The sequence below is a fragment of the Variovorax sp. P2_H12 genome (assembly GCF_056403395.1).
Map to the genome: position 1 here is coordinate 1 of NZ_JBFUFO010000005.1, position 112,622 is coordinate 112,622.

At 68.1% G+C, this 112,622-nt stretch carries 105 protein-coding genes and 2 pseudogenes (1 of these 107 running past the window's edge); 60 read left to right on the plus strand and 47 right to left on the minus strand.

Annotation, left to right across the window (positions count from 1 at the left end; translation table 11 throughout):
* Positions 1-774 (minus strand): ferredoxin--NADP reductase, encoded by a 774-nt coding sequence (locus AC1DYK_RS04465; RefSeq protein ID WP_478165157.1) that lies wholly within the window; start codon positions 772-774, stop codon positions 1-3.
* A 208-nt stretch (positions 775-982) separates the two neighbouring features.
* Between AC1DYK_RS04465 and AC1DYK_RS04470 the strand changes: the two genes are divergently transcribed.
* Positions 983-2,305: a lytic murein transglycosylase gene (locus AC1DYK_RS04470; RefSeq protein ID WP_478165158.1), complete on the plus strand. Its 1,323-nt coding sequence runs from the start codon at positions 983-985 to the stop codon at positions 2,303-2,305.
* 16 nt (positions 2,306-2,321) lie between these two features.
* Here AC1DYK_RS04470 and AC1DYK_RS04475 read toward each other — a convergent pair whose 3' ends face one another.
* The 5 genes from AC1DYK_RS04475 to pdxR form a co-directional block, all read right to left on the minus strand.
* Entirely contained in the window at positions 2,322-3,473 is a 1,152-nt protein-coding gene (locus AC1DYK_RS04475) for a pyridoxal-phosphate-dependent aminotransferase family protein (protein ID WP_478165311.1), read from the minus strand.
* A 131-nt stretch (positions 3,474-3,604) separates the two neighbouring features.
* Positions 3,605-4,768 (minus strand): serine hydrolase domain-containing protein, encoded by a 1,164-nt coding sequence (locus tag AC1DYK_RS04480; RefSeq protein WP_478165159.1) that lies wholly within the window; start codon positions 4,766-4,768, stop codon positions 3,605-3,607.
* Positions 4,769-4,901: 133 nt separating this feature from the next.
* Entirely contained in the window at positions 4,902-5,846 is a 945-nt protein-coding gene (locus AC1DYK_RS04485; RefSeq protein WP_478165160.1) for an AraC-like ligand-binding domain-containing protein, read from the minus strand.
* Between the two features lie 23 nt (positions 5,847-5,869).
* A complete protein-coding gene (locus tag AC1DYK_RS04490) occupies positions 5,870-6,262 on the minus strand; it encodes a nuclear transport factor 2 family protein (RefSeq protein WP_478165161.1) in 393 nt (130 codons plus the stop codon).
* Between the two features lie 71 nt (positions 6,263-6,333).
* Positions 6,334-7,854 carry a MocR-like pyridoxine biosynthesis transcription factor PdxR gene (gene pdxR / locus AC1DYK_RS04495; protein ID WP_478165162.1) on the minus strand — a complete coding sequence of 507 codons (1,521 nt, stop codon included), beginning with the start codon at positions 7,852-7,854 and terminating at the stop codon, positions 6,334-6,336.
* A gap of 119 nt (positions 7,855-7,973) precedes the next feature.
* On the opposite strand from pdxR, the gene AC1DYK_RS04500 reads away from it, so the two are divergent.
* From AC1DYK_RS04500 to AC1DYK_RS04535, 8 genes are all read left to right on the plus strand, one after another.
* Positions 7,974-9,080, plus strand: a complete 1,107-nt coding sequence (locus AC1DYK_RS04500; protein ID WP_478165163.1) for a mandelate racemase/muconate lactonizing enzyme family protein — start codon at positions 7,974-7,976, stop codon at positions 9,078-9,080.
* A complete protein-coding gene (locus tag AC1DYK_RS04505; RefSeq protein ID WP_478165164.1) occupies positions 9,077-10,573 on the plus strand; it encodes an aldehyde dehydrogenase family protein in 1,497 nt (498 codons plus the stop codon). The genes AC1DYK_RS04500 and AC1DYK_RS04505 overlap by 4 nt, the downstream gene beginning before the upstream one ends.
* Positions 10,574-10,688: 115 nt before the next feature.
* A complete protein-coding gene (locus AC1DYK_RS04510; protein WP_478165165.1) occupies positions 10,689-11,756 on the plus strand; it encodes an ABC transporter substrate-binding protein in 1,068 nt (355 codons plus the stop codon).
* Positions 11,757-11,839: 83 nt separating this feature from the next.
* Positions 11,840-12,934 carry an ABC transporter ATP-binding protein gene (locus tag AC1DYK_RS04515; protein ID WP_478165166.1) on the plus strand — a complete coding sequence of 365 codons (1,095 nt, stop codon included), beginning with the start codon at positions 11,840-11,842 and terminating at the stop codon, positions 12,932-12,934.
* Complete coding sequence (locus tag AC1DYK_RS04520; protein ID WP_478165167.1) at positions 12,931-13,863, plus strand: ABC transporter permease; 933 nt, start codon at positions 12,931-12,933, stop codon at positions 13,861-13,863. Before AC1DYK_RS04515 ends, AC1DYK_RS04520 begins: the two co-directional genes overlap by 4 nt.
* A complete protein-coding gene (locus tag AC1DYK_RS04525; RefSeq protein ID WP_478165168.1) occupies positions 13,860-14,681 on the plus strand; it encodes an ABC transporter permease in 822 nt (273 codons plus the stop codon). Before AC1DYK_RS04520 ends, AC1DYK_RS04525 begins: the two co-directional genes overlap by 4 nt.
* Before the next feature lie 25 nt (positions 14,682-14,706).
* On the plus strand, positions 14,707-16,338 hold the full coding sequence (locus AC1DYK_RS04530; protein WP_478165169.1) for a GMC family oxidoreductase: 1,632 nt from the start codon (positions 14,707-14,709) through the stop codon (positions 16,336-16,338).
* Complete coding sequence (locus AC1DYK_RS04535) at positions 16,335-17,639, plus strand: NAD(P)/FAD-dependent oxidoreductase (protein ID WP_478165170.1); 1,305 nt, start codon at positions 16,335-16,337, stop codon at positions 17,637-17,639. The genes AC1DYK_RS04530 and AC1DYK_RS04535 overlap by 4 nt, the downstream gene beginning before the upstream one ends.
* Positions 17,640-17,641: 2 nt before the next feature.
* Here the strand turns inward: AC1DYK_RS04535 and AC1DYK_RS04540 are convergent, their stop codons facing one another.
* The gene (locus AC1DYK_RS04540; RefSeq protein ID WP_478165171.1) at positions 17,642-18,025 is read right to left on the minus strand and encodes a glutaredoxin domain-containing protein; all 384 of its coding nucleotides are present in this window, start codon (positions 18,023-18,025) and stop codon (positions 17,642-17,644) included.
* Positions 18,026-18,246: 221 nt separating this feature from the next.
* Complete coding sequence (locus AC1DYK_RS04545) at positions 18,247-18,585, minus strand: IS110 family transposase (protein ID WP_478165172.1); 339 nt, start codon at positions 18,583-18,585, stop codon at positions 18,247-18,249.
* A gap of 808 nt (positions 18,586-19,393) precedes the next feature.
* Between AC1DYK_RS04545 and AC1DYK_RS04550 the strand changes: the two genes are divergently transcribed.
* Positions 19,394-20,341, plus strand: a complete 948-nt coding sequence (locus tag AC1DYK_RS04550) for a helix-turn-helix domain-containing protein (protein WP_478165173.1) — start codon at positions 19,394-19,396, stop codon at positions 20,339-20,341.
* A gap of 10 nt (positions 20,342-20,351) precedes the next feature.
* Here the strand turns inward: AC1DYK_RS04550 and AC1DYK_RS04555 are convergent, their stop codons facing one another.
* Genes AC1DYK_RS04555 through AC1DYK_RS04580 form a run of 6 tightly spaced genes read right to left on the minus strand, consistent with a single transcriptional unit; the run spans position 20,352 to position 28,196 of the window.
* Positions 20,352-21,218: an alpha/beta fold hydrolase gene (locus tag AC1DYK_RS04555; protein ID WP_478165174.1), complete on the minus strand. Its 867-nt coding sequence runs from the start codon at positions 21,216-21,218 to the stop codon at positions 20,352-20,354.
* A gap of 19 nt (positions 21,219-21,237) precedes the next feature.
* A complete protein-coding gene (locus AC1DYK_RS04560; protein WP_478165175.1) occupies positions 21,238-22,959 on the minus strand; it encodes a thiamine pyrophosphate-binding protein in 1,722 nt (573 codons plus the stop codon).
* A gap of 46 nt (positions 22,960-23,005) precedes the next feature.
* Positions 23,006-24,454 (minus strand): aldehyde dehydrogenase family protein, encoded by a 1,449-nt coding sequence (locus tag AC1DYK_RS04565; protein WP_478165176.1) that lies wholly within the window; start codon positions 24,452-24,454, stop codon positions 23,006-23,008.
* 57 nt (positions 24,455-24,511) lie between these two features.
* Positions 24,512-25,525, minus strand: a complete 1,014-nt coding sequence (locus tag AC1DYK_RS04570) for an ABC transporter permease (RefSeq protein WP_478165177.1) — start codon at positions 25,523-25,525, stop codon at positions 24,512-24,514.
* A complete protein-coding gene (locus AC1DYK_RS04575) occupies positions 25,522-27,072 on the minus strand; it encodes a sugar ABC transporter ATP-binding protein (protein ID WP_478165178.1) in 1,551 nt (516 codons plus the stop codon). Before AC1DYK_RS04575 ends, AC1DYK_RS04570 begins: the two co-directional genes overlap by 4 nt.
* 5 nt (positions 27,073-27,077) lie before the next feature.
* Positions 27,078-28,196, minus strand: a complete 1,119-nt coding sequence (locus AC1DYK_RS04580) for a sugar ABC transporter substrate-binding protein (RefSeq protein ID WP_478165179.1) — start codon at positions 28,194-28,196, stop codon at positions 27,078-27,080.
* A 460-nt stretch (positions 28,197-28,656) separates the two neighbouring features.
* Between AC1DYK_RS04580 and AC1DYK_RS04585 the strand changes: the two genes are divergently transcribed.
* The 5 genes and pseudogenes from AC1DYK_RS04585 to AC1DYK_RS04605 form a co-directional block, all read left to right on the plus strand.
* On the plus strand, positions 28,657-29,118 hold the full coding sequence (locus tag AC1DYK_RS04585) for an H-NS family nucleoid-associated regulatory protein (protein ID WP_478165180.1): 462 nt from the start codon (positions 28,657-28,659) through the stop codon (positions 29,116-29,118).
* 223 nt (positions 29,119-29,341) lie between these two features.
* Positions 29,342-29,842 carry a hypothetical protein gene (locus AC1DYK_RS04590; protein WP_478165181.1) on the plus strand — a complete coding sequence of 167 codons (501 nt, stop codon included), beginning with the start codon at positions 29,342-29,344 and terminating at the stop codon, positions 29,840-29,842.
* A gap of 14 nt (positions 29,843-29,856) precedes the next feature.
* The gene (locus AC1DYK_RS04595) at positions 29,857-30,033 is read left to right on the plus strand and encodes a hypothetical protein (RefSeq protein ID WP_478165182.1); all 177 of its coding nucleotides are present in this window, start codon (positions 29,857-29,859) and stop codon (positions 30,031-30,033) included.
* A gap of 496 nt (positions 30,034-30,529) precedes the next feature.
* Positions 30,530-30,808 (plus strand): annotated as a pseudogene (locus tag AC1DYK_RS04600) (TrbC/VirB2 family protein); the annotation flags it as partial.
* Positions 30,809-30,830: 22 nt separating this feature from the next.
* Positions 30,831-31,231: pseudogene (locus AC1DYK_RS04605) on the plus strand (MgtC/SapB family protein); the annotation flags it as partial.
* A gap of 36 nt (positions 31,232-31,267) precedes the next feature.
* On the opposite strand, the gene folE reads toward AC1DYK_RS04605, so the two are convergent.
* The 6 genes from folE to AC1DYK_RS04635 all read right to left on the minus strand — a co-directional run bounded on the left by folE (position 31,268) and on the right by AC1DYK_RS04635 (position 36,013).
* Entirely contained in the window at positions 31,268-31,945 is a 678-nt protein-coding gene (gene folE, locus AC1DYK_RS04610) for a GTP cyclohydrolase I (RefSeq protein ID WP_478165183.1), read from the minus strand.
* Positions 31,946-32,020: 75 nt separating this feature from the next.
* On the minus strand, positions 32,021-33,289 hold the full coding sequence (locus AC1DYK_RS04615; RefSeq protein ID WP_478165184.1) for a c-type cytochrome: 1,269 nt from the start codon (positions 33,287-33,289) through the stop codon (positions 32,021-32,023).
* A gap of 14 nt (positions 33,290-33,303) precedes the next feature.
* The gene (locus tag AC1DYK_RS04620) at positions 33,304-33,690 is read right to left on the minus strand and encodes a c-type cytochrome (protein ID WP_478165312.1); all 387 of its coding nucleotides are present in this window, start codon (positions 33,688-33,690) and stop codon (positions 33,304-33,306) included.
* Positions 33,691-33,707: 17 nt separating this feature from the next.
* Entirely contained in the window at positions 33,708-34,277 is a 570-nt protein-coding gene (locus tag AC1DYK_RS04625) for a ferritin-like domain-containing protein (protein WP_478165185.1), read from the minus strand.
* Positions 34,278-34,297: 20 nt separating this feature from the next.
* Positions 34,298-35,011, minus strand: a complete 714-nt coding sequence (locus AC1DYK_RS04630) for an RNA polymerase sigma factor (RefSeq protein WP_478165186.1) — start codon at positions 35,009-35,011, stop codon at positions 34,298-34,300.
* Positions 35,012-35,113: 102 nt separating this feature from the next.
* Positions 35,114-36,013: a LysR family transcriptional regulator gene (locus AC1DYK_RS04635; RefSeq protein WP_478165187.1), complete on the minus strand. Its 900-nt coding sequence runs from the start codon at positions 36,011-36,013 to the stop codon at positions 35,114-35,116.
* Between the two features lie 165 nt (positions 36,014-36,178).
* Here AC1DYK_RS04635 and AC1DYK_RS04640 point away from each other — a divergent pair, with 165 nt between their 5' ends.
* The gene (locus AC1DYK_RS04640) at positions 36,179-36,769 is read left to right on the plus strand and encodes a DUF6306 domain-containing protein (protein WP_478165188.1); all 591 of its coding nucleotides are present in this window, start codon (positions 36,179-36,181) and stop codon (positions 36,767-36,769) included.
* Here AC1DYK_RS04640 and AC1DYK_RS04645 read toward each other — a convergent pair.
* A complete protein-coding gene (locus AC1DYK_RS04645) occupies positions 36,711-37,499 on the minus strand; it encodes an enoyl-CoA hydratase/isomerase family protein (RefSeq protein WP_478165189.1) in 789 nt (262 codons plus the stop codon). The genes AC1DYK_RS04640 and AC1DYK_RS04645 overlap by 59 nt on opposite strands.
* Positions 37,500-37,584: 85 nt before the next feature.
* Here AC1DYK_RS04645 and yccS point away from each other — a divergent pair, with 85 nt between their 5' ends.
* The 14 genes from yccS (at position 37,585) to AC1DYK_RS04715 (ending at position 53,233) form a co-directional block, all read left to right on the plus strand.
* On the plus strand, positions 37,585-39,831 hold the full coding sequence (yccS, locus tag AC1DYK_RS04650; RefSeq protein ID WP_478165190.1) for a YccS family putative transporter: 2,247 nt from the start codon (positions 37,585-37,587) through the stop codon (positions 39,829-39,831).
* A 240-nt stretch (positions 39,832-40,071) separates the two neighbouring features.
* Entirely contained in the window at positions 40,072-40,800 is a 729-nt protein-coding gene (locus AC1DYK_RS04655; protein ID WP_478165191.1) for a GntR family transcriptional regulator, read from the plus strand.
* Between the two features lie 33 nt (positions 40,801-40,833).
* Positions 40,834-42,546 carry a dihydroxy-acid dehydratase gene (gene ilvD / locus AC1DYK_RS04660; protein ID WP_478165192.1) on the plus strand — a complete coding sequence of 571 codons (1,713 nt, stop codon included), beginning with the start codon at positions 40,834-40,836 and terminating at the stop codon, positions 42,544-42,546.
* Positions 42,547-42,549: 3 nt separating this feature from the next.
* Positions 42,550-43,446, plus strand: coding sequence for an NAD(P)-dependent oxidoreductase (locus AC1DYK_RS04665; RefSeq protein ID WP_478165193.1), 897 nt, complete (start codon positions 42,550-42,552; stop codon positions 43,444-43,446).
* A 16-nt stretch (positions 43,447-43,462) separates the two neighbouring features.
* On the plus strand, positions 43,463-44,248 hold the full coding sequence (locus AC1DYK_RS04670; protein WP_478165194.1) for a hydroxypyruvate isomerase family protein: 786 nt from the start codon (positions 43,463-43,465) through the stop codon (positions 44,246-44,248).
* 83 nt (positions 44,249-44,331) lie between these two features.
* Complete coding sequence (locus tag AC1DYK_RS04675; protein ID WP_478165195.1) at positions 44,332-45,318, plus strand: tripartite tricarboxylate transporter substrate-binding protein; 987 nt, start codon at positions 44,332-44,334, stop codon at positions 45,316-45,318.
* 11 nt (positions 45,319-45,329) lie between these two features.
* On the plus strand, positions 45,330-45,665 hold the full coding sequence (locus AC1DYK_RS04680) for an NIPSNAP family protein (protein WP_478165196.1): 336 nt from the start codon (positions 45,330-45,332) through the stop codon (positions 45,663-45,665).
* Complete coding sequence (locus AC1DYK_RS04685; protein WP_478165197.1) at positions 45,662-46,612, plus strand: 2-hydroxyacid dehydrogenase; 951 nt, start codon at positions 45,662-45,664, stop codon at positions 46,610-46,612. The genes AC1DYK_RS04680 and AC1DYK_RS04685 overlap by 4 nt, the downstream gene beginning before the upstream one ends.
* Positions 46,613-46,711: 99 nt before the next feature.
* Positions 46,712-46,960, plus strand: coding sequence for a hypothetical protein (locus AC1DYK_RS04690; RefSeq protein ID WP_478165198.1), 249 nt, complete (start codon positions 46,712-46,714; stop codon positions 46,958-46,960).
* A gap of 120 nt (positions 46,961-47,080) precedes the next feature.
* Entirely contained in the window at positions 47,081-48,061 is a 981-nt protein-coding gene (locus AC1DYK_RS04695; RefSeq protein WP_478165199.1) for a quinone oxidoreductase family protein, read from the plus strand.
* 163 nt (positions 48,062-48,224) lie between these two features.
* The gene (locus AC1DYK_RS04700; protein ID WP_478165200.1) at positions 48,225-51,152 is read left to right on the plus strand and encodes a molybdopterin oxidoreductase family protein; all 2,928 of its coding nucleotides are present in this window, start codon (positions 48,225-48,227) and stop codon (positions 51,150-51,152) included.
* Positions 51,149-51,949, plus strand: a complete 801-nt coding sequence (locus AC1DYK_RS04705; RefSeq protein ID WP_478165201.1) for a 4Fe-4S dicluster domain-containing protein — start codon at positions 51,149-51,151, stop codon at positions 51,947-51,949. The genes AC1DYK_RS04700 and AC1DYK_RS04705 overlap by 4 nt, the downstream gene beginning before the upstream one ends.
* On the plus strand, positions 51,946-52,872 hold the full coding sequence (locus AC1DYK_RS04710; protein WP_478165202.1) for a dimethyl sulfoxide reductase anchor subunit family protein: 927 nt from the start codon (positions 51,946-51,948) through the stop codon (positions 52,870-52,872). The genes AC1DYK_RS04705 and AC1DYK_RS04710 overlap by 4 nt, the downstream gene beginning before the upstream one ends.
* A gap of 103 nt (positions 52,873-52,975) precedes the next feature.
* Complete coding sequence (locus AC1DYK_RS04715; RefSeq protein ID WP_478165203.1) at positions 52,976-53,233, plus strand: hypothetical protein; 258 nt, start codon at positions 52,976-52,978, stop codon at positions 53,231-53,233.
* A gap of 124 nt (positions 53,234-53,357) precedes the next feature.
* Here the strand turns inward: AC1DYK_RS04715 and AC1DYK_RS04720 are convergent, their stop codons facing one another.
* Positions 53,358-54,290, minus strand: coding sequence for a TerB family tellurite resistance protein (locus tag AC1DYK_RS04720; protein ID WP_478165313.1), 933 nt, complete (start codon positions 54,288-54,290; stop codon positions 53,358-53,360).
* Positions 54,291-54,292: 2 nt separating this feature from the next.
* Positions 54,293-54,988, minus strand: a complete 696-nt coding sequence (locus AC1DYK_RS04725) for a Bax inhibitor-1 family protein (protein WP_478165204.1) — start codon at positions 54,986-54,988, stop codon at positions 54,293-54,295.
* A 133-nt stretch (positions 54,989-55,121) separates the two neighbouring features.
* Here AC1DYK_RS04725 and nhaR point away from each other — a divergent pair, with 133 nt between their 5' ends.
* Positions 55,122-56,030, plus strand: coding sequence for a transcriptional activator NhaR (gene nhaR / locus AC1DYK_RS04730; protein ID WP_478085613.1), 909 nt, complete (start codon positions 55,122-55,124; stop codon positions 56,028-56,030).
* Between the two features lie 24 nt (positions 56,031-56,054).
* Positions 56,055-59,252 (plus strand): bifunctional cytochrome P450/NADPH--P450 reductase, encoded by a 3,198-nt coding sequence (locus AC1DYK_RS04735; RefSeq protein WP_478165205.1) that lies wholly within the window; start codon positions 56,055-56,057, stop codon positions 59,250-59,252.
* A 313-nt stretch (positions 59,253-59,565) separates the two neighbouring features.
* Here the strand turns inward: AC1DYK_RS04735 and AC1DYK_RS04740 are convergent, their stop codons facing one another.
* A complete protein-coding gene (locus AC1DYK_RS04740) occupies positions 59,566-59,847 on the minus strand; it encodes a hypothetical protein (protein ID WP_478085610.1) in 282 nt (93 codons plus the stop codon).
* Positions 59,848-60,002: 155 nt separating this feature from the next.
* Between AC1DYK_RS04740 and AC1DYK_RS04745 the strand changes: the two genes are divergently transcribed.
* Both AC1DYK_RS04745 and AC1DYK_RS04750 read left to right on the plus strand, forming a co-directional pair.
* The gene (locus tag AC1DYK_RS04745; protein WP_478165206.1) at positions 60,003-61,127 is read left to right on the plus strand and encodes a 3-deoxy-7-phosphoheptulonate synthase; all 1,125 of its coding nucleotides are present in this window, start codon (positions 60,003-60,005) and stop codon (positions 61,125-61,127) included.
* A 26-nt stretch (positions 61,128-61,153) separates the two neighbouring features.
* A complete protein-coding gene (locus tag AC1DYK_RS04750) occupies positions 61,154-61,768 on the plus strand; it encodes an ABC transporter ATP-binding protein (RefSeq protein WP_478165314.1) in 615 nt (204 codons plus the stop codon).
* On the opposite strand, the gene AC1DYK_RS04755 is transcribed toward AC1DYK_RS04750, so the two are convergent.
* A complete protein-coding gene (locus AC1DYK_RS04755) occupies positions 61,765-62,265 on the minus strand; it encodes an SET domain-containing protein (RefSeq protein ID WP_478165207.1) in 501 nt (166 codons plus the stop codon). The genes AC1DYK_RS04750 and AC1DYK_RS04755 overlap by 4 nt on opposite strands.
* 200 nt (positions 62,266-62,465) lie before the next feature.
* Here AC1DYK_RS04755 and AC1DYK_RS04760 point away from each other — a divergent pair, with 200 nt between their 5' ends.
* Both AC1DYK_RS04760 and AC1DYK_RS04765 read left to right on the plus strand, forming a co-directional pair.
* Entirely contained in the window at positions 62,466-62,966 is a 501-nt protein-coding gene (locus AC1DYK_RS04760) for an H-NS family nucleoid-associated regulatory protein (RefSeq protein ID WP_478165208.1), read from the plus strand.
* A 460-nt stretch (positions 62,967-63,426) separates the two neighbouring features.
* Positions 63,427-63,636 (plus strand): hypothetical protein, encoded by a 210-nt coding sequence (locus AC1DYK_RS04765; protein ID WP_478165209.1) that lies wholly within the window; start codon positions 63,427-63,429, stop codon positions 63,634-63,636.
* Between the two features lie 24 nt (positions 63,637-63,660).
* Here AC1DYK_RS04765 and AC1DYK_RS04770 read toward each other — a convergent pair whose 3' ends face one another.
* Positions 63,661-64,986 carry an NAD(P)/FAD-dependent oxidoreductase gene (locus AC1DYK_RS04770; protein ID WP_478165210.1) on the minus strand — a complete coding sequence of 442 codons (1,326 nt, stop codon included), beginning with the start codon at positions 64,984-64,986 and terminating at the stop codon, positions 63,661-63,663.
* A gap of 124 nt (positions 64,987-65,110) precedes the next feature.
* Here AC1DYK_RS04770 and AC1DYK_RS04775 point away from each other — a divergent pair, with 124 nt between their 5' ends.
* Positions 65,111-65,887: an META domain-containing protein gene (locus AC1DYK_RS04775; protein WP_478165211.1), complete on the plus strand. Its 777-nt coding sequence runs from the start codon at positions 65,111-65,113 to the stop codon at positions 65,885-65,887.
* A gap of 13 nt (positions 65,888-65,900) precedes the next feature.
* Here AC1DYK_RS04775 and AC1DYK_RS04780 read toward each other — a convergent pair whose 3' ends face one another.
* From AC1DYK_RS04780 to AC1DYK_RS04810, 7 genes are all read right to left on the minus strand, one after another.
* A complete protein-coding gene (locus tag AC1DYK_RS04780) occupies positions 65,901-66,137 on the minus strand; it encodes a hypothetical protein (protein WP_478165212.1) in 237 nt (78 codons plus the stop codon).
* Positions 66,138-66,149: 12 nt separating this feature from the next.
* Positions 66,150-66,533, minus strand: a complete 384-nt coding sequence (locus tag AC1DYK_RS04785; RefSeq protein ID WP_478165213.1) for a hypothetical protein — start codon at positions 66,531-66,533, stop codon at positions 66,150-66,152.
* Positions 66,534-66,639: 106 nt separating this feature from the next.
* Positions 66,640-68,064: a cytochrome P450 gene (locus AC1DYK_RS04790; RefSeq protein WP_478165214.1), complete on the minus strand. Its 1,425-nt coding sequence runs from the start codon at positions 68,062-68,064 to the stop codon at positions 66,640-66,642.
* A 2-nt stretch (positions 68,065-68,066) separates the two neighbouring features.
* Positions 68,067-69,875, minus strand: coding sequence for an FAD-binding oxidoreductase (locus tag AC1DYK_RS04795; RefSeq protein ID WP_478165215.1), 1,809 nt, complete (start codon positions 69,873-69,875; stop codon positions 68,067-68,069).
* Positions 69,876-70,016: 141 nt separating this feature from the next.
* Positions 70,017-70,670: an ATPase gene (locus AC1DYK_RS04800; RefSeq protein ID WP_478165216.1), complete on the minus strand. Its 654-nt coding sequence runs from the start codon at positions 70,668-70,670 to the stop codon at positions 70,017-70,019.
* Positions 70,670-71,017: a type II toxin-antitoxin system prevent-host-death family antitoxin gene (locus tag AC1DYK_RS04805; RefSeq protein ID WP_478165217.1), complete on the minus strand. Its 348-nt coding sequence runs from the start codon at positions 71,015-71,017 to the stop codon at positions 70,670-70,672. The genes AC1DYK_RS04800 and AC1DYK_RS04805 overlap by 1 nt, the downstream gene beginning before the upstream one ends.
* 93 nt (positions 71,018-71,110) lie before the next feature.
* Positions 71,111-74,161 (minus strand): PAS domain S-box protein, encoded by a 3,051-nt coding sequence (locus tag AC1DYK_RS04810; protein ID WP_478165218.1) that lies wholly within the window; start codon positions 74,159-74,161, stop codon positions 71,111-71,113.
* A 129-nt stretch (positions 74,162-74,290) separates the two neighbouring features.
* Between AC1DYK_RS04810 and AC1DYK_RS04815 the strand changes: the two genes are divergently transcribed.
* On the plus strand, positions 74,291-74,743 hold the full coding sequence (locus AC1DYK_RS04815) for a response regulator (protein ID WP_478165219.1): 453 nt from the start codon (positions 74,291-74,293) through the stop codon (positions 74,741-74,743).
* Here AC1DYK_RS04815 and AC1DYK_RS04820 read toward each other — a convergent pair.
* Positions 74,710-75,522: a Crp/Fnr family transcriptional regulator gene (locus AC1DYK_RS04820; protein WP_478165220.1), complete on the minus strand. Its 813-nt coding sequence runs from the start codon at positions 75,520-75,522 to the stop codon at positions 74,710-74,712. The genes AC1DYK_RS04815 and AC1DYK_RS04820 overlap by 34 nt on opposite strands.
* A 329-nt stretch (positions 75,523-75,851) precedes the next feature.
* On the opposite strand from AC1DYK_RS04820, the gene AC1DYK_RS04825 reads away from it, so the two are divergent.
* Genes AC1DYK_RS04825 through AC1DYK_RS04840 form a run of 4 tightly spaced genes read left to right on the plus strand, consistent with a single transcriptional unit; the run spans position 75,852 to position 80,833 of the window.
* Positions 75,852-76,538, plus strand: a complete 687-nt coding sequence (locus tag AC1DYK_RS04825) for a response regulator (RefSeq protein ID WP_478157662.1) — start codon at positions 75,852-75,854, stop codon at positions 76,536-76,538.
* 56 nt (positions 76,539-76,594) lie between these two features.
* Entirely contained in the window at positions 76,595-78,073 is a 1,479-nt protein-coding gene (locus AC1DYK_RS04830) for a DUF3300 domain-containing protein (protein WP_478165221.1), read from the plus strand.
* Between the two features lie 12 nt (positions 78,074-78,085).
* Complete coding sequence (locus AC1DYK_RS04835) at positions 78,086-79,021, plus strand: DUF2950 domain-containing protein (protein WP_478165222.1); 936 nt, start codon at positions 78,086-78,088, stop codon at positions 79,019-79,021.
* A gap of 45 nt (positions 79,022-79,066) precedes the next feature.
* The gene (locus tag AC1DYK_RS04840) at positions 79,067-80,833 is read left to right on the plus strand and encodes a SulP family inorganic anion transporter (RefSeq protein WP_478165223.1); all 1,767 of its coding nucleotides are present in this window, start codon (positions 79,067-79,069) and stop codon (positions 80,831-80,833) included.
* A gap of 31 nt (positions 80,834-80,864) precedes the next feature.
* On the opposite strand, the gene AC1DYK_RS04845 is transcribed toward AC1DYK_RS04840, so the two are convergent.
* The 13 genes from AC1DYK_RS04845 to AC1DYK_RS04905 form a co-directional block, all read right to left on the minus strand.
* Entirely contained in the window at positions 80,865-81,386 is a 522-nt protein-coding gene (locus tag AC1DYK_RS04845) for an N-acetyltransferase family protein (protein WP_478165224.1), read from the minus strand.
* 50 nt (positions 81,387-81,436) lie between these two features.
* Positions 81,437-82,327 carry a polyphosphate kinase 2 gene (gene ppk2 / locus AC1DYK_RS04850; protein ID WP_478165225.1) on the minus strand — a complete coding sequence of 297 codons (891 nt, stop codon included), beginning with the start codon at positions 82,325-82,327 and terminating at the stop codon, positions 81,437-81,439.
* Between the two features lie 59 nt (positions 82,328-82,386).
* Complete coding sequence (locus AC1DYK_RS04855) at positions 82,387-83,403, minus strand: hypothetical protein (RefSeq protein WP_478165226.1); 1,017 nt, start codon at positions 83,401-83,403, stop codon at positions 82,387-82,389.
* Between the two features lie 20 nt (positions 83,404-83,423).
* Positions 83,424-83,678, minus strand: coding sequence for an RNA-binding protein (locus AC1DYK_RS04860; protein WP_478165227.1), 255 nt, complete (start codon positions 83,676-83,678; stop codon positions 83,424-83,426).
* A gap of 31 nt (positions 83,679-83,709) precedes the next feature.
* On the minus strand, positions 83,710-84,492 hold the full coding sequence (gene fabI / locus AC1DYK_RS04865) for an enoyl-ACP reductase FabI (protein WP_478165228.1): 783 nt from the start codon (positions 84,490-84,492) through the stop codon (positions 83,710-83,712).
* Positions 84,482-85,681 (minus strand): acetate/propionate family kinase, encoded by a 1,200-nt coding sequence (locus AC1DYK_RS04870; RefSeq protein ID WP_478165229.1) that lies wholly within the window; start codon positions 85,679-85,681, stop codon positions 84,482-84,484. The genes fabI and AC1DYK_RS04870 overlap by 11 nt, the downstream gene beginning before the upstream one ends.
* Before the next feature lie 4 nt (positions 85,682-85,685).
* Entirely contained in the window at positions 85,686-86,624 is a 939-nt protein-coding gene (locus tag AC1DYK_RS04875) for a phosphate acetyltransferase (RefSeq protein ID WP_478165230.1), read from the minus strand.
* 124 nt (positions 86,625-86,748) lie between these two features.
* Entirely contained in the window at positions 86,749-87,441 is a 693-nt protein-coding gene (locus AC1DYK_RS04880; protein ID WP_478165231.1) for a lipid-binding SYLF domain-containing protein, read from the minus strand.
* Between the two features lie 141 nt (positions 87,442-87,582).
* Positions 87,583-87,810, minus strand: coding sequence for a YMGG-like glycine zipper-containing protein (locus AC1DYK_RS04885; RefSeq protein ID WP_478165232.1), 228 nt, complete (start codon positions 87,808-87,810; stop codon positions 87,583-87,585).
* A gap of 17 nt (positions 87,811-87,827) precedes the next feature.
* Complete coding sequence (locus tag AC1DYK_RS04890) at positions 87,828-88,205, minus strand: hypothetical protein (protein WP_478165233.1); 378 nt, start codon at positions 88,203-88,205, stop codon at positions 87,828-87,830.
* A 43-nt stretch (positions 88,206-88,248) separates the two neighbouring features.
* Entirely contained in the window at positions 88,249-89,673 is a 1,425-nt protein-coding gene (locus AC1DYK_RS04895) for a TolC family protein (RefSeq protein ID WP_478165234.1), read from the minus strand.
* Positions 89,673-90,893 (minus strand): HlyD family secretion protein, encoded by a 1,221-nt coding sequence (locus AC1DYK_RS04900; protein ID WP_478165235.1) that lies wholly within the window; start codon positions 90,891-90,893, stop codon positions 89,673-89,675. Before AC1DYK_RS04900 ends, AC1DYK_RS04895 begins: the two co-directional genes overlap by 1 nt.
* Complete coding sequence (locus AC1DYK_RS04905) at positions 90,893-91,489, minus strand: DUF3302 domain-containing protein (RefSeq protein WP_478165236.1); 597 nt, start codon at positions 91,487-91,489, stop codon at positions 90,893-90,895. Before AC1DYK_RS04905 ends, AC1DYK_RS04900 begins: the two co-directional genes overlap by 1 nt.
* Positions 91,490-91,690: 201 nt before the next feature.
* Between AC1DYK_RS04905 and AC1DYK_RS04910 the strand changes: the two genes are divergently transcribed.
* The 18 genes from AC1DYK_RS04910 to AC1DYK_RS04995 all read left to right on the plus strand — a co-directional run.
* Positions 91,691-93,061, plus strand: a complete 1,371-nt coding sequence (locus tag AC1DYK_RS04910; protein ID WP_478165237.1) for a DcaP family trimeric outer membrane transporter — start codon at positions 91,691-91,693, stop codon at positions 93,059-93,061.
* Between the two features lie 30 nt (positions 93,062-93,091).
* Positions 93,092-95,353, plus strand: a complete 2,262-nt coding sequence (locus AC1DYK_RS04915) for an Orn/Lys/Arg family decarboxylase (RefSeq protein WP_478165238.1) — start codon at positions 93,092-93,094, stop codon at positions 95,351-95,353.
* Positions 95,354-95,366: 13 nt separating this feature from the next.
* Positions 95,367-97,730 (plus strand): ornithine decarboxylase, encoded by a 2,364-nt coding sequence (speC, locus tag AC1DYK_RS04920; RefSeq protein ID WP_478165239.1) that lies wholly within the window; start codon positions 95,367-95,369, stop codon positions 97,728-97,730.
* Between the two features lie 32 nt (positions 97,731-97,762).
* Positions 97,763-99,094, plus strand: a complete 1,332-nt coding sequence (potE, locus tag AC1DYK_RS04925; RefSeq protein WP_478165240.1) for a putrescine-ornithine antiporter — start codon at positions 97,763-97,765, stop codon at positions 99,092-99,094.
* A 22-nt stretch (positions 99,095-99,116) separates the two neighbouring features.
* Entirely contained in the window at positions 99,117-100,058 is a 942-nt protein-coding gene (locus AC1DYK_RS04930; RefSeq protein WP_478165241.1) for an amino acid ABC transporter substrate-binding protein, read from the plus strand.
* A gap of 37 nt (positions 100,059-100,095) precedes the next feature.
* A complete protein-coding gene (arcA, locus tag AC1DYK_RS04935; protein WP_478165242.1) occupies positions 100,096-101,322 on the plus strand; it encodes an arginine deiminase in 1,227 nt (408 codons plus the stop codon).
* 25 nt (positions 101,323-101,347) lie between these two features.
* On the plus strand, positions 101,348-102,352 hold the full coding sequence (locus AC1DYK_RS04940; protein WP_478165243.1) for an ornithine carbamoyltransferase: 1,005 nt from the start codon (positions 101,348-101,350) through the stop codon (positions 102,350-102,352).
* Positions 102,352-103,290: a carbamate kinase gene (arcC, locus tag AC1DYK_RS04945; protein WP_478165315.1), complete on the plus strand. Its 939-nt coding sequence runs from the start codon at positions 102,352-102,354 to the stop codon at positions 103,288-103,290. Before AC1DYK_RS04940 ends, arcC begins: the two co-directional genes overlap by 1 nt.
* A 69-nt stretch (positions 103,291-103,359) precedes the next feature.
* The gene (locus tag AC1DYK_RS04950) at positions 103,360-104,121 is read left to right on the plus strand and encodes a bestrophin-like domain (protein WP_478165244.1); all 762 of its coding nucleotides are present in this window, start codon (positions 103,360-103,362) and stop codon (positions 104,119-104,121) included.
* A gap of 74 nt (positions 104,122-104,195) precedes the next feature.
* Positions 104,196-104,654: a universal stress protein gene (locus tag AC1DYK_RS04955; RefSeq protein WP_478165245.1), complete on the plus strand. Its 459-nt coding sequence runs from the start codon at positions 104,196-104,198 to the stop codon at positions 104,652-104,654.
* Positions 104,651-105,328 carry a hypothetical protein gene (locus AC1DYK_RS04960; RefSeq protein WP_478165246.1) on the plus strand — a complete coding sequence of 226 codons (678 nt, stop codon included), beginning with the start codon at positions 104,651-104,653 and terminating at the stop codon, positions 105,326-105,328. The genes AC1DYK_RS04955 and AC1DYK_RS04960 overlap by 4 nt, the downstream gene beginning before the upstream one ends.
* A gap of 108 nt (positions 105,329-105,436) precedes the next feature.
* A complete protein-coding gene (locus tag AC1DYK_RS04965; protein ID WP_478088062.1) occupies positions 105,437-106,213 on the plus strand; it encodes a PAS domain-containing transcriptional regulator in 777 nt (258 codons plus the stop codon).
* A 179-nt stretch (positions 106,214-106,392) separates the two neighbouring features.
* Positions 106,393-107,256 carry an FAD binding domain-containing protein gene (locus AC1DYK_RS04970; protein ID WP_478165247.1) on the plus strand — a complete coding sequence of 288 codons (864 nt, stop codon included), beginning with the start codon at positions 106,393-106,395 and terminating at the stop codon, positions 107,254-107,256.
* Between the two features lie 31 nt (positions 107,257-107,287).
* The gene (locus AC1DYK_RS04975; RefSeq protein ID WP_478165248.1) at positions 107,288-107,779 is read left to right on the plus strand and encodes a (2Fe-2S)-binding protein; all 492 of its coding nucleotides are present in this window, start codon (positions 107,288-107,290) and stop codon (positions 107,777-107,779) included.
* Between the two features lie 67 nt (positions 107,780-107,846).
* Complete coding sequence (locus AC1DYK_RS04980) at positions 107,847-110,261, plus strand: aerobic carbon-monoxide dehydrogenase large subunit (RefSeq protein WP_478165249.1); 2,415 nt, start codon at positions 107,847-107,849, stop codon at positions 110,259-110,261.
* 24 nt (positions 110,262-110,285) lie between these two features.
* Positions 110,286-110,888 carry an SRPBCC family protein gene (locus AC1DYK_RS04985; RefSeq protein ID WP_478165250.1) on the plus strand — a complete coding sequence of 201 codons (603 nt, stop codon included), beginning with the start codon at positions 110,286-110,288 and terminating at the stop codon, positions 110,886-110,888.
* A 7-nt stretch (positions 110,889-110,895) separates the two neighbouring features.
* On the plus strand, positions 110,896-111,813 hold the full coding sequence (locus AC1DYK_RS04990; protein WP_478088052.1) for an AAA family ATPase: 918 nt from the start codon (positions 110,896-110,898) through the stop codon (positions 111,811-111,813).
* A protein-coding gene (locus AC1DYK_RS04995) for a vWA domain-containing protein (RefSeq protein ID WP_478165251.1) crosses the window boundary here: on the plus strand, positions 111,810-112,622 show its 5' portion. Its footprint extends 354 nt past the window's final position; 813 of the gene's 1,167 nt are visible here — the first part of the coding sequence; it begins with the start codon at positions 111,810-111,812; the stop codon falls past the right edge of the window. The genes AC1DYK_RS04990 and AC1DYK_RS04995 overlap by 4 nt, the downstream gene beginning before the upstream one ends.

Genomic DNA, 112,622 nt, shown 5'->3' on the forward strand with positions numbered 1-112,622 from the left:
CTACTTCTCGGCGAAGGCGCGTTCGACCACGAAGTCGCCCGGCGTCGACGTGTTGCCTTCCTTGAAGCCGCGCGCCTCGAGGATGTGCTTGAGGTCGACCAGCAGGCCCGGGCTGCCGCACAGCATCACGCGGTCTTCGGCGGCATTGAGCGGCGGCAGGCCGAGGTCGTCGGTGAGCTTGTTGCTCTCGATCAGCTCGGTGATGCGGCCCATGTTGCGGAACTCCTCGCGCGTCACGGTCGGGTAGTAGAGCAACTGCTTCTCGATCAGYTCGCCAAGGATCTCGTGGCGGGGCAGGTGGTCGGTCACGAGATCGTGATAGGCCAGCTCGTCGATCTGGCGCACGCCGTGCACCAGGATGACCTGCTCGAACTTCTCGTAGGTGTCGGGGTCGCGGATGATGCTCATGAACGGCGCCAGGCCGGTGCCGGTGCCGAACAGGTAGAGCCGCTTGCCCGGCAGCGTGTAGTCGRTCAGCAGCGTGCCGGTCGGCTTGCGGCCGACGATGACGGTGTCGCCGACCTGGATGTGCTGCAGCTTCGAGGTCAGCGGACCTTCCTCGACCTTGATGCTCAGGAACTCCAGGTGTTCCTCGTAGTTCGGGCTCACGATGCTGTAGGCCCGCAGCAGGGGCTTGTCGTTGACCTTCAGGCCGATCATCGTGAAGTGGCCGTTCGAGAAGCGCAGGGCCGGATCGCGGGTGGTCGTGAAAGTGAACAGGCGGTCGGTCCAGTGGTGGACGCTCAGCACGCGTTCTTCGCTGAAAGCACTCATGGTTTCTTCTCCGTCGGTAGGGGCGGCGCCTCTCGCAGCGCGACTTTCATGTAGTGAATGCTACATCAAAGTGGAGTGAATGCTACACAAACTGTGCAATGACCGCAAGCTGCCCAGGGTCCGCGAGGACGCGCCATTTGCCAAGGTCTGCCACCGCCACGGAGATCGTCGCGCGCACCCGACCCGCCAGCAGGCGAAAATCCACGGAATGCACCGACACAGACTTCCGCAGATACCCATCCAGGCGCTTGGCGCTGCGGCCCTGGCAGCCGCCGTCCTGGCGGGCTGCGCCTCCTCCGCGCCATCGACGGCACCGGCGTCGGACCCGCCGCCCGCTCCGGCCGCAACCGCCCGGCCGGCGATGCCGCCCCCGACCCCGAAGCCCACGGGCGCGGACGATGCGACGCTCCAGCAGGGATTCGGACGCTGGGTCGCGGACTTTCGCGCCACCGCGCGCGAAGCGGGCATCAGCGAGGCGACGCTTCGCGCTGCGTTCGACGACGTGCACTACCTGCCGCGCGTTGTCGAACTGGATCGCGCCCAGCCCGAATTCACGCGCACGGCCTGGGACTACCTCGACAACACCGTGACGCCCCAGCGCGTCGCGCTGGGCCAGGACAAGCTGCTGCAGGTTCGCGGCGAAGCCGATGCGGCGGCCGCGCGCTACGCCGTGCCGCCCGGCATCGTGGTCGCCATCTGGGGCATGGAGAGCAACTACGGCAGCAACTATGGCAGCACCCCGACCGTCGATGCACTGGCGACCCTGGGCTTCGAGGGCCGCCGCGAGGAGTGGGCGCGCCGTGAATTGCTCGCGGCGTTGAAGATCCTCGACCGGGGCGACATCGACCGCGATCACATGATCGGCTCCTGGGCAGGTGCCATGGGCCAGACACAGTTCCTGCCGTCGAATTTCCTGGCCTACGCGGTGGATGCCGACGGGGACGGCCGGCGCGATATCTGGGGCAGCATGGCCGACGTCACGGCCTCGACGGCCAACTTTCTCTCGAAGTCGGGCTGGAAGGCGGGCCAGCCTTGGGGCGTGGAGGTGCAGTTGCCGACGGGCTTCGACCACGGCCGTGCTGACGCTGCCGTGCGCCAGTCCAGCGCGCAATGGGCCGCCGAGGGCTTGCGAAGCGCGGACGGCCGGCCGTTGCCGGACTTCGCGGATGGCTCGATCCTGCTGCCCGCGGGTGCGCGCGGCCCCGCCTTCCTGGTCGGACCCAATTTCCGCGCGATCCTGCGCTACAACAACTCGACCAGCTATGCGCTCGCGGTCGGTCTGCTTTCACAGCGGCTGACCGGCGGCCCCGGCGTGCAGGCGCCCTGGCCGCGCGATCTGGCGGCGCTTTCACGCACTGAGCTGCTGGAGCTTCAGACCGCCTTGAACCAGCGCGGCTTCGCCGCCGGCACGCCCGACGGCATGATGGGGCCGGCGACCCGCGACGGGATTCGCCGGTATCAGCGCAGTGTCGGCCTGCCCGCGGACGGCTACCCGAGCGCGGCCGTGCTGCAGCGCTTGCGTGAGCCTTAGGGCATGCGGGTTCCGGCTACAGCGCACCCGCCGGCCTGTCGCCGCGTTCCGAGAGTTTTCGCTCCAACGCAGCCATCCCGGCAGGGACATTGAGAGATGCGCCGTTGGCCTCCATGCTCAGCCCCAGCGCATGCAGGGTGCGAAAGAGATGGTGTTCCCTGCATTGCTCGCCCATCTGCCCGATGCGCAGAATGTTGAGTCCGAACGACCCTGAAATCTCCACCTTGTGCGTGCTCGACATGTGGCTCCGGACGCGGTCCGCCGCCACGGCGGAGGGCACGTTGATGCCCACCACCGAGTTCAGGCGCGAGGGTGCTTCGACCAGCAGCGTCAGGCCCATCGCTTCGATGCCGGACTGGAGCGCTTCGGAACAGACGCGATGGCGCCGGAAGCGGGCGGACAGGGTCTCTGCGCAGACCAGGCGGAGTGCCTCGTGCAGCGCGAGGATGCCCGACACCGGCGCGGTGTAGTGGTAGGAGCTCTGGTTCCAGAACTTGTCCGCCAGCTTCGCGTCCAGACACCAGTGCGGCAGGGTGTCCTGTCGCCGTTCGATCGCCTCCCAGGCGCTGTGGGAAAACGCAAGCAGCGAAACGCCCGGGATCGACGACAGGCCCTTCTGTCCCCCGGTGATGACGGCATCGATCTGCCAGTCGTCCATCTCGAGCGGCATGGTGCTCAGCGTGCACACGGCATCCACGATGACCAGGCACCCATGCGCCTTGGCGAGTCGTGCGATTTCCTGCAGTTCCCGGTTGAGGACCGTATTCGAAGTTTCGCCCTGGACAATGGTCAGCACGTCGTACTTGCCGGTGCGCAGGCGCGCTTCGACCTGAGCGGGCCGGGCGCTGGCGTTGTCCTCGACCGGGAGGACGTCGACATGGCCGCCCACCCGACGTGCCATCTCCGCCATGCGCTGGCTGAAAAAGCCGTTGGTGACGCTGAGGACGGTCGTGCCCGGCGCCACCAGATTGGTGATGGCCATTTCCATCGCGGCCGACCCGGGGCCCGCCACGCCCAGGACATGCGGCGAGGCGGTCTGAAACACATAGCGGCCCATGTTCTTCACCTGCTCGATGACCTTGCTCATGGTCTCTCCCAGGTGATTGATGACGATGGAGTTCGCATACGCGACGCGATGGGGAATCGGCACGGGGCCGGCGCCCATCATCAACAAGGGTTCGTCCGGCAGGATGCTTTCGAGAGGACTGATGTGCGGCGGAGGCAGATACGTCACGAGTTGGCTTGTGGAGGTTGGGGTGGAGTCGCATGCATTCCGGGCAGCGGAATGCGTCTGGCAGTCTACCCGGGGTGCCGGCGCGCGTGCCGGTAGGTCGCAAGTTCGAAGGCTTCGTACGCGGCCAGGAAGCGGGGCTCGCCAAACGGCAGTGACTGTGTCATCAGTACCGCCGCGATGTCACGCGCGGGATCGATCCAGTAGTGGGTGTTGAGCACACCGGCCCACCCCTGTGATCCCGGGCCGCGCATGCCGGGCGCGCCATCCTCGAAGCGCATGAACGCGATGCCGTGCGTCTTGCGCGTACCGGGCAGCAGGTCCACGTCGGCACTGATCGGCGGTGCCGCCGTCTTGAGCGGCGGCACCTGCAGCACGCCGATGTGATTGGACAGCATCGTTGCCACGCCGTTCTCGCTGAGGAGGCGACGGCCGTCGAGCACGCCGTGGTTGAGCACCATGCGCAGAAAGCGGAGGTAGTCGCCGGCCGTGGAGTACAGCGCATGGCCCATGCCGTACACCTCGGGGTTCGGCGGGGGCGAGATCGCAAAGTCGGCGAATCGGCCGTCCTCGCCGCGGATCTTGACACCGGCGAGCCGGTCGCCCATGGACCGGTCCGGCTCGAAGGCGGTATCGCGCATGCCCAGGGGTTCCAGGATCTCCTCACGACAGAACTGGTCGATGCGCCGGCCGTCGACGGCCTGCACGACGAGTCCGAGCCAGTCGATGCCGATGCCGTAGTCCCAGCGCTCGCCGGGCTCGAAGGTCAGCGGGTAGAACATCGCCGCCTGGGTGCCCGCCAGAATGCCGGGCGAGCCGGTGGCCTGCTGGTAGCGCGAAATGAGCGGATTCCAGAACTCGTAGCTGAGGCCGGAGGTGTGCGTCGCGAGCTGGCGCACCGTGGCGCGACGCGCCGGCTTGCGCAACACCGGGCCATCCGGGCCGATGGACTCCAGCAGCCGCATTTGGGCAAACTCGGGAAGCAACGATTCGACCTCGGCGTCGAGCGACAGCCGGCCGCGGTCCACGAGCAGCATCGCGGCCAGGCCACCGATCGCCTTGGTCATCGAGAAGATGCGAAACACGGTGTCTTCCCCGGCAGCGCGGCCCGGGTTGGCCTCGCCTGCGCTGCCGCTCCATACGGTGCCATCGCGGTTGCCGATCATGGCCACTGCGAAAGGCAGGTCTTCGCGCGCCACAGCGCTGAGGATCACGTCGTCGAGTTCGTTCATTCTGTCTCCGTGTCACGGCCCTCGATGCGGGGCCGATACGCGAGGAGTCTAGGAACGCGAACCGGTCGCAACGCGCCGTTGCGTGCCCGTGTTTGGGTCTGTTCGTGCCAGCCGCACAGGCGTCGCGCGGACCTCAGGGCCGCGCAGAAGCGCGGAAGTCGCGCGGGCCGACGTGGCGCAGGCGCCGGAACTGGCGCGCAAAGTGCGAGCCGTCGAGGAAGCCGCAGCGCCGCCCGATCTCGGCAATCGTCAGATGCCTGAATCTGCGGTCGACCATCAGCCTGGCGGCCTCGTCGATGCGCACCTGCATCAGCGTTCCGGCGAAGGTGTGCTTGCGCGCCGCGAAGGCACGGTGCAGGCTGCGCAGCGAAACCCCGCAGTCGAGCGCGATGTCCGATGCGACCAGCCCCGGCTCCGAAAGACGCGCGCGGATCGCGTCGACGCCGCGCTCGAAGGGACCGCGTTGCACCCTGGCATCGAGCCTCTCGCTGCCGCTGGCCAATGCGAGCAGCGCACCGAGCTGGTCCTCCACCAGTCGGTCGGGCAGCGGCAAGCGGGCCAGCGCACGGGGGACCAGGGCTTCCTTGGCGCCTCGCAAGGCGAGGCCCCAGCCGTCGGTGGCCTGGAGTGGCCTGCCGACGAGCCTGGCCGGGTCGGGAATCCAGCGTTCCAGCCAGCCGATCGGCATCTCCACGGACAGATCGTCCAGCCCCGCACCGAACCCGAATTCGTACGGGATGCGCGAATCGACAAGGACCGATTCGCCCGGCTGCACCAGGTGGTCGTGCCCGGCATGCCGGATGCGCCACGCGCCACGAGGCTGCGAGATGAGGTAGTAGGCGTTCTTGTCGCCCCGGGCGATCTCCACGGGATCGCGGCTCACGCGCTGAGGCGATCCTTGCACCTGGAACGGCACGATGCATGCCAGCGGGCACAGCTCGATGCGACCGAAGAATTCATGCGGCTCGGTCGGAACCAGATCCATCTCCACGACCGACTGGTGGACCGAGTCTCGCCAATAGCGCGCACGCTGGTCGGGCGCAACCTCTTCAGTGGATCTGAAGTGCAAGGCTCGCATGCATCCTCCTTCCAGGCGCAGGTTCACTGCTGGCTCGCCTGCAGCATCGCCGCCATCTTCTGATGGATCAGGTTGACCGCCTTCAGGGGTCGCAGCATCACCTTGAACTCGGTGATCCTGCCTTCGTCGTTCCACTTGATCATGTCGACCCCGTTGATGCCGATGCCGTCCAGCTCGAGCTCGAACTCGAGCACCGCGTCCCGCTCTCCCGTGAGCTCTCGAACGTAGCGGAACGAGGGGTTGAAGAAGACCTGAAATGCGGCGGCGAGGTACTTCTTCGTGATGGCTTTGCCGACTTGCGGCGTGTGGACCACCGGTGAATGGAAAGTCGCTTCGTCGGCAAGCAGCGCGTCGAGGCCTGGCGCGTTGCGTTCCCTGACGAGTTGATGCCAGGCGGCGATCGGGCTGGATGACATGATTGGTTTCCCCCAACAATGCGGATGAGGCCGCGACTCTGCCCCGGACCGGCCGGAAAGACAAGCGCCGCTCACGCGGGCTGGGCGGTCCGCGAGCGGCCTTTCCCCGACTTGGCTTCCAGCACCTCGCCCAGCACGCGGACGCCCGCATCGACGGCCGCCGCCGGCACGCTGCCGAAGCCCAGCACCAGGCCGTTGTCGCTGACCGGCGTGATCGCGAAGCGGCCGATGGGCGAGGTGCTGACCTGGCGCAGGTCGGCGTCGTGCGCCGCCGCGGTCTCCGACACGTGGGCCGGCAGTCGTGCGATGGTGTGCAGGCCGCCGTGCGTCGGCACGATGTCGAGCAAGCCGGCGAGGCGCCGCTGGCAGGCTTCGGCCAGGGCCTCGTAGCGTTCCAGGTACAGGTGCCGCATGCGGCGCAGATGGGCCGAGAAATGCCCCTCGTCGATGAACTCGGCCACCACCGCCTGGGTGTGCGACGGCACGCCCTGCAGGAAGTGGCTCATGATCGTGCGGAAGGTATCGACCAGGGCCGGCGGTGCCACCAGGTAACCCAGCCGCAGCGCCGGAAACAGCGATTTGCTGAAGGTGCCGACATAGATCACCAGACCGGTCGTGTCCACGCTCTTGAGCGTCGGCAGCGGCCGGCCGCCGAAGAAAAACTCGCCGTCGTAGTCGTCCTCGATGATCCAGGCGCCCGCCCGCTCGGCGGCATGCAGCAGCGCGAAGCGGCGCTCCAGGCTCATCACGCTGCCCAGCGGCTGCTGGTGCGAGGGCGTCACGAAGGCCAGCCGGAAGCTTGGCGCCAGGCGCAGGCCCTCTTCGACGCACAGGCCTTCGTCGTCGACCGGCACCGGGACCAGCTCGGCACCGGTGGCGATCAGGCTGTTGCGCGCGCCGATGGCGCCGGGGTTCTCGAACCAGATCTTGTCGCCCGGATTCAGCAGCGTCGAGCCGATCAGGTGAAACGCCTGCTGGGCGCCGCCGACGATGAACAGCTGCTCCGGGTCGCAGGTGATGCCGCGGTTGGCGCGCAGGTGCGAGGCGATGGCGCGCCGCAGTTGCGGCGAGCCGTTCGGGTCGCCATAGCCCATCAGTTCGTCGCGCCCGCCGCGCAGGTACTTGGCGGACAGGCGCGCCCACTGCGCGACCGGGAAGGCGTCGAAGGCCGGCAGCGCCGTGGTGAAGGCGCGTGCCACATGCGGCAGCCGCTGGCGAGTGCCGAAGCGCTGCACCGCCTGCGTCATCACCGTCGACAGCACCGGCGACGCTGCCCGGACGGCCGCGGCCTGCGATCTCGCGGGCATCGGGCGGCTCGCGCCCAGGGCGGCGCTGACGAAGGTGCCGGCACCGGTGCGCGACTCGACCAGTCCTTCGGCGGTGAGCCGGTCGAAGACCTCGATCACCGTCGTGCGCGACACCCCGAGGTCGCGCGCCAGGGTGCGGCTGGCCGGCAGGCGGTCGCCGGCCTGGAAACCGCCGGTCAGGATCATCTCGCGCAACGCCACGCAGACCCGGGTGCTCACCGGCTGATGGGACGAGGGGTCGATGCGCAAGGACAGCAGCAGCGATCCGCCGGCACGTTTGACCATCGCGTCTCCTGATTGTGGTTTTCAAAATGGTATCAGCCAAACATCAGAATGGACCTGTCTCCAAGGCCACTTCACGCGGACCATCTGGCCATTCCAGTCCCGGCACAGGCACCAGCTTCATGAAGATCCAGAAGATCGAGACCTTTTGCAACCTGCATGTCGGCTTCGTGCGCGTGACCGCGGAAGACGGCGCGCAGGGCTGGGGCCAGGTGTCGCCCTACAACGCCGACATCACCGCGCAGGTGCTGCACCGGCAGGTCGCGCCCTGGTCGCTGGGGCGGGGCGGGGAGGACCTGGATGCGCTGGTCGACCGCATCGCCGAGCGCGAACACAAGTTTCCCTGCGCCTACCTGTACCGCGCGATCGGCGGCCTCGACACGGCGCTGTGGGACCTGCGCGGCAAGCGCGAGGGCCGGAGCGTGTGCGAGCTGCTGGGCGGCACGCCCGGCCGGCTGCGCGCCTATGCCTCGTCGATGAAGCGCGACATCACGCCTGAGGACGAGGCCCGCCGCATGCTGCGGCTGCGCGACGCGCACGGATTCGACGCCTTCAAGTTCCGCGTCGGCGCCGAATGCGGGCACGACGTCGACGAATGGCCCGGCCGCACCGAGGCCATCGTGCCCACGATGCGCCGCGCGCTGGGCGACACGGCCGCGTTGCTGGTGGACGGCAACAGCGGCTTCTCGCCCGCGCGTGCGATCGAGGTCGGACGCCTGCTGGAAGACCAGGGCATCGAGCACTTCGAGGAGCCCTGTCCCTACTGGGAGCACGCGCAGACGCAGCAGGTGCGTGAGGCGCTGAAGCTCGACGTCACCGGCGGCGAACAGGACTGCTACCTGCCGATGTGGAAGCACATGATCGCCACGCACACGGTGGACATCGTCCAGCCCGACGTCTGCTACGTCGGCGGCCTCGCGCGGACCCTGCGCGTCGCTGCGATGGCGGCGCAGGCGGGCCTGCCGTGCACGCCGCACAGCGCCAACCTGTCGATGGTCACGGTGTTCACGATGCACCTGCTGCGGGCGATACCCAACGCCGGCAAGTACCTGGAGTATTCGATCGAGGGCCCGGACTACTACCCGTGGCAGGAGGGGCTGTTCGTGCACGCGCCGTACGAGGTGCGCGACGGGCACGTCACGGTCCCCGACGAACCCGGCTGGGGTGTGGAGATCGATCCCGAATGGCTGGCGCGGTCGCGCTACCAGGTGTCGGAGCGCGCCGCGTGAACGCCGGGCTCCAGGCGCTGGTGCGCGAGGCACAGGCCACCGGCTGCATCGCCGACCTGCCCGGTGAGCACTTCATCGACGGCCGCTTCGTCCCCGCGGCCCGCGGTGGGCGCATGGAGACCTTCGACCCGGGGACCGGCGAGGCCTTCGCCTCCTTCGCGGCCGGCGATGCCGACGATGTGGACGCCGCGGTGCGCGCCGCACAGGCGGCCCTGCGCGGGCCTTGGCGATCCATGACGCCGGCCGAGCGCGGCCGGCTGCTGTGGCGCATCGCCGGGCGCATCCGCGCCTCGGCCAACCGGCTGGCCGTGGCCGAGACCCTGGACTCCGGCAAGCGGCTGTCCGAGGCGCTGGGCGACGTGGCCGGCGCCGCCGCCACCTTCGAGTACTACGCGGGGGCCTGCGACAAGCACCAGGGCGACAGCATCCCGCTGGGCACCGACCATCTGGCTTTCACGCTCAACGAACCGGCCGGCGTGACGGCCCACATCATCCCGTGGAACTACCCGCTGTCGACGGCGGCGCGCGGCATTGCGCCGGCGCTGGCGGCCGGCTGCACGGTGGTGGCCAAGCCAGCCGAGCAGACGCCGCTGACCGCGCTGATGCTGGCCGAGCTGTGCGCGCTGGCCGGGCTGCCGGCGGGAGTCTGCAATGTGGTCACCGGCACCGGTGCGGCAGCCGGCGCGGCACTGGTCCGGCATCCGGGCGTGCAGCACATCAGCTTCACCGGCTCGGTCGCGACCGGCATCGACGTGATGCAGGCGGCGGCGCCGCACGTCACGCGGCTGGTGCTCGAACTGGGCGGCAAGTCGCCGGTCGTCGTGCTGGCCGATTGCGACATCGAGCAGGCGATCGAAGGCGTGCTGGGCGCGATCTACGAGAACGCGGGGCAGATCTGCTCGGCGGGCTCGCGCCTGGTGATCGCGCGCGAGATCCACGAGGCCTTCGTCGACCGGCTGCAGGCGCGCGCGCAGGCCATGCCGTTGGGGCACGGCCTGCGCGACTGCGGCATGGGGCCGGTGAGTTCGCTGGCGCACCGCGACAGGATCGCGGGCTACGTGAACCGGGCCCGCGAGCGCGGCGTCAGGGTGCGCACGGGCGGGCAGGCCTGCGCCGATCCGCAGACCGGACGCGGCTGGTTCTACCCGCCCACCATCCTCGACGACGTGCCCGCGCTGGACGAGGCGGTGCAGCACGAGATCTTCGGCCCGGTGCTGGCGGTGCAGGTGTTCGACGACCTGGCGCAGGCGGTGGCATTGGCCAACGGCACGGCCTACGGCCTGGTCGCCGGCGTCTACACGCGCAGTTTTGCGGCAGCGCACCAATTGGCACGCGACATCGATGCCGGGCAGATCTTCATCAACGAGTATTTCGCGGGGAGCATCGCGGTGCCGTTCGGCGGCAACAGGCGATCGGGCTTCGGCCGCGAAAAAGGCCTGGAAGCCTTGCGCAGCTACAGCCGGATCAAGTCCGTGGCGGCCAGGATTTCCTGAATGGAACTGGTATGGCGAAGTTTCGAGAATGGCACTGTCCGGCCGACCACCCGGTTTCTAGACTGCGCCACGATGGGGGAACACCGTGCAAGATCGACCGACAAGGAGTGAAGCAATGAAGAGCCCTTTGATTCGCAGGCGCCTGACGCTGGGAGCGCTGGCCGTGATGGGCGCGTTGCTGGCGCACCCGGCCGCCGCGCAGCAGCAACTGACCATCGTGTCCTTCGGCGGCGCCTTCCAGGAAGCGCAGATGAAGGCCAAGTGGGCGCCCGCTGCCAAGGCCCTGGGCATCACGCTCAAGGAAGAAACCTACACCGGCATCGCCGACCTGCGCCTGAAAGCCAAGGCCGGCGCCGTGACCTGGGACATCGTCGGCAGCGGCGCGGGCAGCGCCGCGCGCGCCGGTGCCGAAGGCCTGCTGGAGCCGATCGACTACAAGACAGTGGACGTCTCGACCTTCGGTCCCGGCCTGGCGTCGGAGTTCTGCGTCGGCGGCACGGTGTTCTCGAACGTGTTCGCGTTCAACACCAAGACCTATCCGGACGGCCGTCCGCAGCCGCAGACCTGGGCCGACTTCTGGGACGTGAAGAAATTCCCCGGCAAGCGCTCTTACCGCAACGCCGTGGCGGGCTCGCTCGAACCGGCGCTGATGGCCGACGGCGTGCCGCCCGAGAAGGTCTACGAAGTGCTGTCCGCCCCGGGCGGCATCGAGCGCGCCCTCAAGAAGATCAAGGAGCTCAAGCCCCACATCGCCGTCTGGTGGTCGTCGGGTGCGCAGCACGCGCAGCTGATGAAGGACGGCGAGGTCGACATGGTGACCGGCTGGAACGGCCGCTTCGACGGCGTCATCAAGGACGGCGGCAAGGTCAAGTACGGCTACAACCAGGCGATCCTGGATGTCGACTGCTATGCCGTGCCCAAGGGGGCGCCGAACCAGGCGCTGGCCATGAAGTTCCTAAACGAGATCGGCAAGCCGCAGTACCAGGCCGAGCTGGTGAAATTCATCAACTACGGGCCCACAAACAAGAAGGCCTTCGAAGGCAGCGCGATCGATCCGGTCGTGGCCAGGGGACTGCCTACTTATCCGGACAATGTTTCGAAGCAGATGCTGCTCGACGCCGGCTGGTACCTGAAGAACGAGGCCCGGGCGGCGCAGCTGTACCAGAACATGCTCACCGAATAGCGCTTGCGGCCTCGGCTCCGCGATACTCGACCAGGGGCCCGCCCGACGGGCGGAGACTTCTCTTCCAGAAAGCAGGTTGATGCATGGTGCGCAATTCGTCGCTGCCGATCTCGATGCGGCAGGTGACCAAGAAGTACGGCAATGTCTTCGCACTGGACCATGTCGACCTGGACATTCGCAGCGGCGAGTTCCTCACGCTGCTGGGGCCTTCCGGGTCGGGCAAGACCACCCTGCTGACCGTGCTGGCCGGCTTCACCCGGCCCGACCACGGGAGCCTGAAGTTCGGCGATGCCGAGATGATCACCACGCCCCCGCACAAGCGGGGTGTCGGCATGGTGTTCCAGAACTACGCGCTGTTCCCGCACATGAGCGTGGCCGAGAACGTGGCCTTTGCGCTGCGGCTGCGCGGTGTCGCGCGCAGCGAGAGCGCCGAGCGCGTGGAGAAGGCGCTCGACATGGTGCGCCTGGGCGGCTTCGGCGCCCGCGGCATCGACCAGTTGTCGGGCGGCCAGCGCCAGCGGGTGGCCCTGGCACGGGCCATGGTGTTCGAGCCGCGCATCATGCTCATGGACGAGCCGCTGTCGGCACTCGACAAGCAGCTGCGCGAGCACATGCAGATCGAGCTGCGGCAACTGCACGACAAGCTCGGCATGACCACCGTCTACGTGACCCACGACCAGCGCGAGGCGCTCACCATGTCGGACCGCATCGCGGTCGTGAATGGCGGCCGCATCGTGCAGCTCGACACGCCCCGTGCGATCTACGAGCGCCCGGCCCATCGCTTCGTGGCCGAGTTCATCGGTGAATCGACTTTCGTGCCGGTGACGGTGGTGCAGGGTCACGTGCGGCTGGCCGAGCGCACGCTGCGCGCCGCCGAGCATCCGGGCGTCGATGGCGCGCGGCTGCTGATGTTGCGGCCCGAGCGGCTGCGGCTGCTGGACGCGGGGCCGGTGCAGGCCCCCGACGGGCTCAATGTCTTCGACGGCCGGCTGGTCGCGCAGGTCTACCAGGGCGACAGCGCCCTGTTGCATGTGGCACTGGACGGCGGCACGATGGTCTGGCTGCGGCATGCCACGCACGGCACGGGCAAGGCCGCACCGGAGCCGGGCGCCGCGGTGCGGCTGGGCCTGAGTCCGCAGGACACCGTGCTGCTGCCGGCCGAAGGTTCGGCGGCATGACGGCGTTGACCGCGGCGCATGCCGGGCAGACCCACGCGCAGCCCATCGCGACGCCGAACGCGCAAGCGCTGCGCCGCGTCGCGCAATGGGAACGCCTCGGGCTGCTGGGGCTGGTGGCGCCGGCATTGCTGCTGATCGCCGTCACCATGCTGGCGCCGGTGGGCTGGCTGTTCTACCTGTCGCTGTTGTCGGACGACGGCCAGTGGAGCTTCGAGCACTACCAGCGGATGTGGGAGCAGCCCTCGTACTGGCGCACCTTCGCCACCACTTTCCAGGTCAGCCTGATGACCACCGGCCTGTGCATGCTGATCGGCTATCCGCTGGCCTACTGCCTGTCGGAGCTGCCGCGGCGCGCGGCCAACCTCTGCATGATCGCGGTGCTGCTGCCGCTGTGGACCTCGCTGCTGGTGCGCACCTATGCCTGGCTGGTGCTGCTGCAGCGCAAGGGCCTGGTCAATGGCTGGGGCATCGCGCTGGGCTGGTGGGACGAGCCGCTGGCGCTGGTGCACAACCTGACCGGCACGCTGATCGGCACCGTGCACGTGATGCTGCCGTTTCTCATTCTTCCGCTGTACTCGGGCATGCGCGCCATCGACCGCGACTACCTCAAGGCCGCGGCCAACCTGGGCGCCTCGCCGGCACGCAGCTTCTGGCTGGTGTTCCTGCCGCTGTCGCTGCCCGGGCTGACCAGCGGCGCCGTGATCGTCTTCATCCTGTGCCTGGGCTTCTACATCACGCCGGCCGTGCTCGGCGGGGGCAAGGTGATCATGGTGTCGAGCCGCATCGCCAACGACATCGAGGTGTTCTTCAACTGGGGCGCGGCCAGCGCGCTGGGCGTGGTGCTGCTGGTGCTCACGGTGGCGGTGATCCTGGCCGCGTCCAGGCTGATGGGCGCGCGCGGTTTGCTCGGCGGGCAGGAGGTGCGATGAGCGTGCCCGACTGGCTCAGGCATCCCGTCACGCAGACCCAGGTCACCCGCGGCCAGCGCCTGTGGCTCTACGCGCTGGCGGCGCTCGTGATGCTGTTCCTGGTGATTCCGACCCTGATCGTGATCCCGATGTCGTTCTCGGCTTCGCAGTACCTGGAGTTTCCGCCGCGCGAATGGTCCATCCGCTGGTACGCGAGCTACTTCGCCTCGTCGTCCTGGATGCAGGCGACCGCCACCTCGCTCAAGGCGGCCGCGCTGACCACGCTGGTGGCGACGCCGCTCGGCACGATGGCGGCCTATGGCCTGCACGCCTCGCGCTGGCGCTTCGCGGGGCCGATGACGATGCTGCTGCTGACGCCGATGGTCGTGCCGGTGATCCTGATCGGCATCGGCGTGTTCTACGCCTACGTGAAGCTCAAGATGGTCAACACCCTGCTGGGCCTGGCGCTCGCGCACAGCATGCTGGCGGTGCCGGTGGTGATGATGGTCGTCGCGTCGGCGCTGAAGTCCTTCGACCTGAACCAGGAACTGGTGGCGCGCAGCCTGGGCGCCTCGCGCGCCCGGGCCTTCTGGCTGGTGACCCTGCCGCAGATCCGCTTCAGCGTGGTGACCGCGGCCGTGCTGGCCTTCCTCACGTCGTTCGACGAGGTCATTGTGTCGCTGTTCGTCTCGGGCGGCGACCACTCGACCCTGACGCGCAACATGTTCAATGCGCTGCGCGACCAGGTCGACCCGACCATCGGCGCCATCTCCACGCTGATCATCGCCGTGACCTCGCTGCTGCTGGTGTTCACGCAGTTCGTGGGAAAGCGCGTTTGATGCGCACTGAAGGCGCCATCGCTTCGTGACGGAATTCGACTTCATCGTCATCGGCGCGGGCTCGGCGGGCTGCGTGCTGGCCAATCGCCTCACGGCCTCGGGGCGCCATACCGTGCTGCTGCTGGAGGCCGGCGGCAGCGACCGGCGCTTCTGGCTCAAGGTGCCGATCGGCTACGGCAGCTCGTTCTACAACCCCTCAGTCAACTGGATGTACGGCACCGCGCCCGATGCCGGCCTGGCCGGGCGCGAAGGCTACTGGCCGCGCGGCAAGGTGCTCGGGGGCTCCAGCAGCATCAATGCGATGGTGTTCGTGCGCGGCCAGCCGGCCGACTTCGACGAGTGGGCCGGCATGGGGAACGCCGGCTGGGGCTGGGACGACGTGCTGCCTTGGTTCAAGAAGCTCGAAGACAGCGACCATGGCCCCAGCGCCTGGCGAGGTGTCGGCGGGCCGCTGCATGTCAGCGACGTCACGCACGCGGTTCATCCGCTGTGCCAGGCCTATCTGCGCGCCGGCTCGGAGCTCGGCCTGGCGCTCAACGGCGACCTCAACGGCGCCAGCATCGAGGGCGTCGGCACCTACCAGATCACGACCCGCAACGGGCTGCGCGAATCGGCCAGCACGGCCTACCTGCATCCGGCGATGAAGCGCGCCGCGCTGACCGTGCGAACCGGTGCGCAGGCGACGCGCATCCTCTTCTCCGGCACGCAGGCCTGCGGCGTGCGCTACCTGATGGGCGGCCAGGCGCATGAGGTTCGTGCGCGGCGCGAGGTCATCCTCTCGGCGGGCGCGATCAACTCCCCGCAGCTGCTCCTGCTGTCGGGCATCGGCCCGGCCGCGCAACTGCAGGCGCACGGCCTGCCCGTCGTGGCCGACCGGCCCGCGGTAGGGCGGAACCTGCAGGACCACCTGTGCATCGACCATCTCTACCGCTCGCGCGTGCCGACCCTCAACACCGAGCTCGGGCCCTGGGGGGCCAAGCTCTGGGCGGGCCTGCGCTACCTGGCGGCCCGAAGCGGGCCGCTGGCGCTCAGCGTGAACCAGGGCGGGGGCTTCGTGCGCTCGCGCCCCGGGCTGGACCGGCCCAATCTGCAGCTCTATTTTTCTCCGTTGAGCTATCTGCGGGCCCGTGCCGGCAAGCGCGAGCTGATGCGCCCCGACCCCTATCCCGGCTTCCTGCTCGGTGCCCAGCCGTGCAAGCCGACCAGCCGGGGCCATCTGCGGCTGCAGGGGCCCGACCCGCTGGCGGCGCCCGTCATCACGCCCTGTTCGCTGGACACCGAGAGCGACCGCCGAGACATGCTCGAGGCGACCCTGTTCCTGCGCAGGCTGGCGGCCACGCCGGCCCTGAGCGCGGTGATCGAGAGCGAGCTGATGCCGGGAGGCCAGGTCCGCTCGCACGAGCAGATGATCGAAGACATCCGCCAGCGCGCTTCCACGGTCTTTCATCCGGTGGGCACCTGCCGCATGGGGCCCGATCCGCTGGATTCGGTCGTCGATCGCCACCTGCAGGTGCACGGCGTGCAGCGGCTGCGCGTGATCGATGCCTCCGCATTTCCGACGCTGCCCTCGGGCAACACCAATGCGCCGACCCTCATGCTGGCCGAGAAGGCCGCCGCCGGGGTGCTGGCCGATCACGAGGAACAGAGCCTTCGATGAACCACGCTGCCACCGATCTCCTGGCCGATTGCAAGCTGGCGCCCTATTGGTGGGACGACGTGCCGCGTCCGGCGATTGCCGAATCGGCGCTGCCCGGCACGGTGGACGTGGCGGTCGTCGGTGCCGGCTACACCGGCCTGCATGCGGCGTTGCAGACCGCGCGCGGCCAGCGTTCGACCCTGGTGCTCGACGCGGAGGAGGCCGGCTGGGGCTGCAGCACGCGCAACGGCGGCCAGGTGTCGACCAGCATCAAGCCCGGCTTCGACCTGCTGGCGCGCCGGCACGGCACGACGCGGGCCTTCGAGATCCTGAAAGAAGGGCAGCGCTCGCTGGCCTTCATCGGCGACTTCATCCGCCGCGAACAGATCGACTGCGACTTCGGCGCCGTCGGCCGCTTCCATGCGGCGCACAACGCCGCGCAGTACGAGGCCCTGGCCCGCAGGGTCGGCGAGCAGCCCTGGGGCCTGGAGGTCGACGCCCACATGGTGCCGCGGGCCGAACAACGCCGCGAGCTCGGCTCCGACGCGTACTGGGGCGGGGCGGTGTACACGCAGCATTGCTCGGTGCACCCCGCGCGCTATCACCAGGGCCTGCTGGAGCGCGCGCTGGCTGCCGGCGTGCAGGTGGCGCCGCGCACGCCGGTGGCGCGCATCGAAAGGCAGGGCGAGCGCTTTCTCGTGCATACCGCTCGCGGCGCCGTGCTGGCGCGCGACGTGGTGGTGGCCACCAATGGCTACACCGGCGCCGCCACGCCCTGGCTGCAGCGCCGCGTGATCCCCATCGGCAGCTACATGATCGCGACCGAGGAACTGCCGCCGGGCCTGATGGACCGCCTGATCCCGAAGAACCGGATCGTCAGCGACACGCGCAAGGTCGTCTACTACTACCGGGCCTCGCCGGACCGCAAGCGCATCCTGTTCGGCGGCCGCGTCTCGCACCAGGAAACCGACCCGCGCGCCAGCGCGCCCAGGCTGCACGCCGACATGGTGAAGGTGTTCCCCGAACTCGCGGGCACGCGCATCAGCCATTCGTGGTGCGGCTTCGTGGCCTACACCTTCGACGAGCTGATGCATGTCGGCAAGCACGAGGGCATGCACTACGCGATGGGCTATTGCGGCGCCGGCGTCGGCACCTCGAGCTATTTCGGCATGCGCGTGGGCCAGCAGGTGCTGGGCCTCGCCGAAGGGCGCACCGCGCTCGACGGCCTGGCCTTCCAGACCCGGCCGCTGTACCGCGGAAACCCCTGGTTTCTGGCGCCGTCGGTGCTCTACTACCGCTGGCGCGACCGCCGGCCCATCTGATATCAGCCGGCCGCGGCGCCGCGCCCGAGCAGGGTCGTCAGCTCGCCGCTGTCGACCAGTTTCTGCAGCTCGGTCGATCCGCCGATCAGCACACCCCTGACGAACACCATCGGGATGGTCGGCCAGCCGGTCCACATCTTGAGTGCGTTGCGCTCGCGCCATCGGCTCAGATAGCTGCCGTACTCGAGGTAGAAAAACGGTTGCTTCGCCTGCTCGAGGATCTTGCGCGCCTTCCTTGGAAACGGATTCATCGCCATGCCGACTACCACGATGTCGTTGGCCTCGATCGCCTCCATGACCTCGCGCACGATGGCCTGGCGGTTCTCGGCCAGCCGGGTGCGGATGGCGGGATGAATGTGGGCTTCGTCGAGGACGGGACGGGACATCGGTGACTTTCTCTGGGTTGCGAAGACGGGATCCGTTGCGGATCGCCTGGCCCTCGGGGGCGCGGCCGATTCTGCGCTACCCCATCCGCTGCCGATAATCTTGCGCCCGACCCCATGGCGACGGAATGCGTAATAAGCTCGCCGATCGAACGAACCTGATCTGGCGTCTTTCATGATTACTCAAGCGGAGCTCGTGCTCCTCAAACTGCGCGAATTGATCCTCAACGGCGAATTCCTGCCCGGCACTGCACGCTGTCACGCCCATCGGTCTTGACTCGATCGCCTGGGCGCCGCGGGATCTGCGATGGGGCAATGATCTCGCAGGTGTAGCCCTTGGCCTTCAGCGCACGCTGCAGTCCGAACCCTGTCGGTCCAGCCTCGTACACGATGTGCAATTGCTCCGCGGTACCGACCTTCGCCAACACCTTCAGCAGCTTGTTTACGTCATGCGTGACCTTGCCGATCAAGCGCCCGGGCGCTCGACCTGGCTCGGCCGCCGCCACGCTGATGCTGTCCTTGTGGACGTCCAAACCCACGTGAATCTTGCTACGCTCTTGCATGGCCGGTCTCCTTGTTGCTGACGACGCAAGTCACAGCATGTAGCTCTGCGTTGTTGGACGCAACCTACGATGTTGGAGACCGGCCGCCTGGCGGCGACCATCATGTCTAGATCTGCGCGCAGAACCCCGGTATTTGGGCCTCGTTCACTCACACCGAAAGCTAGGTGGCCAACACCATCTGATCGGCGCCAACGAACGGAAGCGCGATCGCCATCGGCGCAAAGCACGACGATGAAACCTTGGGCGTCGACGGCCTGTGGGCTCCCTGGAAGGACCGGCGACAGGGGAATGGCGCATCAGTTTCGCGTCCGAAACAGTTGAGCTAACACTCACCCGGCAGCCACTGGTCGTTGAGCTGCTTGGGCTGACCCTCACCCCAGAATCTCTCCATCGCTTGCATCCGGCTGGAGCGCTCCGTGGTGAGATAAAGGCCGGCCTTACACAAATTCGAAAAGGGGAAAACCCTAGATTGGGGAAAGATGCTTTACCACTAAATTAACCTCTACGCACGTTGGTCAATATGTCCGACGTGGCGTTGACCTACGGCTTTTTTGCACGTGAGCCGATTCGCGGCGCAGTACCGGGAGCAGTTCGGCGGTAGTCCATCCGAAACGTTGCGGCGCCTGCAATTGATGCCGTGGCGGTCACCACACCGCCGTCTTTGTTCGTGCGGGAGTGAATACCTGCAGGAAGCGATTAATCTCGCCTGCCGAAAGAGAACATTCGGCTGCTCGACCAATGCTTGGCGCAACCTGCTTGCCCGCACGTCATTCGCCGCCTGGGCAGCCTCGGGCGGGGAGGGGAAACCATGCTGACCATTCTTGACACAGAGACCTTCGATCCTGGTTTGCGCTTCGCCGTGTTCCAGCAGGCGGTGTGCCAGATCGCCTACCTTGGCGCATACCGCTCGGGCGACAAAGCGTTCAACGCCCGCATCCGGCGTAGCCAGGTGGGGTTCTGCGAGTTCTCCTTCGTCGACTTCGATGCAGTGACGATCGAACGCAGGTTGGGGGATATCGAGCGCGACCGCCAGAATGACTATCTTTTGGCACTGCACGTCGGCGGCAGTGTGCGCATGAGACACCTGGACCGCGCCATCCATCTCCACCAAGGTGACTTCGCGATCTTCGACAGCGCGCTGCCCTACCTGATCGAGGCCGACAGCCCCGCCCAGCGCATCGTTGCGCGCTTTCCGCGCAGCGAGTTCGCGCGCCGGGGCCTGGCCACAGAGGCAGTGTGCGGGCGTGTCTACAGTGGACAGCAGGGAACCAGCGGACTGGCGTCACGCCTTCTGCGGGTTCTGGCCGGAGAGCCCGCCGACCTGGTTTCGGAGGCCGGGCATTCGCTCACCACCACCTTGATCGACCTGATCGCGGAGGCCGAGAGCGAGGACGGTGCCGTTGGCCCGCTCAGTCTCTCGCGCGACCACATCCTGCGGCGAACCCGCACCATCGTGCTGACCCACCTGGCGGATCCGGAACTGTCCGTTGCGCGGGTTGCAGAACTCGCGGGCATTTCCGTGCGCTACCTCCACCAGGTCTTCGGTGCCACGGGGACGACACTGCACAAGTGGATGGAGGACGAACGCCTGCAACGGGCCGAGCGGGCCTTACGAAGCCGGCACCAGCGCCAGCGCACCATCCAGGAGATCGCGTTGGGCTGCGGCTTCAACGACCCGGGCCATTTCGGTCGCCGCTTCCTCAAGAAGTACGGCAAGACGCCGAGCCAACTGCGTGCAGGCAGCCAGGGGCATTGAGCCGTCCGGGTCAGCGCGCTGTCGCCGAGCCGCGTCCATCGGGCGCGCCGACGGTCGTGGGCGCATGCGCCGGGCTGTTGCGGACCAGGAAATCCAGCACGGCCCGCTCGAAGCCAGCCGGACTCTCGATGTTCAACAGGTGCCCGGCGTCGGGCAGCAAGGTCAGCTCTGCCTGCGGGATGAGGCCGGCGATCTCCCGCGACATGTCCAGCGGCGTGAGCGGGTCGCTCGCGCCGCAGACGATGTGAGTGGGCACGCGCACGTGGTCCAGGCGGCTGTCGGTGTCCTCGCGCACCAGAGCCTCGATGCTCTTGATGTAGCTGTCCTTGTGCAGGCGGGCCATGCTGTCCACCAGTTGCCGGAAGGCGGCCTCGGTGGCGCGGGGGCCGAGCAGCGAGCGCGCCACGGGCTCAGCGATGTCGGCCGGCTCCAGCCCGTTGAGCAACGGCTCCTTGCGCGAGCGGACGAACTCGGCCTTTGCCTCGTCGCTGAAGCTACCGAAGCCCCTGAAGGTCGCGCACAGGGTCAGCGTCAGCAGGCGGCCAGCATGCCGGCGCGCAAAGTCCAGCGCGATGCGACCGCCCATTGACAGCCCGACCACATGGGCGCGCTCGGCGCCGAAATGGTCGAGCACACGCGCCAGGTCGTCGGAGAAGTCGCTGAAGCGCAGCGCGCCATCGTAGTCGTCGCTGTCGCCGTAGCCCCGGGCATCCCACGCCGCGGCGAGGAAGCGCTGGCCGAAGATGGGCAGGTTCCCGCGCCAGTTGCACCGGTTGCCGCCGACGCCGTGCAGGAAGACGACGAGCTCGCCGCTCCCCATGTGGTCGAGGGCGATCCGCGGGGCTGGCCCGATCCGGACTGTCTCTATATAGGACATGACTGAAGTCCCCTGGTGGTCAAGCCTCGCGCTGTCGCGCGGGGTCTTCGTGCACCCAGCTGAACAGCTCGGCGTTGCCGAATGGCAGATACTTGAGGCCGCTGTCCTGGTCGACCCGCACCTGCACCAGCGCTGGCTTGCCGGAGGCCTGGGCGCGCTGGAGCGCGGGCGCCAGTTCCTCAATGCGTTCGACGTATTCGCCGTGGCCGCCGACGCCCTGGATGAGCTGGTCAAAGCGGGTGTAGGCGAACCGGGCTTCAGGCGTCTCGCCCATCTTGTGGTGCAGCGCCGCCAGTTCGGCGGCATAGGACTGGTCGTCGTTGACGATGACGATGACCTGCACATTGTGGCGCACCGCGGTCTCGAGCTCCATGAGGTGCGGGCCCAGTCCGCCATCGCCGGTCACTAGCACCACGGGGCGATCACCGACGGCCAGCTTGGCGCCGATGGCGTGCGGCAGGCCGGCGCCCATCAGGCCGAACGTCACGTTCCAGAGATAGTCGTTGCTGCGCTGCTCGAAGGCGTCGTTGACGTAGACGCCGGTGAGGCCGCATTCGGTGACGATGACCGCGTCGTCCGGTACGGCCTCGCGCGCCACCGCCATCAGCTCGTAAGGATGGATCGGATGCCTGCCGCGGGCCTCGTCGATGCGGCGTTGCCGCTCCTGCAGGAAAGCTGCACGCCACAGCGCGAGCTTGGGATGCGGTGGGCGTCCGCCGGTCGCGCGCAGCGCCGCCACCAGCTGCGGCAGCACGTCCGGCAGCTTGCCCAGCAACGCCAGGTCGACCGGCCGGTTCAAGCCGAAGGCCGCGGGGTCCTGGTGGATCAGGATCCACTTGCGGTCCGCGTCGCCCTTCGCCCAATGGCGCTGGCGGCCGTAGTTGACGTGTTCCGGAATGTCGGTGCCGATGGCGATCACAAGGTCGGACGCATCAATGACCTCGCGTATGGTGTCGCTGCTGAAGTTGATGAAGTGGTCGTCGGACTCGGCCACCGTACCGCGCGCCGTCATCGGGCTGGTGGCCGGGCAATTGACCAGGCGCGTGAGGGCATGCACTTCGGCGAAGGTTCGCGTGCTCTGGATTTCCTCGCCGGCCAGGATCAGGGGTGAGCGCGCCGACTTAATCAGACGCACTGCCTCCTGCAGCGCCGCATCGGCCGCCGGCTGGTGCTGCAGGCGGTAGCGTGCCGGCGACGCCAGCGGGCCGTATGTCCATTCCTGCTGATGGCCTTCGTAGTCGACTTCCAGGTACACCGGGCCGGGCCGGCCGTTGAGGGCTTCGCGAAAGGCGTGCTGCACCATCTCGTCGACCTGGCGCGGATGTAGGATCTTGCCGGACCATTTGCAGATGTCGCGAAACGCCGGCCACAGCGTGTCGCCATGCAGGAAGCGGCCGGTGCGCACACCGGTGGTCGACTCATGCTGACGCGAGGCGCCGACCAGCACCACCGGGATGTTCTCCGCGCGGCAGCTCACGGCACCGGGCAACATGTTGGCCGCGCCCGGGCCCTGTGCGCCCATTGCCACCTGCGGCTTGCCGGTGAGGCGGTAGTAGGCCGCTGCCATGAAGACGCCCGCCGACTCGTGACGCGCGCCCACCATGCGCAGCCCCTTGCGCAGGGCGTGCTGCTGGATGTCCATCAGCGAGAGTTCGCCGTGACTGAAGAGGATCTCAACCCCCTCCTGCAGGAAGTTCTGCACGATCCGCTCCCCGGCGGTCATTCTGGTCTTATCCGACATCGATGGTCTCCTGTGCTCACATTGGGAAATATCCGACCGGCACGCCTTAGCTGCGCCGGAATTGCTCGATCTGGGCATCCAGGAAGGCCTGCATGCCCGCTCCGTAAGGTGGCCGCTGCTGCTGAAGCGCGGCCTCAGGCTGCTTCTGGACGAAGACTGAGACGCCGTTGCTGAAGGTTCTAAAGCCCTCGAAACCGCGGTAGCGCCCCATACCGCTGGCTCCGGAGCCGCCGAAGGGAATGTGCTCGTAGAAGATCTGGCACAGGACGTCGTTGATCAGCAGGCCCCCGGTCTGGATAGACTGCGTGACGAGCGCCTGCTCGTCGGCGTCCTCTCCGAAGTAGTAGGCCGACAGCGGGTTGGGCCGGGCCTGGATGTAGGCGAGTGCTTCCTGCACTGAGCCGTAGGGCAGGATCGGCAGGATGGGGCCGAAGATTTCTTCCTGCAGCACGGCCATCTCTTCGGTCGCGCCCAGCACCACGGTCAGGGGCAGCTTCCGGCTGCCGGCGGCGTCGCTATCGGCGTGCGGCTGCGTCAGCAGAGTGGCGCCTTTCGCGCGGGCTTCGTCGAGCAGGCCTTGCAGGCGGCGCAGATGCGCCTCATTGATGATGGCAGTGTAGTCGTCGTTGCGGTGGATCGTCGGGTACAGCTTCGCTGCCTCGGCCAGGATTCGGTCTGCCAGCGCGCGCTCCTGCCCGGCCGGCGCAAGCACGTAGTCCGGCGTGACACAGACCTGGCCGCCGAAGGCCAGCTTGCCGTGCGCCAGGCGCGCCGCTGCTTCGTCGTGCCGCGCGCTGCGGCCATAGACCACGGGGCTCTTCCCGCCCAGTTCCAGCGTCACGGGAGTCAGGTTCTCGGCGGCAGCCCGCATCACGTGCCGGGCCACGGTGGAGGAGCCGGTGAACAGCAGATGGTCGAACGGCAGACGGGTGAAGGCGCTGGCGACGTCGGCCGCGCCTTCGACGATCACCACTTCCTCGGGCGCGAAGGTCTTGGCGATCATGCGCGCCACCAGCGCCGAGGTGGCCGGCGAGAACTCCGAGGGCTTGACCATCGCGCGGTTGCCCGCCGCAAGGATGCCGGCCAACGGCAAGATGGTCAGAAGCACTGGCCCGTTCCAAGGGACCACCACGCCCACCACGCCGACCGGACGGTAGTGCACCGCCGCCCGGGTGCCGGACTGGGCCACGTAGTCTGGCAGTTCCACCGGCTGCGGATCCAGCCAGCGCGGCAGGCTCTCCATGGTGTAGCGGATGGCCGAGACGCCGCCGACGATGTCGGCCGCGCGCGTCAGAGCGCGCGAGCGCCCCTGGAAGTCCTGCGACAGGGTACGCACGATCTCGTCCTCGTGGTCGAGCAGCATGCGCTCCAGGCGCCTGAGCCGGTCCAGCCGGGTGGGGAAGTCGGGAACGCCCTCGCGCAGGAAGCTGTCTTTCTGCGCCTGCAGAAGGCGCTGCAGGCGGGCAGCGTGGTCGATCGAGGCGGGGGTGGACATGGCAAGTACCTTTCGGAGAAGCAAGAAGAAGCGTGTGGCGACCCGGCGGACCGAGCATTAGCGGCGCCGCAGCCAGCGCCGCAGGCTCGCGCCGCCGGTTGCCGCGATAAGCACGATCCCGGCGAACAACTGCTGGGAATAGGCCGGCGCGCCGATAAGAAGCAACCCCAGGGTGCCGATGCCGATCGTGTAGACCCCGATGACGGTGCCCAGGATGTGAAAGCGCCGCCGGGCCAGCGTCACATAGCCCAGGAAGGCGGCGGCAAAGGCCGGCAGCAGCATCGAGGTGCCGAACAGCGGCGTCAACGAGCCCTGGCGTGCCGTGTAGACGAAGCCGGCGAAGCTGGCCAGCACGGCGCATCCGACGTAGGCCAGCAGCACCCGACGCTCGACCCGGATCCCGGCCATGCGGCTGGCCGCCCGGTTGCTGCCAATGGCGTACAGGTGGCGCCCTGTCGCCGTGTAGCGAAGGGCCAAGCCGAGCAGCACCGCGAGCGCCGCCATGTAGAACAGCGGTGCCTGCAGGCCGCCAACGCTCCAGGTGCCCCAAAAGAGGAAGGCATCGGTGAAGCCGGTGAAGATCACCGAGTTGCCCGTGACCCACAACGTCAGGCCGTCCAGCAGACTGGACAGGCCGATCGTCGCCACCAGGGCGGGGATCTCTAGTGCGGTGACCAGCCAGCCGTTGGCCAGACCGATGAGGACCGCGCTGGCGAGCACGGCCAGCAGAGCGGCCGGGACGGGCCAGCCCTGGCGCGTGATCAGAACGGTGGCCAGGGCGCCCGAGAAGGAGGCGCAGGCCCCGATGGACAGGTCGAACTCGCCAACGATCAGCACCAGCGTCAGGCCGCAGGCGAGCAGTGCCAGCAGCGCGCCGTCGTTGAGGATCGTGGCCAGGTTCTCCAGCGTCGGGAAGACATCGGGCATGGCCAGGGCGAAGCCCGCGACAAGTAGCCCCAGGAACACCACTGGCGCCAGGCCGCCCGGTCCCGCGTCTGCGCCCCGCGTCGGGGTGCTGGGTGTGGCCGCGGCTGGCTCGTGCAATATGGAAGCGGACTGGGCTTGCCTCATGGGGTCGTCTCCAAGGAACTGTGTTTGGAAGTAAGAAGGCGGTGCAGCATCGCGTCCTTGGAGATCCCAGTGCCGGCAAGCTCGCCGTGCAGCGCGCCGTCCCTGAGCAGCAGCACCCGGTGGCACAGTGCTTCGAGTTCCTCCAGTTCGGAAGACGCGACCAGGACCGCACGCCCCTGCGCCGCCATCTCGCGGATGGCGCCGTAGATTTGCGCCTTCGCGCCGATGTCTACGCCATGCGTTGGCTCGTCGAGCAGCAGCAGGCGCACGGGGCCGACCAGCCAGCGCGAAAACAGGACCTTCTGCTGGTTGCCGCCTGACAGCGCGGACATCGGGGCATGGATCGATGGCATGCGCACCGAAAAGTGCTGGATCGCCGCCCCGGCCTCGCGTTGCTCCGCACGCCGCCGCACGAAGCCGCCCGCGCGAAAGCGCGACAGCCACGGCAGCGTCACGTTCTGCCAGATCGGCAGCGCATCGACGTAGCCGTCGTGGTTGCGGTCTTCGGTTACCAGCGCTACGCCGGCGCGCAAGGCATCCGGCACCACGCGGATCGTCTGCTCCTCGCCATCGAGCCAGATCCGCCCGGTACGTCGAGGCAGGGCGCCGAACAGCAGCTTGAGAAGGCGCGAGCGGCCGGCGCCGCCGAGTCCGGCGATGCCGACGATCTCCCCTCGGGCAACGGTGAAGCTCAACGGACCCATCAGCCCGTCGCCCAAGTCCTGTACGTGCAGCCGCGGCGGACCAGTGTCCGGCGCCACTGCCGTGCTCCGCGCGAAGACCTGCTCCACTGTGCTGCCGACGATCTCCTCGACCAGGCTGGTCTCGTCGAACGCGGCCAGGGGCCGGGTGCAGATCCTGCGGCCGTTGCGCAGCACCGTCACGCGGTCGGCGATGCGGAAGACCTCTTCCAGCCGATGGCTGACGTAGATGATGCCGACGCCGCGACTGCGCAAGGTGCGGATGGTCTCCAGAAGAATGCGGACCTCGGGCTCGGACAGAGCGGCCGTGACCTCGTCCAGCACCAGCACCGCAGGACTGCGTTGCAGAGCCCGGGCGAGCGCCACCATCTGCCGCTGGTGGGCGCTGAGTACGGCCAGCGGGCGCCGCGGATCGACCTGCAGGCCCAGAGCGGCCAGGCCGGCGGCGCAGTCCCGATGGTGAGCTCTCCAATCGATGAGGCCGCAGCGCCGGTGGCCGAAGGGCAGGCCGAGGAGGAAGTTCTCGGTGATCGAGAGTTCGGGCGCGAAGGCAGGCCGCTGGTGGACAAAGCCGATGCCCGCCGCCGCTGCATCGCCGGGGTGCCTCAGGCGCAAGGCCTGTCCGGCGAGGCGCATCGCGCCCCGGTCCGGGGCATGGTCGCCCGCAAGAATGCGGATCAGCGTCGACTTGCCGGCGCCGTTCTCGCCCACCAGTGCATGGATCTCGCCTGGACGCAGATCGAAGTCCACGCCCTGCAGTGCCTGCGTGCTGCCGAATGACTTGGCGATCTGCTCCAGTTCCAGAACCGGCGCCAGGCTGGCGCGGGCAGGATCCGGCTTCGGCATGGCCGTCACTGGCCGGACTTCCAAAGCGCTTGGTACTTCGCCTTGAAGTCCAGGCCCGGGTCGTAGCGCTTGCCGGGCCTGGCGTTGGCCTCCTGCACCAGTTGCAGCGGGAAGTCTTGGTTAACGCCTACCTCGACCTTGTTGATCGCACGGTTGCATTCGTCGATGCCGGCCCATGCCACCCATTCGAGGCCCCAGTTGATCGTGGCCGCCTGCCCGCCGCCGGACGCGATGGCGCTGAGGGCCACCGGTTCGCCGTCGAAGCCGAGCGTGCGGATCTCCTCCCGGCCGCGCKGCCGCGCGGTCGCCAGGACGGGCACCAGGGCCTCGTCGTAGGGGCCGACAACCCATTGGAGGCTGCCCTTGGCGTGTTTGGTCAGCAGCGCCTGGGTCTTCGTGATCAGATCGGGGGCACCGGCACCGACGTTGAATTCGACCTCCTCGACCACCCGCGCCGTGTTGCCGCCGTGGGCGGCAAGGTAGTCCTTGACGCCCCGCACCCGCTCTGCCAACTGGGGGAAGGCTGGTGCATTGAACAGCACGACGTTGCCACCACCCTTGGCCACGATGAAGGCGCCCAGCAACTTGCCGGCGGCATTTTGGTCGATGCCGTAGCCCACGTCGCCGCCGAACTGCCGCGGATCGTCGGCAAAGCCGGTGACGAAGGCGATGCCCTTTTCCTTGCCGCGCTGGATCTGCGTTCGGATGTCGCGAGAGGGAGAACCAAGCGTCAGCACGCAGGCCACGTTGCGATTGATCGCGGCATCGACAGCCTTCTGGGTGACCGCCGGATCGCCGGTGGCCTCGACCGCCACCACCGACCACCCGATCGCCTTCGCCGCAGCCGTGGCGTCGGCCAGCAGCGTCTGGCAGACCGAGAGCATCAGGGGGCAGGGAACGACCGCGACCGTCGCGCCCTTGGCCGGAGCCGGCGAGCGCTCCGCGCCGCGCCAGCGGACCGCGCCGTCGCCGAGCGTGTCGCGTGACATGACGGAGGCCGAGGCCTGCCCGACGACACGCGATGCGAAGGCGCGCGGGGTCTCGGACTGCGCGAACGACAGCCCCGGAAGGGCCAAAGCCAGGGCAAGGGAAATTAGGCCCGAGGGGCGGGCAGGGCTGCGCATGATCTGTCTCCTAATGTTCGTTGTTCCGCAACAGAGCGGCTTCAGCGAAATGTTAGGGCGGACGGGGTTCAGGCAGCCCGTGGATCGTGCGCGATAGATCGGTTTTTTGTGCAACTCGGCGGAAGGCTACTAGGTCTCTCAGCGCTGCTGCAGGCGCGCCTCGTTGGCTTCCTGGATGTGGTGGAAGTTGCTCTCGAGCCACTGCCAGCGCGGCCACGTGGGCCGCGGCCTCGGCGCCGAGCGGCGTGAGGTCGTACTCGACCTCGAGCGGAAATGACCGGATAGGACGTGCGACGCATCAGCCTGCCGCCTTCTAGACGTTGCAGCGTATGGGCCAGCATCTTCTCGCTCACTCCCGCCCCACGCACCTTCAAGGCCAGCGTATCGCCGGCGACAACAACGGTACGCAGGAGGCATCCTCATGCTCGGGTTCATTTCAGCCATTCAACACAGGGCATCCATGACCAAGAGCTACAAGCAAATCCAGAAAGAAATCGACGTTCTTCAACGGCAAGCGGACAAGCTCCGCTCCGCAGAAATCGAAGGCGTCGTCTCGCGAATCAAAGTCGCTATCAACCACTACGGCCTCACAGCCCATCAGCTCTTCGGAGCAAAAGCGCTCTCGCCCAAGACTCGCTCGGCGGCAGGCATGGTGCCCAAGTACAGCGATGGAAATGGCAGGACTTGGAGCGGCAGGGGAGAACGACCGACCTGGCTACGTGATGCGATCGCATCAGGCAAGAACCTCGAGGATTTCGCGACCCAAGGCAATCCCTCTGGGAGGGCAGTGACTCCGAAGCGGAAGGCAAGGCATCAGTATCGCGACCGAAGCGGCAATACTTGGTCTGGGATGGGCCCCAAGCCCCGGTGGATTAAAACAGCACTTGAAGCAGGCATGAAGCTGGAAGAGCTACAAGCCTAGGACATGGCGAGCATGTACCGCGCTCGTGCGGACACATAGCAATCGCTCAACGGTGTTCAGATGCCGCTTACTGTATGGATCTCCATCACAGGAGGACGGCGATCCACCGTGCATCCTGCTCGCTGTAGTCGAAACGCACATAGCGCGTGAGCTCCATGGAAGAAACGGAGGCTCTCCTCAGGACGGGAGTGCATGTTCCACCAAGGTTTCGGGCAGACGGCGTGTGAAACCCATCGAGTGCCGCGTCATCCAAAGGTTCATCCGCGAGCAGGCGGAGCAGCCGCCAAAGCCGTTCCCTCAATGCTCCGAGGCAAACGGGCAAGCCGTGGCGCAGCGCGGCACAAACCCGTATGACGCGTGTCCTGAAGGCACGACCGCAGTGGCAGAGGGCGTGGAGGTCATGCAAGGGCTGCCTCCTCAAGCAGCCGGCCGGTATTCAAACTCTTTCGCTACTTTGGTGAATCCCGACAGCAGTGTCGTGCTCTTCACCGGCATCGGCGATGGCGAAGGAAAAACCAGCGCGTCCGGGAAGAAGGTTTGCGCCGGCAAGGCGCTCGGCTCCGTAAGCTTGGTCTACACGCAGGGCAGCGGAGACGCCTCGTCGATGACCACGAAGACAGTCCAGGTCTTCGACTCCATATCGACCATGGACCCGGTGAAGGGGAGCCCGATGTATGTCGATGTGTTCATCAATGGCAAGCAGTACCGCCGGGTGCGCTTCTGAGGTGGCCATATATGTTGCGTAGCTCGATCCTCGAAGCCGCCTTTGTCGCATTCGCGATCGTCATGGCATGCCTGCTCGCTGCCGGTTGTTCATCACGACCAGAGCTCAAGAGTCCCGATCCGCAGGCGACTGAAATGCCGATCAACACGCCGGAAGCAGCGGCCGAGCTGCAGCGCATTCACGGGCGATGAAGCTCGTTGAGTTCATTTCGGTGGCGAGCCTTGTATTGCTCGCAGGACGCACGCCGGCGGAGAGCCTGGAAGTCCCGGCTGCAGCGCGTACTCCTGCCGCAACGGCTGCGAAGGCCGAATCGCCCGCTCCGGCACAACCCACCCCCAAGGATCTGCAGACCGGCCAACTGCAGATCCTCAACCAGGAGCGCGCACAGAGCCTCGCCCTACTGGCATCCGAGATGGCGGCAGCGAACAGGGACAGCTCGGAAGAACGCGCCGACCGGATCAGACGGCTGCAAGAGGACATCAGCGGGCTGGATCGAGAGATCTCGAGGGCCTCGAAGGCACCTCCGCCATCGCTGAGAAACACAACACCACGCGCACAACCCGGGCGCACCGAACCTGAGGCGAGAGCCACAGCAATCGCGTCCCCCACGACGAGCGACCCAGTCGCCTTCGAACGGTGGGACGTCTTCAAAAACTTTGGCAAGCAAGGAGCAACGCCATGAAGAAAATGAACTTTCAGCAACTTCTCACTGGGCAGCGCGCAAAGATCGCGACCGCAATGGCGCTCGCGGCCGTGCATGGCGCGAGTCATGCAGCCAACCTTGGTGGCTTGGACACCGCGAAAAGCACAGCGGAAGACGTCAAGACCGGGATCTATGCCTTTGTCGGCGTCCTGGCCCTCCTCTACCTGCTCTATCTCGGCGTGATGGCGTTCGCCGAAAAGAAGAGCTGGAGTGACTTCGGCTTCGGCGTCGTGCACGTGGCACTCGTCGGCGCTACGACAGCGCTTGGCACCTGGGCTTGGTTGCTCGGCCGCCGTCGGCGCCTGCGCCGGCGCCGATCTGATCGGCGAAGCGCTCGTTGCTGCGCTGTTAGTCCTGGCCAGCAACACGCTGCTGCGTCCGGTGGTCAACCGCATCAACCGGCGCCCCGTCCATGAGGAGTTCAGCGAAGCGACCTATGTGGTCTACGCGACCTGTTCGCGCAGCGCGCAATCCGAGGCACGGGAAAAACTGGTCGACCTGTTGGAGGCGGCCAACTACCCTGTTCGAGACGTCGCCCAGCATGCATTCGGGCAGCACGACGCCGAAATCGAAGCCACCTTGTACGCCACCGCGGTCGAGCCCGAGGACTCGACAAGGTCGTCAGCGAACTCGAGGCCCAGCCCGGCATCCGGCAGGCATTCTGGAATGCCAGGTCGGAGGACTGACCGCGAAGTGATCCAGTAGGGCCCGTTCACACCATTTCAGGCGCCTTTGCGACTTCGAAGAGACAGGAATTCCCGTCGCAGCGCGGCATCCCGCAGGAAGGTGCCGCGCATCACGCTGTTGGTCATGGCCGCATCGTTGTCCTTCACGCCGCGCCAGCGCATGCAGAAATGATCGGACTCCATCACCAGGGCCAGGCCGTCGGGCTTCACCCGCTGCTCGAGTTCATCGGCCAGCATCATGATCGCCTCTTCCTGGATCTGCGGGCGGCCCATGATCCAGTCGCAGATGCGGGCGTACTCCGACAGGCCGATCAGGTTGGAATGCGCGTTGGGCAGGATGCCGATCCACAGCTTCCCCATGATCGGGCACAGGTGGTGCGAGCAGGCACTGCGTACCGTGAGCGGGCCGACGATCATCAGCTGGTTCAGGCGCGACGCGTTCGGAAACTCCGTGACCGCCGGCATCGGGACATAGCGCCCGCGAAAGACCTCGGTCATGAACATGCGCGCCACGCGCCCGGCCGTCTGGTTCGTGTTGTGGTCGCTCTCGGTGTCGATCACGAGGGCGTGCAGCACCTCCTGCATCCTGCTGCGCACCTCGGCCTCCAGCTCCGCGAGTTCCCCCGGCATGAGGAAGGCCGAGATATTGTCGTTCGCGTGGTAGCGGCAGTCGGCACCGATCAGACGGTAGCGGATGCGGTCGGACGCGCTCATGGGCGCGGGCGGTGCTTCGGACCTGAAGATCGGGTCCGAGGGTTCTGTCGTTCTCAGCATGGGGCAGGTCGTGCTTCACAGCGACTTCAGGTACTCGGCCAGATCCGCGATCTCCTGCGCGCTCAGGCCCAGTCCGCGCTTCGCGTTGTAGGTGCTCGCGACGTCCTTGAGCGTCGCGGCCGACCCGTTGTGGAAGTAGGGCGCGTGCTGCCAGGCGCCCTTGAGCGGCGTGGTTCGATACTGCTTGCTCGCGGAGCGCGCGGCATAGCTCGGAGACTCCGGCTCGGCCATCGAGTCGGCGGGTGGGTGCAGCGTCGCGTTGGCATCCGTGAACAGGGCCCCGCTGTGGCAGCTCACGCACTTGCCGGCCCCCGCGAAGACGATCCTGCCTCGTTCAGCCGCGGCGGCATCGAAGCTGCCCGCCGGCGCGGCGGGTGCCTTCAGCGACAGCTGGTAGGCCTGCAGGGCCGGCAGCTTGCTCGTGACCAGGTCCTCGGTGCCGTGGATGATGTTCAGATTCAGGCGAGGCTCCGAGACCGACCCCTGGCCGCCCATCTCCGCCACGGCCACATATCGGTTCCAGTACGCGGGCTCGCTGCCGTCGCCGGTGAAGGTCACGCTGTGAATGCCCTCCAGCCCGTACGCCGGCGGGATCACCACCGGGTTGCTGATGCCGTCGACGTTGTGGCGCGGGTCGAACTTGCCCTTGCCCCAGGAATTGAAGACCGCCTTCATCGCCGCGTCCACCGCCGGCGACAGCGCGATGATGGCGCCCGGGTTCAGGTCCCGGTTCGCCCAGCCGTCGAGCCGCTTGCCGATGCCCGGCGCGAAGGAGTTGTCGACGGTCGAATGGCACAGCGCACAGGTGATGCCGACCCGGGTCAGCGCGTCCTTGCCCTTGACGGTCTCGACCTTGCCCTTGAGGCCGACCACGGCATCGAGCTTGAGCAGGGCAATCGTCGTGTCCGGGCTCTTGAGGTCGATGCTGCCGTCCTTGATGCCTTGCACCACCGCTGCCGGCAGCGCTTCGGCGTCCACCTTGAGGCCCACCGACAGCGCGGTCACCGGATCGACCGCGGCGCTGATGACTTCATGCATCCTCAGCGTATCGGTCCACTGGGCCTCGTCGCCGAAGGTGTCGAAGCGAAAGATAGCCTTTCCCTTCGCGATCAGCGCCGTTTGCTCGGCCTGCTGGGCCGCGGCCACCGCGGCGAACTGCTGAGCGCCCGAGTCGTCGGAGCCGCCGCCGCATGCGCTGAGCGAAAGAGCCGCGCTGAAGAGACTCGTGACCAGGATGCCGTGCGAGTCGACCGGGAGCCGCGACCTCGATGTGTGCTCTTGCATGACGTTTCCTTTTCTCATCGTTTCGCCGCCGCCTGCCTGCCGCACTCGGCGCCTGCGTTGGCATGCTGGAGGTAGGCGATCAGGTCGGCGCGGTCCTTCGGGTCGGCGATGCCGTCGTAGGTCATCGTGCTGCCGGGCACCACGCTCAGGGGCTTGGTCAGGAAGCGGTCGAGCGTCTTGTCGTTCCAGGTGATCCCGGACGCCTTCATCGCGGGCGAGTACCCGTAGCCGGGCACGCTGCCCGCGAGCCGGCCGAAGAGCCCGCAGTGCCGCGGTCCGACGCGATCGACGGCCAGCGCGTGGCAGGCCTGGCATCGCGCATAGACCTGCTCGCCGCGCACGGCGTCGGGCGCGGCGAGCGCGGGTCCGACGGCACCGAGCGCCAGCGCGGCGGCCGCCATGAGCCGGTGCGCGGGGGTCACGACATGAAGGCCGACGGGACCGGCGCCTCGCCGAGCGCCTGGCGCAGCACCGCCCAGTGCATCGCTTCGTCGCCCAGGATGCTGGCGGCGGCCTTGGCCAGGTCGCGGTCGCCGAACAGCGGCACCGCGCCCAGGTACGCGCTCACGGCACCCTGTTCCAGCTTGGCCGCGAACCTGAGCACGTCGGCCTGGGACTTCAGCTGTTCGGACGGAAAGCCATAGGCCTGCTTGGCCGTCACCGGCTTGCCGCCCAGCTTCTCGATGGTCTTGGCAAGCATGCTCGCATGCTCCTTGTGATGGCCCTGGAAGGTCACGGCCAGGTCGAGCACCGGCTTTTCGAGCAGCTTGCTCTCGGCGCCGAGCTGGTAGGCGGCGATCGCTTCGAGCTCCGCGCCCAGCGCGGTGTTGAGAATCTGGGTGTCGGCGGCATTCGCGCCGCCGGCCTTGGCGGCCAGCGCATCCTTGCCGGCCAGCAGCGCGACGGCCGCAGCCGACAGCACCAGCCCGGATCGGCCCAGGAACAGGCGGCGTGCCGCCATCGGGGTTGGCATCAAAAAGAACGACATGGTGATCTCCTCGTGGGTTGTCAGTCGCGGGGAATTTCCCGCTGGGTTGCAAGCTTTGCCAGCACGCCGCCGACGATGCGGTCGCAGCGGTCGCCGGCAAACGAAAATGCGTCGCCGACGGCGAGGTCGACATCGCGCGACAGGCCCTCGCGCAGCAGGCTGCGTGCGCGAAAGAAGCGCGTCCGCACGGTGGCTTCGGGCAGTTCGAGAACGACCGAGACCTCCTCGACGCTCATCTCCTCCACGGCGCGCAGCATGAAGACGGTGCGGTAGAGATCCGGCAGGCGATCGATGCGGGTCTCGATCAGCCGGCGCATTTCCTCCCGCATGGCCAGCCGGTCGGGCTGCCGGTCGATGTCGTCCTCCATCCACGGCTCCTCGGTGGGTTCGTCGCCCGGCGCCGAGGCGTCGAGGGGAATCACCCGCGCGCTGCGTCGGCGCAGGCGCGTCAGTGCTTCATTGACCACGATGCGCACTAGCCAGGTGGAGAGTTTTGCATCGGCACGAAAGCCGGCGAGCGCACGCCAGGCCTTGAGGTACGCGTCCTGCAAGGCGTCTTCGGTGTCGGCGTCGTTGTTCAGCACGCTGCGCGCGGTGCGAAACAGGAGCTGGTTGTGGCGCCGCATGATGGCTTCGAAGGCGGCCGCGTCGCCCTGCGAGGCGCGCAGCGCGAGCTCTGCGTCGGTGGTGCCTTCGAGCGCCACGGTGCGTGAGGGATGGTGTGCGTTGTGCATGTGGGCCTTTCACCCGTTAGACGGGGCGACTGCGCGGCACGTTTCAACTTTCGACGCCGCGGATCTCGCGCGTGCGTCCCGATCAGGACGACAGATGCGAGCTCAGCGCTTCTTCGACGCTCGCTGCGGACGCTGCGATGCGGGCTTGCCTTGGGTGGCGCGCGGGCTTGCCACTTGCCTGAGGCCGGCCAGCGCCGGGTCCACGAGCTTGCGGTCGCAATCCGCCGCGTAGACCGCATACGCGGGATAGAGAAATTCCGGCATGTCGGGCACGCGGCGCAGGCGCCCCGACTCGAGATGGGCGCGGACGACGTCGAGCCGGAAATAGCCGGTGCCCCCGGCTGCCAGAAGGTACTCGCGTCCCAGCGGGCCGAGGCCGGCCTTCACCGCGGCATTGGAGAGTTCGGGAAAGGCCAGCCCGTGCTGCGCAGCGAACTCCGGGCCCCAGTCGACATACACGTAGTCCGAGGCGCGCGGCGCGCGTGCGCGCTTGGCGGTGGTGACCATCACGAGCTTCTCCTCGATCAGGAGTTCGACGCGCAGCCCGGGACGATGCTGGGGCGCATAGACGATCGCGAGGTCCAGCACGCCGTCGGCCGTCTTGTCGAGAAGCTGGCCCGGAAAGCCGACTTCGGTGCGGATCGCCAGATGCGGCTCGGCGGAGCGCATCCACAGCATCCACTGCAGCAACAGCGGATCCCAGAGGCTGAGCTCGCAGCCGATGCTGAGCGCGGCGCGCCGACCGGCGGGCACCGCCACCTGGTGGCGCGCGCGCTCCCAGACCTGCACGAGGCTGGTCGCATGCGGCAGGAACTGCTCGCCCGCGGGGGTCAGCGTGGCGCCGGACTTGTTGCGGACGAACAGGGCGCGGCCCAGCAACTCTTCCAGCGTCCGCACGCGTGCGCTGACCGAGGTCGGCGTGACATGCAACTGTTCCGCGGCGCGCAGGAAGCTGCGCGTCTGCACGATCTCGAGGAAGGTCTGGGCGAGCGTGAGATCCATCCGGCATCCTGGTTTGGATGAGAAATCATTGCAGTGAAACGGCTATAAAACTCATTTTACTTTGATGAAGCCCGGAGGGATCATGATGCCCATGGGCCCCGCGCGGACGGCGAGGCCGCTGCATCGAAGGGCGCCTTCCGCGCCCCAACCCGAAAGGAGCGCACCATGAAAGCCAGTGACGACATGACCACGCCGCCCGGAGCGTGGCACGAGAGGGTCGAAGTGTCGTCGCCGGTGTGCTATGCCGAAGAGCTGGATGCGGCCTGTGTTCCGCCCATCGGCCCCGAGGAACTGCTCGACTCGCTGAACGAGTTGCTCGAAGCGGAGCGCGCCGGTGCCCGCGTCGCGATGCAGTTCATCAAGGCGGGCGGCGATGGCGCGCTCGGGCAGCTCGGCGAGCAGATCCGACGCGACGAAGTCAAGTGGTGCGGCATGCTCCTCCGGGCGATCCAGTCGATCGACGGCGCACCGAGCACCCGCACCGGCGCTTTCTACGACAGGGCGATGGCGATCGACGACCTGGACAAGCGACTGGCGTTCCTGAATCGCGGCCAGGCCTGGGTCGTCGACAGGCTGACGGCGCTGCTGCCGCGCCTGCGCGAAGGCGCGCTGCGCGATCACCTCGCCGAGATGTGCACGCGGCATGCGGACAACATCGTGCAGGTGGGCGGCTTCCTGGACCGCCGCGCCCTGGAGGCTACCTTCCCCGGAACACCGGCTCGCGCCGGGCGGCCATCGCCGCCACGCCTTCCTTGAAGTCTTCGGTGCCGAACTGCCGGTTCTGCTCGACGCTTTCGTGAGCGACCGCCTGCCGGATCGCTTCGACGAGTCCGGCGCGCAATGTGTTCCGGGTCGAGACCACGGCCAGCGGCGACGAGGTCGCGATCTCGGCCGCGAGCTTCAGCGCCTCGGCGCGCACCTGGGCCTGTGCCACCAGCACGTCGGCGAGGCCGATGGCCAGTGCCTCTTCGCCGCCGATGCGCCGGCCGGTGTAGAACAGCAGCGCCGCCTTTTGGGTGCCGACCAGGCGGGGCAGGGTGGTCGACAGACCGAAGCCCGGATGAAAGCCGAGCCGGTTGAAGTTGGCCGAGAAGCGCGCTTCCGGGCAGGTGACGCGAAAGTCCGCGACCAGGGCCAGGCCGAGCCCACCACCGATGGCGGGACCATGCACCGCGGCCACCATCGGCTTGGTGCAGGCGAACATCCGCAGGGCTTCGTCGTAGATCGGGTTGACGGCCCGCGGGCTCTTGCGTCCGGCGCTGTCGTCGGCCTTCGCGAAGTCGGCGCCCGCGCAGAACGCGCTGCCTTCCGCGCACAGCACGATCGCGCGGCAGTTCGCATCGGCTTCCAGTGCTTCGAAGGCGTTGGCCAGGCCGGCGATCAGCGGCGCGTCGAAGAAGTTGTGCGGGGGGCGGCGGATCTCCACGATGGCGACGTGCTTGTCGAAGCGAACGTCGATGTCGGGGTTGCTGAGGTCGGTGGTCATGCGGTGGGACTCCGGGTTCGGGGTTCAGATTTTCGGGGGCGTGCGCTCCGAGTAGACCCCAGACCGCGCACCGGCAAGAGCGGGCATGGCACACATCGTGCACAACGATGGCATGCTGCCCCTCGTGATCGAGACTTTCCCCCGACAACTCGGTAGATGGGGCGCGGGCCAGGCCCAGGCGCTGCGGGTGCTGCTCACCCTGGGAAGCCTGATGACGGCGTGCGGCGCGAGTGGGCGGATGGAGGCCGTGACCCCGCTGTTCCTGGGTGCCATCGCCAGCGCACTGGCCGAGACCGACGACAGCTGGCGCGGGCGCTATCGGGCCCAGGTCGTCACGCTGGTCTGCTTCGCGGTGGCCGCCTTCGCCGTCGCGGCCATGATCGATCGCCCCTACCTCTTCATCACGAGCCTCGCGCTCGCCGCGTTCTGGCTCACCATGCTCGGGGCGGTCGAGGCGCGCTACAAGGCGATCGGCTACGCCACGCTGATCCTTGCGATGTACACCACCCTGGGCATCGACAACCAGCCGCTGGCGGATCCTGTCGAGCGCTACCGCGAGCTGTGGCTCCTGCTCGCGGGCGCCGCCTGGTACGGGGTGTTCTCGGTGGCCTGGTGCCTGGCCTTCCCGGCCCAGCCGGTGCAGGCGCGGCTGGCCAGGCTGTACGCGGTGCTCGGCGACTACGTGCGCTTCAAGGCCTCCCTGTTCGAGCCCTTGCGCGGCATCGACATCGAGCGCAAGAGGCTGTCGCTCTCGCAGCTCAATGCGGAGGTGGTGGTCGAGCTCAATGCCGCCAAGGAAAGCATCTTCCGGCGCATCGGCGCGCGCGCGCCCACGGGGCGCATCGCGCGCTATCGCGGGCTCTACCTGATCGCGCAGGATGTGCACGAGCGCGCGAGTTCGTCCCATGACGACTACAACGCGCTGGCGGACGCCTTCTTTCACAGCGACCTGCTCTACCGCTGCCAGCGCGTGCTGCACCTGCAAGGCGAGGCTTGCCGGCGACTCGCGCTGTCGATCGAGCGGCGCGAGCCTTTCGCCGCCGACACCGCGACGGTGCAGGCGCTGGCGGAATTGCGCAGCGCGATCGCGCACGAGCGCCAGCATGCGCACGAGCCCGGGCGACTGGCGCTGCTCGCCTCGGTCGAGGCGCTGGCGCGCAACCTGGAGCAGCTCGACGGGCAACTGGCCGGCGCCAGCGAGCCCACGGCGCGGGCCGGGCGTACGGACATGGGCCTGCTCGACCGCTCGCCCCACTCCTGGCGCGACGCGGCCGAGCGCATTCGACGCCAGCTCGCGCCGCGCTCGCCACTGTTTCGCCATGCGCTGCGGCTGGCGGTCGCGCTCGTGGCCGGCTATGGGGTCATGCGCCTGATCCACCCGGCGCAGGGCTACTGGATCCTGCTGACGACGCTGTTCGTCTGCCAGCAGACCTGGGGCGACACCATGTCGCGCATGGGCCAGCGCATGGCGGGTACGGCGCTCGGCGTGGTGATCGGCTGGGCGCTGCTGGAGCTGTTTCCCCAGCATCTGCTCCAGGCGCTGCTGGCGGTGGCGGCCGGTGTGCTCTTCTTCGCGACGCGCGCCACGCGCTACCTGCTGGCGACGGCCTGCATGACGGTGCTGGTGCTGATGTGCTTCAACCAGGTGGGCGACAGCGGCGTGCTGATCGTGCCGCGGCTGGTCGATACCGCCATCGGCAGCGCGATCGCGGGGCTCGCCATGGTGCTGGTGCTGCCCCATTGGCAGGCGCGGCGCTTCAACGAACTGGCGGCCGCGGCAATGCGCTACCAGGCCCTTTATCTGCGGGAGATCGCCGCCCAGTACCGCGCCGGCGCCCGCGACGACCTGCCTTATCGGCTGGCCAGGCGCAACGCCCACAACGCCGACGCCGCGCTGGCGGTCGCGGTGTCCGAGATGTTCCGCGAGCCGGCCGTCGTGCGGCCGCGCGCCGGCGTGGCGCTGCGCTTCCTGATTCAATCGCACACCCTGTTGAGCTATCTGTCGGCGCTCGGCGCGCACCGCGTGGCGTTGCAGAGTCCGGCGCATGCCGAGGCGTTGCGCGCCGCGGCCGACGTCGCGGGCGAGGCGGTGGATGCATTGGCGGCGAATATCGAGCAGGCGTCCGCGGCTGCCGTCGAGGCGATGGCGGCGACGCCCCTGGCCGATCCCCAGGCGCTGGCAGGCCTGTTCGGCTCGGACGACGAGACCGACCCTGCGGTGCAACTGCTTCGCACCGAACTCCGGCTGATCGGGCTGCAGATCGAGGCCCTGCGCGGCTACGCCGTCCGATGGCTGCGGCTGGAAGAGGCTGGCGCGGCGGAAGGCGGGTAGGGCGATCCGGCGAGAACGGCCCGCCGGCCGTTCGGTCGCATGCGTGCGTGGCTTGGCGATGGCATGCGTGAGACGGGTTTTGTTCCCCATACGGAACAAAATGCCCTGCTTTGGCGCTCGTTGGCTGTATTTTCCGCCCAGCTTCGGGCAAACACTCATAAGAAAGTCGTTCGATTGCCTTGATTCGCCTTGATGTTTGATCAAACATCAAACATCAAGATTGTTGAAGACCCAGTACCCATGAAGGATCCGACTCCGACCCCGTTCGACCCCCTCGCGGCCCTGGAACCGATCGTCCGCTCGTCGGTGAATGAGTCCGTCTATCAGGCCTTGCGCAACAAGCTGATGCATGGCGAGTACCGCGCCGGGCAGCTGCTGGGCATCCAGTACCTGGCCGATGCGCTGGGCACCAGCACGATGCCGGTGCGCGAGGCGCTGCGCCGGCTGGTGGCCCAGCAAGGGCTGGAGCCCATGCCCAACGGCACCACGCGCGTGCCCCTGATCACCAAGGCGCGGCTTGACGACATCCGCCGCTCGCGCATCCTCGTCGAGGGCACCATCACGGAGTGGGCCGCCGCGCGCCTGACGCCGGCCACGCTGGACACGCTGGCGCGCCTGGCCGAGGACATCACGCGCGCTCGCCGCAGCCGCGACGGCATCGCGACCAGCCTGGAGAAGAACCGCGTCTTCCACTTCACGATCTACCAGGCGGCCGAGTCGCCCGTGATGATGGCCGTGATCGAAAGCCTCTGGCTGCAGTCGGGCGCCTACCTGCGCGCGACGCGCGAGTTCCTGCACACCGACCAGGAGCCCGCCGACCAGCTGCACGAATCCACCATCGAGGCGATCCGGCAGGGCGACTACGCCCGGGCGCGCCAATGCATCGAACTCGACGTCTCGTGGATCTTCGACCGCCTGAGCCTCGAATCGCTCGGCATCGATCTTCCCGCCCAGCCGCAACCCGGCTGATCGATCTCTCACCCCACTGAACTCCCACGACCCATGTTGCACAAGCACCGATCGAAAATGGTTACCCAGGGCCCCAGCCGGGCCGCCCACCGCGCCTTCCTGCGCGCCACCGGCATGGGCGACGAGGACATGGACAAGTCGCTCGTCGGCATCGTCAGCACCGCGGGCGACAACACGCCGTGCTCCAAGTCGCTGGGCCCGCAGGCCGACAGCGCCCGCCTGGGCGTGGCCGAGGGCGGCGGCTTTCCGGTCTCCTTCTCCACCATCTCGGTGTCCGACGGCACCTCGATGAACCACGACGGCATGCGCATGAGCCTGCTGTCGCGCGAGCTGATCGCCGACAGCATCGAGGTGGCCGTGCGCGGCCATGCCTACGACGCGCTGGTCGGCTTCGCGGGCTGCGACAAGACCCTGCCCGGCACCATGATGGCGATGGTGCGCCTGAACGTGCCGTCGGTGTTCGTCTACGGCGGCTCGATGCTGCCGGGCCGCACGGCCGAAGGCGGCGAGAACACCGTGCTGACCGCCATCGAAGGGGTGGGGCGCTACCAGACCGGCGAGATCACGCGCGCGCAGCTCGACCAGGTCGAGCGCAGCTGCGCCATGACGGTCGGCGCCTGCCCGGGCCAGTTCACCGCCAACACCATGGGGATGGTGGGCGAGACGCTGGGCCTCTCCATGCTGGGCTCGGCCACCATGCCCGCGGTCTACAGCGAACGCTACGCGCTGGCGCGCCGGGCCGGACGGCGCGTCATGGAGATCCTGCGCAGCGGCGGCCCGCTGCCGCGCGACCTGGTGACCCGCAAGAGCATCGAGAACGCCTGTGCCGCGGTCGCCGCCACGGGCGGATCGACCAACGCCGCGCTGCACATCCCCGCGATCGCGCACGAGGCGGGCATCCGCTTCACGCTCGACGACGTGGCCGAGGTCTTCAATCGCACGCCCCTCATCGCCGACCTGCAGCCGGGCGGGCGCTATCTGGCGCGCGATCTCGACGTCATCGGCGGCGTGCCCGCCGTGCTGAATGCGCTGCTGCGCAGCGGCCACCTGCATGGCGACACGCTGACGCTCACCGGCCGCACGCTGGCCGAGGAACTGGCCGCCTTCCCGGGGGCCGACGGCAAGATCGTGCGCCACAGCGACGCCCCGCTGCACCCGACCGGCGGCCTGGTCGTGCTCAAGGGCAACCTCTGTCCCAACGGCGCGCTGCTCAAGATCGCCGGCCTCAAGTCGCTGAGCTTCGAAGGCCGGGCCCGGGTGTTCGAGAACGAAGAGGCCTGCATGCGGGTCGTGACCGAGCGCGCCTACCAGGAAGGCGACGTGCTGCTGATCCGCAACGAAGGGCCCAAGGGCGGGCCGGGCATGCGCGAGATGCTCAGTGTCACGGCCGCGATCTATGGCCAGGGCATGGGCGAGAAGGTCGCGCTGCTGACCGACGGCCGATTCTCCGGCGCGACGCGCGGGATGTGCATCGGCTACGTCAGCCCGGAAGCCGCCGCCGGCGGCCCGATCGCGCTGGTGCGCGAGGGCGACCGCATCCGCATCGACGCCACGGCCGGGACCATCGAGCTGGACGTCGACGCCCGGGAGCTGGCGGCGCGCCAGGCGGCCTGGAAGCCGCAGGCCTCCGAGCGCCTGGCCGGCGCGCTCGAAAAGTATGCGCGCCTGGTCGGGCCGACCCATGAAGGGGCGGTCACGCACGCGGGCCGGGTCATCTGGGCCTACGAAGAACCCGAGAAGGCCTGAGCGATGAAGATCGGTTTCTGTGGTCTGGGGCTCATGGGCGCCCCGATGGTTCGCAAGCTGCTGGCGGCAGGCCATGCCGTGAAGGTGTGGAACCGCTCGCCCCAGAAGATCGCGCCGCTGGCGGCCCTTGGCGCCGAGGCGGTCGCCACACCCGCGCGGGCCGCCAGCGACGTCGATGCCGTGCTGCTGTGCCTCTATGACGCCGAGGCGGTCGAGTCGGTGGTGTTCGGCGCCGAGGGCGTGGTCCACGCCGCCGGCCTGAAATGGCTCGCCGACCACTCGAGCATTCCGCCCGAGGCGACCCGCGGCTATGCCCGGCGCCTCGAAGCGGCCTGCGGCGCGGTCTGGATCGACGCCCCGGTGTCGGGCGGCATCGCGGGCGTGGAGGCCGGGACGCTGGCGATCATGGCCGGCGGCCCCGCGGACCGCGTGGCGCAGGCGGCACAGGCCATGCGCGCCTATGCCGGGCGCGTCACCCACATGGGCACCAGCGGTGCCGGGCAAGCCACCAAGCTGTGCAACCAGGCCATCGTGGCGACCACCGTGGTAGCGATCGCCGAGGCGATCGGCCTGGCGCAGCGCAACGGCATCGACGTCGGCAAGCTGGCCGAGGCCCTGGCGGGCGGCTGGGCCGACTCGAAGCCGCTGCAGGTCTTCGTGCCCCGCATGATCGAAGTCCAGAGCGAATCGATCGGCGCGCTCTCGACCATGCTGAAGGACGTCGACACCGTCGCCGCGCTGGCACAGAAGAGCGACGCGCCGATGCCGGTGACCAGCTCGGTGCAGCAGGTCCTGCGCGCGGCGTCGGCGCTGGGCCTCGGCGCGGCCGAGCTGTCGGCTGTCGTCAGCATCATGCTGCCCGAGCGCCGCGCGGCTTTCGCGCGGACCGTGGGCCAGTGACCGCGCCGGAGCCCCGATGCGACTGGCTGCCAACCTGAGCTGGCTCTACGGCCAGCTGCCCGAGCCCGAGCGTTTCGCCGCGGCGGCCCGGGACGGTTTCACGGCCGTGGAGATCCTGCTGCCCTACGAGCAGCCCGCCGAGTGGTACGGCCGCATGCTGCGCGAGCACGGCCTGCAGCTGGTGCTGTTCAACACGCCCATCGGGCCCGCGCCGGGCCATCGGGGGCTCGCCGCCGTCGCGGGCCGGCAGGCCGGCTTTCGGCACGGCTTCGCGCGCGCCCTGGAGGTGGCCGAGGCCACCGGGTGCAGCCATATCCACGTGATGGCCGGCAACACCCTCGGCCTGGACCCCCAGGCCTGCCGGCAGACGCTGCTGGAGAACCTCGCGCATGCGCTGCCGCAGGCCGAGCGGCAGGGACGGGTGCTGACACTCGAGGCGCTCAACCGCATCGACATGGCGGGGTACTTCTATCACCTGCCCAGCGAGGCGATCGACATCGTGCGGCATTTCGACTCGCCGCACCTGCGCCTGCAGTTCGACTTCTATCACTGCGCCCGGGAGGGGCTGGACCTGAGCGCGGCCGTGCGCGAAGCCGCACCCTGGATCGGCCACGTGCAGATCGCCGGCACGCCGGACCGGCACGAGCCGGACCTCGGGCAGAACGACCAGTCCGCCGCGCTCTCCCTGCTCGCCGCGCTGGGCTACGAGGGCTGGCTGGGTTGCGAATACCGGCCGCGTGGCGACCCCCTCGAAGGCCTGCGATGGTGCGCGCCGCTGCGCGCCGAAGGCGTCATCGCCTGAGGCGCACGGTGCCCACCGATCTCCTTGCGCATTCCGTTTCCGCTGTCTCCCCCTCTTCATCAACCCTACGAAAGCTTCGCCCCATGACGTTTCCTCGTGCCTTCAAGACACTCACCCGCCTGGCCGTGGCCTCGGCCCTCGCCGCCTCGGCCGCCTGTGCTTTCGCCGAAGATGCCGCGGTGAAGATCATGGTCGGGTCGGTGGCCGGCAGCGGCACGGACGTGATTGCGCGCCACCTGGCGCTCGGCCTGCAGCAGGAGCTGAAGCGCCCGTTCGTGGTCGACAACCGGTCGGGCGCGGGCGGCCAGATCGCGGCGCAGGCGCTCAAGGCCGCGCGGCCGGACGGGCTGACGCTGTTCCTCTCGAACAGCCACACGGTGTCGATGATCCCGCTGACCACGCTCAACCCGGGATTCGATGCCCTGAAGGACTTCGCGCCGGTGGGCCTGGTGGCGATCCATCCGGACGTCTTCGTCATCAACCCGTCGACCATCGGCCACAGCGACGCCGGGCTGCGCGAGTTCGCCAGCTGGGCCAAGGCCAACCCCGGCCGGGGCAACGTCGGCGTGCCGGCACCCGCGAGTGCGCCGGTGTTCGCCGTCGACATCGTCTCGCGCGTGCTGGGCTCCGACCTGAAGTCGGTGCCCTATCGCGGCGATGCCCCGATGCTCCAGGACCTGATCGCCGGCCAGATCCCCGCGGGCATCGGCTCGGTGGGCGCGATGCTGCCGCCCGCCAAGGCCGGCAAGACCCGCATCGTGGCGGTCAACGGGACCACGCGCCTGCCGGTCCTGCCGGATGTGCCCACCTACGCCGAACTGGGCATCCAGGGATACGAGGAAGTCATCTTCACTGGCCTGTTCGCGCCGGCCAACACGCCCGCCGCGTTGATGCAGTCGTACAGCACGGCGCTGGCCAAGCTGGTGCGCTCGCCGGAGTTCGTCGAGACGCTCGCCAACATGGGCGTCACGGCCACGTCGAGCACGCCGGCCCAGCTGGCGACGCGGGTCAAGGACACCAACAAGGCCTGGACCACGATGGTCAAGAACGCCGGCTTCCAGCCCCAGTGAGGACCGCAAGGATGATCGTGGATCTCAGAACCTACACCCTCGGGATCGGCGCCGTGCCGGCCTTCCTGAAGCGCTATGCCCGCGAAGGCCTGCCGGTGCAGAAGCGCCACCTGGGTGCACCGGTGGGCTACTACACGACGGAAGTCGGTGTCCTCAGCCAGGTCGTCCACCTGTGGCAGTACGAGAGCATGGCCGACCGCGAGCAGCGGCGCAGCGCCCTCGAAGCGGATCCGCAGTGGCTCGCCTACAAGGGCAGGAGCCTGGCCGACGGGCACGTGGTGCGGCAGGAGATCACGCTCCTGAAGAGCGTCGATCTGGCCGCCCTGGCAGCGGAGCCGGCGCGATGACCGGTGCGCTGCGGATCCTCCAGCTCGGACGGCTGCCGCCCGGCCTCGAAGCGCAACTGCAGCAGGGCCATGACGTGCACCCCCTGTGGCGCGAGGCCGCCCCTGGCGAATTCCTGGCCGCCCGCGGCGCCGAGTTCTCGGTGCTGGTGACCCATGCCACGGCCGGCGCCGATGCCGCATTGATGGACCGGCTGCCGCGCCTGCGGGCGATCTGCAGCCTGGGCGTCGGCACCGACGCGATCGACCTGGAGGCCGCCCGGGCCCGGGACGTGGTCGTCAGCAACACGCCCGAGGTGCTCAACGACTGCGTGGCCGACCTCGCCGTCGGCCTGCTGATCGATGTGGCGCGCGGCGTCTCGGCTGCGGACCGCCACGTGCGCCGCGGCGACTGGGTGGCCAAGGGGCCGCCCGCACTGGGCGCGCGCTTCAGCGGCAAGCGGCTCGGCTTCCTGGGCATGGGGCGCATCGGGCAGGCAGTCGCCCGCCGCTGCGCCGGCTTCGACATGGACATCCGCTACCACACGCCCGAAGCGCTGCCCGACGCGCCCTGGCGCCACGAGGCCTCGCTGGTCGCGCTCGCCACCTGGGCCGACTTCCTGGTGGTCGCCTGCTCCGGCGGCCCCGCCACCCATCACCTGGTCTCCGGCGAGGTGCTGCGGGCGCTGGGGCCGCGGTCCTTCCTGGTCAACATCGCCCGGGGTTCGGTGGTGGACGAGAAGGCGCTGGTCGAGGCCCTGGAATCCGGCCAGCTCGGCGGCGCGGCGCTGGACGTGTTCGAACTGGAGCCGCACGTGCCTTCCGCCCTGCTGGCGATGGACAACGTCGTCGTGCTGCCGCACATCGCCAGCGGTACGGTGGAAACCCGGCAGGCGATGGCAGACCTCGTGCTGCGCAATGTCCGCCGCTTCGTCGAATCGGGCCGGCTGGAGACCGAGGTCAGGGCCTGAGCGTGCCTTCGGCATGGCGAGCGGGCGGCATCCTGCGGGCCGGAGCAGGCGATTAGGGTTAACCCTTATAATCGAGTCCGACCCAGGAGAACCCTCGCCATGTCCATCACCCTCGCCAACGGTATTTCCATCGATGCACCCGGCTCCGCGCCCGCCTCGCATCCCCTGTCGCGCGCGCTGGCCTTCGGCCTCCGGCTGCTGACCGGCTGGAAGGCGGTGGCCCCCGAGGCCCCGCTGTCGCGCAAGGCCGAAGCCGACGCGCTTCGGGAATGGGCCTGGACCTTCGCGCGCACCGACCGCAGTTTCTCGGACGACCTGTTCGCGGCCGCCGACCGCCACGAGCGCTAGCAAGGCACGGCACCCGACGGGCGCCAGCGGGTCCGTGCATACTGCGCGCAGCCAGCGGCTTGCGCGCGACCTGATCGCGCAGGGCTGGCACTTTCGGCCACTCGACAGGAAGACCCGACCATGACCCAGGCGCGCGCGGTGCAGCTGCACGAATTCGGTGGTCCCGAAGTGATGCGGGTCGAATCCATCGACGTTCCCGCTCCCGGTCCCGGCGAGGTGCAACTGCGCCAGACCGCCATCGGCTTCAACTACATCGATATCTACCAGCGATCTGGCAAGTACCCGCTGCAGGCGCCGACCGGCCTCGGCCACGAGGCGGCCGGTGTCGTCGAGGCGCTGGGCGAGGGCGTGGCCGACCTGCGGCCCGGCGACCGCGTGGTCTACATGAACGCCGGCGCCGGCGCCTATGCGGAGCGCCGCAACGTGCCTACGGCCAAGCTGGTGAAGATCCCTCCCGGCATCTCCGACGAGGATGCGGCGGCGGTGTTCTTCAAGGCCATGACCGCACAGTACCTGGTCAAGCGGACGTACCTGGTGCAGCCCGGCGACGTCGTGCTGGTGCACGCAGCCGCAGGCGGCGTCGGCCAGATCCTCAGCGGCTGGGCCAGTGCGCTGGGCGCGACGGTCATCGGCACCGCGGGATCGGCCGCCAAGTGCGAGGTCGCGCGGGCCGCGGGCTGCGCCGCCGCGATCGATTACTCGCAACCCGACTGGGTCGCGCAGGTGATCGCGGCCACCGGCGGGCGCAAGGCGCGCGTGGTCTACGACTCGGTGGCCCGGCACACCTTCATGGGCTCGCTCGACTGCACCGCGCCCTTCGGGATGGTCGTGCTCTACGGCGCCGCCTCGGGTCCGGCACCGGCCATCGAGCCCGAGCTGCTCAACAAGAAGGGCTGCCTGTTCCTGACGCGGCCTTCGGTCTTTCCGCACAACGCCGACACGGCGACCTTCCGCGCCAACGCCGCCGACGTCTTCGATGCGATGGCCAGCGGCGCGGTGCGCGCGAGCATCGGGGCGCGCTTCGGGCTGGAGCAGGTGGCCGATGCGCACCGGCTGGCCGAGAACCGGGCCGGCACCGGCGCGATCGTGATGCTGCCCTGAGGCGGCGGGGCGCGTCCCGCCCCATTCGTTGATCTGTTTGCCAGATCACACTGATCGAAATTGTGCGGTTTTGCTTTTTAGCGCAACTGCCTACCATGGACGCGCGAGAAGAGCCGGCGCGAGCCCAGCGCCTGGTGTCACAACGCCAACGATGAGACCCGCCGTGTTCAAATTCCTATCCCGCGAGCCGCTTCACGATCCGCTGGCGTCGCCGACGCCGGTCGCAGAGACCGAAGTCAAGACCACCACCTGCTACATGTGCGCCTGCCGCTGCGGCATCCGCGTGCACCTGAGGGACGGCGAGGTGCGCTACATCGACGGCAATCCGGACCATCCGCTGAACCAGGGCGTGATCTGCGCCAAGGGTTCGTCGGGGATCATGAAGCAGGTCTCGCCGGCGCGGCTCACGCGTCCGCTGTTGCGCAAGGCCGGCAGTGAGCGCGGCGCCGGCGAGTTCGAGCCCATCAGCTGGGAGCGCGCGTTCGACATCCTCACCGAGCGGCTCTCGAGGATCCGTGCCACCGACCCGAAGAAGTTCGCGCTCTTCACCGGCCGCGACCAGATGCAGGCGCTCACCGGGCTGTTCGCACGCCAGTTCGGCACGCCCAACTATGCGGCGCATGGCGGCTTCTGCTCGGTCAACATGGCCGCCGGCATGATCTACACCATCGGCGGCAGCTTCTGGGAATTCGGCGGCCCCGACCTCGACCGGGCCAAGCTGTTCGTGATGATCGGCACCGCCGAAGACCACCACAGCAATCCGATGAAGGTCGCGCTGTCGAAGTTCAAGCGCAACGGCGGCCGCTTCATCTCGATCAACCCGGTGCGCACCGGCTATTCGGCCATTGCCGACGAGTGGATCCCGATCAAGCCGGGCACCGACGGCGCGCTCTTCATGGCGTTGCTGCACGAGCTGATCGCCGGCGACCTGATCGACCACGCCTTCCTTCGGCGATTCACCAACGCGCCGCAGTTGGTGGTGCTGGACGAGGGCGAGCGCGAAGGCCTGTTCGCCTTCGATCCGGAGCGCGGACCGCCGGGCGACGGCCGCCATCCGCACAACAAGCTGGTGTGGGATACGGCCGGCGGCTGCGTGCGGCCGGCCTATCCCGAAGGCATCGCCGACGGCTGCGAGCCGGCGCTCGAGGGCCGCTACACGCTGGCCGACGGCACCCGGGTGGCGCCCTCGTTCCAGTTGCTGCGCGAGCGCGTCGCGGACTGCACGCCCGAATGGGCGCAAGCCATCACCGGCATCCCTGCCGCGCGCATCCGCCTGCTCGCGCGCGAGATGGGCGAGACGGCGCTGAAGCAGGCCTTCGAACTGCCGATCCCGTGGACCGACGCCTGGGGCAAGAAGCATCCGACCACGCAGGGACGGCCGGTGGCTTTCCATGCGATGCGCGGGCTGGCGGCGCATTCCAATGGCTTCCAGACGGTGCGCGCGCTGGCGGTGCTGATGAGCGTGCTGGGCACCATCGACGCGCCCGGGGGCTTTCGCCACAAGGCGCCGTACCCGCGCCACATCGTGCCCAACTACCGGGCCTTCAACTCGCCCGAAATGATCCAGCCCAACACGCCGCTCAACGCGGCGCCGCTGGGCTTTCCGGCGAGCCCCGACGAGCTGGCCATCAACCCCGACGGCTCGCCGATCCGCATCGACCACGCCTTCTCGTGGGAGCATCCGCTGTCGGCCCACGGCTTGATGCACAACGTCATCACCAATGCGGTGAAGGGCGATCCGTACCGCATCGACACGCTGCTCATCTTCATGGCCAACATGGCGTGGAACTCGAGCATGAACACCATGGGCGTGCGCGAGATGCTCAACCGCAAGGACGAGCAGGGCGAGTACATGATCCCCTTCCTGGCGGTGTGCGATGCCTTCCAGAGCGAGACCGTGGCCTTCGCCGACCTCGTGCTGCCCGACACCACCTACCTCGAGCGCCACGACGTGATGGGCATGCTCGACCGGCCGATCTCCGAGTTCGACGGGCCGGTCGACTCGGTGCGGGTCCCGGTCGTGCCGCCGACCGGCGAGTGCAAGCCGTTCCAGGAGGTGCTGATCGAGCTGGCCTCGCGGCTCAAGTTTCCGGCCTTCACCACGCCCGAAGGCGGGCGCAAGTTCAGCGGCTATCCCGACTTCGTCGTCAACTTCCAGCCGGCGCCCGGGATCGGCTTCCTGATGGGATGGCGCGGCAAGGACGGCACCGAACACCTCAAGGGCGAGCCCAACCCGAAGCAGTGGGAGGCCTATGCGAAGAACAATTGCGTGTTCCGCTACCACATGCCGCAGACCATGCACTACATGCGCAACTGGAACCGGGAGTACCTGGACTTCGCCATGGACAAGGGCTGGCGGCAACGCAACGACCCGGTGCAGCTCGCCTTGTATTCCGACACGCTGCAGAGCTTCAGGCTGGCGGCCCAGGGCAAGACGAAGGGCCGCCGGCCGCCCGAGGAACTGCGCGAGCGCATCGACACCTACTTCGACCCGCTGCCGTTCTGGTATCCGCCGCTGGAAGACGGCGTGACCGATCGCGAGGCCTACCCGCTCAACGCGCTGACCCAGCGCCCGATGGCGATGTACCACTCGTGGGATTCGCAGAATGCGTGGCTCAGGCAGATCCACAGCCACAACTACCTGCACGTCAATCCGGCCACCGCGAAGGCGGCCGGCATCGAGGACGGCGGCTGGTGCTGGGTCGAAAGCCAGTGGGGCAAGGTGCGCTGCATGCTGCGCTACAGCGAGACGGTCGAGCCCGGCACCGTGTGGACCTGGAACGCGATCGGCAAGGCCGACGGCGCCTGGCAGCTGGCGCCCGGCGCGGACGAAGCGCGCAAGGGCTTCCTCCTCAATCACCTGATCACCGAGGAGCTGCCCTTTGCCAATTCGCATGGCGGCACCACCATCAGCAACTCCGACCCGATCACGGGCCAGGCCGGCTGGTACGACGTGCGCGTGCGCATACGGCCCGCGGATCCGGGGGACCCGATGGAGAGCTTCCCGCAGATGGCGAGCATGCCGTCCACGCCGGGCGTGGTGGGCAAGGCCGCGAGCGTGCTGACCTATTTCGCGGGGCGCCTGAAATGATCCAGTGGCTCAAGGACCTGATGAAGAGCGCCGCGCAGCCGATGGCGCTGGTGGAGGAGGGCGTTCGGCCCGTGTCGATCTCGCGCGGCGGCGAGGTGCGCGTGCGCGCCGACCAGGGCGAGACGCTGGCCAGGCAACTGGCGCTGGTGATCGACCTCAATGTGTGCGTCGGCTGTCACGCCTGCGTGACCTCCTGCAAGCAATGGAACACCTCCGGCAGCGCCGGCCCGCTGGCCGACGAGAAGCCCTACGGCGCCGATCCGACCGGCACCTTCTTCAACCGCGTCCAGACCTACGAGGCCGGCGCATACCCGGTCACCGAGACCATCCACTTCCCCAAGAGCTGCCTGCACTGCGAGGACCCGCCGTGCGTACCCGTGTGCCCGACGGGCGCCAGCTACAAGCGCAAGGAGGACGGCATCGTGCTGGTCGACTACGACAAGTGCATCGGCTGCAAGTACTGCGCCTGGGCCTGCCCCTACGGCGCGCGCGAACTCGACGAGGAGCGCCAGGTCATGACCAAGTGCACGCTGTGCGTCGACCGCATCTACGACGAGAAGCTGCCCAAGGAAGACCGCAAGCCCGCCTGCGTCAAGGCCTGCCCGACCGGCGCGCGCATCTTCGGCGACGTGAAGGATCCGAACTCCGAGGCCTCGATCGCGATCCGCGAGCGCGGCGGCTATTCGCTGATGCCCGAGTGGGAGACCCGGCCGGCCAATCAGTACCTGCCGCGGCGGGTGACCGAGGTCGCGGGCGGCGCGTCGAAGGTGCAGCCGACCCTCGGAGGACCGCTGTGAATCCGGCCTTCTCCGTCGTCATCTTCACCGTCGTCGCCGGTGCCGCGCAGGGCATGGTGGTCGCGCTGGCGCTGGCCCGCCTGGCGGGCCTGGCGCTCGCGCCCTCGTTCCTGTGCACGGCGCTGCTCGTGGCCGAGGCCCTGCTGCTGATCGGCCTCGGCGCCTCCTTTGCCCATCTGGGCCGGCCCGGGCGGGCGTGGCGCGCGGTCCTGATGTGGCGCACCTCCTGGCTCTCGCGCGAGGTGATCGTGCTTCCCGCCTTCATCGGCATCGTCGCGCTCTGGTGGCTGGCGCTGTACCGCGGCATCGACAACAGCATGCTGCTGCCCGCCGCGGCGATCGTCGCGGCGGCGCTGCTCTGGTATTGCACCGCGATGATCTACGCCTGCCTGCGCTTCATCGAGGAGTGGGCGCAGCCGCTGACCCTCGTGAACTTCGCGCTCACCGGCCTGTCGTCCGGCCTGGTGCTGACCTGCGCGCTCGCCGTGGTGGCGGGGCAGCCGCAACTGCTCCAGGCCTTCGGCCCGGCGGCCGCGGCCGTGACCGCCGTGGCCGGCGTCACGCGCTCGCTGGCGCTGCGCCGCAACGCCCTGCTGAAGCACAAGTCGACCCTGCAGTCCGCCACCGGCATCCGCGCGCCACAGCTGGCGCAGACGTCGATGGGCATGTCGGCCGGTTCCTTCAACACGCGGGAGTTCTTTCATCGCGCCGGACCGGCATCGATGAAGCACCTGAAGCGGGCGCTGATCGTGCTCGGCTTCGCCGTACCTGCGGCCTTGCTGCTGTGGGGCCTCGCGGCGGCGTCGGGCATGGCCTTCGTGCTGGCCTGGGCGGTGCAGCTTCCGGGGCTCGTCGCGGACCGGTGGATGTTCTTTGCGCAGGCCAGGCATCCGCAAAACCTCTACTACCAGGTCGTCTCATGAGTCCGTCACCAGCGCCGGCGCCGTCGCGCGGACGCTGCCGGGGAGGATGCGCAATAATCGACGCCATGCATCTCGCGAAAAGCGCATCCTGGCGCGACCTGCCATGAGTTCCAGCGTACCCACACCGAGTGAACTCGCCCCCATCGACGACGACGAACTCGTGCGCCTCGCCGTGAGTTGGCGCGCGCAGGCCTCGCGTGGCGACCGCGATGCCTTCGGCGTCGCCCACGCGCTCGAGGTCGAGTGCCGGCGTCGCCTGCGCACCAGCCAACTGCACCAGCTGCCGCCCGAACCGCCGCCGCCGGCGCGCCCCTGGTGGAAGTTCTGGGGCGACAAGGCCGTCCCGCTCTCCGTTCGCTGAGTCCGGCGCCGGGCCGCCCCAAGCCGGACTGCGCCCCCTCGGGGGGCAGTGACGACACGCAGTGCGGAACGTGGGGGCTCTGAGTCCGGCGCCGGGCCGCCCCMAGCCGGGGCGGCGGTCGCGCTCAGGCCCCGCGCACCATCGACAGCACCTGCCGGGCGTCCAGCGTCCGGGCCTTGTCCTGCATGGCCGGCAGGTAGCGTGTCTGCAGGCCTTGTGCCTCCTGCATCACGCCCGCGTAGGCGTCCTTTAGCATCTGCGTCGACAGCTTGCGCCCGCCCGCGTAGTAGCGCTTGGCGACATGGCCCAGCGCGTAGGTGGTGGCAAAGCTCATGCCGGAGCTCACGGCCTGCTTGCCGAGCCCGCCGAGCAGGCCGCCGCCGACCTTGCCCAGCAGGCCGCCGAGCAGCTTGCGGCCGGCCTGCTCCAGGTACTGGGAGGTCAGGCCGACGCCGACCGTGGCGATGAAGTCCTTCACGTGGCCGCTGTCCAGCTCGAAGCCGTAGGCCTTGCCGATGCGATAGACCAGCTTCATCTGCAGCGGAATGATCGCCATGGTCGAGAGCGTCTCGGGCAGCAGCTCGAGTGCGCCGTTCAGGATCGCGGCGTTGAGGATCGCCTGGTCGAGTTCGGCCTGGTCGGGCGCGGCGGCGGCCGCGGGTGCGCCCGCCGAAGCCAGCGGCACGGCCGCGATCGCCTGCGCCTGCGCGGTGAACTGGCTTGCCGCCGCCGCATCGAGCCCGAGCGAGGTGCGCAGGTCGGCGAGGAAGGCGCGCTCGGCCTCCGAGTGCGCGCCATCGGCGTCGCACACGCAGACCGCCATCTCGTAGGCCAGCTGCTTGGCGCCGCTGCTGCCGAGCTGCGCGCCGGCCTCGGCCATCGAGACGCGCTTCATCAGCACGTCCTGGTAGAGCGTGGGCAGATGCAGGCCGTCGCTTTGCGAGAGGCCTTCCGCGATGCGCTTGATCTCCTCGCGTTCGCGCTCGTGCTTTTCGCCGTCGACGAAGGCCGCCATCAGGCTCAGCGTGACGATGGCGCGGGATTCTTGTGGCGTGATGTTCATTCCTCGCGGCCTCCACCCAGGCCGAGCAGCATCAGCAGCGACTGGAACACGTTGTACAGGCTCAGGTAGACGCCGAGCGTGGCCGTGATGTAGTTGGTCTCGTGGCCGTCTTTCACGCGCTTCAGGTCGTGCAGGATGAAGGCCGAGAAGATGCCGATGGCCAGCACCGCGAGCGTGATCATCAGGGCGCCCGACTGGATGAAGAAGTTGGCGATGCCCGCGACCAGCAGCAGGATGGCGCCGATGAAGAGCCACTTGCCCATCGCCGACAGGTCGCGCTTGATGATCGACGACAGGCTGGCCATGCCGAGGAAGATCGCGCCGGTGCCCGCGAAAGCGGTCATCACGAGGCTGGCGCCGTTGTGCATGCCGAGCACCACGCCCAGCATGCGCGACAGCATCAGGCCCATGAAGAAGGTGAAGCCCAGCAGCACCGGCACGCCGGCGGCCGAGTTCTTGGTCTTCTCGATCGCGAACATGAAACCGAAGGCGCCGGCCAGGAAGACCATCATCGAGATGCCGGGCGACATCGCGCGCGCGAGACCGGTCGACAGGCCGAGCCAGGCGCCCAGCACCGTCGGCACCATCGAGAGGGCCAGAAGCCAGTAGGTGTTGCGCAGCACCTGGTTGCGTTCGGCAACGGCCGCAGAACCCGCATGCGGGGAGCCGTAGACCTGGATGTTCTCGTTCATGAATGTCCTTGTGGGTTGAGAAACCGCGCGTGTGCACGCGCATGGGGCCTCACTCTAGACGGCGATAGCCTTCGAGAAAAGTCGAATTTTTGACACCATTCATTCGAGTTTTACGTAGGATCGTGTGCTGAGAATGAACTTCAAGCACCTGCATTACTTCTGGGCCGCAGCCAAGGCCGGCGGCATCGTGCGCGCCAGCGAGCAGCTGCACATCACGCCGCAGACGCTGTCGGGCCAGATCAAGCTGCTCGAAGAAAGCCTGGGCTGCAGCCTGTTCCAGAAGCGCGGCCGCGGGCTCGAGCTGACGCCCGAGGGCCGCACCGCGTTGAGCTATGCCGACCAGATCTTCGCGCTCGGCTCCGAACTCGAGGCCGCGCTCGGCAGCCGCGGGGAGGGCGCCCGCGCGCTCGACTTCCGGGTCGGCATCGCCGACGCCGTGCCGAAGTCGATCGCCTACCGGCTGCTGGAACCGGCGCTCGGCATTCCGGAGCCGGTGCGGCTGATCTGCCACGAGGGCAATTTCCGCGACCTGCTCGGCCAGCTCTCGGTGCAGCGCATCGACCTCGTGATCGCCGACGAGCCGATGGGCCGCCAGATCGGCGTCAAGGCCTTCAACCACACGCTGGGCACCACCGCCATGAGCTTCTTCGCCACCGCGGCGCTGAAGCAGACGCTCCAGGGCGAGTTCCCGGCCTGCCTCGACCGTGCGCCGATGCTGATCCAGGGCGCGTCCTCGGCGGCGCGGCAGCGGCTCGACCTGTGGCTGGCGGAGCACCGGCTCAGGCCGCGGCCGATCGGCGAGTTCGACGATGCCGCGCTGCTGAAGGCCTTCGGCGGCGAGGGCCGCGGCGTCTTCATGACGCCCACGGTGCTCGAGGAGGAGACCTGCGCGCAGTACGGGGTCGAGGTGATCGGCCGCGCCGCCGAGCTGATCGAGGAGTTCTTCGCGATCTCGGTCGAGCGCCGCATCACCCATCCCTGCGTGGTCGCCATCACGAGGGCGGCGCGCGGGCGCTTCCATCGGGGCCGCAGCTCCGCATAATCGGCCGTCTCTCCAAGGACCCCCATGAACGCACATCCTGCCGACCGGCCCCGGGTTCCCCAGCCGCCGCTGAAGCCGATCGTCGGCAATCTCGGCGAGCTCGATTCGAAAGCGCCGATCCAGAGCATGATGCGGCTGGCCGGCATCTACGGGCCGATCTTCAAGCTCACGCTGCTGGGCCGCGACGTCTACGTCGTGAGTTCGCAGGCGCTGGTCAACGAGCTGTGCGACGAAACGCGTTTCGTCAAGCGCGTGCACGGCCCGCTGCAGGAGATCCGCGCCTTCGCCGGCGACGGCCTCTTCACCGCCTACAACAGCGAGCCCAACTGGGCCAAGGCGCACCGGCTCCTGATGCCGGCCTTCGGCCCGCTGGGCGTGCGCTCGATGTTCGACCGCATGGTCGACATCGCGCACCAGATGTTCGTCAAATGGGAGCGCTTCGGCCCGTCGGCGGTCATCGACGTGGCCGACAACATGACGCGGCTGACGCTCGACACCATCGCGCTGTGCGCCTTCGACTACCGCTTCAACAGCTTCTACCAGAACGAGATGCATCCCTTCGTCGCGGCGATGGTCGATGCGCTAGAGGAGGCCGGCCAGCGCGGCCGGCGGCCCGCGATGGTGTCCAGCCTGATGGTCGGCACCCGGCGCCGCTACGAGGCCGACCAGCAGATGCTGGCGCGCGTGGCCGAGCAGCTGATCGCCGAGCGCCGCAGCGACCCGCAGGGCGCGGGCAAGGACGACCTGCTCAACGTGATGCTCAACGGGGTCGACCCGGTGAGCGGCGAGAAGCTGTCGGACGAGAACATCCGCTTCCAGATGGTCACCTTCCTGATCGCCGGCCACGAGACCACCAGCGGCCTGCTGTCCTTCGCCTGCTACCTGCTGCTGAAGAACCCCGAGGCGATGCTGAAGGCGCGCGCCATCGTCGACGAGGTGCTCGGCGAGCAGATGCCGAGGGTCGAGCATCTCGCGCAGCTGCGCTACATCGAGCAGATCCTGATGGAGTCGCTGCGTCTGTGGCCGACCGCGCCGGCCTTCGGCGTCAAGCCGGTCGCCGACACGGTGCTGGCGGGCCGCTATCCGCTCACGACCCGGGACACCCTGCTGGTGCTGCAGCCGGCGCTGCATCGCGACCCGGCCGTGTGGGGCGAGGACGCCGAGGCCTTCCGCCCCGAGCGCTTCGAGCCCGACACGGCCGAGAAGCTGCCGCCCAACGCCTGGAAGCCCTTCGGCAACGGCGCCCGGGCCTGCATCGGCCGGCCGTTCGCGATGCAGGAGGCGCAGCTTGTGATCGCGATGCTGCTGCAGCGTTTCGACATCGTGATGGACGATCCGTCCTACCAGCTCGAGATCGCCGAGACGCTGACCATCAAGCCGCACGGCCTGAAGATCCGCGCCCGCAGCCGGGGGGGTGCCAATGGCTTCGCGCTGCGCAGCGCCATTGCGTCGGTGCCGCAGCGGCTGGTGAAGGAGCCGGTGGACGAGGTCGCGCTTGCGCCCGACGCACCGACGCTGCGGGTGCTGTACGGCAGCAACACCGGCTCCTGCGAGATGTTCGCCCGCCGCATTGCGGCCGAGGCGCCGCGGCAGGGTTACGCCGCCACGGTCGCCACGCTCGACGAGTACGCAGGGGCATTGAAGGCCGGCACGCCGGTGGTGGTGATCACGGCCTCCTACGAGGGCCAGGCGCCCGACAACGCGAAGAAGTTCCTGTCATGGCTGGAGGGCTGCGCGCAGGGCACGCTGGACGGCGTTCGCTTCGCGGTGCTGGGCTGCGGCAACCGGCAATGGGCGCGGACCTACCAGGCGGTGCCCAAGCGGGTCGACGCCGCGCTCGCCGCGGCCGGTGCCGTGCGCCTGCGGCCGCGCGGCGAGGCCGATGCCGGCGGCGATTTCTTCGGCGCTTTCGAGGAGTGGTCCGGCGCGCTGTGGGACGACCTGGGCGTGGCGCTCGGGCGCACGGTGGCCGACAAGCCGTCGGCGCCGAGCTTCGATGTGGAGGTCCTCAAGTCGGCCCGCGAGCGCGCGCTGGCACTCAACGAACTCGAACTCGGCACCGTGGTCGAGAACCGCGAGCTGGTGAACATGGGCGCCGCCGGTGCGCGCTCCAAGCGCCATCTGCAGATCGCGCTGCCGGCCGGCATGCGCTACCGCAGCGGCGACTACCTCGCGGTGCTGCCGCGCAATCCGGACGCCAGCGTGGCGCGCGCGCTGGCGCGCTTCGGCCTCGCCGGCGACACGCAGATCGTGATCCGTAAGCAGGCCGGCACCGCTTCCGCGCTGCCCGGCGACTACCCGATCGGCGCCGCCGAGGTGCTGGCGGGCTATGTCGAGCTGGCGCAGCCCGCGACCCGCGCCCAGGTCGGCCAGCTCGCCGAGGCGACGCCGTGCCCGCCCGAGCGCCAGGCGCTCGAACGCTTGGCCGGCGAGCAGGCTTATGCCGACGAAGTGCTGGCCAGGCGCGTCAGCGTGCTCGACCTGCTCGAGCGCACGCCGTCCTGCGGCATCGGACTGGCGGGCTTTCTCGGCATGCTGCCCACGCTCAGGGCGCGCCAGTACTCGATCTCCTCGTCACCGCTCGCCGATGAAGCCGAGGCCAGCCTGACCTTCGCGGTGGTCGATGCGCCCGCGTTGTCGGGGCAGGGCGAATTCCAGGGCGTGGCCTCGACCTACCTGGCGCGCCTGCAGGCCGGCGACCGGGTGTCGGTCGCGGTGCGGCCCTCTCAATCCGGCTTCCGTCCGCCGGCCGATCCGAAGACCCCGATCGTGATGGTGTGCGCCGGCACCGGCGTCGCGCCCTTTCGCGGTTTCCTGCAGGAGCGCGCCTGGCAGAAGGCGGCCGGCCGCGAGGTCGGCCCGGCGCTGCTCTTCTTCGGCATCGACGACCCGGAGGTCGACTACCTGTACCGCGAGGAGTTCGCGGCCTGGGAGGCGGCGGGCGTGGTCGAGCTGCGGGCTGCATTCTCGACCCGGCCCGAGGGCGATGTCATGTTCGTGCAACACCGCGTCTGGCAGGACCGGGCCGACATCGGCGCGTTCTTTCGCCAGGGCGCGCAGTTCTATGTCTGCGGCGACGGCAGGCACATGGCGCCGGCGGTGCGCGAGACCTTCATCCACATCTACCAGCGCGCGACCGGCAGCGACGATGCCGCGGCCGAGGCCTGGGTCGACCGCATGGAGCACGAGCACGGACGCTACGTGTCGGATGTGTTTGCTTGAGAGACGGCCTGGGCCGTGTCGCGCAATAGTGCAAATGCACTATTCGGGCGACCGGGCGGAGCCGCGAGACTGTGGCCCAGATTTCTCGGTCGACCCATGCTCACTCTCAGTCGGAAAGAAAAGATCCTTCGCAAAGCCGGCATCGCCGTGCCGCCGTTTCCGGCCCGCCGCCTGCCGCTGCAGGAGCGTCACTTGCACACGCGCGCCAGGGTGCCTCAGGAGGAGCGGGACGCCGACGCCGAGCAGCGCGCCGCGGTGCAGGCGTGGAGGCAGACGGTCAATGCGCTGCATGCCGCGCACGTGGAAGGTCGGTTCAGACCAGGGCGCCAGGGATCGTCATGATGTCCCAGGCGCCGCCGAAGCCGCTCGGCGTCGGGCGTTCGACCACGGGCTGGAAGCTGGCCAGCACCTGGCTGCCTGCCGCCTGCGCGGCCTGGTAGGAAGGCAGCGGGCCGCTGGCCGAATCGATCACCTGGCAGGGGCCCAGCCGCAGCCAGCCGCCGGGTCGGACGATCAGCCAGTAATAGTGGCCGGCGATGGGTTCTTCGATGACGAGGCTCAGGTCAGGCTTCATGTGCTGCGAGTTCAAACTCATGTGCTGAGCCGGCATTGAATCGAAGGCGCGCGGGTGCGCCAAGGAAATAGATCACGCCGGGGAGTCCTATTTGCCCCGATCCCGGCCGGACGGGGGCCCTCCGCCGTCCGGAGGACAATCGGGGACTTTCTCGCTCGAACCCTGAAGCCCCGAACATGCCCCCTCTCGACGACCCCTTCCACGATGCCGAGGTCGGCTCCCGCGACAGCACGCTCGATACCACCCGGATCGACGACGTGCGCATCGGCGCGGTCCGACCGCTCATGACCCCCGCGCTGCTGCAGGAGCGCGTGCCGGTGCGCGACAACACGCTGGCGCTGGTGGAAAGCAGCCGCGCCGCGATCGCCGACGTGCTGCACGGCCGCGACGACCGCCTGGTGGTGGTGGTCGGGCCCTGCTCGATCCACGACCACGACCAGGCGATCGAGTACGCGCAGCGCCTGAAGTCGGTCGCCGACCGGCTGCAGGACGACCTGCTGATCGTGATGCGCGCCTACTTCGAGAAGCCGCGCACCACCGTGGGCTGGAAGGGCTACATCAACGATCCGCACCTCGACGGCAGCTTCGCGATCAACGAAGGGCTGGAGCGCGCACGGCGCCTGCTGCTGGAGCTGACCACGCTGGGGCTGCCGACCGGCACCGAGTTCCTCGACCTGCTGAGCCCGCAGTTCATCGCCGACCTGATCGCCTGGGGCGCCATCGGCGCGCGCACCACCGAGAGCCAGAGCCACCGGCAGCTGGCCTCGGGCCTGAGCTGCCCGGTCGGCTTCAAGAACGGCACCGACGGCAGCGTCAAGGTCGCGGCCGACGCGATCCTCGCGGCCCGTGCGCCGCACGCCTTCATGGGCATGACCAAGATGGGCATGGCGGCGATCTTCGAGACCCGCGGCAACGACGACTGCCACGTCATCCTGCGCGGCGGCAAGGCGCCCAACTATTCGGCCGCGGACGTGGCGGCGAGCTGCGACGCGCTGGCCGCCAACGGCCTCAGGCCGCAGGTGATGATCGACGTCTCGCACGGCAACAGCAGCAAGCAGCACCAGCGCCAGATCGTGGTCGCGGCCGAGGTGGCGGCGCAGATCGCGGCCGGCGAAGCGCGCATCACCGGCGTGATGATCGAGAGCCACCTGGAGGAAGGGCGGCAGGACCTGTTGCCGGGGGTGGCGCTCAGGCACGGCGTCTCGATCACCGATGCCTGCATCGGTTTTTCGCAGACGGTGCCGGTGCTCGAGGGGCTGGCCTCCGCGGTCAAGGCGCGGCGGCGTCTGGCGACGGCGTGATGGGCGCGCGGGCTGCCTTGTCCCCGGTGCTCCAGGTCCGGAATCTGCGCTTCGCCTACCCGGGGCAGTCGCCGCTGGCCTCCGGCTGGACCGGTGCCATCGGCCCGGGCGTGACGCTGCTGCATGGCGACACGGGCAGCGGCAAGTCGACCCTGCTGCGCGTGATGGCCGGGGCTCTGGCCGCTGACGGCGAGTTGGCGCTGGCGGGTGCCCGCCTCGACGAAGACGCGCGGGCCTACGGGAGCGGCGTCTTCTTCGTCGATCCGGCCACCGACGCATTCGATCCGCTCACCGTGCGCGCCTGCACGGCCGCGCTGCGCCTCGGCGACGCGCGCTTCGACGATGCCGCGTGGCAGTCGCTGGCCGACGGCTTCGGGCTGGCGCCGCATCTGGAAAAGTCGATGTACATGCTGTCCACCGGGTCGAAGCGCAAGGTCTGGCTGGCCTGCGCGCTGGCTTCCGGACGGCCGCTGGTCCTGCTCGACGAACCGACCGGCGGACTCGACGCCGCGTCGATTCGCTGCCTCTGGCGCGCCCTGGCCGAGAAGGCGCGGGGCTCGCTGCAGGCCGTGGTGGTGGCCAGCGGCGAGCGCACCGAGATGCCCGGCCTGGCCGCGACCCTAGAGCTGCCGCTGCGCTAGCGCGCCAGAAGGGAGGGCTGCGGCTCGGTCCTCGGCTCGACATCCAGCAGCGTGCCGCGGCAGTTCGCTGCGCCGCAATGGCAGGGATAGTCGGACGGTGCCGAGCCGTCGTCGGCCGTGAGGCCGTAGTCGATGAAAAGCTCGTCGCCGGCCTCGACCGGCACCAGCGTCTGGAACCTGAGCTCCAGGCGGCCGGCGGCGTCGTACTCCTCGACCGCCTCGCAGTTCGGGTCGCAGGAATGGTTGAGGTGGCGGGTGGCGTTGCCGCCCTTGCCGGCGTCGATGATTTCCTCGTTGGAGAGCTTGAACAGATAGGTCAGCTGACCGTCCCATTTCCGGCCGGCGACCTGCTCGGCCGTGTAGCGGCGGCCTTCATAGAGGCCCAGCAGGGCGTGGGCGGGCAAGGGCCGGGTGGCGAACGCGCCCAGGCCGTGAACGCCGCTGGGCGACACCCGCAGGCAGGGGGTGGAGGAATCGGATCTTCTGGCGGCGGTCATGGCAGGGAGGAAACGGAATGCGGGGAGGCGAACGAGGCGCCCGGGGAGGTGGCCACACGCGGGCGCGCAGGCGGGCGGGCTCGCATCGTACATCGGCCGCGGAGGCCGCTCCTGGTGCCCATGCGGCGCATTGGCGATAGGAAAAAGACCCGGCACTCCGACTAAGCTATAGCCTTGTTTCAAACAACGCGGTGATTCCCATGACTTCGACATACGCCCAAATCCAGAAGAAGATCGCCCTGTTGCAGCGTCAGGCTGACTCGCTGCGCGAGAAAGAAGTCGCCGGTGTGATCGAGCGCATCAAGGTGGCGATTGCGCACTATGGCCTGACTGCACGGCACCTGGGCTTCAGCGCCGATACCGCGCGACCCGGCGCCGTATCGCGCGGGAAGGTGGCCGCCGCGGCGACGGCCAAGTACAGCGACGGTGCCGGCAACGGCTGGTCGGGCCGCGGACCTCGCCCGCGTTGGCTGCGCGAAGCGCTGGCGGCCGGAAAATCGCTCGACGACTTCAGGGTTGGCGCTGCGCCCCGGAAGGCGTCGCGACCCGCCAAGAATGCGGCTCGGCAGCAGCGGCGTCCGTCGAGCGTGCTGTACCGCGACGACGCGGGCCATTCGTGGACCGGTCGAGGTCCGCAGCCTCGTTGGCTCAAGGAAGCTCTGGCGCAAGGCAAGACCCTGAGCGATCTGACGGCCAGTTGACGGGCCCGCGCCGGCTTGCCGGCCGCGGTGGAGGCGAGGTCGGCCGATCAGGGCGTTGGCATTGAACGGTTCCGTGCATTTGTACGCAATTCGCGAGATACCGAAGGCTGTAGTCCATTCGGCCTCATTGCGACCCCTCGACAATCGCGCCAAGCCTCGCTCTCCACGCATGAAAGCATCTCTCTTCCTCGGAACGCTGAATCGAATTCGCAGTCGCCTTCGGCGCCTGGTCGGCGGGCCGAGGCGCCCGATGCCGCGTGCGGTGGCGTCCTTGCCGCCTCAGTCCATGGCGCCGTTGTCCCGGGTCGCGGCGCCGAGGCCGATCCCGAGCGCACCCCAGCCCTCGACGCCCGCCGCCGCGCCGATGCGGGCTGTGGCCGTGGAGGCGGTGCGACCCGAGCCCGCGGCGATCCAGGTGCCAGTCCAGGTCCCGGCCGCAACTCAACCCCCCGCGCGGACGATGCGTTCGCTCGAGGAGGTCCGGGCCGATCTGGCCCGGCTGCGCCAAAGCGCGAAGGAGCGCCATGCACGGGCCTTGGTGCCGGTCCGGCGCGACATCAGTTTCGAGCCGACCGATTTCATGGGCTTCGCCAAGCCGGCCGAAGCGCCCGAGGAGTCCTTCGAAGCGACGGCGTTCCTGGACTTCACCATCCTGAAGCCGCGCCCCTAGATCATCCGGCCGTGCGGCGCGCCTTCAATCGGCCTTCAGGATGGTCTCGCCCTTGAGCTGACCCCAGTCGCGGATGTTGTGGCGCCGCCGCTTCCAGCCGGCATAGGTGCGCCGCAGGTTCACGACCGAAATGAAGTAGTACAGCACCTTGAACATCCGGAGCGAGCGCCGGTACGCCGCTCCGTGGTGGATGTCGGCGGCCAGCAGCGACATCAGGCCCTGCTTGGCCTTGAAGAGATTGTTGGGGTGCATGAACATGTCGCGGATCGTCGGATTCGTGACCCGGTAGATGAACCATGAATAGTCTCGCGGGCCCACACGCATGCGCTTTTCCAATGCCTTGCGCGCGGCCGGCAACTCGGCCGGCCGGTCGAGGGCCGTCGCCACCAGGTCGGCGCCGTCGAAGGCGCTTTGCATCGCGAGGAACACGCCTGACGAGAACATCGGGTCGATGAAGGTGAAGGCGTCGCCGACCATCAGGTAGCGCTCGCCGGTGGCATGGGTGCTCGAATAGGAGAAATTGCCTGTCGCGTGCACCACGTCATCGATCAGCGTCGCGTCCTTCAGCCGGTCGTGCAGCTCGGGGCACAGCGCGATGGTGTCGCGGAAGTATTCCTTCAGCGGCTTGTCGCGCGCCTTCAGATAGTAGGCCCAGCACACCGCGCCGACGCTGGTGCTGCCGTCGGCCAGCGGAATGAACCAGAACCAGCCATGCTCGAACCAGCAGATGCTGATGTTTCCCTCGCGCCGGCCCTCGAGCCGCCGCGCATTGCGGAAGTGACCGAACAGCGCCGTGCTGTTGTGCTCCGGATTCCTTTTCCTGGACCCGAACTTGCTCGCCAGCAGCGTGTCGCGGCCACTGGCATCGACCACGAAGCGCACACGCCAGCGGCGAGCGCTGCCGTCGTCCAGCGCCGCGTGTACTGTCGCACCCGCGTCGTCGAAGTCCACCTGCCGTACCTTCGCCCCCTCGATGGTCAACGCGCCCTCGCGGGCGGCGTGGCGGAACAGCAGTTCGTCCAGTTCCGAGCGTCGAACCTGCCAGGCCGAATCCTTGGAGGGGTCCCAGCCTTCGGAAAAATCCACATAGCTGCGGTAGTCGAGGTCCGGCGGAACGAACTCGATGCCGAACTTGGGCATGCCGATCTTCTCGACCTGATCGAGCACCCCGAGCCTTCTGAACAGTTCGACGTTGCCCGGCAGCAGCGACTCGCCGATGTGGAAGCGCGGGTGATGCTCCTTCTCCAGCAGCACCACGCGCCGCCCTTCGCGCGCGAGCAGCGTGGCGATGGTCGAGCCGGCCGGTCCGCCGCCGATGACCAGGACATCGCATTCGTGGGCTGCTTCCATGGCGTCGATATTCCTTTTCCAGATTGACCCGAACGGGGCCCGCATTGTGCCTTCGGCAAGGCGCGGAGATCCCGGGGCGCGAATGACTAAGATGGCGGCCCCGAACTGTGAGAGGACATGTGGAATGAAGACCGGACCGATGCTGATGAGGCTGGCGGCAGGGGTTGTTGTCGCGGGTGCCGTGGGCGCCGCGGGTGCGGCCTCAGCGATCGAGGGGCCGACCTGGCGCCTCACCGACGTCCGGGGATTCGACGCCGCGGCACTCCCCGCCGGACCGCGATCGGTCACGGCGCGCTTCAAGGGGGGCCGGGTCGACGGCTTCTCGGGCTGCAACCGGTATTTCGGCTCCTACACCTTCAAGCAAGACCGGCTGGTCATCGGCCCGCTGGCTGGGTCCATGATGGCCTGCGATGAGGCGTCGATGGCGGTCGAGACGGCCGTGAAGCGGGCGCTGTCGGGCGCATTTCGTCCCGTGCTCGCCGAAGATCGTCTGAGCCTGCTGTCCGATGGCGGCGAGGCCGCGCTCGCCTTCAAGGCCGAGCCGGCGCCGGTGCTCGCCGGACTGCGGTCGAACATCACCGGCTTCAACAACGGGCGGCAGGCGGTCGTGAGTCCGCTGCTCGGCACCACGCTCTCGCTGTCGTTCGGCGACGGCATCGTGAAGGGCTTCGGCGGCTGCAATACGTTCCGCGCCAGCTACACCACCGACGGCGACCGCATCGCCGTGGGGCCGGTGGCCGCCACCCGCAGGGCCTGCCCCGCGGAGGGCGTGATGCAGCAGGAGAGGGAGTTCATCGCGGCCCTGAAGTCGACCACGAGCTGGGCCTTCAGCGGCGCTTTGCTCGACATGCACCGCGCCGACGGCGCGCGCACGCTGACCGGCAGCCGCGAGGTCGACTAGGTTCGTCGCCCGCTCACCATCCGAACTGCTGCTGTCTGCCGCCCCTGATGTTGCCGGCGACACCGCCAGCGATGCCGCCGATCGCCGCTCCCGTCCAGGCGTCGCCGCCGGATATCGCCGCGATGCCAGCCCCGCCCGCGGCACCCATGGCGGCGCCGCTCATCGTTCCCTGCTGCCGCGGGGTCATGTCCGTGCAGCTCGCCGTGAGCGTCATGGCCGCAACGATCAACACCCATTCCAGTCGTTTCATGTTCGATCTCCCTCACTTGTTCTTTTGCAGGCCGGGCAGGACCATCTCGAACCACAAGGTATCCAGCACCGGCCGCTTCAGCTTGGCCGGATTGGCCGCGTACCAGCGGTCGAGGCCTTCGCGAACGGAATCCAGTGTCTGGCCCTGCATACCCTTGGCCATGCGTGGCACGAAGTTCTGGGCGTCCGTCGGCGGGTTCTCCGCGAAGTAGGCGGTCTGGACCTGGACCAGGTTGGCGATGCCGATGAGGTACGCCTTCTTCACGGCCTCGTTCGAGGTGGTCCATTGCTCGCCCGTGACCAGCGGAAGCTCGGCGGCCCGGGCCGGGATCGCGGCCATCGCCAACGTCATGCACGCCGCGATCACGGCGGTGCGCATCTGCAGTTTCATTGTCATCGCCTTCTCCATCGATAAGTCGTTTGCATCGAGTCGCCGTGGATATTGAGCGTGGCTTGCGGCGTATGTCAAACACATCGAAGACGGGCCCGCGGGCGCGATGCGCTCAGACGCGCACGCGCAGCCGCATGCGAAGACCGATCGGGGTCATCGTGAAGGCGAGTTGCTCGCGCGCCGGCTCGCCGTCGGGCGTGTCGACGCCGGCGATGTCGAAGCGGTTCAGCAGCTGCGCCATCGCCATCTTCATTTCGAGCAGCGCGAGGTAGCGTCCCGGGCACATGCGCGGGCCGGCCCCGAAGGGCATCGAGGTGCGCTTCGCGCTGGCGGCCATGGCGCCGGCCGGGCCATCGGCCAGCCAGCGCTCGGGCTCGAAGGCCGCGGCGCGCGGCAGGTGGCTGTCGCTCACGCTGTCGCGGCGCATCAGGTTGATGAGCACCGTCCCGCTCGGCACCTGCACGTCGCCGACCTGTGTGTCGCGCTCGGCCTGCAGCGCGAGGATCGGCGCCACCGGCTTGAGCCGCATGGTCTCGTGCGCGCAGGCCTCGACGTAGTCCAGTTGCGCCAACTGCTCGAAAGTCGGCAGCGCCGAGTCGCCGACCACGCGGTGCACCTCGTCGGCCGCGCGCTGCAGGGCCGCCGGATGTCGCCACAGCAGGTCGATCATCCAGGCGATGGTGTTGGCGGTCGTGTCCTCGCCGGCCAGCAGCATCGTGAACACGTTGCCGGCCACCTGCAGGTCGGTGATGCCGCTGCCGGGCTGGTCGGCCGCCGCGAGCATCGCCTCGAGCAGGTTGCGCGGATGCGCGCGCAGTTCGGGGTCGGTGTCCAGGCGGCTGCGCGCTTGGGCGATGAACCGCGCCACCGCTTCGTTGACCGCCTGCACGCCGCGCTTCAGTTCGCGGTCGGCCTGAGTCGGCATCAGCCGCCAGGTCGGCAGCGGCGCCAGCATGCGCTTGACCAGGGCCGGGAAGATCTTGTCGAGATGCTGCTGGATCACGTCGCCATCGGACTCCAGCGTGTTGACCTCGGCGCCGAATGCGAGCCCGGCGATGGTGTCGACCGTGTAGCGCATCAGGTCGGCCTGGAGATCGATCGCGTCGCCGCGCCGCGTGGCGGCCAGCCAGCGGCGGCCGAGACGCTCGGCGACCGTCTGCAGCGATGGGAAATAGCTCCGGACATGGGCTGGGTCGAAGCTCGCCATGACCATGCGCCGCTGCCGCCGCCAGTCCTCGCCTTCGGCGCCGAAAAGGCCGGGCCTGAGGCCCATCTCGCGGGCCACGGCGGCGAGGCGGTTGGTGCGCTTGAAGCCTTCGGGCCGGTCGCGCAGGATGGCGGCCACGGCCGCGTGGTCGCCGACGATGAGCAGCCGGCGCCGACCCAGTTGCAGCTTGAAGAAGGGGCCGAATTCGCGGCACCACTGTTCCAGCTGCTGGTGCATGCGCGGCGCCTCGATCTGCAGCAGGTTGCCGATCAGCGGGGCGCCGCGCGGGCCCGGCAGGTCGTCGATGCGGCGCAAGGCGGTGGTTTCCATGCTCATGCGATCCGGGTGAAGCCGTCGCCGCTCCAGCGCTCGCTGCCGACGCCGTGGTGGACGAAGAACAGGCCCTCCGGATCGTAGCGTTCCTTGGCCGCGAGCAGCCGGGGATAGTTGGCGCCCCAGAAAGACTGCTGCCAGTCGGGCTCGAAGTAGTTGCTCTCCGACAGGTAGGAGCCCGGCCGCGGGATCAGCCGTCGCAGCTCGTACACCGCGCGTCCGATCGCGGTTGCCTGGCGCCGCGCCAGCCCGGCATCGGGCTCGTGCCCGGCAACCCCGGGAAAGGCCGGCGGGCCGTTGGCGCCGCAGATCACGAGCGCGAAGGCGTCCAGCACGGCCGGGTTCATCGCGGTGTCCCGGGCCGCGGCGATGGCCTCGGCAGGCGCACCGGCGAGCCCCTTGTTGACGTGCATCGACACGCCCCAGTGCCGGCTGGCGGCGAACAGCGCATCGACCAGGGCCTGGCGGCGGCCCGCTTGCAGCAGGGCCGCGGGCAGCCAGGCCGACTGGTAGCCGTGCAGCATCTGGCCGGCCTGGCCCTGGTCGCCGGGCCAGAACACGTTGCCTTCCGGCGCGCCGGGCCGGTCGTCGGTGCTGATGAAGCCGAGCACGCGCTTGACCAGGGTCGGCGCCCAGAAGTCGCGGGCCGAGGTGGACACGATCTTGAGCGGTGAGAACTCGATCTTGAACTCGTCGGGCGCCGCCTCGACCGCGTCCAGGAAAGGCGCCCAGACCTCCTGCGCCTGGCTTCGGCTGAGGCCCTGGAACACCATCGCGATGCGCAGCGTGTTGTCTGGCCGCAGGCGGATCTGTTCGCCCCAGTGCGGGTTGTGCAGGCTTCGCGCGTAGAAGTCGACGATCAGGCCGATCAGGCGGCGGAAGGCGGGCGCGGAGGACGCCTTGATCGCCATGTTGACCGCACCGAAGGATTCCGGCAGCGCATGCACCCGCAGCGTGAGGCGGGTGACCACGCCCAGGCTGCCTCCGCCGCCGCCCTTGAGGCCCCAGAACAGCTCCGGCTCGCTGCAGGCATTGGCGATCCGTACCTGGCCGTCGGCCGTCACCACCTCGGCCTCGAGCAGGCTGCCCGAGGCCAGCCCGAAGGCCTTGGAGAAGCTGCCGAAGCCGCCGCTCTGCACCAGCCCGGCGACGCCGACCGTCATGCATCCGCCCCCTTGCACGTAGCCTCCGCCCCGGGTGCTGACCGCGTCGTAGACGTGGGCCCAGACCGCCCCGGCGCCGACCGAGACCGCGCGCGTCGGCGCCATCCGCCCCGCACAGCCCCTGGCGACGAACGCATCGTGCAGCTTGATCTCGTTCATCCTGCGCGTCCAGACCAGCAGGGAATCGGGTGCATTGGAGGTGCCCTGGTAGCTGTGGCCGCCGCCCTTGACGACCAGGCGCAAGCGGTTCTCGCGCGCGAAGTCGACCGCGGCCGCCACGTCTCCGGTGCTGCGTGCCGACACCGCGTAGACGCTGGGGCTCGAGGTCCAGGCATCGACCCAGCCCAGGGTCTGGGTGAGGCCGATCTCGTCGCCGAGGAAGTAGGGGTTCCCGGCCGCCTTGAAGAACTGCGTGCAGGCGGGTCCGGCGGGTGCATCGAGGCAAGGCGAGAACGGCGAGGGCACCTTGACCAGCGCATCGCCGCCCAGCTGTTCGCCGAACTGCTTCCAGCGCGCCTCGGCGGGCCAGTCCGGATCCCCGGGGCGCACGCGGGAGCCCGCCGCGGGCCCCGCCGAGGCGCGCATCGGCGCAAGCATCCACAGCAGGTTGCGGCAGCCGATCGCAGCCGCGGAGGCCAGCTGCAAGAGACGTCTTCTATGCACAGGACCCTTTCGCCGGAGACTGCGTTCGAGGAGCCGGCTGCAGTATGCCGAACCCGCGCGGCGAAGTCTCCTTTTCGCGCTCGAGACGGCGCCGGCAGGCCGACCGCTGGGGGGACCTGCGCGTCAGGCCTGCTGTTCGATCGCGGCCTGCACGATCGGCCGCGCCCAATCGGGCGTGGCCTCCAGCGCCGCGGCATCGTCGGCTGCGGGGAAGACCAGCCGGCCGCCGATCATCTCGAGCAGCAGCACCGGGTCGGGAATCTCCTCGCCCGGCGCCGCCTCGGCGCTGTTGTCGAACACCTGCAGGCGCGCCAGCAGCGGCAACAGCCGGATCAGGTTCATGCGCGAGCTGATCCAGCGTTCGCGGACCTTGGCGACGGGAATGTCGTGGCCGCCGCTCGCCACCCGCGCATGGACCCGCCGCAGATGCATCTCGGCCGAGGCGAGGCCGCAGAAGATCATCACGACATCGTGGGTGCGCGAGGCCTTGGCGAGCAGTTCGGGAATGGTGCTGGCGCCCAGGGTGGTCTCGAAGGCGTGGTTGCGTCGCTGGGCAAGCGCGGCGGCGAGCTGGACGCGGCCGTATTCCCAGGCGCGGCCGTTGGCGTCCTCGACGTCAAGGCCGAGCTGCGCGACCAGTTCGCGCGCATAGCTGTCGGGGTTGTACCAGGCCAGGCCGTGCTCGGCGAGCAGGGCGCCGCCGACCGAGCTCTTGCCCGCGCCGTTGACGCCGGCCAGCACGAAGATGAAGGGCCGCGCAGCGCCAGCCGCGGCCATCAGAACGAAGCGCCGGCCTTCGGCCGCCGGGCCAGCTTGCCCCGGGCCTCGAACAGGGCGCCGACCCGCTGGGCGGCGTCAGGCTGCTGCAGCACGGCCAGGCGGCTGTCGAAGCGGCCGGCCAGTTCTTCCAGCACCGTCTGCTCGTGGGCGTTGAGGGTCCGCAGATCCTCGGTGAGCTGCTGGTAGGTGGCGGCGTCGAGCAATACCATCTCGACCGCGGCATGGTTCGTGATGGCCACGCTGCCGCTCTGGCGAACCTGGCGCACGACGTCGCCCCACTTGTTCTTCACCTGGGAGGCGTTCTGGCGCGGCAGGTCGTGGAGGGCGGGCAGGGCGGTGATCATGGCAAGCTCCGGCTGTGGAATTGCCATTATGGCAAGAATAGCCAGATTGTGCGCACAAACGGATCCCGACGCATGACGATCCCTGCGATCCGCTCATCCGACATGGCGGCTCTCTTCCATTCCAACGACCACGTGAACATGGCTCTCGCGGCTGACCAGGAAGTGCGCGACCAGCACGTCGCCGGTGCCCATCGGCGCTGCGTGCACCTGGAACCACCGGCGCTCGTCGGGCGAATGGCACGGGTACTCGCAGGTGAACACGTCGCGATCGCCGTGCATCACTTCGTCGAGCCCCTGCAGGATGTGCAACGCCGACTCGTCGGCGATGGCGCTGCGGCGACAAACCTCGAGGTAGTTCACGCCGGGGCCGATCGCACCGGCCCCGGGGTTGCCGTTGCGCTCGGCAAATTCGCTCCACGCCCGATTGACGAATCGAATCACCCCGCGCCGGTCGACGACCGCCACGATCCCCGCCAGCGCGTCGATCACGTCCTGCAGCGTCTTGTGGGTCGCGCGGCTCAAGAGCCTCGGCAGCGCGTGGGTGTCGTCAAGTCTTGCATGCCCCGGGTCTTCGTCCGACCGGTCGGACGATCGCATCGCATCGGAGTCGGGATTGAACGCGGCCGGCTCGCCGGCGAGCGGAATGAGGACCTCCAGCACGGCGCCGCTTCCGGGCGTGCTGCCGATGTGCATGCTGCCGCCCAGTGCGCGCACCCGCTCCTGGATGCCCAGGATCCCGAACGCTTCGGGCTTGCGCCTGTCGGCAGTGACGATGCCGCGGCCATCGTCACTGACACGAACCGATATCGACCCTGCCGGCGCCAAAGCGAGTTGGATGTGCACCTCGCTGGCCTGAGAATGCTTGGCGACATTGTTGAGCGCTTCCTGCACGATGCGGTACAGGCAGAGTGCAATCGCCGGCGTTTCCATCAATGCGTCGGACACAGGGTCCGGCGCGTCGATCGTGCAGGCGACGCCGGTCTGCTGGCCGAACTGGGCGACCAGCATTTCCAAGGCTGGCGTCAGGCCGAGGTCTTCCAGCATCGGCGGGCGCAGGTCGTTCACGATGCGGCGGGTCGACAGCACGGCCTTCTCGGCCAGGCAGTCAGCGTCGGCGACCAGCGGCAGCAGTTCCGGCACCTGGGCGCCGAAGCGCTCGCCGATGCCACGCAAATCCATGCGGATCGCCGCCAGCGTCTGCTGCAGGTCGTCATGCAATTCACGCGCAATCCGCTTGCGTTCTTCTTCCTGGACCCGGTCGCGCGATGCAATCAGCCGTTGCATCGCGATGTGGGAAGACTCCAGGTCTTCCTGCACCTCCTTGATCGCGCTGACGTCCCGGCTCGTGACCACGGCGCCAACGATCGCGCCTTCCTTCGAACAGATGGGTGCAAAGCTGTAGCTGCCTATCCACGTTTCGCCGGTGTCCTTGCGCCGCAGCCTGTACTCGACGTTGGTCGCCACCTCTCCGCGCAGCGCCCTGGGAACCGCCCATTGCTCAAGCGGCGCCGGATCGCCGTTGGGCATGCTCACTTCCATGATCTCCGGGTACTCCGCGAGCGTCCGCCGGCAGGCAGACTTGTCCGCAAATCGGTGAAACGAGGCGAAGGCGTCGTTGAACTCGACAAATCGGCCCTCGGTGTCGGAGATGAACACCGCGTCACTCATGCTCGAAAGCGCTGCCTGCAGCTTCGAGGCGCCGGCCCGCAGTTCCGCCTCGGCCTGTTTGCGTTCGGTGATGTCGCGCAGGATGACCGTGTACAACGGGTGGCCGGCGATGGACAGATGGGAGATCGCGCCCTCGATCGGGAACTCCACGCCGTCGGCGCGCAGGCCGACCAGCTCCCGCTGCCGCCCCATCCGGCGTTCGGTGATCGGGTTGGTGCCAAACGCCTGGACATATCGCCTGTGACCCTCCCGATACCGTTCAGGAACGAAGCGACCCAGTGGCGAGCCGATCATGCGGTCCTGCGGGCAACGGAACATCCTTGCCGCCGCGGGGTTGGCCTGCACGATGATCTGATCCTCGTTGGCCGTCACGATGGCATCGACCGCCGATTCGAAGATGCCACGCAGGCGCGCTTCGCTGATCGCTCGCGCGTCGAGCATCTGGTTGATCTGCCGCGCGACCGACCTGATCTCGGGCGGGCCGGTGACTTCGGCGCGGATCGCATCTCCGCTCGCCGCGATCTGCGCGGCCGTCGCCTCGAGACGCGCAATGGGATTGGCAATGGCCGCGCTCAGGCGCCACGCCAGGCCCAGCGCGAGCAGGCAAAGCCCCAGACCGACGGCGATGGTTCGCTGGAGGGCGGCGTTGTACTCCGAGAGCACATCGGCCTCCGGGAGGCTGGCGATCACGCGCCAGTCCACGCCGGGCAGCGTCAACAGCGCAAACAGCCGCGGAACGCCGTCTCGCCCGACCCCGGCGAAATGGCCTTCGCGCGCACTCCCCAGCGGATCTGCCTCGCCGTCCCTGGGGCGCGAGCCGATGAATTGCGCCGCGTCTTTCGAGCGAAGAAGAATGGCGCTGGTTCGATCCACGACCGTCACGAGCGCGTTCTTCGGGGTCGAGTCGAGCAACTCCTCGCTGAGCGTCAACAAATCCACGGTCATCACCAGCACGCCTGTCTGCGCTGACTTCTGATCGCGAATGGGATAGCTCAGCGTCGTGATCTTTCTCCCGGTGCGCTCGTCGACGAACAAGTTGCTTGCCGTGAACACGCCGGCCGGGAAGACGAAATCCGCCGACCCGGCTGATTCCGCAATCGGCGCCCGAGGGACCAGACTCTCTCCGTAGGTGCAAATGGTGGTCCCTCGTGCGTCCCGCACGGCGTATCCCAGGCTCGCGGGAACGAGCAGCAAGTATTCTGCAACGAGGGGGTCGCAGCGCTGCGGATCCATGGCCCTGACCAGAGGCCGCGCGGACAGCCGCTTGAGCATGGTCTCGAACTGATCGAGCACTTGTTGCAGGTCCGCCGCCGACCCGATGGCGAGGAGTCGGACCTTTTCATGCGCGATATCGCGTATCCGATGCGCTTCGACGGCAAGGACCGACGCCACGAGCGCTGCGAGCGCAAGCATGACCCCGCCCGTGAGCAGGACGATTCGGATGCGAAGCGACAGGTTCTCGAACCACGTAGCCATTGGCCCCCTTTGCCGATCGGTGGAGTTCGGCGAGGCATTGTCCTATTTCTGGAGGCGGGTGACAGCGGGTGCGGAACGCTCCAAAAAAACGGCCTTTTCGACCGAATCATTGAGCATGCGCATCTCGTGATGCTTCGATTCGATGCAGCATGGAACCACGTCAATGAGGCGGGGCGAGGTGAAATGGTGAAAGTGCTGTTGGTCGACGATTCGGTGGCAATTCAGCAGAGCTTCGGGGCGCTGCTGACGAATGCGCCGGAAGTCGAGATCGTCGGCTACGCGGAGGACACCGCCACGGCCGTGGCATCGATCGCTTCGAACCAGCCGGATCTCATTGTCCTGGACGTCAAGCTGCGCGGGCATGATCGAGGCATCGATGTGCTGCGTCATGTCAGGCAGCATTACCCCGGCATCAAGGTGGTCGTCTTTTCCCAGTTCAACTGGACGTCCATGCGCAAGAGCCATATGGACGCCGGCGCGCTCGCCTACTTTGACAAGGCGACCGAATTCCAGCAAGCCCGGGACTGTATCGCGGCGCTTTCGCAATCTCAGGCCGCGCAGGCCGCCAGTGCGAAGCCGTGAGATTTCGCCTTGCTGGGCGCGCGCGTGCCTTGTGCGAAACGCTGCAATGCAGCGAGGTCGAGGATCTCCACCCTGCGTTGATCTACCTCGACCAGGCGCAAGGCAGCCAATGCCGCGAACGAACGGCTGATGGTTTCGTGCGCGACGCCAAGATAGCTTCCGATGTCGCGGCGCGTCATCAGCAAGCGCAGGGATCTGGCGGATTGGCCGCAGGTCGACATGCGCTGCGACAGATGCATCAGGAATCGCGCCAGTCGAACTTCGGCCGCGACGGCAGCCATCATGTCGGCCAACTGCGTCAGATCGATCATCGCGCTGCTCACGGCACGCATCACGCCGCGATAGAACGCCGGCAGGCTTTGGGCCAGTGCATAGAAGTCGGGCAATGCGATGGCGTAGACGCTCGCATCTTCCAGCGCAACCGCGGCCATGAGGTGGCAATCCCCGGACAGGGCATCGCACCCCAGCAAGTCGCCGCGACGCGCGAATCCGAAGACCTGCTCGTAGCCATCTTCTGCGGTATGAAACGCCTTGAAGGTTCCTGCGCGGACGATGTAGATGGAAGGCGCCGGGCTGCCTTCGAAGAACAGCGATTCGCCGGCACGCAGACGGCGCACGGTGAGCGGGGTGTCCGGCGGTTGCTGGCCCTGGCCGACGGGGACGCCGAGAAGAGCGAGCATTTCATGCAGGACGGTCGGTTCGCATCGCTCGATGCCGGCAAGTGGCACGCGATGGGCAGTGAAAGAGGACTGCATATCAAGTACTGGAACGGTATTCATCGGAAGCCTCCAGGAGTGCGACGACGAACGGGTGTCAGGCGCCACGACGGAGCTTGCGCCTGGTTGTTGCTTTTTGAACGTAGGCTCGACGCCCGGAATCTGGGCGGAGTTATGGTCTTCTTTTTAGCTTTCTCCTACAAGGCATTCGGAATATTCCGAACCACGACCAGCCAGCCGCCTCTTGCTTGCTCCATCGCCTTCGTAGGGATCTACTGCTTGATATTCGTCGACAGAAAGGGGAGCATGAGCCAATATGCGGCCTCCGAACAGGACATGGTATGCATGAAAACGAGGGATTCGGGACTGCTGCGAAGGATCGGGAGGCGCCCATGGCAGCGCCGCCGCGGTCGGGCGCGCCCGCCATCCGCATGCTTCTGGTCGACGATCACACCATCGTCCGAGAGGGCCTGAAGCGCGTGCTCGATCCGCTGGGCAACGGTTGGGAACTCACCGAAGCAGTCACAGGCTTCCAGGCGCTTGAACTCCTGCGCGAGAGTGAATTTGACCTGGCGTTGGTCGACCTGTCGATGCCGGGCATGACCGGCCTGGAACTGGTCCGCCGCATCAAGGCCGACTTCGCGAGCGTGCGCATACTTGTACTCAGCATGCATGCAGAGGAGCAATACGCGTTACGGGCGTTCAAGGCAGGCGCCAATGGCTATGTCACCAAGGATGTCGCGGCGGCGGAACTGGTCACGGCGGTGCGCAGGGTGGCCGCGGGTGGCGCCTATATCACTGCGAGCCTGGCCGAGCAGGTGGTGCAGCAACTCAATGGGATGTCCGACGCCCCGCGACACGCGATGCTGTCCGACCGCGAGATCGAGGTGCTGCGACGCATCGCCGCCGGGCAGCGCCTCACCGAGATCGGCGAGGCGCTCCACCTGTCGGTGAAGACCGTCAGCACGTACAAGACGCGCATCCAGGAAAAACTCCAGGTTGCAAGCACGGCCGAATTGGTACGTTATGCGTTGGAAAACCATATCGACGATCCCGCGTGCCTTCAGGCGCACCACTAGCCGCTTGACAGGATCGGATTGCCATTGAACTTCAGCCCACAAGAAAAGGAGGCGACATGCGCGCTCTGAACGTCCGGCTCGCACGCCTCCTCGTGCTTGCCGTCTCCGCGTTTTCTCTGATGGTGGGTGCGCAGCCGGCGCAGACCTTTTCCAGGGAACAACTCGATCAGATGATGGCGCCCATTGCGCTGTACCCGGATTCGCTGCTCTCGCAGGTGCTGATGGCCTCGACCTATCCCGCCGATGTCGCCGATGCCGCCAGATGGTCGAAGGCGAATCCGGACCAGAAGGGGGACGCGGCGCTGAAGCTGGTGGCCAACCAGCCCTGGGATCCGAGCGTGCAGTCGCTGGTGGCCTTCCCGCAGGTGCTGCAGACGATGGGCGACAAGCCCGACTGGGTGCAGAACCTCGGCGACGCCTTCCTCGCCTCGTCCAAGGACGTGCTCGACTCGGCGCAGCGGCTGCGCAGCGCGGCGCAGAAGACGGGCAGCCTGAAGAGCTCCGAGCAGCAGAAGGTCATCGTCGAGCAGGAGCCGCAGACGCAGCAGACGGTCATCAAGATCGAGCCCGCGAATCCCGAGGTGGTGTACGTGCCGTCGTACAACCCTGCCGTGGTGTACGGCACCTGGCCCTATCCGGCGTATCCGCCGTACTACTATCCGCCGGCGCCCTATTACTACCCGGGCGCCGCGCTGGCGACCGGCATCGCCTTCGGTGTCGGGGTGGCTGCCACGGCCGCCCTCTGGGGCAACGCCAACTGGGGCGGCGGGAACGTCAACGTCAACGTCAACCGCTACAACAGCGTCAACGCCAACCGGCAGATCAACGCCAGCCAGACGAACTTCCAGCACAACGCGGCCAATCGGCGCGGCGTTCCGTACCGGGATTCGGCGAGCCAGCAGCAGTTCGGGAAGAACGTGGGCGGTGCCAACCAGCGCAACGATTACCGTGGACGCGACTCGGCGCAGGCCGGCACCCGCGATGCGCAGCGCCAGCAGGCGCAGTCGCAGTTGCAGCAGCGCGGCATGGATCCGGGACAGGGCCGCGACCAGCTTCGCAACGATCCGGCGACACGGGATCGCGCGCAGGCCGCGGCCGGGCAAGGCGGCGCCGGTCGCGATCGCGGCGGGCAGGGCCCGGGGGGTGCAGGCGGCGCTGGACCGGGCGACCGTGGCGGTGCGGGCGGAGGCGGATTGGGATCCGGAGGCGACCGGGGCGGCCCTGGTGGACCTGGCGGCGCCGGCGGCGCGGGCTCGGGCGGCCGAGGCGGCGGCGACAACGCGCTGAGAGGCGCCGGAGACACCGGCAACCAGGCGCGCCAGCAAGCGAGTCGCGGCGATGCCAGCCGCCAATCCATGTCCCAAAACCGTGGCGGAGCCGGCGGCGGCGGGTCGCACGCGGGAGCGGGAGCCGGAGGTGCGCGCCCCAGTGCGGGCGGCGGTGGTGCTCGCTCCAGTGGTGGTGGTGGCGGCGGCGCCCGGATGGGCGGCGGAGGCGGTGGGCGGGGCGGCGGCGGCGGCGGCCGAGGCCGCTGACAGGAGACACACATGGCGCAATCGACACCACTTCAGCGCATCGGGACTTTGCTCCCAGGCGCCACCCTCTTCAAGCGCTTCGCGGCGGCCCTGGCCGTCACGCTGTCGCTCACCTCGGGACCTGCGTTCGCGCAGCGCGCCTATCCGACCCCCGATGCGGCCGCGGAAGCCTTCGTGGACGCTGTTTCGCGCGTCGACGGCGACGCCCTGCGCATCGTGCTCGGCGCCGACTGGAGGCGCTTCGTTCCGGTCGCCGGCGTCGATGCGGATGACGTCTACAACTTTCTAGGCGCCTGGGCCAAGCGCCACCGGATCGTGCTCGAGACGCCGGACAAGGCGCTGCTCGCGGCCGGCGAGGGCGACTGGACCTTGCCGGTGCCGATCGTCAAGACCCCGGCCGGCTGGCGATTCGATCCGCGTGCGGGCGCCGACGCCATGCGCAGCCGGCGCATCGGCCGCAACGAACTGGCCGCGATGCAGGCGGCACTGGCCTACTTCGATGCCCAGAAGGAATACGCGCAGAAGGATCGGGACGGCAACGGCGTGCTGGAGTACGCGCAGAAGTTCGCGAGTTCACCCGGCAAGCACGACGGCCTGTACTGGCCGGATGCTACGGGGCAGGACGAGAGCCCGCTCGGGCCGCTGTATGCCCCCCGCACGGCCGGCGAGGGCTACCACGGCTATCACTTCAGGATCCTCAAGGCCCAGGGCAAGGATGCTCCGGGCGGCGCCTACGACTACGTGATCGGCGGCCGGATGAGGGGCGGGTTCGCGCTCGTCGCATGGCCCGTGCGCTACGGAGAAACCGGCGTCATGAGCTTCCTGGTCAGCCATGACGGCATCTTGTACGAGAAGGACCTGGGGCCGGGCAGCGACGCCGCCGCGCGCGCGTTGTCGCGCTTCAATCCGGATTCGAGCTGGCGCAAGGTGGACGTGCCCGGCAGTTGACGTGCGCCTAAGTGCCGCCGCCCCTGGACAGGCCAGGAGCCCATCGTGAACACCTCTCCCCAAGACAGTGACGGCGCGTCGCCGCTTCGCTGGCTTCCGGGCTGGCGGACGCTGCGATCCTATGAACTCGCCTGGTTGCGCCACGACCTGACCGCCGGGCTCGTGCTGACCACGATGCTGGTGCCGGTCGGCATCGCCTATGCCGAAGCGTCGGGCGTGGGCGGCATCTACGGCCTCTACGCCACCATCGTGCCGCTGCTCGCCTATGCGCTGTTCGGGCCCAGCCGCATCCTGGTGCTGGGCCCGGATTCCGCACTCGCGGCCTTGATCCTCGCCGTTGTCGCGCCGCTCTCCGGCGGCGATCCCCTGCGCGCGATCGCGCTGGCCAGTGCGATGGCGATCGTTTCCGGCGTGGTCTGCATCTCCGCGGGCGTGGCGCGGCTCGGCTTCGTGACCGAGCTGCTCTCGAAGCCGATTCGCTATGGCTACATGAACGGGATCGCGCTCACCGTGATCGTGAGTCAGCTGCCGAAGCTGTTCGGGTTCTCCGTCGAGGCCGAAGGGCCGCACCGGCAGGCCTGGGAATTTGCCCAGGGCCTGCTGTCCGGCAAGCCGAATCCGACCGCCCTGGTCGTCGGCGCGAGCACGCTGGCGGCCATTCTGGTCCTGCAGCGGCTGCCGCGCGTACCGGCGGTTCTGGTCGCGGTCGTGGTCGCGACGGTGGCCGCCGATGTGTTCGACCTCGCGGCGCGTGCCGGCATTTCGGTGCTCGGCGTCCTGCCGCAGGGCCTGCCGGCGCCAAGCCTGCCGATCATCGGCCTGAACGACATCGCTCCGGTTCTGCTCGGGGGCCTGGCCGTGGCGCTGGTGTCCTTCGCGGACACGAGCGTGCTCTCGCGCGTGTACGCCGCGAGGATGCACACGCCGCCGGCTCCGAACCAGGAAATGATCGGCCTCGGCGTCGCCAACCTTGCGGCCGGGTTTTTTCAGGGCATGCCGATCAGCAGCAGCTCGTCGCGCACACCGGTGGCCGAAGCCGCCGGTGCGCGCACGCAACTCACCGGCGTGGTCGGCGCCCTTGCCATCACGGCGCTGCTGGTGGTGGCACCGAACCTGCTGCGGGATCTGCCGAGCGCGGCTCTCGCGGCCGTCGTGATCGCGGCGGCCATCGGTCTCATCGAAGTCGCTGATCTGCGCCGCATCTATCGCATCCAGCAGTGGGAATTCTGGCTGTCGATGGTCTGCTTCGCCGGTGTGGCACTGTTCGGCGCGATCCCCGGCATCGGCATCGCGGTCGTCATCGCCGTGATCGAGTTCCTCTGGGACGGCTGGCGACCCCATTCGGCCGTGCTCGGGCGGGCCGACGGCGTCAAGGGCTATCACGACATCAACCGCTATCCACAGGCCAGCCGCATCCCGGGCCTGGTACTGTTCCGCTGGGATGCACCGCTCTTCTTCGCGAACGCGGAGCTCTTTCGCGACCGGGTGCGTGCGGCGGTGGCGAGTTCACCGACGCCTGTGCGCTGGGTCGTGGTCGCGGCCGAGCCGGTGACGAGCGTCGACGTGACCGCCGCGGACATCGTGGCGGAACTCGACGACGGCCTGCTGGCCGAGAACATCGAACTGTGTTTCGCGGAAATGAAGGATCCGGTGAAGGACAAGCTCAAGCGCTTCGGACTCTTCGCACGCTTCGGCGCCGAGACTTTCTACCCGACGCTCGGAGAGGCCGTGCGGGCCTACTTGCGCAGCCACCCTGTCGATTGGGAAGACTGGGAAGGCGAAACCCCGAAGCCGGGTCAGCCGGAGCCCTGATACCGGGCCATGGCCTGATCCAGTCCGAGGTTCATCCCGGTGCCGTTTCATGGCCACTCCCGAGCGCGCGCTTCACCACCCGCACGGTGGCGTCGCCGGGACACGGCGATTCCTGGAAACCGAGACGCTTGGCGAGCCCGCGCATCGGCGCATTGGTCGAAAGCACGTAGCCTTCCATGCAGCGGAAGCCATGCGCCTCGGCCGCCGCGACCAGCGTCTCCATGAGTCGCGGCGCCAGGCCCTGGCCTTGCCAGCCGTCGACGATCGCGATGGCGAACTCGCAGGTGTCGCTGCCGGCGTCCGAGGCGTAACGCGCACCGCCGATGATGGATTCGCCAGGGCCTTGCGCGCCGACCGCGACCAGCGCGAACTCCCGGTCAGGCACCGGGTGGGTCGCCGCTTCGAGCATGTTGTCCGGCAGGTTCCGTATCGTGCCCATGAAGCGCGTGTAGCGCGAGTCCGTCGACATGTTTCCGACGGCCGCCTGGAGTCCCTCCTTGTCCTCGGGAAGGATCTCGCGCAGGGTCACCTGGCGGCCGTCGCGCAACGGCACGGTCAGCGGAAGAACGGGCGCTGGCGAGTGAGAAGCCCGGTCTTCCATGGCTAATAGGCCTCGGGGACGTAGCGGAACGGGTGCTCCAGCTCCTGGTAGTCGCCGCGCGGCTGCCGCTTCGGCAGCTTGACCTTTTCCCTCGGCACGGATTGGTAGGGCACGTGGGCCAGCAGGTGCTTGATCAGGTTCAGGCGCGCGCGCTTCTTGTCGTCGGAGCGCACGATGAACCACGGCGCTATGGGCAGGTCGGTGGCCTTGAACATCTCGTCGCGAGCGCGCGAATAGTCGTACCAGCGGCTGTAGGACTTGAGGTCCATCGGCGACAGCTTCCAGATCTTCCGCCCGTCCTCGATGCGAGCCTCCAGCCGGCGGGTCTGCTCGTCGGGGCTGACCTCGAGCCAGTACTTCAGCAGGATGACCCCGGAATCGATGATCGCCCGCTCCACCAGGGGGGTCGCGGCGAGGAAGGCCTTGGCCTGCGCCTCCGTGCAGAAGCCCATGACACGCTCCACGCCCGCGCGGTTGTACCAGCTCCGGTCGAAGATCACGACCTCGCCCGCCGCCGGCAGATGCGGGATATAGCGCTGCAGGTAGATCTGGGACTTCTCCCGTTCGGTCGGCGCCGGCAAGGCGAGGACGCGAAACACCCGCGGGCTGACGCGCTCGGTGATGGCCTTGATCGTGCCTCCCTTCCCGGCGCCGTCGCGCCCCTCGAAGACCACGCAGACCTTGAGCCCGGCGTGCTGCACCCACTCCTGCAGCTTGACCAGTTCGACGTGGAGGTCGCGCAGCGTCTTGTCGTATTCCTTTCGCGACATCGACTTGTCCGACGCAGGCTTCGCGTCGCCTTCGTGCCCTTGCGTCGCCGGTTCCTGCGCTTCCTCCTTGTGGGCCGGCTTTCCGTGGTTGTGCCTCTTCTCGCTCTTCTCGCTCTTCGCCATCGCTGCCTCCATCGGTTGATTGAAAATCTTCGCTCGGTGTTCGCGTCGGCGGCCTCGGCTCACAGCAGCCGCGCGGCCTCGTCCAGCAGATTCCTGGGCTTAGGCACATCGACCCGCGCCACCTGGACCAGCGCGAATGCGCGCACGCGCGGCGGGTCGCCCGGCACCCGGGCGATCTCCAGGTGCAGGGTGTGGCCATCGTCCGTGCCCTGCTCCGGGAGAACGACGTTCATTCGGCTCAGGCGCAGGCTTCTGGCGGTGACCTGGATCAGCGTGTTCGCGTCCGCGAATACCTCGCACACGCGGTCGAGCTGGTGGTCCAGCGCCTCGGAACGCAAGCCCAGGCTCTTGAGGTCGTTGTCGTTCTGTTCCATCTGGGCGCGCAGGCGCGCCAGCTCGCCGGTGTCGACCTCTCCGGCGCCGCCCAGCACCGATTGCATGCCGACGCCTTGCCGCCCGAGCAGCCGCAACCGGGCCGCGACCAGCGCGCGCTCCTGCTCGAGCACGTCCCGGCGCGAGGTGTCCGCGGCAATCCGTGCGAGCCCTTCGATCGCCAGCTGGTCCACCATCCGGCGCCCGATCTCCTGCCTGAGTTCGGCATCCGTTGGGGCGCAGATCCTGATCTGGTGATCGCTGAAGCTCAATGTCGTCTGCGCCACATCCGAGCGCATGACATCGCCATCCTGCGCCACGCCCAGCGTGCGGCGTTCGTTCATGGCCATGCCGAGCACGGCATAGGCTTCGAGCAGCCCCGGATGCTGTTCGAAGAAGCTGTAGAGCTCCGTCGAACGGCCGAGCGCCGGTGCTACGTCGTCGGCAGCCCCGAAGAACGCCCGGATGTGGGAGTCGGAAGCCCAACTCGCCGGGCTCAAGGCGCGCGGCGAAGGAAATGCCGCCACCAGCTCGCGCAGGTGATCCGCCGCCTTCGCGACTGCCGATCTCAATCGCGCTTCGTGGCCTTGCGCCAGACGCAGGCGGGGGCTCAGGCCGATGACGCGCGCCACCAGCCGCTCGACTTCCTCGTCCCGCGGCGGATGCTTTCCCTTGCCGCCAAACAGGCGGCCGATGATTCCCATGGCGCGCTCCTTCGAGAGGATCAGGCGAAATCGTCACTCAGGATCTGTGCGCTGATCCGCCCCTTCTTCCAGAACACGTCGTGGATCCGTTCCTTGAGCTTGTGCAGACCGTCCGGATGGACACCCCGAAAGGTGAGCAGCACCGCAGGCCGCGAGCCGTCGCCCTCGACATGCTGGATCTCGTCGAACTCCGGAAAGCCGTACTTCACCAGGAAGGCCTTGACCTCGTCATCGGACGTGCCCGCTTCGATATTTCCCAACAAGAGCCGTGCCATTTCGATTTCTCCTAACGAACTGTCTTTTTTGCTACGCCATGATGTGAACGCCGCCGTCGACGTACAGCGTTTCACCCGAGAGCCGCCGCGCGTAAGGCGTCGCAAGGAACGCGCAGGTGAATCCGACGTCCATGATGTCGACCAGCTCGCCCATCGGAGCGCGCTGCGCCGCCTCGGTGAGCAGCAGGTCGAAGTCCTTGAGGCCGGCTGCCGCGCGGGTCTTGAGCGGACCCGGCGAGATCGCGTGCACCCGGATGCCGAGGGGCCCGAGTTCATAGGCCAGGTAGCGCACCGACGCTTCGAGTGCGGCCTTCACGGGGCCCATCACGTTGTAATTGGCGACCACCTTGTTGGCGCCGTGGTAGGACATGGTGAACATCGTGCCGCCGTCCTTCATCAAGGGTGCGGCCAACCGTGCCATCCGCACGAAGGAGTGGCACGAGATGTCCATCGCCTGGGCAAAGCCCTCGGCGGAGCAATTGAGCAGCCCCCCCTGCAGGTCTTCCTTCGGCGCCCAGGCGATCGAATGCACCACCACATCGAGCCGGCCCCAGTCGCTGTCGATGCGCCCGAACAGGGCCTCGAGCTCGCCCGGCCTGGCCACGTCCAGCGGCATGAAAATCGGCGCCCCCAGGGCGGCCGCCAGGGGTTCGACATGGGGCCTGGCCTTCTCGCCGGCATAGGTGATGGCCAGATCCGCGCCCAGCTCGCGAAACGCCGCTGCGCATCCGTAGGCGATCGAGTGTTCATTGGCGATCCCGCAGACGAGCACCTTGGCGCCCTTGAGCAGCGGGCGTGGCAATTCAAGCGTCATCGTCACTCCTTGAAGCGAGCACGTGGTGGGTATGCCGCGCGATCATCAATTCTTCGTTCGTGGGAATCACCCATGCCGAGACCTGGCTCGACGGCGTACTGATGCGCGGACCGCCGGACAGGTTGGCTGCCGGGTCGAGCGCCACGCCGAGCCAGGCCGCGTCGCGGCAGACCCGCTCGCGCAGCGACGCTGCGTGCTCGCCGATGCCGGCGGTGAACACCAGCGCGTCGATGCCATGGGTCGCCGCCGCCAGCGAGCCGAGTTCGCGCCCGATCCGGTAGGCATAGAGGTCGATGGCGAACCGGGCACGGGCGTCATCGCTGGCCAGCAGCACCCGCATGTCGCTGGACAGGCCGGAGACGCCCAGCAGTCCGGACTGCTTGTAGATCAGGTCCTCGACCGCGCGCACGTCCATGCGGAGTTCGTCCAGCAGGTAGAGGATGACGCCCGGATCCAGATTGCCGCTGCGCGTGCCCATCGGCAAACCGTCGACCGCGGTGAAACCCATGGTGCTTGCGAGGCTGCGCCCCGCCGACATCGCGCATAGGCTGGCGCCATTGCCGAGGTGCGCGACGATGGTGCGGCCCGCCGCCGCCTTCGGGTCGAACTGCGGCAGCACGCTCGCGATGTACTCGTAGGAGAGGCCGTGGAACCCGTAGCGCCGCACGCCCAGGCCCGTAATCGAGGGAGGAAGCGCAAAGGCCTGCGCCACCTCGGGTTGCGCGCGATGGAAGGCGGTGTCGAAGCACGCCACCTGGGGCAGGTCCGGACGCTGCTTGGCCACGATCTCGATGGCCTTGAGGTTGTGCGGCTGGTGCAGGGGGGCCAACGGAATCAGAGTCTCCAGGGCCGAGATCACCTCCGGTGTGACCCGCGTGGCCTGCGAGAACGCCAGTCCGCCATGCACGACGCGGTGACCGACGGCAGACAGCTCGTAGCCCTCGCGGTGTTCGCGCAGGAACGCCGCCAGGTGGCCGATGGCGCCCTCGTGTCCGAGCGCGACGCCTTCGCCCCAGGCCTTGGCGCCGACTTCGGTGCCGTGTCCGTCCACGGCGGAAAAGCGCGGCGCGGTGAAGAGCCCCTCGACCTGGCCGCGCATGATCAGATCCAGCGCGCTGCCTTGCGTGGTGAACGCGCTGAACTTGATGCTCGACGAGCCCGCATTCAGCACCAGGATCACGTCGGTCATGGTCTCACCCCATCACCGCGGTGCTCTCGCGGCGGGCCTTGGCGACCATCGCGGCGACGGCACACGACGCCAGCCGCGTCATCAGCGAGTCGGCCCGGCTCGTCAGGATGATCGGAACCCGCGCGCCGAGAACGATGCCCGCCGCATCGGCGCCGGCCAGGAAGGACAGGCTCTTGGCGAGCATGTTGCCGGCTTCCAGATCCGGAACCACCAGCACGTTGGCGCGTCCCGCGACCGGCGAATCGATCTTCTTGATCTTCGCGGCCTCCAGGCTGATCGCGTTGTCGAGCGCCAACGGGCCATCGATGACCGCGCCCGTGATCTGGTGCCGGTCCACCATCTTGCACAAGGCGGCTGCCTCGATGGTGGAAGGGACCTTCGAATTGATGGTCTCCATCGCCGAGAGAATGGCGACCCGCACGTCCTGCACTTGCAAGGCGTGCGCCAGGTCGATCGCGTTCTGCACGATGTCGATCTTGTCGTCCAGCGTCGGCGCGATGCTGACGGCGGCATCGGTGATGATCAGGGCGTGTTCGTAGCTGGGCACGTCCATCACGAAGCAGTGGCTGATGCGCCGCGCGGTGCGCAGGCCGCCGTCGCGCTTCACCACGGCCCCCATCAGTTCATCCGTGTGCAGGCTGCCCTTCATCAGCGCGTCGGCCTTGCCCTCGCGCACCAGCAGGACGGCCGCGTCCGCCGCGGCGTTGCTGTAGGGCGCGTCGACGATGGGATAGCCGGAGATGTCCACTGCGAAGGACGCGGCCACGGCCTCGATGCGCGCACGCGGCCCGACCAGAATCGGCGCGATCAGCCCCAGCCTGGCGGCCTCTCGCATTCCTTCCAGCGAACTCTGGTCGCAAGGATGCACCACGGCCGTGGGCATCGGGGGCATCCCCTTGCAGAAGTCGATCAGGCGCTGATACTTCTCGTGCTTCGCGTTCATGAGGAGGCCTTCTTCCTTCGTGCCGGCGCCACGCGCTTCCGAAGAACGGTGGCGACCTTCGATCCCGCCCGATGGCTGCGCGCAAGCTGCGCTCCTGCGTCCATGGTGACTCCCTTTCGACGAACTACTTGGCGGCGTGCTTCAACGCCGCCTGCAGGCCTGCAGAACCCGGGCTCTTGACTTCCTTCATGACCAGGATCTGCTGCGGCGTGACCGGCTTGCCGTAGTAAGCCGCATTGAGGGAATCGCGCACGTCGATCACCGATCCATCCACCGCCAGGCCGGCGAACGCGCCCTTGACCATCGAGAAGGCGACGAAGTCGCTGCCGAGTGCGGCGCTGGCGTCCATGCCCTTCTTCCAGGCGGCGACCGAGGCATCGGCGCCGAGCTTCACCTTGCTCGCGAACACCGAGTCGAGCGCCTTCTGTGTGTGCACCAGCATCACCATTTCTGCCGATGACGCGCCGGCCTGGAATCCGAAGCTGGCGGAGCCCATCGTGTAGAAGGCCGGTCCGCTCCAGCTTCCGGTCTTTTCATCGCGCACCATCAGGACACCGGAGCCTCCCGAGCCACCGAGCACGAAGCCCGCCTTGAGAATCTGCGGGAAGATCAGCACGCCCTTGGCCTGGCCGAGGGCAGTACCGAACCCGGCGGAGAAGTCGGGGTTCTTCGCGAAGGCGTTGACCGTGGCCTGTGCCTTCTGAACAAGCGCCTTGGCGTCGGCGTCGTCGGCGGCGTGGGCCGGCAAGCCAACGAACACCGCGGCGAGGGTCAGTGTGCCGACGGCGAACGAAAAGTGTCTGCGGTTTGTGCTCATCGATATCTCCTCGGTGGTGCCGTCAGTGACGACGTTGCTGCGAACTGTCGCGGGGCCTTCTCACGTCCCGGGAAGCCATTGTGGGAAGCGGGCGCGCCGAGCACCTTGATCTGGCTCAACCCCGGCCGGCCCGCGCACGCTTCACTGCTGTTGCCTGTTGGCCTTGATGTTGCCGGCGACCCCGCCGGCAACGGCGCCGACGGCCGCACCGGTCCAGCCACTGCCGCCGGCGATGGCCGCGATGCCGGCGCCGGCCGCGGCACCGATGGCCGCGCCACTTGCCGTTCCCTGCTGCTGCGGCGTCATGTTCGTGCAGCCGATCGCGATCACGGCGGCTCCGATCGAAACGATGAGTCTGATGTGCTTCATGACTTTCTCCTCGAGGCCTAGTTCTTGAGGCCGGGCACGACCATCTCGAACCAGAGGGTTTCGATGACCGGGCGTTGCAACCGGTCCGGATGCGCGGCATACCAGCGGTCGAGTCCGATGCGCACGGTGTCGAGCGTCTGTCCCCTGAGCCCCTTGGCTGCCCTGGGAATGACGGTCTGGCTGTCAGGCGGCGCATTGCCGGCGTGGTAGGCGGTCTCTATCTGGATCACGTTGGCGACGCCGATCAGGTAGACCTTCTTCAGTTGCTCGCTGGATCGGGTCCAGTGCTCGCCCGTGATCAGGGGCACTTCCTGCGCGCGGACATGGCCGCATGCCAGCGCCGCGGCGAGGAGCAGCGGGACCATCGTCATCTGCCAACTCAGTCTCTTGGTCATCATTCACCTCCATAAGGAGTCGTTGAACGAACGCTCCGGCTCATCATTCGGTACAGCATGGCGGAGCAGCCACTGCCAGGGCCGGCAGGTCGAATCCGCCGCCCAAGGCCAGAACGAGGTTGGCGCGTTGTGCCAGCTGCTCGGACTGAACACGCAATCGCGAGGTCCGCACCGCATAGAGCGTGAGCTGACTCTGCTCGACCGCACGCAGGTCGACGGTGCCGACGCGATACTGGATCCGGGCCAGTTCCAGCGCCTCGGCACTGTCGCGAACGGTCGCCGCGAGGATGGCGTCGCGTTCGCGCAAGACCGACTCCGCGCCCAGGGCGTTCTCGACTTCGGCGAAGGCCTTCTGGCCGGCGCGCGCGTACTCGGCCACCGCCTGCTTCTGCTCGGCCGACCGGATCTCGACCTGCGCGCGCAGCGCGCCGCCCTGGTAGAGCGGCGCGATCAGGTTGGCGCCGAGGCTCCAGACCGGGCTGCTGACGTCCTTCAGGACGATCAGCTCGCTGGACACGTTGCTGCCCCCCGCCGTCAGGCTGATCCTGGGGAGCTGCGCCGCCTTGGCCTCGCCGACCCGGTCGAAGGCCGCGGCGACGCGGCGCTCCGCCGCCACCACGTCGGGCCGGCGCTCCAGCAGCTCCGACGGCATGCCCACGGGCAGCGGCGCGGGCATCGGCGACAGGCGGTCGGCGACCGCGATCTCGGCCGCCGGGTAGCGTCCGAGCAGGATTTCGAGCGAACGGCGCGCCTGCTCGCCCGCGAGCTCGACCTGCTTCAGCGTATCGCGATAGGGGCCGACATTCGCGCGTGCCTGCGCCACCGCCTGCGCGCTGCCGTTGCCGACCCGCAATCGATCGTCGGCCATCCGAAGCAGGGTCTCGGATGAGCTCAGGGCATCCTGCGCGATCACGCGCTGCATCCGGGCCTCGACCGCCAGGAACCATGCCTTGGCCACCATCGCCGCCAGCGACTGGCGCGCATACGCGTAGTCGGCCTCGGCGGCCGCCGACTGCTCGCGGGTCGCGGCCCGTCCGTAGCGCAGGCGGCCCCAGACGTCGAGCTCCAGCGATGCGTTCAGGAAGATCCCGTCCAGGCCCCCGCCGCCGCCCGATTTGCCGCCGCCCAGGCCGATCACCCCGACCGAAGGCAGCAAGGCGGCCGACGCCACCTTCACGTACCCGGCGGCCTGCTCGACCCGTGCCGCGGCCACCCTCAGGTCCGCGTTGTAGGCCAGGGCCTCGTTGACGAGCGCTGTCAGCGCAGGTTCCTCGAAGGCCGCGAGCCAGCCGTCGGCCACCGGCGCCGCGACGCCCCCGCCGGCCCTGAAGGCAGGGGGTGCCGGCGCCTGGGGCAGCACCTCCTTGTGCAGGTCGGCCGCCGTCGGCGGGGCCTTGAGTGCGCAGCCAGCCAGCGCGGCCGCCAGGGCCGTGAAGAGAATCCCTCGATGAAGCGAAGGTGTGCGCATCAGTGCAATTTCAGAACAAGGTAGTTGGCGATCGCGCCGACACGCAGGATCACCATGCGCACGATGTGGATGGCCGCCCCGTGCTCGGTGTAGATCGCGCCCTGGCCATCGGCGCCGGCGGCAAGGAACAGCTCCCTGTCTTTCTCGTCGACCAGGAGCTTGACCGGGAAGCGGCCCGGCACCTGCGGAAATGGCCCGGTCTGCGGCAGCGTGCCCGACGGAGGCACCTGGCCCTGGCCTTGCGCCCAGACGATGGAATCGACCGTGGCCCCGATGATGCGGCCCGGGTAGGTCTGGAGCGTGAACTCCGCCAGGTTGCCGGGCTCGACCAGCCGCAATTCGTTCTGGCTGTAGAGCGCGATGACCTGGTACGTCTCCTCGACGAAACTCATTGCCGGCGTCAGCGGCAGCGCCACCACGTAGGAGCCCGGCCGCAACTGGACGTTGATGGCATAGCCGTTGGCCGGCGCGAAGACGGCGGTCTGGTCGAGATTCCATTGCGCGTTCCCGAGCTCCGCGCGGCTGATGTCGACCTGCGCCTTGGCGGTCGCGAGCTGGGCGCGCGCCGCCGCGACCGACGCCTGTTCACCGTTGACCTGGCCCGAGAGTTTCTGCGTGACCTGAGCCTCGTTGGCCGCGGCCGTCGCGACCTGGCCCTGCAGGTCGGCCAGGTTGGACTCCGCCTGCTCGAGCGCGAAGCGGTCGCCGGCGCCGGTGGCCACCAGTTCCCGGTTCTGGCGGACCCGCATCCGGGCCAGCTCCAGCTTCGGCTGCAGCGACCTGACCTGACCCGTGGATGCCTTCAACTGCTCCTGCAGTTGCCGGGCGCCGGCCGAAGCGTCGACCAGGGCCGCACCGGCCTGCACGAACTTGGCCTCGTCCGCGGCCAGTTTCCCCTTGGCCGCATCGAGTTCGTTCTGGTACTGGGTCGGGTCGATCCGGAACAGCAGCTCCCCCTTCTTGACCAGCCGATTGGGCTCGACCGGCACCTCGAGCACCCGCCCCCGCACCTGGGGCACCACCTGCACCACGTACTTGATGACCCGCACATCGGCCGAGGAGGGGGCGACGACGTTGAGCGTCAGGACCAGCGCGGTCAGGGCGACGATCGGGATGATCACGACCGTGACTTGCGTCGCGGTGTTCCACGGCAGCCACTTCAGCTTGATGAAGAAGAGCCAGACGAAGAAGGCGTAGATGCCGAGCAGCAGTGCTTCCATCAGGCGCTCGCATCTCTTGCAACGGCGGCGTTGATCTCGGCCGTCTCGGCTGCCGGCATCGCCATGGTCAGCTCCTTGCGCAGCACCTTGAGTTCGGCGGTCAGCGTGCCCTTGGCAGCCATGACGTCGAGTTCGTCGCGCAGGTGCGCGATCTCATGCGCCAGCAATTCGCCCGCCCGCGCCTTGTCGGCCTGCTCGTGGAAGTAGTCCTCGTGCTTCTCGGTGCCGTACGCCACCTGGTAGCCCACCGGTTTCACGAAGGCCCAGAGCCAGGCGATCGGCCACAGCATGCCGCCGAACACCAGCGACAGCAGGCACAGGGTCTTGATGGCGTCCCGCTGGGGATGGTGCCGCTGGTGGGCGATCTTCTCCGGCATGACGTGCACCAGCCAGAACAGCACGATCCCGGCGATCGGAACCGCAAAGATGATGAACCAGGCGAGGCCGGTCGCCACGGAGCCCATCATCTCGTGCGGGAGGAACGAGGCGCTCGCTTCGAACGGCGCCGCCAGCCCGACCGCTCCAAGCAAAGCGGACAGGAGCGCCGGGCTTCGGCGGGGGAGCGTCCCTTCGGGTTCTCTTGACGCGGAATGCATGCTTTCTCCTGTGCGAGGCGAGGTCGGCCAGCGTCGTGGCGATGCAGCAAATGCTAGAGGTGTCGTGCCGCCTCCGATTGAGAAATATCAAGTGCCGACGACGAAAAAACAGCGCCGGCGATTGATCGATCTCAATTCGCACGGCGGCCGCGGCGCGGAAACTGCCGCCAGGGCGCCTCCAAGAACGCGGAAGGAGATGACATGATTCGACCCACGGCCGTCGCCGTCGTCGTGCTCGCCCTGTGCGGCTCGGCACAGGCTCAGTCCAACGAGGAACTCAAGGCCCTGCTGGAGCAGGCCATGAGGACGATCCAGGATCTGCAGGGTCGCGTGACGGTGCTGGAGCAGAAAAAGGAGCCCGCTCCGGCTCCCGCTGCCGGTGCCGCTGCGCCGGCCGTGGCGGGCGCGCCACCCGCGGCCGCCGCCTGGGCGCCGGTGGTCTCGGTGGGTACCCGCGCCGAGGATGGCGTGCCGGATGCGGACAAGGCGCGCGTCGAGTTCTACGGCCAGGCGATGCTCGACGCCATCTACGACTTCAAGCGCATGAACCCCGACTGGAACGCCACCCTGCGGCCGTCGCAGATTCCGATTATCTGCCCGGGCTCGCCGGGCTGCGGCAAGGACGGCGCGACCATCCTCAGCATCCGCCAGTCGAGCCTGGGCTTCAAGTCGTTCATTCCCACGACCTACGGACAGATCAAGACCGATCTCAGCTTCGACCTCTTCGGCTCGAACGGCAGCACGCAGGTCCACTGGCTGAACGCCTGGGCCGAGATGGGGATGTACGGCGCCGGCCAGACCTACTCGAACTTCATGGACATCGATGTGTTCCCGAACACCATCGACTACTGGGGACCGAACGGCATGGTCTTCGTGCGCAATCCGCAGCTGCGCCTCTCGCCCTACGACAAGGATGGCCTGCGCGCGGCGTTCTCTCTGGAGGCCCCCAATTCGGCGCTCGACACCGGCAGGATCAACCGGATCGACCCTGCGCTCGGCGCCAGCATCACGGGCTGGAACCGCTTGCCGGATGCGGTGGCGTCGCTCAAGTTCGAACGAGACTGGGGCCACGTCCGCTCCGCCGCCATCGTGCGCCAGGTCGGCTTCCAGAACCCGGCCGCCCCGGACGGCAACCCCTCGGGCACGGAGACCGGGTACGGCCTGAACCTCAGCGGCGCCTTCAACGCCTTCGGCAAGGATCGGCTGAGTTGGCAGCTGGTCGGCGGGCGAGCGATCGCCAGCTACATGAACGACGGCGGCGTGGACCTGGCACCAGGCTCGAACCTGCGCGCCGAGACCGTGCCGTCGGTGGGATGGCTGGTCTTCTACAACCACTACTGGAGCGACAAGTGGAGCAGCTCCATCGGCTACAGCGAACACCGCCAGAACAACACCGGCGGGCAGCTCGCCACGGCCTTCCAGAAGGGCAGCTACTCGTCGGTCAACCTGCTCTACGCGCTCGACAAGAACGTCCTGGTCGGCAGCGAGTTCATCTGGGGCCGGCTCGAGAACAAGGCCGGGCTGGCGTCGGACGACTACCGCCTGCAGTTCTCGACGAAGGTCACCTTCTGAACCCGCCCAACCCACTCCACGGACCCGCACATGCAGTTCAAGTCGACCTTCCCGATCCTGATCGCCCATCGCGATGTCGGCGCGCAGAGCGTCGCGGGCGTGCGTCTGCGGCAGATTCAGCATGAGCTCGAACAGGGCGGCTGGAAGACGATCGCGGTCAACAACGAGTCCGATGCCGGCATCGTCGCCGGTGCGCATCGCGGGCTGTCGGCGATCGTCTTCCGTGTCGATGCGACGCGGGGAGATCCGGCCGCGGGCAAGCGGCTCATCGAGCTCATGGAAGCGGTGCACCAGCGCGCATCGGGCCTGCCGATCATCGCGCTGGGCGAGACCGCCACCCTCCAGGGCAAGTCGCCGAAGGCGGTGCAGGCGCTGCGCAACCTCCACAGCATCCTCTACCTGTACGAGGACACGGTGTCCTTCCTGGCGCGCCAGATCATGCGCGCCGCCGAGGACTACCTCGAGAACCTGCTGCCGCCGTTCTTCAAGGCGCTGACGCGACATGCGGAGCGCTCGGCGTACTCGTGGCACACGCCCGGGCACGCCGGCGGGGTCGGCTTCCTGAAGACGCCGGTGGGCTACGCGCTGCACGAATTCTTCGGCGAGAACACGGTGCGCTCCGACCTGTCGATCTCGGTGCCCGAACTCGGTTCGCTGCTCGACCACACCGGGCCGGTCAAGGAGGCCGAGGCCTACGCGGCGCAGGTCTTCGGCGCCGACCACACCTATTTCGTGACCAACGGCACGTCGACCGCCAACAAGATCGTCTGGCACTCCATGGCGGGTCGCGGCGACCTGGTGATCGTCGACCGCAACTGCCACAAGTCGCTGCTGCACTCGCTGATCATGACCGGTGCGACGCCGATCTACTTCACGCCGGCACGCAACGACTACGGGATCATCGGCCCGATCGGCCTGGACCAGTTCTCGCCTGAATCGATCCGCAAGAAGATCGCCGCCAGCCCGATCGCGCGCGGCGCCAAGGGCAATGTGCGCATCGCCGTGGTCACCAACTCGACCTACGACGGCCTTTGCTACAACGCCGAAAAGATCAAGGCCGAGGTCGCCGACCAGGTCGATGCATTGCATTTCGACGAGGCCTGGTATGCCTACGCCGCTTTCCACGAGTTCTATGCCGGCCGGCACGCGATGGGCGTGCCGCGCGGCCACCCGCGGGCCGACCACACGCTGGTGTTCGCCACCCAGTCGACGCACAAGCTGCTGGCCGCGTTCTCGCAGGCCTCGATGATCCACATCCAGGAATCCGACCAGCGAAAGATCGACACGACGCGCTTCAACGATGCCTTCATGATGCACGGCTCGACCTCGCCGCACTACGGGATCATCGCCTCGCTCGACGTCAGCTCCGCCATGATGGAGGGTGCCAGCGGGCGCTCCATCGTGCAGGAGACGCATGACGAGGCGATGCACTTCCGGCATGCGCTGGCGGCGGTCGGCGAGAATTTCAAGCGCCCGGACTGGTGGTTCAAGGTCTGGCAGCCCGAGGGCCTGGATCTGGACAAGTCGCCGCAGACGCAGGACTGGGTGCTCGAGCCCAAGGCCTCCTGGCACGGCTTCGGCAACCTGGCCCGCGACTACGTGATGCTCGACCCGATCAAGGTCACGCTGCTCACCCCCGGCCTGGGCAAGGGCGCCAAGCTCGGCAAGACCGGCATTCCGGCCGCGGTGGTCAGCAAGTACCTGTGGGAGCGCGGCCTGGTGGTCGAGAAGACCGGACTCTACAGCTTCCTGATCCTGTTCTCGCTGGGCATCACGCGCGGCAAGTGGAGCACGATGGTCGACGCGCTGGCCGACTTCAAGTCCGACTACGACCGCAATGCGCCGCTGGCGAAGACGCTGCCGAGCGTCGCCGCGGCAGGCGGCCATGCGTACGCCGGCTGGGGCCTGCGAGACCTGTGCGACGCCCTGCACACCTGCTACCGCGACAACGACACCGCGATCGCCATGAACGCGATGTACACCGACCTGCCGGAACCGGCGATGAAGCCGTCCGATGCCTACGACCGGCTGGTCCACGGCGGCGTGGAGCCGGTGCCGATCGAGGCGCTGAAAGGCCGCATCGCCGCCGTGATGGTGGTTCCCTATCCGCCGGGCATCCCCCTGATCATGCCCGGCGAGCGCTTCGTGACCGACTCGATCATCGAGTACCTGAAGTTCGCGCGCGACACCGACGACCGCTTCCCCGGCTTCGAGGCGGACATCCACGGACCGCGCTACGAAGTCGACAAGGCCGGCCGCAAGCACTGGCTCGTCGATTGCGTCAAGGAATAGAAAGAGGCCCGCCATGATTCCTCGCTCCGTCAAGGCGCCGACGATCCCGATCCCGTTCCACAGGCTGCTGAAAGTGGTGGCGGTCGTCGATCGACACAGCCCGCAGACCCAGCAGCTGATCGACCACATCCGGGGCGAGAACTACGAGGTCGAGGTCTGCGACAGCTTCGGGCGGGACCTCTCCGAGGACGCATCCGTGGGCGCCTACATCGCCCTGGTCGACGGCGAGCACCGCGAGGCCGCGCGTGCGGCGGCGCTTGGGGTGCGTGCGCTGGGCTTTCGCACGCCGCTCTGGGCGCTGGCCGACTCGCATCGCATCGCCGATGTCGCCGTGTACGGCATGACGGGGGAGGTCGACGGCTACATCTACCTCGGCCAGCAGACGCCGGCCTACTATGCCAAGCAGGTGATCGCCAGCCTGGTCGACTACGGTATGTCGCTGCTGCCTCCGTTCTTCGGCGGGTTGATGGCCTACGACTCCGCGGCCAACATCGCCTTCGACTGCCCCGGGCACCAGGGCGGGCAGTTCTTCCAGAAGTCGCCGACCGGGCAGATCTTCTTCAAGTACTTCGGCGAGAGCATCTTCCGCAATGACCTGTGCAACGCCGACGTCGACCTCGGCGACCTGCTGATTCATGAAGGCGCCGCGCTGCAGGCGCAGAAGGAGGCGGCCGCGGTGTTCGGCGCCGACCGGACCTACTTCGTCCTCAACGGCACCAGCACCTCGAACAAGGTGGTGACCAACGCGGTGCTCAAGCGCGGCGACCTGGTGCTGTTCGATCGCAACAACCACAAGTCGCTGCACCAGGGCGCATTGGTCGGCGCAGGCGCCACGCCGGTCTTCCTGCCGACGGCGCGCAATGCCTTCGGCATGATCGGCGCGGTCGACTGGGAGGCCTGGGACGAGGCTGCCCTGCGCGAGCAGATCCGCAAGAACCCGCTGGTCAAGGACCCGGACCTGCACAAGGCCGAACGGCCCTTCCGCCTGGCCTGCATCCAGCTCGCCACCTACGACGGCACCATCTACAACGTGCGCCGCGTGCTCGAGAAGATCGGCCACCTGTGCGACTACGTGCTGTGGGACGAGGCCTGGATCGGCTACAACGCGTTCCACCCGCTGTTCGAGAACCACAGCCCGATGCGCCTGACCGACCTCGGTCCGCAGATGCCGGGGCTGTTTTCGACCCAGTCGGTGCACAAGCAGGGCGCCGGCTTCTCGCAGGCCTCGCAGATCCACAAGCGCGACGAGCACATCCACGGCCAGCGCCGCTACATCGAGCACAAGCGATTCAACGAGTCGTTCCTGATGCACGCCTCGACCTCGCCGTTCTACCCGCTGTTCGCATCCCTCGATGTCAATGCCCGGCTGCACGCGGGCAAGGCCGGCGAGATGCTGTGGGACCGCTGCATCGAACTCGGCATCGAGGTGCGCAAGAAGCTGCGCGAGTTCGGCCGCCACTATGCCAAGGTCGGCCGCGGTGCGCAGGAGCAGTGGTTCTTCGACCCCTTCGTGCCCGACCGCGTGACGGTGAGCCGCTCGCGCTTCGCCGCCGATGCGAACGACGTCGCCTGGGAAGACCTGCCCACCGAGCTGATCAAGCGCGAGCAGCAATGCTGGAGCTTCGACCCCGAAAGCCGCTGGCATGGCTACCTGGGCTATGCGCCCGACTATGCGATGGTCGACCCGAACAAGCTGACCTTGCTGACACCCGGCATCGACCGCGCCACGGGGGACTACCTCGACTTCGGCGTGCCGGCCACCGTGGTGGCCAATTTCCTGCGCGAGCAGCGCATCGTGCCGGAGAAGTGCGACCTCAACAGCATCCTGTTCCTGATGACGCCGGCGGAGGACGAGAGCAAGCTCAACACGCTGATCGCCAAGCTCGTCAAGTTCAAGAACCTGTGGGACGAGGACGCGCCCTTGTGCGATGTGCTGCCGACGCTGTATGCCGCGCACAGCCAGCGCTACGCCGGCTACAGCTTGCGGCAGGTGTGCAACGAGATGCATGCCTTCTATCGCACGCGCCGGGTCAAGGACCTCCAGGGCCGGTGCTTTCGCGCCGAGAGCTTCCCCGAACTCGCGATGTCGCCGAAGGACGCCTACGAGGCGCTGGTCGACAACAACGTGGACTACCTCCCGCTCGACCAGGTCAAGGGCCGCGTCTCGGCCACGCTGGCGCTGATCTATCCGCCCGGCATCGGCGTCGTGGTGCCGGGTGAGCGCTGGGACGATCGCGCGCAGCCGATGCTCGACTACTTCCTGGCCTTCGAGGAGTCGTTCAACCGCTTTCCCGGTTTCAACTACGAAGTCCAGGGCGTGTTCCAGGAGAAGGTCGACGGCCGCATCCGGTTTCACACCTACGTGGTGCGCGAGTGACTGCGCCATCTCTCAACCAAGGAGACGTCCCCATGGCGGAAAAGCAGAAGAAGATGAGCGTGACGCAGCTGACCTTCATCGTCACGGTGAACATGATGGGCTCCGGCATCATCATGCTGCCCGCCAACATGGCGCAGGTCGGTGCGATCTCGCTGCTGTCGTGGATCGTGACGGCGATCGGCTCGCTGGCCATCGCCTACGGATTCGCGCAGGCCGGGATCTTCAACCAGCGCACCGGCGGCCTGGCGGCCTATGCCGAGGATGCCTACGGCAAGGATGGCTACTTCCAGGTCTTCTTCCTGTACTTCATCTCGCTGGCCATTGCCAACGTGGCGGTCGCCAGTTCGGCGCTGGGCTACCTGGCGGCATTCTTCCCGGTGCTGTCGTCAACGCCGGCCATCAGCTGCCTGAGCGTGATTGCGCTGCTCTGGTTGACGACGGTGGCCAACTTCGGCGGCCCGAGCCTGACCGGGAAGATCGGTTCGATCACGGTGTGGGGCGTGATCCTGCCGGTCGGCTTCATCTCGGTCGCCGGCTGGATCTGGTTCAGCGGCCAGACCTTCGCCGCGGCCTGGAATCCCAAGGGCCTGAGCCTCTTCGAAGGCATGGGTTCGAGCATCTCGCTCACGCTGTGGGCCTTTCTGGGCATGGAGTCGGCCTCGCAGAACGCATCGGCCGTCGAGAACCCCAAGCGCGACGTGCCGCTGGCCTGCATGTTCGGCACGGCCGGCGCGGCGGTGGTCTACATCCTGTCGACGACCGTGATCCAGGGCATCGTGCCCAATGCCGAGCTCGCCGCGTCGACCGGCCCCTTCGGCCTGGCTTACGCGAAGATGTTCACGCCGGCGATCGGCTCGATCGTCATGGCACTCGCCGCGATGGCGTGCGTAGGTTCGTTGCTCGGCTGGCAGTTCACGCTCGCGCAGACGGCCAAGGACGCGGCCGACACGCGGATGTTCCCGGCCATCTTCGGCAAGGCCAATGCGATGGGCGCGCCGATCGCGGGCATGGTGATCATGGGCGTGCTGCAGTCGGTGATGGCGCTGTCGACCATCTCGCCCGACCTCAGCAAGCAGTTCGCGGCGCTGGTGAACCTGGCCGTCGTCACCAACGTGGTGCCCTACATCATCTCGCTTTCGGCGCTGTTCGTGATGATGCGCAATGCCAAGGTGGAGCCGGCGGTGTACCGGCGCAACGGCATCGTGGCGGTCGTCGCGATGCTGTATTCGGTCTATGCGCTCTATGCCTCGGGCAAGGATGCGGTGATGGGCGGCATGCTGGTGATGGCCATCGGCTACATCGTCTGCGGCTTCATCGCGCCGCGCTTTCGCGAGATGCGCACGACGACCGCCCGCCCGGCCTGAATCCGGACGCGAAAGGAACCCCATGACCTACCTCGATGCGCGCGACGACCACCGCTTCGCGGCGCGGCTATGCAGGGCGCTGATCGGCCCGCTGCTGTGCCTGGCCCTGGCAACGCCGGCGATGGCGGCCGGCACGCTCGACAAGGCCCGCGAGACAGGCAAGCTGACCTTCGGCTACCGCGCCGACGCGCGCCCGTTCTCCTATGCCGACGAGTCGGGCAAGCCGAACGGGTTTTCCGTCGCGCTGTGCCGCAGGATCGCCGATGCGGTGAAGGCCGAACTCAAGCTGCCCGCCTTGGAGGTCGACTTCGTGCCGGTCACGGCAGAGAACCGGTTCAATGCCGTGGAACAGGGAAAGATCGACCTGCTGTGTGGCACGGCCACGCCGACGCTCGGGCGGCGCGCGATGGTCGACTTCTCGCTCCCGATCTTCTACGCGGGCATCGGCGCGATCGTGCGCGAGGATGTGTCGCGCCGCCTGCGTGATGCGCTGGCCAACCGGCCGGACCCCACCCAGCCGATCTGGCGCGGCTCGCCGGGACTCATGACCGAGAGAGCGACGCTGGTGGTCGTCGGCGGGACCACCATCGAGCGTTCGCTGATCGACGCGCTGAAGGCGCGGCGCATCGAGGTCAGCGTGGTGCCGGCGCCCGACTACCCGACCGGCCTGCAGATGATCGTCGACCGCCGCGCCACGGCCTTGTTCGGCGACCGTCCGGTGCTGCTCGACGCAGCCCGGAACGGCTCCTCCTTCAGCGAACTCACCGTGCTCGATCGCGCCTTCACGCGGGAGCCGCTGGCGCTGGCCCTGCCCCGCGGCGACGCGCCGTTCCGGCTGGTGGTGGATCGCACCCTGAGCCGTCTGTTCCGCTCGAATGAGTTCGCAGCCTTCTACACCAGCTTCTTCGGCCAGCCCGATGCCGACACGCTCCAGTTCTTCCAGGCCTTGGCATTGCCGGAGTGACGGCGCACGTTTCCAGTCCGATCAGAGGAGACATCACATGCAAGCTCTTGGCGTTCACAGTGAAGTCGGCAAGCTGAGGACCGTGATGGTCTGCCGGCCGGGTTTGGCCCATCAGCGATTGACCCCCGGCAACGCCGCCGAACTGCTGTTCGACGACGTGCTGTGGGTCCAGGAGGCGCAGAAGGATCACTACGACTTCGTGCTCAAGATGCGCGAGCGCGGGACCGAAGTGATCGACCTGCACGAGATGCTGGCCGAGACGATGCAGGACAAGGAAGCCCGCGACTGGGTGCTCGACCGGCGCATCACCGACAACGACGTCGGCCTCGGCGTGCGCAGCGCGATCCGGCCCTGGCTGGACGAGATGGCGGCTGCGAAGCTGGCCGAACACCTGATCGGCGGCATCGCGCTGCTCGACCTGCCCAAGAGCGAGATGTCCACGATGATGATCGAGGCCTTCGGCGACACGGACTTCATCACGCCGCCGGTGCCCAACACGCTGTTCCAGCGCGACCCGTCGTGCTGGATCTACCAGGGCGTGACCTGCAACCCGATGTTCTGGCCGGCGCGCCAGCCCGAGACCCTGCTGCAGCGCGCGATCTACAAGTTCCACCCGCGATTCAAGGGCGCCGACTTCACCATCTGGTGGGGCGACTCCGATGAGTCCTTCGGCGCGGCCACGATCGAGGGCGGCGACGTGATGCCGATCGGCAAGGGCGTGGTGCTGGTCGGCATGGGAGAGCGCACCACACGCCAGGCCGTCTACCAGCTGGCCGAGCAACTGTTCAAGCAGAACGGCGCCACGCGCGTGATCGGCTGCCTGATGCCGAAGAGTCGCGCGGCGATGCACCTGGACACCGTGTTCAGCTTCTGCGACCGCGACCTGGTGACCTCCTTCAGGGAGGTCGTCGACCAGGTGCGCTGCTACAGCGCGCGCCCGGACGGCAAGGGCGGCCTCGAAGTCCGCCTCGACCCGGGCCACCTGTTCGAGGTGGTGCGGGATGCGCTCGGCCTGAAGGAGCTGCGCGTGGTGGAGACCGGCGGCAACGCCTGGCAGTCGCAGCGCGAGCAATGGGACGACGGCAACAACGTGGTCGCGCTCGAACCCGGCGTCGTCGTCGCCTATGACCGAAATCCCCACACCAACACCCTGTTGCGCAAGGCGGGGGTCGAAGTCATCACCGTGCGCGGCTCCGAACTGGGACGCGGGCGAGGCGGCGGGCATTGCATGACCTGCCCGATCTCGCGCGACCCGGCCTATTGACCCGATCTTTCCTGGAGAGAACGACATGAGCTTCAATCTTCGCAACCGCTCCCTGCTGACGGTACAGGACTACAGCCAGCGTGAATTCCGCTACCTGCTCGACCTGGCGCGCGACCTCAAGCGCGCCAAGTACGCCCGCACCGAGCAGAAGCATCTGCAGGACAAGGAAATCTGCCTGATCTTCGAAAAGACCTCGACGCGCACCCGTTGCTCGTTCGAGGTCGCGTGCCACGACCAGGGCGCGAACGTGACCTATCTCGACCCGGCGGGCTCGCAGATCGGGCACAAGGAGTCGTTCAAGGACACGGCCCGCGTGCTGGGACGCATGTACGACGCGATCGAGTACCGCGGCGCCAGCCAGGGCGGCGTCGAGACGCTCGCCAAGTACGCGGGCGTGCCGGTGTTCAACGGCCTGACCGACGAATACCACCCGACGCAGATGCTGGCCGACGTGATGACGATGCGCGAGCACTGCGACAAGCCGCTGACCGACATCAAGTACGCCTTCATGGGCGACACGCGCAACAACATGGGACATTCGCTGATGATCGTCGGCTGCCTGATGGGCATGGACGTGCGCATCTGCGGCCCGAAGACGCTGTGGCCTTCGGAGGAGTTTGCCTCGATCGCGCGCGATCTGGCGGCGCGCTACGGCGCCCGGCTGACCGTCACCGACGATCCGGCCGAAGCCGTGGCCGGCGTGGACTACATCCACACCGATGTCTGGGTGTCCATGGGCGAGCCGAAGGAGGTCTGGAAGGAACGCATCGGACTGCTGATGAAGTACCAGGTCAATGCGGCGCTGATGAAGGCCAGCGGCAATCCGAACGTCAAGTTCATGCACTGTCTGCCGGCCTTCCATGACACGGAGACCACGCTGGGCAAGCAGATCGCCGACACCTACGGCATCTCGGACGGGCTCGAAGTGACCGACGAAGTCTTCGAGTCCGAATGGAACATCGCGTTCGAGCAGGCCGAGAACCGGATGCACACCATCAAGGCCATCCTCGTTGCGACCCTGGGAGACTGATCGTGCTGATCGTCACCGCCCTGGGAGGCAACGCGCTGCTGCGGCGCGGGCAGCCGATGACCGCGGAGAACCAGCGCGAGAACGTGCGCATCGCCGCCAGATCGCTGGCGCCCGTCGCGCGCCAGCACGACCTGGTGGTCGGGCACGGCAACGGGCCGCAGGTCGGCCTGCTGGCGCTGCAGGGCTCGGCGTACGCGGCGGTCGAGACCTACCCGCTCGACGTGCTGGGCGCGGAGACCGAAGGGATGATCGGCTACATGATCGAGCAGGAACTCGGCAACCTGCTGCCCTTCGAGCGCCCGTTCGCCACGCTGCTGACCATGGTCGAGGTCGACCCGAAGGACCCGGCCTTTGCGAATCCGACCAAGTTCATCGGCCCGGTGTACGACAAGGACGAAGCCGACCGGATCGCCCTGGCGAAAGGCTGGGTCTTCAAGCAGGACGGCGACAAGTGGCGCCGCGTGGTCGCGTCCCCCGAACCCAGGCGCATCTTCGAGCTGAGGCCGATCAAGTGGCTGCTCGAGCACAACACCATCGTGATCGCTGCGGGCGGCGGCGGCATTCCGGCCGCGTACGGACCGGGGACCGAGCGCAAGCTGGCCGGCATCGAGTGCGTGATCGACAAGGACTTCGCGACCGAGCTGCTGGCGCGCGAACTGGGCGCCGACCTCTACGTGATGCTGACCGACGCCGACGCGGTCTACGTGGACTGGGGACAGCCGACCCAGCGGGCGATCCGAAGGGCCGCGCCGGAAGCGCTGGCGGCCCTGCCGTTCGCCGCCGGCTCGATGGGGCCCAAGGTCCAGGCCGCGTGCCGCTTCGTGCGGGCGACCGGCAAGCGCGCCGCCATCGGGGACCTCGCCGATCTCGGCCGCATCATCGCCGGCGAGGCGGGAACGATGGTCGCCGCGAATGTCGACGGCATCGTCTACGCGTAATCGCACGGGCCCCGGCGCTGCGGCAAGGCCGCGCGCGAGGTGCGAATGGGCGGCCCCGCCGGAGACGCCATGCTGACGGACTATCCGCTGATTGTCTTCGTGGTGTCTTTGGCGCTCCTCTTGTCCTCGGTGTGGGCAGGGGCGAGCATCTTCAGAAAGCGGTGGAAGCCCCGGGAGAGCATGCGGGAGGACTTCGGCGTCATCCAGGCCGCGGCGCTGACGCTGCTGGGACTCATCATCGGCTTCACGTTCTCGATGGCGATCAACCGCTACGACCAGCGCAAGAACCTCGAGGAAGCGGAGGCCAATGCGATCGGCACCGAGTTCCTGCGGGCCGACCTGCTGCCTGCTGCAGACGCTGCCAGGGTCCGGGCGCTGCTGGCCGACTACTTCGACCAGCGCGTGCTCTTCTACACGACCCGCGACGTCGAGCAACTCAAGCAGATCAACGCCCGCACCGCGCAGTTGCAGGCCGCCCTGTGGTCGGCGGTCGCCGTGCCGGCGGCCGCGGCGCCGTCGCCGACGATGGCCGTGGTGGTCATCGGAATGAACGACGTCCTCAACGCCCAGGGCTACACCCAGGCCGCCTGGTGGAACCGGATTCCTTCGGCCGCCTGGGCACTGATGGTGATCATCGCCGTCTGTTGCCACCTGCTCGTCGGCTATGGCGTGAAGGATCCGAGGGCGGAGCGCACCCTGCTGCTCGTCCTGCCGCTGGTGATGTCGATTTCGTTCCTTCTCATCGCGGATATCGACAGCCCGCGCGGCGGCGTGATCCGGGTGAAGCCCGACAATCTGTTGAGTATTGCGGAGACGCTACGCCCGCGTTGAGGTGCGTCAATTCCGACATCCGGCCGTGGGCGGACACTATGGATGACCTGCGTCACCCGACGGAAGGAGTTCTCATGTATCAACGCATCCTGGTCCCACTGGACGGAAGCGAGACCTCGTTGCACGGGCTGGACGAGGCCGTTCGCATGGCCTTGCGAGACGGTGCGACGCTGCGCCTCGTCCATGTTCTCAACAAGTTCAGGCGGACCACCGGCTACGCCTCGACCGCCTCGTTCTCGGAACTGCTGCCGGGCATGAAGGAAGCCGGCGAACAGCTGCTTCGGGAGGCCCGCGATCGCGCCGAACGCGGCGGCGCCAAGACCGAGACCAAGCTCCTCAGTTCGTTGACCGGCGCATTGTCGGAAATGGTCGCGGACGAGGCGGCGGACTGGCACGCCGACCTGATCGTGATCGGCACGCATGGTCGCCGAGGCATCGAGCGGATCCTGTGGGGCAGCGATGCGGAGCAGGTCCTGCGGGTCGCGAATGTACCGGTGCTGCTGGTCCAGGCACCGGGTGGAGAAGAGCCATGATCGAAGAAGACGTCGACGGCGCCGCCACCGCGGCGCGCACGCCGGTGCTGAGTCCCGTGGACCGCGTGTCGGAACTGCTGTTCGGCCTGTTCATGGCGCTTTCCTTCGTCGGCGCCGTGTCGGTGGCGGAGTCCGGGCGCGAGGACATCCGCAAGATGTTCGCCGCCGCCCTGGGATGCAACCTCGCCTGGGGCCTGGTCGACGCGGTCATGTACCTGGTGCGCACGGTCACCGACCGCGGCCGGTGGCTCTCGCTCGTGCGCTCCGTTCGCGCGACCTCGGACCCGGAAACCGGTCGCCGGCTCATCTCGGACGCCCTGTCGCGGGTCGGGGCGAAGTTCATGATGGCGGCCGAACTCGAAGCCGTTCGCGGGCGCATTCTCGCGCTGGCGTCCGTGCCGGCGCGGCCGGCTGTTCTCAAGGACGACCTGCTCGCCGCGATCGCGATCTTCCTGCTCGTGGTCGCTTCGACCTTTCCGGTGGTGCTGCCCTTCATGCTGATGCAGGACGTCGGCATCGCCAAGGCCTTGTCCCGTGCCATCGCGCTGGCGATGCTGTTCTTCGGCGGGCTGGCCCTCGGACGCTACGCGGGCTATGGAAGCTGGAGGGTCGGGTTCATCATGGCCGGGCTTGGCATCGCGCTGGTGGCCGCGATCATGGCGCTCGGAGGTTGAACCACCGGCACCGAGGGGGAGGCGTCGCGGCCGGCAGGATCCGATGCGAAGCGCAGCAAACAGTGATCCAATCGTGCCAAGGCGGATCACACGCCGCTGGAGACCCAGATGCTCGTGCGCAGTCCGCTCTATCTGCTGGAACGATTCGATCCTGGCGTGGTCCAGCTCGACAGCGAGCTTCGGGTCATCGCCATGAACAGCCTGGCCCGGCGCCTGCTGCCGGTCGAGGACAAGCAGCCGTTCGAGAAGATGGTGCTGTCTTTCCACCCCGAGCGCTCCGTGGCCAAGGTGAAGTTCCTGCTGGACCAGGCCGAGTGCCCGGTCAGCAACCCGCCGCCGATGACCATGATCATCAACATCCCGGAACGGGTGTTGCTGATCAAGGTGACCAAGCTGTCCGATCTGCACGGCGATACCACAGGCTACACGCTGATCTTCTACGACATCACCGAACAGGTGAGCGGAAATGAACCGGCGCTGGCGATGACACCGGGGAGCCCCGCTGCGGAGCATCCCGCGCCCGCCAAGCGGCAGCTGCACAAGATCCCGACCGTTTCGCAGAACCGCATCGTGCTGGTCGATGTGGAGGCGGTGACGTACATCCGCTCGGAAGGCCACTACACCTGGGTCAGCACGGCGCAGGGTTCGAGCTTCTGCAATCTCAACATCAGCGACCTGGCGGAGCGGCTCGACGGTGCGTCCTTCTTTCGCATTCATCGCAGCTACCTCGCGAACCTCGATTTCGCCGAGCAGATCCTGCGCGACGAAGGCCGGGTCAGCCTGAAGCTGCGCGGCGAATCCACGGCGCTGCCGGTGGCGCGCACCAGCGTCGCCCGGCTGCTCGAACAGCTCGGGATCGGCGAGGTCGACACCCTGAGAAACTGACCGGCAGCGCGCCGCGCCGCGGATTGGGGATAACCCGTAGCAGCGATCCGGCGCACGCCGTTCATGCGCGCAGCGCTGCCATTCGTGCGTCCCAAGCGCTCGTTCGTGCGCCGGACCCGTTCGGCGGATGCGTCTGGTTCTAAGTTCTCCAGGCACCCCCTCGACTGGAGACAAGAACGATGATCCCATCCGGATTCGACTATCACGCGCCCCGTTCGGTCGGCGACGCGATCGCACTGCTCGGGCAGTACGGCAGCGACGCCAAGCTGCTGGCCGGCGGCCACAGCCTGCTGCCGATGATGAAGCTTCGCTTCGCGCAGCCGGCGCACCTGATCGACCTGAACCGCATCGAGACGCTGCGCGGCATTCGCGAAGAGGGCGACACCATCGTGATCGGTGCCATGACGGTCGAGAACGAGTTGATCAACTCGCCTTTGCTGCAGCAGAAGCTGCCGCTGCTGCCCGAGGCCGCGAAGCAGATCGCCGACCCGCAGGTGCGCAACCGCGGCACCATCGGCGGCGACATCGCGCATGGCGACCCCGGCAACGACCACCCGGCGCTGTCGCTCGCGCTCGACGCCGTGTTCGAGCTCGAAGGGCCGAAGGGCACGCGGCGGGTGTTGGCCGACGGCTTTTTCCACGGCACCTACATGACCGACATGGCCGAGGACGAGGTGATGACCGCGATCCGCATGCCGGCCTTCGCGCCCGGCACCGGCCATGCCTACCAGAAGCTCAAGCGCAAGACCGGCGACTGGGCCACCGCGGCGGCGGCGGTGGTGCTGCGGATCGACGGCGGCAACGTGAGCCACATCCGCATTGCGCTGACCAACCTGGCGCCGACCGCCCTGCGGGCCACGGACGCCGAAGCCGCGCTGCTCGGCAAGCCGCTGACCGAAGCCGCGATCGCCGATGCCGCCGCGCGTGCGATGGCGATCTGCGACCCCGCCGAGGACCTGCGCGGCGACCGCGAATACAAGACCGCGATGGCCGGCCAGATGGTGCAGCGCGCGCTGCGCGTGGCGCTGTCGCGCTGCGCCTAGGCGCGATCAGGAAGAACCAAGGAGCCGACCCATGGGCAAGCAGATCATCCACATCACCGTCAACGGCAAGCGCCTCGAGAAGGCGGTCGAGCCGCGCACGCTGCTGATCCACTTCCTGCGCGAGGACTGCCACCTGACCGGCGCGCACATCGGCTGCGAGACCAGCCATTGCGGCGCCTGCACCGTCGACCTCGACGGCCAGTCGGTCAAGAGCTGCACCCACCTGGCGATCCAGTGCGATGGGTCGCAAGTGCTGACCGTCGAGGGCCTGGCGCAGGGTCCGCTGCTGCATGCGGTGCAGGAAGGCTTCTACAAGGAGCACGGCCTGCAATGCGGCTTCTGCACGCCCGGGATGCTCATGCGCTCGTACCGCTTCCTGCAGGAGAACCCGAATCCGACCGACGAGGAAGTGCGTGCCGGCCTCGGCGGCAACCTGTGCCGCTGCACCGGCTACCAGAACATCGTGAAGGCGGTGCTGCACGCGGCGGCGAAGCTGCGGCAAACCGAAAAGGTGGCCGCATGAGCACGCACGGCCGCCCGAAGGGCGAATTCCCCCTTGGGGGGACGGCGCGTAGCGCCAAGGGGGTCCAATGAACGCCCCGATGGATCCGGCGCTGCTGGAGCGCGCCGCTGCGCTGCAGGGCATGGGCGACAGCCGCCTGCGCAAGGAGGATGCGCGCTTCATCCAGGGCAAGGGCAACTATGTCGACGACATCAAGATGCCCGGCATGCTGCACATGGACATCGTGCGGTCGCCGGTCGCGCATGCACGCATTCGCAGGATCGACAAGAGCGAAGCGCTGAAGGTGCCCGGCGTGATCGCGGTGCTCACGGCCGAAGACCTGAAGCCGCTCAAGCTGCACTGGATGCCGACCCTGGCCGGCGATGTGCAGGCGGTGCTGGCCGACGAGAAGGTGCACTTCCAGATGCAGGAAGTCGCGGTCGTGATCGCCGAGGACCGCTACGCGGCCGCCGACGGCGTCGAGGCGGTGATCGTCGAGTACGACGAACTGCCGGTGGTGCTCGACCCCTACGCCGCGCTGGCGCCTGACGCGCCGGTGCTGCGCGAAGACCTGGCCGGCAAGACCGAGGGCGCGCACGGCAAGCGCGACCATCCGAACCACATCTTCACCTGGGAGGCGGGCGACAAGGCCGCGGCCGACGCCGCCTTCGACACGGCGCCGGTCACGGTGGCCGAGCGCATCTTCTATCCGCGCGTGCATCCGTGCCCGCTCGAGACCTGCGGCTGCGTGGCCTCGTTCGATCCGGTTCGCGGCGAGCTCACGACGTACATGACCTCGCAGGCGCCGCACGTGGTGCGCACCGTGGTGTCGCTGCTGTCGGGCATCCCGGAGTCGAAGGTGCGCATCGTCTCGCCCGACATCGGCGGCGGCTTCGGCAACAAGGTCGGCGTGTATCCGGGCTATGTCTGCGCGATCGTCGCCAGCATCGTGCTCGGCAAGCCGGTGAAGTGGATCGAGGACCGGATCGAGAACATCTCGAGCACCGCCTTCGCCCGCGACTACCACATGGACGGCGAGCTCGCCGCCACGGCCGACGGCAAGATCCTCGGCCTGCGCGTCAACGTGGTCGCCGACCACGGCGCCTTCGACGCCTGCGCCGATCCGACCAAGTACCCGGCGGGCATGTTCCACATCTGCTCGGGCTCCTACGACATCCCAGCCGCCTGGTGCAGCGTGAAAGGCGTGTACACCAACAAGGCACCCGGCGGCGTGGCCTACCGCTGCTCGTTCCGCGTGACCGAGGCGGTCTATGTCATCGAGCGCCTGGTCGACATCCTGGCGCAGCAGCTGGGCATCGACAAGGCCGAGATCCGGGCCAGGAACTTCATCCGCAAGGAGCAGTTCCCCTACACCTCGGCCTTCGGCTTCGAGTACGACTCGGGCGACTACCAGGGCGCGCTCGACAAGGTGCTGGCGGCCTGCGACTACAAGGGGCTGCGGGCCGAACAGGCGGCCAAGCGGGCCGATCCGGCCTGCCCGACCTTGATGGGCATCGGCCTGGTCGCCTTCACCGAAGTGGTCGGCGCCGGGCCCAGCAAGATGTGCGACATCCTCGGCGTCGGCATGTTCGACAGCTGCGAGATCCGCATCCACCCAACCGGCAGCGCGATCGCCCGCATGGGCACGATCACGCAGGGCCAGGGCCACCAGACCACCTATGCGCAGATCATCGCGACCGAGCTCGGCATTCCGTCGGAAGTGATCCAGGTCGAGGAGGGCGACACCAGCACCGCGCCCTACGGCCTGGGCACCTACGGCTCGCGCTCGACGCCGGTGGCCGGCGCGGCGATCGCGATGGCCGCGCGGAAGATCCATGCCAAGGCGCGCAAGATCGCCGCCCACCTGCTCGAGGTCGGCGAGAACGACCTCGACTGGGAGATCGACCGCTTCAAGGTCAAGGGCGACGATGCGCGCTTCAAGTCGATGAAGGACATCGCCTGGGCGGCCTACCACCAGGCCCCGCCTGGGCTGGAGCCCGGCCTCGAGGCGGTGCACTACTACGACCCGCCGAACTTCACCTTCCCGTTCGGCGTCTACCTGTGCGTGGTCGACATCGACCGCGGCACCGGCGAGACCAAGGTGCGGCGCTTCTATGCGCTGGACGACTGCGGCACGCGCATCAACCCGATGATCATCGAGGGCCAGATCCACGGCGGGCTGACCGAAGGCTACGCGGTCGCGATGGGCCAGCAGATGCCTTTCGATGCCCAGGGCAACCTGCTGGGCAACACGCTGATGGACTACTTCCTGCCGACCGCGGTCGAGACGCCGAAGTGGGAGACCGACCACACCGTGACGCCGTCGCCGCACCACCCGCTGGGCGCCAAGGGCGTGGCCGAATCGCCGCACGTCGGGTCGATCCCGACCTTCACTTCGGCGGTGGTCGATGCCTTTGCGCACCTCGGCGTCAGGCACATGGTCATGCCGCACAGCGCGTACCGCGTCTGGCAGCAGCTCAAGGAAAGCGGCGTCGCGCTCTGAGGCGCTGCACCGGACCGTCTACACATGGAAGTCAAACTCGACAAACGCTATCCGCTCGACGTCGACCCCCGGCGCGCCTGGACGCTGCTCGCCGATGTGCCGGCCACGGCCGGCTGCATGCCCGGCGCGGCCATCACCGAGAAGACAGACGACACCCACTACAAGGGCAGCGTCAAGGTCAAGGTCGGGCCGGCCAACGCGGCCTTCGCCGGCGACATCGAAGTGCTCGCGCTCGACGCGGCGAGCCGGACCCTGCAATTGCTGGGCAAGGGTTCGGACCGCGGCGGATCGTCGGCATCGATGAATCTCACGGCGACGATCGAGGCCGGCGAGGCCCCCGGTACGTCGGTGCTGGCGGGCCATGCCGAGGTCATCGTCAACGGCAAGTTCGCGCAGTTCGGCGGGCGGCTGATGGTGCAGGTGTCGGAGATGCTGCTCGGGCAGTTCGTCGACAACTTCCGTCTGGCGGCGGCGGCCTTGCCGCAGCCGCAGGCGGCGCCCACTGGGGCGACCGCGGTCGAGCCCGCCGTCTCCGCGCCGGCCGAGGCCAGGGAGATCAACGCGCTCGCGATCCTGTGGCAGCTGGTCAAGGGCTGGGTGGCCGGCCTGTTCGGCAGGCGCGCCTGAGCCCGCCATGACCGACGCCGAGCTGCGAGAGTCGCTCCACCGCGCCGGCTACATCGCCGACGAGAGCCTGGCCACCACGCTGTGGCTGGCCGGCGAACTGGAGCGTCCGCTGCTGATCGAGGGCGACGCCGGCGTCGGCAAGACCGCGCTGGCCGGCGCGCTGGCGCGGGCGCGCGGACAGGCGCTAGTGCGGCTCCAATGCCACGAGGGACTGGACCTGTCGCAGGCCGCCTACGAGTGGAACTATGGCCGCCAGCTGCTGGCGATCCGCCTCGGCGAGACCCGGGCCGAGGGGCTCAAGGAGTCCGACCTGTTCGCGCGCGACTACCTGCTGGAGCGGCCGCTGCTGCAGGCCATCTCGAGCGAGCAGCCCTGCGTGCTGCTGATCGACGAGATCGATCGCGCCGACGAGGCCTTCGAGGCCTTCCTGCTCGAGGTGCTGGCCGACTACCAGATCACCGTGCCCGAGCTCGGCACCGTGCATGCGAGGCACATCCCGCAGGTGGTCCTGACCAGCAACGGCACGCGCGAGCTGTCGGATGCGCTGCGCCGGCGTTGCCTTTACCACTACCTCGACTATCCGAGCCTGGCGCGCGAGATCGCGATCGTGCGCGCCACCCTGCCGGATGCCGAGAGCGCGCTGATCGAGCAGGCGGTGGTCTTTGTGCAGCGGCTGCGGCGCGAAGACCTGGCCAAGAAGCCGGGCGTGGCCGAGACGCTGGACTGGGTGCGCGCCCTGCATCGCCTGAGCTTCAAGGCGCTGCCCGAGGATCCGCATGCGCTCGGCGCCACGTTGGCCTGCCTGCTCAAGACGCGCGAGGACCGCTTCCAGTTCGGCGAGGATCGCGTGCGGCAGCTGATCGAAGGGCGGCGCGCGGTCGGCGTCGCCGAGAAGGCACCGCCATCGACGGTGGCGCCGACATGAACACCGTGGCCAGTCCGCTGGAGAGCATCGCCGGGTTCGCCGCGCTGCTGCGCGACCATGGCATGAAGGTCGGCATCGCCGAGCAGCAGGCCTTCGTCGAGGCGGCGCTGCGCCTGCCGCTCGCGCGGGCGGCGCGCCTCGACCCCGCCTGGCGCGCGATCGCCTGCCACGACGCGAACGACTGGCGGCGCTGGCCCGAGCTGTTCGACGGCTACTGGCATCCCGAGCGCGCCAGGGGCCGCACCCGGGTCGGCGGCCAGACGCGGCCGAGCCGCAGCCTGCAGCAGGTGGTGCAGAGCCTGCACGAGCGCATGGCGGGCGGCATGCCTTCGGCACGGCCTGGCCAGGCCGACACCGCGCTCGACGGGCCGGCCGTGACCGAGAACGAGCCGGCGCTGCCACGCGCAAGGGGCGGCGCCAGCCGCACCGACGCATTGCACGACCGCTCGCTGTCGCAATGGCTGCCACAGGACCTCGCGCTGCTGCAGAGCCTGGCCGAGCGGATCGCGCGGCGGCTGCGCAAGCGCTTGACGCGGCGCTGGCAGGACGAGGCGCGGGGGCGCCGCCTCGACGTTCGGCGCACGCTGCGCGCCAGCCTTCGAACGGGCGGACTGCCGATCCATCCGGCATGGCGCGCCGCGCGGCGGGAATGGCCTCGGCTCTTCATCCTGGTGGATGTCAGCCGGTCGATGGAGACCCATGCCCAGCTGTTCCTGCGCATCGCGCGCGCCTTCGTCGCTGCCATGAACGCGCGGGTGTTCGTGTTCCACACGCGGCTGGCCGAGGTCACGCCGCTGCTGCGCAGCGAC

Bases quoted from the DNA above. Each gene is read 5' to 3' on its own strand.
- AC1DYK_RS04655 (WP_478165191.1), top strand. From the start codon at position 40,072: ATGAAGGATCCGACTCCGACCCCGTTCGACCCCCTCGCGGCCCTGGAA.
- AC1DYK_RS04765 (WP_478165209.1), top strand. From the start codon at position 63,427: ATGCGTTCGCTCGAGGAGGTCCGGGCCGATCTGGCCCGGCTGCGCCAA.
- AC1DYK_RS04830 (WP_478165221.1), top strand. From the start codon at position 76,595: ATGCGCGCTCTGAACGTCCGGCTCGCACGCCTCCTCGTGCTTGCCGTC.
- AC1DYK_RS04950 (WP_478165244.1), top strand. From the start codon at position 103,360: ATGCTGACGGACTATCCGCTGATTGTCTTCGTGGTGTCTTTGGCGCTC.
- AC1DYK_RS04520 (WP_478165167.1), top strand. From the start codon at position 12,931: ATGACGGCGTTGACCGCGGCGCATGCCGGGCAGACCCACGCGCAGCCC.
- AC1DYK_RS04755 (WP_478165207.1), bottom strand. From the start codon at position 62,265: ATGACCGCCGCCAGAAGATCCGATTCCTCCACCCCCTGCCTGCGGGTG.
- AC1DYK_RS04570 (WP_478165177.1), bottom strand. From the start codon at position 25,525: ATGAGGCAAGCCCAGTCCGCTTCCATATTGCACGAGCCAGCCGCGGCC.
- AC1DYK_RS04810 (WP_478165218.1), bottom strand. From the start codon at position 74,161: ATGGCTACGTGGTTCGAGAACCTGTCGCTTCGCATCCGAATCGTCCTG.
- AC1DYK_RS04665 (WP_478165193.1), top strand. From the start codon at position 42,550: ATGAAGATCGGTTTCTGTGGTCTGGGGCTCATGGGCGCCCCGATGGTT.
- AC1DYK_RS04695 (WP_478165199.1), top strand. From the start codon at position 47,081: ATGACCCAGGCGCGCGCGGTGCAGCTGCACGAATTCGGTGGTCCCGAA.
- AC1DYK_RS04900 (WP_478165235.1), bottom strand. From the start codon at position 90,893: ATGGAAGCACTGCTGCTCGGCATCTACGCCTTCTTCGTCTGGCTCTTC.
- AC1DYK_RS04685 (WP_478165197.1), top strand. From the start codon at position 45,662: ATGACCGGTGCGCTGCGGATCCTCCAGCTCGGACGGCTGCCGCCCGGC.
- AC1DYK_RS04545 (WP_478165172.1), bottom strand. From the start codon at position 18,585: ATGCAAGAGCGTAGCAAGATTCACGTGGGTTTGGACGTCCACAAGGAC.
- AC1DYK_RS04805 (WP_478165217.1), bottom strand. From the start codon at position 71,017: ATGATCACCGCCCTGCCCGCCCTCCACGACCTGCCGCGCCAGAACGCC.
- AC1DYK_RS04825 (WP_478157662.1), top strand. From the start codon at position 75,852: ATGGCAGCGCCGCCGCGGTCGGGCGCGCCCGCCATCCGCATGCTTCTG.
- yccS (WP_478165190.1), top strand. From the start codon at position 37,585: ATGGCACACATCGTGCACAACGATGGCATGCTGCCCCTCGTGATCGAG.
- AC1DYK_RS04860 (WP_478165227.1), bottom strand. From the start codon at position 83,678: ATGGCACGGCTCTTGTTGGGAAATATCGAAGCGGGCACGTCCGATGAC.
- AC1DYK_RS04980 (WP_478165249.1), top strand. From the start codon at position 107,847: ATGAACGCCCCGATGGATCCGGCGCTGCTGGAGCGCGCCGCTGCGCTG.
- AC1DYK_RS04475 (WP_478165311.1), bottom strand. From the start codon at position 3,473: ATGATGGGCGCCGGCCCCGTGCCGATTCCCCATCGCGTCGCGTATGCG.
- AC1DYK_RS04630 (WP_478165186.1), bottom strand. From the start codon at position 35,011: ATGCACAACGCACACCATCCCTCACGCACCGTGGCGCTCGAAGGCACC.
- AC1DYK_RS04555 (WP_478165174.1), bottom strand. From the start codon at position 21,218: ATGTCCTATATAGAGACAGTCCGGATCGGGCCAGCCCCGCGGATCGCC.
- AC1DYK_RS04625 (WP_478165185.1), bottom strand. From the start codon at position 34,277: ATGTCGTTCTTTTTGATGCCAACCCCGATGGCGGCACGCCGCCTGTTC.
- AC1DYK_RS04585 (WP_478165180.1), top strand. From the start codon at position 28,657: ATGACCAAGAGCTACAAGCAAATCCAGAAAGAAATCGACGTTCTTCAA.
- AC1DYK_RS04470 (WP_478165158.1), top strand. From the start codon at position 983: ATGCACCGACACAGACTTCCGCAGATACCCATCCAGGCGCTTGGCGCT.
- AC1DYK_RS04510 (WP_478165165.1), top strand. From the start codon at position 10,689: ATGAAGAGCCCTTTGATTCGCAGGCGCCTGACGCTGGGAGCGCTGGCC.
- AC1DYK_RS04675 (WP_478165195.1), top strand. From the start codon at position 44,332: ATGACGTTTCCTCGTGCCTTCAAGACACTCACCCGCCTGGCCGTGGCC.
- AC1DYK_RS04770 (WP_478165210.1), bottom strand. From the start codon at position 64,986: ATGGAAGCAGCCCACGAATGCGATGTCCTGGTCATCGGCGGCGGACCG.
- AC1DYK_RS04740 (WP_478085610.1), bottom strand. From the start codon at position 59,847: ATGAGTTTGAACTCGCAGCACATGAAGCCTGACCTGAGCCTCGTCATC.
- AC1DYK_RS04955 (WP_478165245.1), top strand. From the start codon at position 104,196: ATGTATCAACGCATCCTGGTCCCACTGGACGGAAGCGAGACCTCGTTG.
- AC1DYK_RS04640 (WP_478165188.1), top strand. From the start codon at position 36,179: ATGAAAGCCAGTGACGACATGACCACGCCGCCCGGAGCGTGGCACGAG.
- AC1DYK_RS04565 (WP_478165176.1), bottom strand. From the start codon at position 24,454: ATGTCCACCCCCGCCTCGATCGACCACGCTGCCCGCCTGCAGCGCCTT.
- AC1DYK_RS04975 (WP_478165248.1), top strand. From the start codon at position 107,288: ATGGGCAAGCAGATCATCCACATCACCGTCAACGGCAAGCGCCTCGAG.
- AC1DYK_RS04480 (WP_478165159.1), bottom strand. From the start codon at position 4,768: ATGAACGAACTCGACGACGTGATCCTCAGCGCTGTGGCGCGCGAAGAC.
- AC1DYK_RS04490 (WP_478165161.1), bottom strand. From the start codon at position 6,262: ATGTCATCCAGCCCGATCGCCGCCTGGCATCAACTCGTCAGGGAACGC.
- AC1DYK_RS04960 (WP_478165246.1), top strand. From the start codon at position 104,651: ATGATCGAAGAAGACGTCGACGGCGCCGCCACCGCGGCGCGCACGCCG.
- AC1DYK_RS04870 (WP_478165229.1), bottom strand. From the start codon at position 85,681: ATGACCGACGTGATCCTGGTGCTGAATGCGGGCTCGTCGAGCATCAAG.
- AC1DYK_RS04820 (WP_478165220.1), bottom strand. From the start codon at position 75,522: ATGAATACCGTTCCAGTACTTGATATGCAGTCCTCTTTCACTGCCCAT.
- AC1DYK_RS04735 (WP_478165205.1), top strand. From the start codon at position 56,055: ATGAACGCACATCCTGCCGACCGGCCCCGGGTTCCCCAGCCGCCGCTG.
- AC1DYK_RS04525 (WP_478165168.1), top strand. From the start codon at position 13,860: ATGAGCGTGCCCGACTGGCTCAGGCATCCCGTCACGCAGACCCAGGTC.
- AC1DYK_RS04515 (WP_478165166.1), top strand. From the start codon at position 11,840: ATGGTGCGCAATTCGTCGCTGCCGATCTCGATGCGGCAGGTGACCAAG.
- AC1DYK_RS04815 (WP_478165219.1), top strand. From the start codon at position 74,291: ATGCTTCGATTCGATGCAGCATGGAACCACGTCAATGAGGCGGGGCGA.
- AC1DYK_RS04835 (WP_478165222.1), top strand. From the start codon at position 78,086: ATGGCGCAATCGACACCACTTCAGCGCATCGGGACTTTGCTCCCAGGC.
- AC1DYK_RS04885 (WP_478165232.1), bottom strand. From the start codon at position 87,810: ATGAAGCACATCAGACTCATCGTTTCGATCGGAGCCGCCGTGATCGCG.
- AC1DYK_RS04985 (WP_478165250.1), top strand. From the start codon at position 110,286: ATGGAAGTCAAACTCGACAAACGCTATCCGCTCGACGTCGACCCCCGG.
- speC (WP_478165239.1), top strand. From the start codon at position 95,367: ATGATTCCTCGCTCCGTCAAGGCGCCGACGATCCCGATCCCGTTCCAC.
- folE (WP_478165183.1), bottom strand. From the start codon at position 31,945: ATGAGCGCGTCCGACCGCATCCGCTACCGTCTGATCGGTGCCGACTGC.
- AC1DYK_RS04890 (WP_478165233.1), bottom strand. From the start codon at position 88,205: ATGACCAAGAGACTGAGTTGGCAGATGACGATGGTCCCGCTGCTCCTC.
- AC1DYK_RS04715 (WP_478165203.1), top strand. From the start codon at position 52,976: ATGAGTTCCAGCGTACCCACACCGAGTGAACTCGCCCCCATCGACGAC.
- AC1DYK_RS04910 (WP_478165237.1), top strand. From the start codon at position 91,691: ATGATTCGACCCACGGCCGTCGCCGTCGTCGTGCTCGCCCTGTGCGGC.
- AC1DYK_RS04705 (WP_478165201.1), top strand. From the start codon at position 51,149: ATGATCCAGTGGCTCAAGGACCTGATGAAGAGCGCCGCGCAGCCGATG.
- fabI (WP_478165228.1), bottom strand. From the start codon at position 84,492: ATGACGCTTGAATTGCCACGCCCGCTGCTCAAGGGCGCCAAGGTGCTC.
- ilvD (WP_478165192.1), top strand. From the start codon at position 40,834: ATGTTGCACAAGCACCGATCGAAAATGGTTACCCAGGGCCCCAGCCGG.
- AC1DYK_RS04800 (WP_478165216.1), bottom strand. From the start codon at position 70,670: ATGGCCGCGGCTGGCGCTGCGCGGCCCTTCATCTTCGTGCTGGCCGGC.
- AC1DYK_RS04535 (WP_478165170.1), top strand. From the start codon at position 16,335: ATGAACCACGCTGCCACCGATCTCCTGGCCGATTGCAAGCTGGCGCCC.
- AC1DYK_RS04785 (WP_478165213.1), bottom strand. From the start codon at position 66,533: ATGACAATGAAACTGCAGATGCGCACCGCCGTGATCGCGGCGTGCATG.
- nhaR (WP_478085613.1), top strand. From the start codon at position 55,122: ATGAACTTCAAGCACCTGCATTACTTCTGGGCCGCAGCCAAGGCCGGC.
- AC1DYK_RS04990 (WP_478088052.1), top strand. From the start codon at position 110,896: ATGACCGACGCCGAGCTGCGAGAGTCGCTCCACCGCGCCGGCTACATC.
- AC1DYK_RS04875 (WP_478165230.1), bottom strand. From the start codon at position 86,624: ATGAACGCGAAGCACGAGAAGTATCAGCGCCTGATCGACTTCTGCAAG.
- potE (WP_478165240.1), top strand. From the start codon at position 97,763: ATGGCGGAAAAGCAGAAGAAGATGAGCGTGACGCAGCTGACCTTCATC.
- ppk2 (WP_478165225.1), bottom strand. From the start codon at position 82,327: ATGGCGAAGAGCGAGAAGAGCGAGAAGAGGCACAACCACGGAAAGCCG.
- AC1DYK_RS04560 (WP_478165175.1), bottom strand. From the start codon at position 22,959: ATGTCGGATAAGACCAGAATGACCGCCGGGGAGCGGATCGTGCAGAAC.
- AC1DYK_RS04915 (WP_478165238.1), top strand. From the start codon at position 93,092: ATGCAGTTCAAGTCGACCTTCCCGATCCTGATCGCCCATCGCGATGTC.
- AC1DYK_RS04760 (WP_478165208.1), top strand. From the start codon at position 62,466: ATGACTTCGACATACGCCCAAATCCAGAAGAAGATCGCCCTGTTGCAG.
- AC1DYK_RS04635 (WP_478165187.1), bottom strand. From the start codon at position 36,013: ATGGATCTCACGCTCGCCCAGACCTTCCTCGAGATCGTGCAGACGCGC.
- AC1DYK_RS04680 (WP_478165196.1), top strand. From the start codon at position 45,330: ATGATCGTGGATCTCAGAACCTACACCCTCGGGATCGGCGCCGTGCCG.
- AC1DYK_RS04690 (WP_478165198.1), top strand. From the start codon at position 46,712: ATGTCCATCACCCTCGCCAACGGTATTTCCATCGATGCACCCGGCTCC.
- AC1DYK_RS04550 (WP_478165173.1), top strand. From the start codon at position 19,394: ATGCTGACCATTCTTGACACAGAGACCTTCGATCCTGGTTTGCGCTTC.
- AC1DYK_RS04540 (WP_478165171.1), bottom strand. From the start codon at position 18,025: ATGTCCCGTCCCGTCCTCGACGAAGCCCACATTCATCCCGCCATCCGC.
- AC1DYK_RS04500 (WP_478165163.1), top strand. From the start codon at position 7,974: ATGAAGATCCAGAAGATCGAGACCTTTTGCAACCTGCATGTCGGCTTC.
- AC1DYK_RS04855 (WP_478165226.1), bottom strand. From the start codon at position 83,403: ATGGGAATCATCGGCCGCCTGTTTGGCGGCAAGGGAAAGCATCCGCCG.
- AC1DYK_RS04780 (WP_478165212.1), bottom strand. From the start codon at position 66,137: ATGAAACGACTGGAATGGGTGTTGATCGTTGCGGCCATGACGCTCACG.
- arcA (WP_478165242.1), top strand. From the start codon at position 100,096: ATGCAAGCTCTTGGCGTTCACAGTGAAGTCGGCAAGCTGAGGACCGTG.
- AC1DYK_RS04880 (WP_478165231.1), bottom strand. From the start codon at position 87,441: ATGAGCACAAACCGCAGACACTTTTCGTTCGCCGTCGGCACACTGACC.
- AC1DYK_RS04970 (WP_478165247.1), top strand. From the start codon at position 106,393: ATGATCCCATCCGGATTCGACTATCACGCGCCCCGTTCGGTCGGCGAC.
- AC1DYK_RS04895 (WP_478165234.1), bottom strand. From the start codon at position 89,673: ATGCGCACACCTTCGCTTCATCGAGGGATTCTCTTCACGGCCCTGGCG.
- AC1DYK_RS04930 (WP_478165241.1), top strand. From the start codon at position 99,117: ATGACCTACCTCGATGCGCGCGACGACCACCGCTTCGCGGCGCGGCTA.
- AC1DYK_RS04645 (WP_478165189.1), bottom strand. From the start codon at position 37,499: ATGACCACCGACCTCAGCAACCCCGACATCGACGTTCGCTTCGACAAG.
- AC1DYK_RS04940 (WP_478165243.1), top strand. From the start codon at position 101,348: ATGAGCTTCAATCTTCGCAACCGCTCCCTGCTGACGGTACAGGACTAC.
- AC1DYK_RS04725 (WP_478165204.1), bottom strand. From the start codon at position 54,988: ATGAACGAGAACATCCAGGTCTACGGCTCCCCGCATGCGGGTTCTGCG.
- AC1DYK_RS04745 (WP_478165206.1), top strand. From the start codon at position 60,003: ATGCCCCCTCTCGACGACCCCTTCCACGATGCCGAGGTCGGCTCCCGC.
- AC1DYK_RS04790 (WP_478165214.1), bottom strand. From the start codon at position 68,064: ATGGAAACCACCGCCTTGCGCCGCATCGACGACCTGCCGGGCCCGCGC.
- AC1DYK_RS04905 (WP_478165236.1), bottom strand. From the start codon at position 91,489: ATGCATTCCGCGTCAAGAGAACCCGAAGGGACGCTCCCCCGCCGAAGC.
- AC1DYK_RS04670 (WP_478165194.1), top strand. From the start codon at position 43,463: ATGCGACTGGCTGCCAACCTGAGCTGGCTCTACGGCCAGCTGCCCGAG.
- AC1DYK_RS04615 (WP_478165184.1), bottom strand. From the start codon at position 33,289: ATGCAAGAGCACACATCGAGGTCGCGGCTCCCGGTCGACTCGCACGGC.
- AC1DYK_RS04485 (WP_478165160.1), bottom strand. From the start codon at position 5,846: ATGCGAGCCTTGCACTTCAGATCCACTGAAGAGGTTGCGCCCGACCAG.
- AC1DYK_RS04620 (WP_478165312.1), bottom strand. From the start codon at position 33,690: ATGGCGGCCGCCGCGCTGGCGCTCGGTGCCGTCGGACCCGCGCTCGCC.
- AC1DYK_RS04965 (WP_478088062.1), top strand. From the start codon at position 105,437: ATGCTCGTGCGCAGTCCGCTCTATCTGCTGGAACGATTCGATCCTGGC.
- AC1DYK_RS04775 (WP_478165211.1), top strand. From the start codon at position 65,111: ATGAAGACCGGACCGATGCTGATGAGGCTGGCGGCAGGGGTTGTTGTC.
- pdxR (WP_478165162.1), bottom strand. From the start codon at position 7,854: ATGGTCAAACGTGCCGGCGGATCGCTGCTGCTGTCCTTGCGCATCGAC.
- AC1DYK_RS04575 (WP_478165178.1), bottom strand. From the start codon at position 27,072: ATGCCGAAGCCGGATCCTGCCCGCGCCAGCCTGGCGCCGGTTCTGGAA.